90 protein-coding genes, 1 tRNA gene and 2 pseudogenes (1 of these 93 running past the window's edge) are annotated in these 115,343 nt (G+C 42.2%); 49 read left to right on the top strand and 44 right to left on the bottom strand.

What is annotated here, in order from left to right:
* On the bottom strand, positions 1–1,116 hold the 5' portion of the coding sequence (locus tag BLR37_RS21695; RefSeq protein ID WP_090772314.1) for a sensor histidine kinase. 138 nt of this gene lie to the left of the window's left edge; the window shows 1,116 of its 1,254 coding nt (coding positions 1–1,116); it begins with the start codon at positions 1,114–1,116; its stop codon lies beyond the left edge, outside the window.
* On the bottom strand, positions 1,113–1,790 hold the full coding sequence (locus BLR37_RS21690; RefSeq protein ID WP_090772313.1) for a response regulator transcription factor: 678 nt from the start codon (positions 1,788–1,790) through the stop codon (positions 1,113–1,115). The genes BLR37_RS21695 and BLR37_RS21690 overlap by 4 nt, the downstream gene beginning before the upstream one ends.
* A 167-nt stretch (positions 1,791–1,957) precedes the next feature.
* On the opposite strand from BLR37_RS21690, the gene BLR37_RS21685 reads away from it, so the two are divergent.
* The 8 genes from BLR37_RS21685 (at position 1,958) to BLR37_RS21650 (ending at position 8,123) form a co-directional block, all read left to right on the top strand.
* Positions 1,958–2,323, top strand: coding sequence for a hypothetical protein (locus tag BLR37_RS21685; RefSeq protein WP_090772311.1), 366 nt, complete (start codon positions 1,958–1,960; stop codon positions 2,321–2,323).
* A 232-nt stretch (positions 2,324–2,555) separates the two neighbouring features.
* Entirely contained in the window at positions 2,556–3,020 is a 465-nt protein-coding gene (locus BLR37_RS21680) for a BLUF domain-containing protein (protein WP_090772309.1), read from the top strand.
* 285 nt (positions 3,021–3,305) lie between these two features.
* Positions 3,306–3,953: a Crp/Fnr family transcriptional regulator gene (locus BLR37_RS21675; protein WP_090772307.1), complete on the top strand. Its 648-nt coding sequence runs from the start codon at positions 3,306–3,308 to the stop codon at positions 3,951–3,953.
* A 122-nt stretch (positions 3,954–4,075) separates the two neighbouring features.
* Positions 4,076–4,873, top strand: a complete 798-nt coding sequence (locus BLR37_RS21670) for a sulfite exporter TauE/SafE family protein (protein WP_090772305.1) — start codon at positions 4,076–4,078, stop codon at positions 4,871–4,873.
* An 86-nt stretch (positions 4,874–4,959) separates the two neighbouring features.
* Positions 4,960–6,378 carry an MBL fold metallo-hydrolase gene (locus BLR37_RS21665; RefSeq protein ID WP_090772303.1) on the top strand — a complete coding sequence of 473 codons (1,419 nt, stop codon included), beginning with the start codon at positions 4,960–4,962 and terminating at the stop codon, positions 6,376–6,378.
* A 7-nt stretch (positions 6,379–6,385) separates the two neighbouring features.
* Complete coding sequence (locus BLR37_RS21660) at positions 6,386–7,144, top strand: class I SAM-dependent methyltransferase (protein WP_143009643.1); 759 nt, start codon at positions 6,386–6,388, stop codon at positions 7,142–7,144.
* Complete coding sequence (locus tag BLR37_RS21655; RefSeq protein WP_208599711.1) at positions 7,141–7,698, top strand: YeeE/YedE family protein; 558 nt, start codon at positions 7,141–7,143, stop codon at positions 7,696–7,698. Before BLR37_RS21660 ends, BLR37_RS21655 begins: the two co-directional genes overlap by 4 nt.
* Before the next feature lie 11 nt (positions 7,699–7,709).
* On the top strand, positions 7,710–8,123 hold the full coding sequence (locus tag BLR37_RS21650) for a DUF6691 family protein (RefSeq protein WP_090772301.1): 414 nt from the start codon (positions 7,710–7,712) through the stop codon (positions 8,121–8,123).
* Positions 8,124–8,730: 607 nt separating this feature from the next.
* Here the strand turns inward: BLR37_RS21650 and nhaA are convergent.
* Together nhaA and BLR37_RS21640 are read right to left on the bottom strand one after the other, a co-directional pair.
* Entirely contained in the window at positions 8,731–10,044 is a 1,314-nt protein-coding gene (gene nhaA / locus BLR37_RS21645; protein ID WP_090772351.1) for a Na+/H+ antiporter NhaA, read from the bottom strand.
* A 348-nt stretch (positions 10,045–10,392) separates the two neighbouring features.
* The gene (locus tag BLR37_RS21640; protein ID WP_090772299.1) at positions 10,393–10,890 is read right to left on the bottom strand and encodes a DUF305 domain-containing protein; all 498 of its coding nucleotides are present in this window, start codon (positions 10,888–10,890) and stop codon (positions 10,393–10,395) included.
* A gap of 203 nt (positions 10,891–11,093) precedes the next feature.
* Between BLR37_RS21640 and BLR37_RS21635 the strand changes: the two genes are divergently transcribed.
* On the top strand, positions 11,094–12,425 hold the full coding sequence (locus tag BLR37_RS21635) for a TIGR00341 family protein (protein WP_090772297.1): 1,332 nt from the start codon (positions 11,094–11,096) through the stop codon (positions 12,423–12,425).
* A gap of 256 nt (positions 12,426–12,681) precedes the next feature.
* Here the strand turns inward: BLR37_RS21635 and BLR37_RS21630 are convergent.
* Positions 12,682–14,419, bottom strand: a pseudogene (locus BLR37_RS21630) (APC family permease).
* 4 nt (positions 14,420–14,423) lie between these two features.
* Positions 14,424–16,664, bottom strand: coding sequence for a bifunctional alpha,alpha-trehalose-phosphate synthase (UDP-forming)/trehalose-phosphatase (locus tag BLR37_RS21625; RefSeq protein WP_090772295.1), 2,241 nt, complete (start codon positions 16,662–16,664; stop codon positions 14,424–14,426).
* Between the two features lie 220 nt (positions 16,665–16,884).
* Between BLR37_RS21625 and BLR37_RS21620 the strand changes: the two genes are divergently transcribed.
* The 3 genes from BLR37_RS21620 (at position 16,885) to BLR37_RS21610 (ending at position 22,194) form a co-directional block, all read left to right on the top strand.
* Positions 16,885–18,765 (top strand): mechanosensitive ion channel family protein, encoded by a 1,881-nt coding sequence (locus BLR37_RS21620; protein ID WP_090772293.1) that lies wholly within the window; start codon positions 16,885–16,887, stop codon positions 18,763–18,765.
* A gap of 45 nt (positions 18,766–18,810) precedes the next feature.
* Complete coding sequence (locus tag BLR37_RS21615; protein WP_090772291.1) at positions 18,811–20,046, top strand: cation:proton antiporter; 1,236 nt, start codon at positions 18,811–18,813, stop codon at positions 20,044–20,046.
* Positions 20,047–20,250: 204 nt separating this feature from the next.
* A complete protein-coding gene (locus tag BLR37_RS21610; protein WP_090772289.1) occupies positions 20,251–22,194 on the top strand; it encodes a sensor histidine kinase in 1,944 nt (647 codons plus the stop codon).
* Here the strand turns inward: BLR37_RS21610 and BLR37_RS21605 are convergent.
* Positions 22,191–23,981, bottom strand: a complete 1,791-nt coding sequence (locus BLR37_RS21605) for a chloride channel protein (RefSeq protein ID WP_090772287.1) — start codon at positions 23,979–23,981, stop codon at positions 22,191–22,193. The genes BLR37_RS21610 and BLR37_RS21605 overlap by 4 nt on opposite strands.
* Positions 23,982–24,109: 128 nt before the next feature.
* Positions 24,110–24,376, bottom strand: a complete 267-nt coding sequence (locus tag BLR37_RS21600; RefSeq protein ID WP_090772285.1) for a hypothetical protein — start codon at positions 24,374–24,376, stop codon at positions 24,110–24,112.
* Between the two features lie 188 nt (positions 24,377–24,564).
* Between BLR37_RS21600 and BLR37_RS21595 the strand changes: the two genes are divergently transcribed.
* Positions 24,565–24,795 (top strand): hypothetical protein, encoded by a 231-nt coding sequence (locus BLR37_RS21595; protein ID WP_090772283.1) that lies wholly within the window; start codon positions 24,565–24,567, stop codon positions 24,793–24,795.
* A 35-nt stretch (positions 24,796–24,830) separates the two neighbouring features.
* A complete protein-coding gene (locus BLR37_RS21590) occupies positions 24,831–25,406 on the top strand; it encodes a hypothetical protein (RefSeq protein WP_143009642.1) in 576 nt (191 codons plus the stop codon).
* 89 nt (positions 25,407–25,495) lie between these two features.
* Here the strand turns inward: BLR37_RS21590 and BLR37_RS25615 are convergent, their stop codons facing one another.
* The 4 genes from BLR37_RS25615 to BLR37_RS21570 form a co-directional block, all read right to left on the bottom strand.
* On the bottom strand, positions 25,496–26,932 hold the full coding sequence (locus tag BLR37_RS25615) for an efflux transporter outer membrane subunit (RefSeq protein WP_244154728.1): 1,437 nt from the start codon (positions 26,930–26,932) through the stop codon (positions 25,496–25,498).
* Between the two features lies 1 nt (position 26,933).
* Positions 26,934–30,071: an efflux RND transporter permease subunit gene (locus BLR37_RS21580; protein WP_090772279.1), complete on the bottom strand. Its 3,138-nt coding sequence runs from the start codon at positions 30,069–30,071 to the stop codon at positions 26,934–26,936.
* Positions 30,072–30,145: 74 nt separating this feature from the next.
* Positions 30,146–31,249, bottom strand: coding sequence for an efflux RND transporter periplasmic adaptor subunit (locus BLR37_RS21575; RefSeq protein WP_208599710.1), 1,104 nt, complete (start codon positions 31,247–31,249; stop codon positions 30,146–30,148).
* Positions 31,250–31,400: 151 nt separating this feature from the next.
* Positions 31,401–31,805 carry a hypothetical protein gene (locus BLR37_RS21570; protein WP_090772275.1) on the bottom strand — a complete coding sequence of 135 codons (405 nt, stop codon included), beginning with the start codon at positions 31,803–31,805 and terminating at the stop codon, positions 31,401–31,403.
* Positions 31,806–32,026: 221 nt separating this feature from the next.
* Here BLR37_RS21570 and BLR37_RS21565 point away from each other — a divergent pair, with 221 nt between their 5' ends.
* Both BLR37_RS21565 and infC read left to right on the top strand, forming a co-directional pair.
* Positions 32,027–32,320, top strand: coding sequence for a hypothetical protein (locus BLR37_RS21565; RefSeq protein WP_090772272.1), 294 nt, complete (start codon positions 32,027–32,029; stop codon positions 32,318–32,320).
* A 192-nt stretch (positions 32,321–32,512) separates the two neighbouring features.
* Complete coding sequence (gene infC / locus BLR37_RS21560; RefSeq protein ID WP_090772270.1) at positions 32,513–33,082, top strand: translation initiation factor IF-3; 570 nt, start codon at positions 32,513–32,515, stop codon at positions 33,080–33,082.
* A 251-nt stretch (positions 33,083–33,333) separates the two neighbouring features.
* Here the strand turns inward: infC and BLR37_RS21555 are convergent, their stop codons facing one another.
* Both BLR37_RS21555 and BLR37_RS21550 read right to left on the bottom strand, forming a co-directional pair.
* Positions 33,334–33,933: an RNA polymerase sigma factor gene (locus BLR37_RS21555; RefSeq protein ID WP_090772268.1), complete on the bottom strand. Its 600-nt coding sequence runs from the start codon at positions 33,931–33,933 to the stop codon at positions 33,334–33,336.
* A 116-nt stretch (positions 33,934–34,049) separates the two neighbouring features.
* The gene (locus BLR37_RS21550) at positions 34,050–34,616 is read right to left on the bottom strand and encodes a fasciclin domain-containing protein (protein WP_090772266.1); all 567 of its coding nucleotides are present in this window, start codon (positions 34,614–34,616) and stop codon (positions 34,050–34,052) included.
* A 677-nt stretch (positions 34,617–35,293) separates the two neighbouring features.
* Here BLR37_RS21550 and BLR37_RS21545 point away from each other — a divergent pair.
* The gene (locus BLR37_RS21545) at positions 35,294–35,656 is read left to right on the top strand and encodes a response regulator transcription factor (RefSeq protein WP_090772264.1); all 363 of its coding nucleotides are present in this window, start codon (positions 35,294–35,296) and stop codon (positions 35,654–35,656) included.
* 657 nt (positions 35,657–36,313) lie between these two features.
* Here the strand turns inward: BLR37_RS21545 and BLR37_RS21540 are convergent.
* The 10 genes from BLR37_RS21540 to BLR37_RS21485 form a co-directional block, all read right to left on the bottom strand.
* Positions 36,314–36,979: a DUF6904 family protein gene (locus BLR37_RS21540; protein WP_143009641.1), complete on the bottom strand. Its 666-nt coding sequence runs from the start codon at positions 36,977–36,979 to the stop codon at positions 36,314–36,316.
* A gap of 150 nt (positions 36,980–37,129) precedes the next feature.
* Complete coding sequence (locus tag BLR37_RS21530; RefSeq protein ID WP_090772258.1) at positions 37,130–38,194, bottom strand: DUF932 domain-containing protein; 1,065 nt, start codon at positions 38,192–38,194, stop codon at positions 37,130–37,132.
* Positions 38,184–38,378, bottom strand: a complete 195-nt coding sequence (locus BLR37_RS21525) for a hypothetical protein (protein WP_090772256.1) — start codon at positions 38,376–38,378, stop codon at positions 38,184–38,186. Before BLR37_RS21525 ends, BLR37_RS21530 begins: the two co-directional genes overlap by 11 nt.
* 181 nt (positions 38,379–38,559) lie before the next feature.
* Entirely contained in the window at positions 38,560–39,108 is a 549-nt protein-coding gene (locus BLR37_RS21520) for a hypothetical protein (protein ID WP_090772254.1), read from the bottom strand.
* A gap of 1,767 nt (positions 39,109–40,875) precedes the next feature.
* Entirely contained in the window at positions 40,876–41,067 is a 192-nt protein-coding gene (locus tag BLR37_RS25760; protein ID WP_090772249.1) for a helix-turn-helix domain-containing protein, read from the bottom strand.
* A gap of 731 nt (positions 41,068–41,798) precedes the next feature.
* Positions 41,799–42,218 (bottom strand): arsenate reductase ArsC, encoded by a 420-nt coding sequence (locus tag BLR37_RS21505; protein WP_090772347.1) that lies wholly within the window; start codon positions 42,216–42,218, stop codon positions 41,799–41,801.
* 136 nt (positions 42,219–42,354) lie between these two features.
* Positions 42,355–43,257, bottom strand: coding sequence for an arsenite methyltransferase (locus tag BLR37_RS21500; protein ID WP_244154727.1), 903 nt, complete (start codon positions 43,255–43,257; stop codon positions 42,355–42,357).
* On the bottom strand, positions 43,238–43,567 hold the full coding sequence (locus BLR37_RS21495; protein WP_090772247.1) for an ArsR/SmtB family transcription factor: 330 nt from the start codon (positions 43,565–43,567) through the stop codon (positions 43,238–43,240). Before BLR37_RS21495 ends, BLR37_RS21500 begins: the two co-directional genes overlap by 20 nt.
* A 177-nt stretch (positions 43,568–43,744) precedes the next feature.
* The gene (locus BLR37_RS21490) at positions 43,745–44,566 is read right to left on the bottom strand and encodes a CPBP family intramembrane glutamic endopeptidase (protein ID WP_090772245.1); all 822 of its coding nucleotides are present in this window, start codon (positions 44,564–44,566) and stop codon (positions 43,745–43,747) included.
* Positions 44,547–45,383 (bottom strand): CPBP family intramembrane glutamic endopeptidase, encoded by an 837-nt coding sequence (locus BLR37_RS21485; RefSeq protein WP_090772243.1) that lies wholly within the window; start codon positions 45,381–45,383, stop codon positions 44,547–44,549. The genes BLR37_RS21490 and BLR37_RS21485 overlap by 20 nt, the downstream gene beginning before the upstream one ends.
* A 224-nt stretch (positions 45,384–45,607) precedes the next feature.
* Here BLR37_RS21485 and BLR37_RS21480 point away from each other — a divergent pair, with 224 nt between their 5' ends.
* From BLR37_RS21480 to BLR37_RS21470, 3 genes are read left to right on the top strand one after another with little or no spacing between them, the layout of a single operon-like run.
* Positions 45,608–46,441: an ABC transporter ATP-binding protein gene (locus BLR37_RS21480; RefSeq protein WP_090772240.1), complete on the top strand. Its 834-nt coding sequence runs from the start codon at positions 45,608–45,610 to the stop codon at positions 46,439–46,441.
* A gap of 7 nt (positions 46,442–46,448) precedes the next feature.
* Positions 46,449–47,213 carry a hypothetical protein gene (locus BLR37_RS21475; protein ID WP_090772238.1) on the top strand — a complete coding sequence of 255 codons (765 nt, stop codon included), beginning with the start codon at positions 46,449–46,451 and terminating at the stop codon, positions 47,211–47,213.
* Position 47,214: 1 nt separating this feature from the next.
* Positions 47,215–47,895 carry a hypothetical protein gene (locus tag BLR37_RS21470; protein ID WP_090772236.1) on the top strand — a complete coding sequence of 227 codons (681 nt, stop codon included), beginning with the start codon at positions 47,215–47,217 and terminating at the stop codon, positions 47,893–47,895.
* Between the two features lie 44 nt (positions 47,896–47,939).
* Here BLR37_RS21470 and BLR37_RS21465 read toward each other — a convergent pair whose 3' ends face one another.
* The 4 genes from BLR37_RS21465 to BLR37_RS21450 form a co-directional block, all read right to left on the bottom strand.
* A complete protein-coding gene (locus BLR37_RS21465; protein ID WP_090772234.1) occupies positions 47,940–48,644 on the bottom strand; it encodes a LytR/AlgR family response regulator transcription factor in 705 nt (234 codons plus the stop codon).
* On the bottom strand, positions 48,641–49,750 hold the full coding sequence (locus BLR37_RS21460) for a sensor histidine kinase (protein WP_090772232.1): 1,110 nt from the start codon (positions 49,748–49,750) through the stop codon (positions 48,641–48,643). The genes BLR37_RS21465 and BLR37_RS21460 overlap by 4 nt, the downstream gene beginning before the upstream one ends.
* A 538-nt stretch (positions 49,751–50,288) precedes the next feature.
* Positions 50,289–50,468 carry a histone H1 gene (locus tag BLR37_RS21455; protein ID WP_090772230.1) on the bottom strand — a complete coding sequence of 60 codons (180 nt, stop codon included), beginning with the start codon at positions 50,466–50,468 and terminating at the stop codon, positions 50,289–50,291.
* Positions 50,469–50,561: 93 nt separating this feature from the next.
* Positions 50,562–51,452 carry a hypothetical protein gene (locus BLR37_RS21450; RefSeq protein WP_090772228.1) on the bottom strand — a complete coding sequence of 297 codons (891 nt, stop codon included), beginning with the start codon at positions 51,450–51,452 and terminating at the stop codon, positions 50,562–50,564.
* A gap of 784 nt (positions 51,453–52,236) precedes the next feature.
* Here BLR37_RS21450 and BLR37_RS21445 point away from each other — a divergent pair.
* The 6 genes from BLR37_RS21445 (at position 52,237) to BLR37_RS25440 (ending at position 57,888) form a co-directional block, all read left to right on the top strand.
* Positions 52,237–53,298 carry a nucleoid-associated protein gene (locus BLR37_RS21445; protein ID WP_090772226.1) on the top strand — a complete coding sequence of 354 codons (1,062 nt, stop codon included), beginning with the start codon at positions 52,237–52,239 and terminating at the stop codon, positions 53,296–53,298.
* A gap of 5 nt (positions 53,299–53,303) precedes the next feature.
* Positions 53,304–54,899, top strand: coding sequence for a hypothetical protein (locus BLR37_RS21440; RefSeq protein WP_143009640.1), 1,596 nt, complete (start codon positions 53,304–53,306; stop codon positions 54,897–54,899).
* Between the two features lie 158 nt (positions 54,900–55,057).
* Entirely contained in the window at positions 55,058–55,603 is a 546-nt protein-coding gene (locus BLR37_RS25675; RefSeq protein ID WP_090772223.1) for a P-loop NTPase fold protein, read from the top strand.
* Positions 55,533–56,486 (top strand): KAP family P-loop NTPase fold protein, encoded by a 954-nt coding sequence (locus BLR37_RS21430; RefSeq protein WP_090772220.1) that lies wholly within the window; start codon positions 55,533–55,535, stop codon positions 56,484–56,486. The genes BLR37_RS25675 and BLR37_RS21430 overlap by 71 nt, the downstream gene beginning before the upstream one ends.
* A gap of 90 nt (positions 56,487–56,576) precedes the next feature.
* Positions 56,577–57,125, top strand: coding sequence for a hypothetical protein (locus BLR37_RS21425; RefSeq protein WP_090772219.1), 549 nt, complete (start codon positions 56,577–56,579; stop codon positions 57,123–57,125).
* 592 nt (positions 57,126–57,717) lie between these two features.
* Entirely contained in the window at positions 57,718–57,888 is a 171-nt protein-coding gene (locus tag BLR37_RS25440; RefSeq protein ID WP_167356661.1) for a hypothetical protein, read from the top strand.
* Positions 57,889–58,274: 386 nt separating this feature from the next.
* On the opposite strand, the gene BLR37_RS21420 is transcribed toward BLR37_RS25440, so the two are convergent.
* Together BLR37_RS21420 and BLR37_RS21415 are read right to left on the bottom strand one after the other, a co-directional pair.
* Entirely contained in the window at positions 58,275–59,534 is a 1,260-nt protein-coding gene (locus tag BLR37_RS21420; RefSeq protein WP_090772216.1) for a hypothetical protein, read from the bottom strand.
* 127 nt (positions 59,535–59,661) lie between these two features.
* Complete coding sequence (locus tag BLR37_RS21415; RefSeq protein WP_090772215.1) at positions 59,662–60,990, bottom strand: hypothetical protein; 1,329 nt, start codon at positions 60,988–60,990, stop codon at positions 59,662–59,664.
* 186 nt (positions 60,991–61,176) lie between these two features.
* Between BLR37_RS21415 and BLR37_RS21410 the strand changes: the two genes are divergently transcribed.
* The 3 genes from BLR37_RS21410 to BLR37_RS21400 all read left to right on the top strand — a co-directional run bounded on the left by BLR37_RS21410 (position 61,177) and on the right by BLR37_RS21400 (position 66,452).
* Entirely contained in the window at positions 61,177–63,492 is a 2,316-nt protein-coding gene (locus BLR37_RS21410) for an nSTAND3 domain-containing NTPase (protein WP_090772213.1), read from the top strand.
* A gap of 182 nt (positions 63,493–63,674) precedes the next feature.
* A complete protein-coding gene (locus tag BLR37_RS21405; RefSeq protein WP_090772211.1) occupies positions 63,675–65,525 on the top strand; it encodes a hypothetical protein in 1,851 nt (616 codons plus the stop codon).
* Positions 65,526–65,534: 9 nt separating this feature from the next.
* On the top strand, positions 65,535–66,452 hold the full coding sequence (locus BLR37_RS21400; RefSeq protein ID WP_090772209.1) for a DUF4238 domain-containing protein: 918 nt from the start codon (positions 65,535–65,537) through the stop codon (positions 66,450–66,452).
* 55 nt (positions 66,453–66,507) lie between these two features.
* On the opposite strand, the gene BLR37_RS21395 is transcribed toward BLR37_RS21400, so the two are convergent.
* A complete protein-coding gene (locus tag BLR37_RS21395; RefSeq protein ID WP_090772208.1) occupies positions 66,508–66,984 on the bottom strand; it encodes a hypothetical protein in 477 nt (158 codons plus the stop codon).
* Between the two features lie 204 nt (positions 66,985–67,188).
* Between BLR37_RS21395 and BLR37_RS21390 the strand changes: the two genes are divergently transcribed.
* Positions 67,189–67,512, top strand: a complete 324-nt coding sequence (locus BLR37_RS21390; RefSeq protein WP_090772206.1) for a hypothetical protein — start codon at positions 67,189–67,191, stop codon at positions 67,510–67,512.
* A gap of 176 nt (positions 67,513–67,688) precedes the next feature.
* Here BLR37_RS21390 and BLR37_RS21385 read toward each other — a convergent pair whose 3' ends face one another.
* On the bottom strand, positions 67,689–70,070 hold the full coding sequence (locus tag BLR37_RS21385) for an nSTAND3 domain-containing NTPase (RefSeq protein ID WP_090772204.1): 2,382 nt from the start codon (positions 70,068–70,070) through the stop codon (positions 67,689–67,691).
* 438 nt (positions 70,071–70,508) lie between these two features.
* On the opposite strand from BLR37_RS21385, the pseudogene BLR37_RS25610 reads away from it, so the two are divergent.
* Positions 70,509–71,291: pseudogene (locus tag BLR37_RS25610) on the top strand (recombinase family protein); the annotation flags it as partial.
* Positions 71,292–72,030: 739 nt separating this feature from the next.
* Here BLR37_RS25610 and BLR37_RS21370 read toward each other — a convergent pair.
* Positions 72,031–72,104: transfer RNA gene (locus BLR37_RS21370), tRNA-His, on the bottom strand.
* A gap of 178 nt (positions 72,105–72,282) precedes the next feature.
* On the opposite strand from BLR37_RS21370, the gene rnhA reads away from it, so the two are divergent.
* Positions 72,283–72,750, top strand: coding sequence for a ribonuclease HI (gene rnhA, locus BLR37_RS21365; protein WP_039470686.1), 468 nt, complete (start codon positions 72,283–72,285; stop codon positions 72,748–72,750).
* On the opposite strand, the gene fbp is transcribed toward rnhA, so the two are convergent.
* The 5 genes from fbp to gloA2 all read right to left on the bottom strand — a co-directional run bounded on the left by fbp (position 72,747) and on the right by gloA2 (position 76,144).
* Positions 72,747–73,826 (bottom strand): class 1 fructose-bisphosphatase, encoded by a 1,080-nt coding sequence (fbp, locus tag BLR37_RS21360; RefSeq protein ID WP_039470688.1) that lies wholly within the window; start codon positions 73,824–73,826, stop codon positions 72,747–72,749. The two genes, rnhA and fbp, sit on opposite strands and share 4 nt — an antisense overlap.
* 19 nt (positions 73,827–73,845) lie before the next feature.
* The gene (locus BLR37_RS21355) at positions 73,846–74,337 is read right to left on the bottom strand and encodes a metallophosphoesterase family protein (protein WP_090772200.1); all 492 of its coding nucleotides are present in this window, start codon (positions 74,335–74,337) and stop codon (positions 73,846–73,848) included.
* Positions 74,338–74,507: 170 nt separating this feature from the next.
* Positions 74,508–75,209 (bottom strand): tRNA1(Val) (adenine(37)-N6)-methyltransferase, encoded by a 702-nt coding sequence (locus BLR37_RS21350; RefSeq protein WP_090772198.1) that lies wholly within the window; start codon positions 75,207–75,209, stop codon positions 74,508–74,510.
* A gap of 6 nt (positions 75,210–75,215) precedes the next feature.
* A complete protein-coding gene (locus BLR37_RS21345) occupies positions 75,216–75,734 on the bottom strand; it encodes a hypothetical protein (RefSeq protein ID WP_090772196.1) in 519 nt (172 codons plus the stop codon).
* 29 nt (positions 75,735–75,763) lie between these two features.
* Positions 75,764–76,144 (bottom strand): SMU1112c/YaeR family gloxylase I-like metalloprotein, encoded by a 381-nt coding sequence (gene gloA2 / locus BLR37_RS21340; protein WP_090772194.1) that lies wholly within the window; start codon positions 76,142–76,144, stop codon positions 75,764–75,766.
* A 183-nt stretch (positions 76,145–76,327) separates the two neighbouring features.
* Between gloA2 and purL the strand changes: the two genes are divergently transcribed.
* A complete protein-coding gene (gene purL / locus BLR37_RS21335) occupies positions 76,328–79,990 on the top strand; it encodes a phosphoribosylformylglycinamidine synthase (RefSeq protein ID WP_090772192.1) in 3,663 nt (1,220 codons plus the stop codon).
* Positions 79,991–80,492: 502 nt separating this feature from the next.
* On the opposite strand, the gene BLR37_RS21330 is transcribed toward purL, so the two are convergent.
* Positions 80,493–80,843 carry an FEKKY domain-containing protein gene (locus BLR37_RS21330; protein ID WP_090772190.1) on the bottom strand — a complete coding sequence of 117 codons (351 nt, stop codon included), beginning with the start codon at positions 80,841–80,843 and terminating at the stop codon, positions 80,493–80,495.
* Between the two features lie 18 nt (positions 80,844–80,861).
* Positions 80,862–81,707 (bottom strand): energy transducer TonB, encoded by an 846-nt coding sequence (locus BLR37_RS21325; RefSeq protein ID WP_090772188.1) that lies wholly within the window; start codon positions 81,705–81,707, stop codon positions 80,862–80,864.
* Between the two features lie 202 nt (positions 81,708–81,909).
* Here BLR37_RS21325 and BLR37_RS21320 point away from each other — a divergent pair, with 202 nt between their 5' ends.
* The 3 genes from BLR37_RS21320 to BLR37_RS21310 all read left to right on the top strand — a co-directional run bounded on the left by BLR37_RS21320 (position 81,910) and on the right by BLR37_RS21310 (position 86,498).
* Positions 81,910–84,084: a glutamine synthetase III family protein gene (locus BLR37_RS21320; protein WP_090772186.1), complete on the top strand. Its 2,175-nt coding sequence runs from the start codon at positions 81,910–81,912 to the stop codon at positions 84,082–84,084.
* A 519-nt stretch (positions 84,085–84,603) separates the two neighbouring features.
* A complete protein-coding gene (locus BLR37_RS21315; RefSeq protein ID WP_090772184.1) occupies positions 84,604–85,785 on the top strand; it encodes an AIR synthase related protein in 1,182 nt (393 codons plus the stop codon).
* 323 nt (positions 85,786–86,108) lie between these two features.
* Complete coding sequence (locus BLR37_RS21310; protein ID WP_090772182.1) at positions 86,109–86,498, top strand: c-type cytochrome; 390 nt, start codon at positions 86,109–86,111, stop codon at positions 86,496–86,498.
* Positions 86,499–86,562: 64 nt separating this feature from the next.
* Here the strand turns inward: BLR37_RS21310 and BLR37_RS21305 are convergent, their stop codons facing one another.
* Entirely contained in the window at positions 86,563–86,856 is a 294-nt protein-coding gene (locus tag BLR37_RS21305; RefSeq protein ID WP_244154726.1) for a hypothetical protein, read from the bottom strand.
* A complete protein-coding gene (locus BLR37_RS21300; protein WP_090772180.1) occupies positions 86,857–88,083 on the bottom strand; it encodes a M57 family metalloprotease in 1,227 nt (408 codons plus the stop codon).
* 409 nt (positions 88,084–88,492) lie between these two features.
* On the opposite strand from BLR37_RS21300, the gene BLR37_RS21295 reads away from it, so the two are divergent.
* Positions 88,493–89,128, top strand: coding sequence for an acetyltransferase (locus BLR37_RS21295; RefSeq protein ID WP_090772178.1), 636 nt, complete (start codon positions 88,493–88,495; stop codon positions 89,126–89,128).
* A gap of 88 nt (positions 89,129–89,216) precedes the next feature.
* Here the strand turns inward: BLR37_RS21295 and BLR37_RS21290 are convergent, their stop codons facing one another.
* Positions 89,217–92,375, bottom strand: coding sequence for a TonB-dependent receptor (locus tag BLR37_RS21290; RefSeq protein ID WP_090772341.1), 3,159 nt, complete (start codon positions 92,373–92,375; stop codon positions 89,217–89,219).
* Positions 92,376–93,059: 684 nt separating this feature from the next.
* On the opposite strand from BLR37_RS21290, the gene lpdA reads away from it, so the two are divergent.
* The 9 genes from lpdA (at position 93,060) to asnS (ending at position 103,489) form a co-directional block, all read left to right on the top strand.
* Complete coding sequence (gene lpdA / locus BLR37_RS21285; protein ID WP_039483361.1) at positions 93,060–94,448, top strand: dihydrolipoyl dehydrogenase; 1,389 nt, start codon at positions 93,060–93,062, stop codon at positions 94,446–94,448.
* Between the two features lie 239 nt (positions 94,449–94,687).
* Positions 94,688–95,527 (top strand): MBL fold metallo-hydrolase, encoded by an 840-nt coding sequence (locus BLR37_RS21280; RefSeq protein WP_090772176.1) that lies wholly within the window; start codon positions 94,688–94,690, stop codon positions 95,525–95,527.
* On the top strand, positions 95,527–96,084 hold the full coding sequence (locus tag BLR37_RS21275) for a GNAT family N-acetyltransferase (RefSeq protein ID WP_090772175.1): 558 nt from the start codon (positions 95,527–95,529) through the stop codon (positions 96,082–96,084). The genes BLR37_RS21280 and BLR37_RS21275 overlap by 1 nt, the downstream gene beginning before the upstream one ends.
* A gap of 273 nt (positions 96,085–96,357) precedes the next feature.
* Positions 96,358–96,717 (top strand): hypothetical protein, encoded by a 360-nt coding sequence (locus BLR37_RS21270; RefSeq protein WP_090772173.1) that lies wholly within the window; start codon positions 96,358–96,360, stop codon positions 96,715–96,717.
* A gap of 448 nt (positions 96,718–97,165) precedes the next feature.
* The gene (locus BLR37_RS21265) at positions 97,166–97,693 is read left to right on the top strand and encodes a ferritin (RefSeq protein ID WP_090772171.1); all 528 of its coding nucleotides are present in this window, start codon (positions 97,166–97,168) and stop codon (positions 97,691–97,693) included.
* Between the two features lie 727 nt (positions 97,694–98,420).
* Entirely contained in the window at positions 98,421–99,869 is a 1,449-nt protein-coding gene (locus BLR37_RS21260) for a circularly permuted type 2 ATP-grasp protein (RefSeq protein WP_090772169.1), read from the top strand.
* Between the two features lie 11 nt (positions 99,870–99,880).
* Positions 99,881–100,816 (top strand): alpha-E domain-containing protein, encoded by a 936-nt coding sequence (locus BLR37_RS21255; RefSeq protein ID WP_039483338.1) that lies wholly within the window; start codon positions 99,881–99,883, stop codon positions 100,814–100,816.
* Between the two features lie 104 nt (positions 100,817–100,920).
* Positions 100,921–101,904 carry a transglutaminase family protein gene (locus BLR37_RS21250; protein ID WP_090772167.1) on the top strand — a complete coding sequence of 328 codons (984 nt, stop codon included), beginning with the start codon at positions 100,921–100,923 and terminating at the stop codon, positions 101,902–101,904.
* A gap of 136 nt (positions 101,905–102,040) precedes the next feature.
* Positions 102,041–103,489 carry an asparagine--tRNA ligase gene (gene asnS, locus BLR37_RS21245; RefSeq protein ID WP_090772165.1) on the top strand — a complete coding sequence of 483 codons (1,449 nt, stop codon included), beginning with the start codon at positions 102,041–102,043 and terminating at the stop codon, positions 103,487–103,489.
* Positions 103,490–103,716: 227 nt separating this feature from the next.
* On the opposite strand, the gene BLR37_RS21240 is transcribed toward asnS, so the two are convergent.
* Positions 103,717–105,369, bottom strand: coding sequence for an FMN-binding glutamate synthase family protein (locus BLR37_RS21240; protein WP_090772163.1), 1,653 nt, complete (start codon positions 105,367–105,369; stop codon positions 103,717–103,719).
* An 83-nt stretch (positions 105,370–105,452) separates the two neighbouring features.
* Between BLR37_RS21240 and BLR37_RS21235 the strand changes: the two genes are divergently transcribed.
* The 3 genes from BLR37_RS21235 to BLR37_RS21220 all read left to right on the top strand — a co-directional run bounded on the left by BLR37_RS21235 (position 105,453) and on the right by BLR37_RS21220 (position 114,306).
* Entirely contained in the window at positions 105,453–106,073 is a 621-nt protein-coding gene (locus BLR37_RS21235; RefSeq protein ID WP_039483330.1) for an L-threonylcarbamoyladenylate synthase, read from the top strand.
* 1,532 nt (positions 106,074–107,605) lie between these two features.
* Entirely contained in the window at positions 107,606–113,377 is a 5,772-nt protein-coding gene (locus tag BLR37_RS21225; protein WP_090772159.1) for a T9SS type B sorting domain-containing protein, read from the top strand.
* A gap of 8 nt (positions 113,378–113,385) precedes the next feature.
* Positions 113,386–114,306, top strand: coding sequence for a PorP/SprF family type IX secretion system membrane protein (locus BLR37_RS21220; protein ID WP_090772157.1), 921 nt, complete (start codon positions 113,386–113,388; stop codon positions 114,304–114,306).
* The last annotated feature ends 1,037 nt before the right edge of the window (positions 114,307–115,343 follow it).

Raw genomic sequence — 115,343 nt, 5'->3', positions numbered from 1 at the left:
CCGGTCGAATATTTTAGCAGCATCTAAAGCCTGGTTATGCCCAGTGTTAGCAAAAACAAGCTGCCCGGCATCCAGATAAACCTCAATCCTGCCTTTTTCATAATTGTGCCGGATAGCATTACTGAACAGGTTGTTAATTAGAACCTCTATCAACTGACGGTTGGCTCTTATCACAGCCGGTGATAGGTTAAGCTCCATTGTGATATTGCGCTGTTGCACAAGTTCCTGAAAATACAGCGTTTTCTCTTTCAAAAGCGTTCTAAGGTCTATTTCCTGCTGCTCTTGCAGCAGATTATGATCTATTTTAACCAGTAATAACAGGGACTGGTTCAACCGGGTTAATTTGGAAGTTGCCCGGTATAACTCAGCGAGTATCTCGCCTTCCCGGGTATCCAGATTATTGGACTGCAGCATATTATCCAGCCGTGAATTAATCACTGCCAGTGGGGTCATCATTTCATGTGAGGCATTTTCGGTAAAAAGCTTGATTTCTTCATAATCGGATTTGACTTTTCCCGATAAATCTACCAGGACCTGATTGAGCTGCCGAAACTCAGCTACTGGCATTTCTACCGATTTATAGGGTTTCTCATGGTTGATATTGAAATCAGTAATATTCTGGAGCAGCTGACCGAAAGGATCCCAGATTTTCTTAAGTAGCAAACGGTTAACCAATAGCACAACAATCAGCAGTAAGCAAACCGGTAGCAGGATAATCAGGCATATGTTTTTAATCTGCTCCTGTTTTTCCATTTTGGAGGCGATCACCAGGATCTGATAAGGTAAGCCATTGAGCTCCATTTCCGCGCGTAGAAACCGCGCGTGTTCATTGCGGCGCTTCACCGGATTATAAAATAGGGTGTCCCCATAAATGCTGTATGACCTGGTAGATTTTATGCGGTGGTATTGCACAATCAGGTCTTCAAATTCGTGCGGGGAATAAAATTTCCCACCTGTGGAATACTCCTTAACCTCTGTTGCCTCTTCTACCAGGTCGTGGTCGAGCTGACGGTTTAGGTAAAAAATAAGCATTTGGTAAAAAAGGGTACCGATCACTATAAGCCCTAAAAAACTTATCAGTATCAGTATACGGTTATATTTTGAGAAAAGCTTCATTCGCTGATAAACCTATAACCTACACCATAAACCGTTTGAAAATAATCGCCACTTCCGGCATCCATCAGCTTTTTTCTAATGTTGCGGATATGGGTATAAATAAAATCGAAGCTATCGGCCATGTCAGCATCATCTCCCCAGATATGTTCCACGGCAGCGGATTTGGAAATCACTTTACCCTTGTTGGCAAGGAAATACAGCAACAGGTCAAACTCTTTTTTGGTCATGTGCACCAGTTCTCCGCTTACCTTTACCTCCTTGGCATCAAGGTCGATTGAAATCTCCCGAAAAGCAATCTTATGCTCCCCTTGAGCACTCTTCCTGCGCACGATAGCAAGTATCCTGGCGTTTAGCTCCGAGAGATGGAAGGGTTTTGTCAGGTAATCATCGGCCCCAAGTCCAAGGCCAATGAGCTTATCGTCAAGAGAGTTCCTGGCCGAGATAATAATCACCCCCTCAGCTCTTTTGGTCCTTTTCAGGTAGCTGAGCAGTTGCAGGCCTTCCCCATCCCCCAGGCCAAGATCCAAAAGGATGCAGTCATAATGATACAAATCAAGTCTTTCCAAAGCCTGGGCATAGGAGCCTGCTGCACTGCAGGTATTTCCCAGTCCACTTAGGTACTCATTGATACTCTTTTGGAGGCTGAGCTCATCCTCGACGATTAAAATCTTCATAATAACCAAATATCTGTTAAGATATTGAAGACATTTTGAAGTTTCCAGAAAAACAACCTGAATTACCTATTCAAATAAAAATTATAATTAGACTCATTATGATTAACAATATTTTTTCAGGAATAGGCTAACATTTAGGTAATTTGAATTGTAAAATGCCGACAATAATGAGTGTACATATAGGATTGATGATCTGGAAGGAAATGAAGATCAGTGGAATTTCGGTATCGACGTTCGCAGAAAAAATGGCCATTAGTAAAAACAAGGCTCAGGACATCATCAATAGCTCAAGCCTTGATGTTTCGCTGCTTGCGACAGTGAGCGAAATACTCGGCTATAACTTTTTCAGCTATTACGAAAAGGGCAAGTTATTTTCCGATCTCAGTCAAAAGGAAACACAAGCATCAGCAGAAGAAATCAAAAGATTAAAAAGCCTGTTGAGTGAAAAGAACAAAACTATCGAACTCAAGGATAAAATGATCCAAAACCTTTCCCATACGGTCTCCTTGCTCGAAAAAGTCCAATACCGATAATTTGGGAAGAAGTAAATACCAGGGAAACAACATTTTTCTTCCCCGACGCAGTTCCCTTTCGGTATTAACCCATCGTAATTTGCTATAGCCTAAAAAGACTGCTTTAAGCAATTGATGCAGGCTGCTGCCATCTTAATCCCTGTTCGTAGCCTAGAGAGGACCTTGCCCAGCACCTTCCAGATGTAAGTAATTTCCGGGTATTATGTTTAGCTTTAGCCAGAATACATTTTAAATGGAAACAACGTTATTTTATCTGGTTTATACCAGCCGGGCAAAAAAGTTATTGAAGGATGCTGAACTGATTGCACTTTTGGAACAATCCAGAACGAACAACAATCTGCTGGGATTAACAGGGATGTTGTTATATATGGAAACAAATTTCATAGAAGGTTTTGAAGGACGCTTCATCCAGCTATTGGAGGGTAATGAAACTAATGTCCGCTTAATTTATGATCGGATTTTAAAAGATGAACGAAATCAGGGCGTTCTTTTATTGCGTTCTGGGGAAACCCAGTCCCGATCATTTCCGGGTTGGACAATGGGCTTTAAATCCGGGAGAGCCTCAAACCATGAGTCCATTCCAGGCTTTTTTGAGCTGGATGAAACCTTACTGACAGAAGATGGAGTAAATAACGCTATTCATAGCTTGACCTTATTGAAAAGTTTTTACGAGATAAACAGTAATTTTGATTTCTAAATACTGCATTAATGATATTGGAGTAAGTTTATCGGAGCAAAAAAATTATCCATTTTACCAATGGACAGTACCATACAGATATACCGTTTATTTATCCACTTGGGATGGTTTGGGCGAGCTCAATTGCCCCACTTGATAAGGTTACCAATTTATTCAAGAATTCTAATTTTGAGTAGTCTGCGTTTTCAAAAGATACATTCATACTGAATCTTTTGCTAAATTTCCAGCGCTCACGAAAAGGAGAGAATTTTAGTATGATAATATTTCAAATCCAAAATACCCTTCATGAAAGATACAACAATTACGCAGTACATTGACAGGCTTTTCCCCCAGTTTGAGCCTGCATTGAAGACTATACTTGCTGCGAATGCATTGCTCAGGGATTTTCAGAGAGAAGAAAGGCTGATGCAAACCGGACAGAATATGCGCTCCACGATGCTTGTTGTAGAGGGCACGGTCAAACTCTACAGGGAAGGGGAAGACGGACAGGAATTCTTCATGTACTACCTTCAGCCTGGAGATGCATGTGCGCTTTCGATGATCTGCGCAACCAGACAAGAAACCAGTGAGGTGATGGCAAAGGCGATCGAAAAAGCCAGGGTACTCATGATCCCCATCGCCCTGATGGATACCTTGATGCGGGATTATAAGAGCTGGTATTACTTTGTGATGGAAACCTACCGGATGCGTTTTGAGGAACTGCTTTTTGTCATCGACAATATTGCTTTTAAGGCAATGGATGAGCGATTGGCATTCTACCTTAAAAAACAAGCAGGAGATTTAAATACAAAGCAACTTCACCTTACGCATAGTGAAATCGCATCGGATCTGAACACATCCAGAGAAGTAATTTCCAGGCTGCTAAAAAAAATGGAGCAGGCCGGAGAGATCATGATGTACAGGAATTACATCGAGTACCTGGGTAAACCCTAGTCAAAACAAAGAGTTGATTTCCGCGCAGCAAGGGTGCATCATTTTGTTTCAAGAAACCGAGTGTGACAAAAGTCACCAACATTGGTATATGATATGCTGATTTTTGTTAAAAAAACAAAAGAATGGAAATCATTGCATACCTCGCCGCTGCTCTAATTGGAATCTCGCTTGGCTTAATTGGCGGCGGCGGCTCAATCTTAACCATGCCTGTACTGGTGTACCTGTTCGGCATTAATCCCCTACTGGCTACCTCTTATTCATTATTTATTGTGGGCACTAGCAGTTTAGCGGGTACGCTCGGGAATTTTAAGCGAGGATTGGTGAATATGAAAACTGCATTGCTCTTTGGCAGCGCATCTATCTCAACGGTATTTTTAACCCGTAAATTCATTATTCCCCTCATTCCTAAAACGATCTTAATGATTGGCGATTTCGAGCTCACGGAAAATATCCTCATGATGGTGTTCTTTGCGGTCCTAATGGTTGCAGCTGCGAGCACTATGATAAAAGGAGGAAAAGCACAGGAGGATTCCCGGATACAAAGGCCTAAATTTCAGCTCGCGAAACTTCTGCTCTATGGGCTCGCTATAGGTTTAGCAACTGGCCTGCTGGGTGCCGGGGGCGGCTTTTTACTTATTCCAACCCTTGTTATTCTTGTGGGTTTACCCATGAAAGAGGCCGTTGGCACTTCGCTTTTTATTATTGCACTTAACTCGCTGATTGGCTTTACCGGTGACATTGGGCATTTTGCCATTGACTGGATGTTTCTGTCTAAAATCACTATTGTAGCCATTGCCGGCATTGTGATTGGAGGAATCATAAATAAAAAAATAGATGGAGGAAAACTAAAAAAAGGTTTCGGCTGGTTTATACTGGTCATGGGTTGCTACATTATCCTCAAAGAAGTGCTGTTCAAATAACAAGTAGACAGCGGAAAGGCTGTGTGACAAAAGTCACCAACAAGGAGATCCCGAAGTATTAATTTTGACATATTAATTTAATCAGCATGATTATAGAACAAATTTATACCGGATGTTTGGCACAGGGTGCCTATTACATCGAAAGCAATGGAGAGGCGGCAATTATTGACCCGCTTCGCGAATTCAGGCCATATATAGAGCGTGCCAAAAAAAGCCATGCAAAAATCAAATACGTGCTGGAAACCCATTTTCATGCCGATTTTGTATCCGGGCACATCGATCTGGCCAAAGCAAGCGGTGCGAAAATTGTCTATGGGCCAAATGCAAAACCTGACTTTGAATTTTACAGTGTGAAAGATGGAGAGGTATTGCAACTCGGGGATGCAAAAATCAAAATCCTGCACACTCCAGGACACACGATGGAAAGCACCTGCTTTTTGTTGAGCGATGAGCACGGAAAAGAAATTGCACTATTTTCTGGCGATACCCTTTTTATAGGCGATGTAGGAAGGCCCGATTTGGCACAAAAACTAATCAGCGAATTAGCCGGTGAAATGCTTGCAGGCTATCTGTTTGATTCTTTACGAGACAAAATCATGCCATTAAGCGATGACATCATGGTTTATCCTGCACACGGGGCAGGCAGTGCATGCGGAAAGAACATGAGCAAAGAAACCACAGATCTTTTAGGAAATCAAAAGAAAACCAATTATGCGCTGAGGGCAGACATGTCAAGAGAAGCGTTTATCAGGGAGGTTACCAATGGGCTACTACCTCCCCCGGCTTACTTCCCGGAAAATGTGATGATGAATATACATGGATACGATAATTTGGATAAGGTGATCGAAAGAGGCATGCAGGCGCTATCCCCAGAGGCTTTTGAGCGTTTGGCAAATGAAACTGGCGCAGTAATTCTCGATACCAGAGATCCTCAGGTTTATGTAGGGGGCTTTATCCCGAATTCGATCAATATCGGTATAGATGGAAACTTTGCACCATGGGTGGGAACATTGATCCCGAATATCAAACAGCCTATTTTACTCATAACTGATGAGGGCAGAAATGAAGAAGTACTCACCAGGTTATCCAGAGTAGGATTTGATGGCGCAGTAGGTTTTCTCGATGGCGGTTTTGACAGCTGGAAAGAGGCCAATAAAGAAACCGACGAGATAAAATCCATTTCTGTAGAAAAAATGGTCGAAATGATGGAAACAGCCCAAATAACCATCCTGGATGTTAGAAAAGCAAACGAGTTTTCGAGCGAACATGTTGAGGGTGCAGCAAATCTTCCCCTCGATTATATCAACGAAACCTTTGGCAGCATCGATAAAAACAAGACCTACTTTGTCCACTGTGCCGGCGGTTACCGTTCTGTAATTTTCAATTCCATTATGCGCTCACGGGGATACCACAACCTCATCGACATCGCAGGTGGTTTTAAGGCTATTCAGCTTAACGGACATATACCGACTACAGCCTTTGTATGCCCAAGTACCTTAAAATAATCAGGAGATGGACAATAGGAAAAAATTGCACTGGGAGAAGGTCTACCTTGAAAAAAGTCCTGACCAGGTCAGCTGGACGCAAAACTATCCGGTAGTTTCAATGGAAATGATAAAGGGCTTCGCTCTTGACAAATCCGCTCCGATAATCGATATCGGAGGAGGTGACAGCCTGCTTGTAGATTTCCTGCTTCAGGAGGGCTACACCAATATTACGGTAGTTGATATATCTGCCCGGGCTTTACAAAAAGCGAAGGGAAAACTTGGAGATCTGGCTGGTCAAGTCCATTGGATAGTTGCTGACGTGGTGGAATTTGAGCCGCAACGAACTTATGCAATCTGGCATGACCGTGCCACTTTTCACTTCCTTAATTTAGCAGGAGACATCGAACGTTATGTTGCAATGGCACAGCAGTTTACTGATGACTACCTGATTATGGCTACGTTTTCCCCTACCGGCCCTGAAAAGTGCAGTGCCCTGCCTGTATTCAGATATGATGAGAAGGGGCTGCAGGAGGTTTTCAAAAATGGATTTACCCAAATAGCATCCAAAAAGCATGAACACCTTACCCCAATGCACAGCAGACAGGATTTTCTTTTCTCTAGTTTTGTGAAGGATAAAAATCAATTAGACCGGAATAAAAAAACAAATAAATTATTATCTATGCTGAGCTGTTTCTTTTCAAAGGTCAGTATGATCCCGACAGCTACGACTTCAAAAACGAGTTTAACAAAAACACTAACTCACCTCTCATTTAAGACATTATGATTGATTTCATTAAACAACCCTGGTCCTGGTATTTTTCGGGCATGATGATCTCGCTTACCATGCTTCTGCTACTTTTTTTCGGTAAGTCTTTTGGCTTTTCATCGAACCTACGCACCATGTGCAGCATGGCGGGAGCAGGGAAGAAAATAAAATTCTTCGATTTCAACTGGAAAAACCAGATCTGGAACCTGATGTTCCTTGCCGGCTCTGTCCTGGGGGGCTTCATCGCTACCAATTACCTGAGCGAGCCGGCCCCGCTGCAGCTTTCGGCAACCACGGTAGCGGACCTTGGGCAACTCGGCATCAGTTTTGATGGCAACTTAAACCCATCCGCACTGTTCTCGCTTGAGGCGATGAAGGATTTCAAGACGTTGGCCATCCTGCTTTCTGGAGGGCTACTGGTAGGCTTTGGCTCCCGCTATGCAGGTGGCTGTACCTCAGGCCACGCCATATCAGGGCTTTCAAATTTACAGGTACCCTCTTTGGTTGCCGTAATCGGTTTTTTTATAGGAGGTCTTATCATGACCTTCCTGCTTATGCCATTCATCTTTTAAAACCATAAAAAATGAAATTCATTAAATATATATTAGCTGGAATACTTTTTGGCATCATCATGACCAAGTCAGAGGCGGCTTCCTGGTACAGAATACAGGAAATGTTCCGTTTCCAGTCCTTGCACATGTACGGGATCATTGGTACCGCCGTCCTCCTGGGCGTTATTGCGGTATATCTGATCAAGAAATTCGAGGTCAGGGATATTGGTGGAAGTCCGATCGTTTTTCACGATAAGGATAAGGCATACCGCAAATACCTGATCGGGGGAACGATTTTCGGCCTGGGCTGGGCACTCACCGGAGCCTGCCCCGGCCCCATGTTTGTCAACCTGGGAAGCGGATATGCCGGTATGGCAGTGGTTATCCTTGGCGCGCTAGTGGGAACCTACCTTTACGGAACAATAAAAAACAAGTTACCTCACTAAAGGCGTAAACCAACCGACGACAATAGTTAACCATAGATGCCCAAAATGCCGGAAGGGAAAGCTGTTTAAATATTTCATTGAAAACTGGGAATGAAATGAATAGAAATTGTGCCTTCTGCAATTTAAATTTTGAAATAGTGTCAATCAACATGGGGGGCAGCAATCCGTTGGAGAAAGAATGGCCCAAAAATCCATCTGGGCCAAACTATAAAAAATCTTAGTAATCATTGATGAATGATGACTATCTCTGATATATTATTCATCTGTTACTTTTGCATTAAGCTACAGTTAAATTTACGAACGCAAACTTTGATCAATAGCGGATAACAGCCAAGGCATACTTTCTAAATAGTAAGTATTTAATTTTATACCACTAACACATAGATGTGATGATCATTACAATAGTGTTCTTTACCATTTACCAACACATATTAAACATTTAAGAAACACAAACAATGGGTCTTTGGTAAGTATCAAAAGGCGTTCAGGCATTTTAATTTAATTCCATTCAATGTTAATGAACATCGTAGTTTCTTTTATAGGTAGCCTTGAACTCACTGATTTCTAGGAAAAATATTAAACGAACATTCGTTGTGTAAAAAAGCGATCAACTCCGCCCAACGCGCCTTAAAAACAGATATCCCCCAAGCCCAGCCAAAACCGAGGCTATCAGTATCCCATATTTAGCCTGCTGAACAAAAACAGGGTCCTTGAATGCAAGTCCGCTTATAAACAGCGACATCGTAAAGCCTACCCCTGCCAGCAGGGCAATGCCCGTGATATGTTTCCAGGTAGCCTGGGCTGGAAGAACACCAATCCCGGTCTTCACCATTGCCCATGTAAAGAGGAGAATCCCGGTGAATTTCCCTATTATGAGCCCGGAAGTAACCCCAATTGTAACTGGATTGACCACTGAGCTAAAGAAATCTGAACCTATTAAAATACCCGAGTTGGAAAGTGCAAACAGGGGCATGATTAAAAAAGCAACCCAGGGATGCAGCGCATGCTCGATTTTTTGCAGCGGGGTTTCCGCAGCCAGGCTAAGGCTTTTGACATGCTGAATGGTCCGATGCTGCTCTGGGGTGGTGAGGGTACTATTGCTGGGGATTTCCTTTTCGAATTCATAGGAAAGTTTGCGTAGGTTATTGGAGTATGCATTTTCGTCAATTCTGGTCATCGCGGGAATGGTAAAAGCCACCAAGACCCCAGCAATGGTGGCATGAACGCCAGAAAGTAGGAAACCTATCCATACACAAACCCCTATCAGCAGATAAAAAGCGTTGTTTCTCACCCCCATCTTATTGCCAATGATTAGCGCCAAAAGAAATATGCCGGCGATGCCAAGGGCAGCAAAATTTACATGATCTGTATAAAAAAATGCAATTACCATCACCGCGCCAAGATCATCAGCGACGGCCAGTGCAGACAGGAAAACTTTTACTGAAGTGGGAATGTTTCCCGCCATGGAAAGCAGGGCTAGTGCAAAGGCGATGTCCGTGGCCATCGGTATCCCCCAGCCGTGTGAGGTAGGGGCATTGATGTTTAAAAACTTATAAATCAATGCCGGAAAAAGCATTCCGCCAAGCGCCGCCCCCATTGGCATGGCCGCCTTTTTTAGCGATGAAAGTTCCCCGTCCATGAACTCGCGTTTGAGTTCCAGGCCAATAACAAAAAAGAAGAGCGCCATCAGTCCGTCATTGATCCAGATATGAAGGGGCTTATTGAGTACATGCTTTCCAAAAGCAATCGAAAAATCAATTTCCCATAAGTGGTGATAGGATTCGCCAAAGGATGAGTTTGCCCATAGGATCGCTATGATCACACTGATCAAAAGAATGATTCCACTAGTATATTCCAGGTGTATAAATCTGCTAACAGGGGCAATAATCTTCTCTATCGGGGTTTTCTTAACTTGATTCATAGTATTTTTTAGGAAAGCCAAAGGTAAATTTATTAAGGGCATCACCACAAGTAAACTTGCTGTTTTACAGTTTCGATAAATCAATTTTTTAGACTGCGCGCTGAAGATTATCCTAATCCGCGCTTTTGAAAATTTAAAATTTACCCTTTAGCACTTGCTGACCGGTTCAAAAAATTTCATATTATTGAAAAAGTGATGCTTTTATTCGCCGCCCCGCTTTATTTTGTTCTCTACATCATCTGGCTCATCTACGACGAGCTGATCAAAAAGAACATCAGGGGCACAAGCCGGTCGTTTATATTGGAGGTATATTTGCCCCTATCTGGGCAGCGATCGTCATGCTGAGTATCATTTAGAATAAAAACTTACCATTTTTTTATCTGTTCCTGCTGCTTGGGCATGCAATCTCTCCAAGATAGCTTTCATCTGCCGAATTTCCTGTTCCTGGGAAGATATGATGGATGCAGCGAGATTTTTAAGCTCAGGATCCTTTAAATCAGCATGACTACTGGTCATTATTGCCGAAGAATGATGGGGAATCATCGCCCGTATATATTGAGCATCGGTGACAGCAGCCTGTCTGCGGAGCATCCAAAGGCCTATAACAAATATGGCAACTGCTGAGATGTAGATGATCCCATTCAGCTTTTTGTTTTTATACATCATGGGCATCAGCGATAGCATGAGCACTGCCATCGGAGCGATCATGAGCAAGGTCATGTATGTGCGGGTAATGCTTAGATAAACATGACTGATGTCATCGACATTTAAAAACATGACACCGTACATAATGAAAAAAGAAAGGCTAAGCATTAGCCCGAAGGTTTTGTAGCTATTGGTCTTCATGGTAATCTTTTTATGTGAAAAGCTTTACCAGCCAAACAGTTTAGCTATGTAAATGTTTAGAACGTGCAGAATTGTTACCAAGTGATATCCGAAGTTGATACTTGCAAGATAAGTACTAGGAAAAATTTCCAATCACTTTACAATCAAGATAGGGGTATATGGGAAAGGGAAAACATAAAATGATAACGATCAATTAAGGATAGATGCAAGACAAAAAAGACGATGTGCCAGGTGCACTCCGAACATTCTTTTCCAGGCGGTTCAACCTGAATCTAGGCAAGGCGGGTGAAGAGGAGGTTGTGGGTTCAATAACCCGGAATTCGGTATTTGTTGGGGGAAACCTCTGGACACTTATTTTCGCGATCATCATCGCATCAATCGGACTGAACGTAAACTCCGCCGCTGTTGTCATTGGCGCTATGCTTATATCCCCGTTAATGGGGCCGATCATGGGGATTGGTCTTGGAATAGGCACCAATGATTTCGAACTGGTTAAGCAGGGCGGACGGAATCTGCTTATCGCAACGATCATCAGCATCGCGACCTCCACCCTCTATTTTTTTATCACTCCGTTGCATGATGCGCAGAGCGAACTACTCGCCCGTACTACGCCATCAATCTGGGATGTTTTCATCGCTTTTACAGGTGGTCTGGCAGGAATTATCGCTGTGACCAGAAAGGAAAAAAGCAATGTGATCCCCGGCGTTGCCATTGCTACCGCACTCATGCCCCCACTATGTACAGCGGGTTACGGACTTGCAACAGGAAACTGGCTGTTTTTTCTTGGTGCGATATACCTTTTTTTCATCAACAGTCTTTTCATTTGCATATCAACCTATCTGATTGTGCGTTTTTTGCGTTTTGAGAAAAAGCACTTTGAAGATAAGGATACCGAAAAAAAAGTTTCCCGCTATATACTCCTGAGTGTGCTGATCACTATATTACCAAGCATCTATCTTGCCTATGGAATCGTGCAGAAGAGCATCTTTGAGAATAATGCACAGACATTTATTAAAGAAGAATTCAATTTTAAAAATACCCAGGTGGTCAACAAGACCCTGAGGTACAGCTCAAAAGAAAGGGAAATTGATCTGCTGCTCATCGGCTATGAACTTCCGGATACGACAATCAGCTCCATCCGCAAGAGGTTGGCTAGCTACAAGCTTAAGGGTACCAAACTCCTTATCCGACAGGGGCTGAGTGCCAGGCAGGAAATTGATTTTTCGCAGATCAAAGCAAGTATCATGGAAGATGTGTTTGAACGTGGTAGCAGCACATTGCGTCCGAATTCCTCGGGAAACGGCGAAAGCAGAACACCGGAAATCAGCCGGGAGCTTTCCGCACTCTTCCCGCAGATTACGGCCTACAGCATTTCCAACGTTATAATGAAGCGAACCGACAGCACAAAAAAAGATAGCCTTACGCTGTTCTACGGGACCCTTTCGGGAACGATGAAAAGGGAGGAGCGCCTTCGCCTGGAGAACTGGCTTAAGAGCAGGATAAAAGCCGACTCTCTAAAAGCCGTTCTTGAATAGGTAACTAGGTTGATGATGTTATTTTTAATCCGGAAGCCGTATGGAAAGAAACATAGCGTAATCGAGAGCCGTCAAATAGCGGATTTCTGAATGCAGATAGGTCCCATTGTCGACTTGCGCTGCCACTATTGTTTAACATGGCATTGCAATCGGCTAAGAGGCCAGATCAAATACCAGAAAAATTATCAGGCCATTATGAGATTATCTTCGTTCCTTTGGTAAAAAAAGAGCTTGAGGTATTGGGCCAATACAGAAATTAGATAATAAGCCTTACTCCACCAAGGTCAGAAACCCGGTGAGAGAATTTATCGCTCGGGGAGCTGATGAACATAAAATTAATAGGTATATCCCATTCATGGCTCAGCTTAGCAATAATCTCAGGACCAAAGGTGCCCTGAAGCCTAAGGTATTCAATTTTGATATCCGGGTATGCGCGGTCCAGAACATTAAGATCGTTAAAAAAATCTGAGGCCACCTCATCCCCTTCTGCCAGAACGGTAACGATTTTTAATTTTTTGGTAATCTCGTTCTGCTGTACATAGATCATGACCTTGTTGAGTACCGAGATGTCGTCAGCCTTGGTAAAGTATACAAATTCCTGATCGTTGAGTTTTCTTAAGCTACGGTTGAGGTGCAGCCTGGTAAGTGCCGCAGCCCTTTTGAGGGTGTCAAAAAAACTATCGACTACAACCAGAATATATTTCAGCAATAGGTTTCTGCTCAATAGCATAAAGATGATAATGATGGCCGGAATGAAGTATTGTAGAAAGACAATGAGGTAATCCGCATGCATGATGATATTGCCGTAAAGCGCTGAGACCACAGCAAGAATGGCTAGTGCTACCGAAATGGTGGTCGCACGTTCTTGCCTTGGCAACCTGCTCCGCTTTATCTTGAGCAGTAAATTTCCGAAACCGAAATAGATCATCACCAATAGGAAAGATATTGTATACACACCAGCCAACGGACCAAGGGCGCCGCGCGTTATAAAAAGTACCGAAAGGCAGAGCAGGTAAAAAAGGATAAGGATCCTTGGAGAGCTTCCCCGGTTATTTTCCTTGAGCAGAAATTGAGGAAGTATTCTGTCCAGCGTCATACGCTTAATAAGTCCATTCACCCCCAAATAAGAGGTCAACAATGCGCCACTTAACACCAATACCGCATCCACAGAAATAAAAGTAGCCAGCCAGTGTCCCCCTGTGTCAGCTCCAAGGTGGGATAGTAGCGCCTCTTTGTTGGCCGCAATTTCAGAAAGGGGCAATACCGCGACAGCAGTAAGCGCCATCAGCGGATTGATCACAGAAACGGCAATCCACATGTTGCGGAGCGTTTTTTCTAAATACACCCTGTTTTTGCTCCTCCACAAAATTGGCTGAGCTTTCAAAGCCCGATATACCTAGCATCGCAGTACTGAAGCCCAGAAAAAGTGCCGTTGCGAATCCGCCTTTCATTGGCATACCGAAGTTTATTTTGGCTACGCCCAGACCGTTGGCAAGGACAAACCAGATGCCGCTCCCGATCAATAGCAACATGGCCAGAATATGTAGCACGAATATCACTACCGCTACGATAGCCGATTCACTGATGCCTGAAATCACCAGCAGCAAAAACAGGGTGATGAGCACAGCTGTAGCTAAAAGAACCGGAACGGAGGGAAATATCCCATGAAGGTAATGCATCCCCTCGCTTGCGGAAATCACTGCGGTGGTCATATAAGAGAGTATGGTCAGGCAGGCTGCCACCGCTGCGTTGCTTTTGCTGGTGGTATTGAGCAGCACGTTATAAGCCCCGCCGTTTAAAGGCAGTGCGCCAACTACCTCGCCATAAATCTTCCGGAAAAGAAAAAGTACCCCGGATACTATAAGCAGGGCCAGCCAGGCATATTGTCCGGCATATATGATCGTCAGGGCCGATACATAAAGGCAGGATGAGGTAATATCATTTCCGCAAATGGCGGTGGCGGACAGTTCGGAAAGTTTCTTTATATGCTGCATTTTTTTATTCTATAGTGTGCAATCCATTAGGGTCGGGAAAATCGATAATCGTACCCAGCAGCGAAGAAACCACATAAGGGCTGTGCAGGTTATATTTTGCTAGGGAGGCCTGATTTCCCACCTTAATGGTGAAAGCCGCCTCTATGCCTGCAAGCACACGGAACATGTCCTCATCAGTATGGTCATCGCCGATACAAAGGATAAAACTTTTTTGTTTTTTTTTCAGGATATCCTCCACGGCCCGGCCCTTGTTGACCCCATGGTTCCGCACCTCGATAACACGGTTCCCATCGAGTACATCCAAAGAAAGTCCGGCTGTAAATTCCAGGAGCCTTTTACCGAGTTCTCCTGCCCGCTTAAGGCCCAGAGATACCTCGGCTCTGCGGTAATGCCAGGCGAGTGAGAAATCCTTTTCCTCCATAAAACTCCCTGGAGTTCTGGAGACAAATTCTTCCATAATTAGCCTTATCTTCTTCTTCCACCCTACAGCCATATCCTCAATTGCAACCACCCAATCCCCACCAATCGACTTTACCTTTGCGCCATGTTCCCCGATCAGCCCAATGGGCAAATGCCCGAGCCATTTTTCAAGTGTAGCACTATCCCTCCCGCTGATGATATACAGGCTCACCCTTGGATCAGAAGATAGGGATGAAAGCTGGGACAAAAGCAGCTGATCCGGTGAGGCATGCTCAGGCTGCGAAGAAAAGGGAACCAGTGTTCCGTCATAATCCAGGAGCAGGAGGCGATGAGAACTTTCGGCATAGGCATTAAGCAATACGGACTTAGAAAAGGCGTCCATAAAGCGGATATCAAATTTTTTCTGGCGCTCTTTGATCCTGCTTAGCTGAGTAAAGAAGTCCAATGCCCAGGCATTGACATCATACCTTTCAATCCGCTCCCGCATGACCGAAAGGCGCTGGCCCTGCTCAACGGGATCCATTTCCAGGGCTACGCAGAGCATTTCCGCCATCTCCAGTACATCATTGGGATTAATGAGCAGGGATTCGGTGAGTTCAAAGGCGGCGCCTGCCATCTCACTTAGGATCAGCACACCCATTTTATCATTGCGACTGGCAACGAATTCCTTAGCCACCAGATTCATCCCGTCGCGAAGCGGAGTCACCAGAGCGACATCGCATGCCATATAAAGACCGAGCAGATCATGAAAACCAAGGTGGTCATATTGATATATCACCGGTTGCCATGAAATAGTTCCCATGGTTGAATTAAGCCTACCGATAAATTCATCAATCTTTTTCTTCCTTTCCGAATACTGGAAGATAGAATGTCTGGAAGGTACAACTACCATAATAAAAACTATTTTTCCGATATAAGCTGGGTTGGTGGTCAGAAAATGCTCGAAAGCCCTGAGCCTGTTGAAAATCCCCTTGGTGTAGTCCAACCTATCTACGGAAAAGATCATTTTCTTATCCCCTTTTATGGCCAGATATTTATCCTTGGCAGCGCTTACCTCTTTTGAGCGGTGGGCAGAATTGAAAAGACTGAAGTCAATACTCACAGGAAAAGCATCTGCTTTTATCTCCCGGTGCTGGTGGGCAATGTACTCTCCCTCGTGCTCGAGTCCAATGGAAAGCTGTAGGGATTTGAGAAAATGACTGACATATTCAGCCGTGTGAAAGCCTATAAGATCCGCTCCGAGCATACCTTCCAGAAGTGCCTTTTGCCATGCCCTGGGAATGACCCTGAAAAGCTCGGCGGAAGGAAACGGAATATGAAGAAAAAAGGCGATGGTAATACCAGGAATCTTCTTTCTCAACAGACCGGGGAGCATCATAAGATGATAATCGTGTATCCAAACGGTATCCCCTTCATGGATAACCTGGGATAATTTCTCCGCAAACTGCTGGTTTACCCTTTGGTAGGCTTCAAAGAAATCTGGGCGGTAGTCTGCAAGTGAAGGAAAATAATGGAACAGTGGCCAAAGCACCGAATTGGAAAAGCCGTTATAATAATCCTCATAATCACCAGTGCTTGTGAAAACAGGCAGAAAATCATAATCTGCCCCGGTATGGTTAAGGGAGGCAAGCCCCCAGATATCTTCTCCGCAATCCGGAACCCCTGCCCAGAGTTTTTCGGAAAATACTTTCGCCCCCTGCCCCTTAAGATAGGCACCAACTGCTGATATGAGTCCGCCCGAAGACTGGCGGAATGAATAGCCTTCATTGTTTTTTTCTATAGAGATGGGCAAACGGTTGGAAACGATAAGTAGTCTTTTCTGCATAACGGCAATTTAAGGTGAACAAGATGCGGCCATGAGATCTTTAAAGAAAAGCCGCATGCCCCGAGATTCCCGTAAAGGAAAGGGCAAAAAATATTTCCGGTTTAACCGGGGATTTGACAAAGGTAGCAAAAATGAATTAAATGCTTTTTCGGGAAACAAAAACAGTTCCTTATTAGCTTAAAAGGCTTTATTTTGTTACATTGTGATATCAAAACTGAATATGGTCAAAATTTTTACCCTTTCGATAAGCTTACTTATCTCCGCCCAGCTGACCCCGCCTCATCAGTATAGTAACGGCAGAAAGTCCGACAGTCTGAATACCAGAAAACTCAACAATGAACTTGATAAGGTTAGTCAACTATATGCGGAGCGGCTTTCTGATTCCCTCAAGCGTTCAGAACTGGAACGCCGGGTAAGTAACCTGGGCGATAAAGACCGGGTAGAGAAAAACACGTTGATGCAGGAGCTCAAACTATTGCGTAAAAGAGACTCGGTGCACCTTGCAAGTCAGCTCGCGCAAATCGACTCCCTACGTGGGATAATTAAAGCCAGTCCTGTTCGTTTTGCGTCCGACACCCTGTTTAATATCTATGCCCGGTTGGGAAGTTTCAGTGCAGCGGAACGGGCAAGAGCAGTTTCAGAAAGACTCGAGCGCATTGCGGAGCTTGCCGGCTTCTCGGCCGATTCAATCCGCCTCAGCGCTGCTGAACAGGCGACGGACCTGGTTTATGGGAAGACGCTTATTTTATCCATTACCGATCAGGATGCACTTTGGGCAAGGAAAGAACGTAGCGCCTACGCAAGGGAGATCAGTGAAAAAATTTCCATCGCCCTGCAAAAATATCGTAAAGACAACAGCTGGCAGGTGTTATTGAGGGAAATTTTGCTGACGGTTTTGGTTATCGGAATCGTTATCGGTCTGATCTATTTTATCAACAAACTTTTCGGGAAGCTCTCTGCAAGTTTGCTATCTGCGGAGAGCCGCCTGGGAAAAGGGATAAAGATTAAAAATTATGAGGTCCTTGATCCTTCCAGGCAGCTTGGGGCATTGAAGGTCCTGTTAAAGGTTATCCGCTATTTGGTTATCCTGCTGGTGGTCTATCTGGCGCTCCCTGTACTATTTGGTATTTTCCCATTTACCAGGAACCTGTCGGAAAACTTACTAAACTACATCCTGAGTCCGCTTAAAAAAATTGGTATATCGGTATGGAACTATATCCCAAACCTAATGACCATATTGGTGCTTCTGGTTGTCTTCCGCTATGTGATCAAATTGGTTCGCTTTTTGAAAACAGAGATCGAAAGGGGCAAACTGACTATTCCCGGTTTTTATAAAGACTGGGCTAATCCTACGTATCAAATCGTCCGCGTACTGATCCTGGCCTTTATGCTCATTGTTATCTTTCCGTATCTGCCCGGATCAGATTCGGGAATATTCAAGGGGGTATCGGTATTTATCGGCGTACTGTTTACCTTTGGCTCTGCAGGAGCACTAGGTAATGTTGTTGCCGGACTTGTACTTACTTACATGCGTGCCTTTAAGATCGGCGACCGCGTTAAGATCGGCGAAGTTACGGGTGATATTATGGAAAAGACCCTGCTTGTTACGCGCGTCAGAACTATTCAGAACGAAGTGGTATCTATACCAAACTCAGCTGTAATGAACAACCATACTGTAAACTACAGCATCGAGGCGCAGGAAAAAGGACTGATTGTAAATACTACAGTCACAATCGGCTATGATGTACCCTGGAGAACTGTCCACCGGCTCCTCATCGATGCAGCACTGGCCACCGAGCTCATTGAGTCCGAACCTACTCCCTACGTTTTGCAGACCAGCCTGGATGATTATTATGTGAGTTATCGGCTGAACGCCTATACGCATGCTCCCAACCGTCAGGCGCTTATATATTCTGCTCTCCATGCCAATATACAGGATCAGTTCAACCATGCTGGAGTAGAGATTATGTCCCCACATTATAAAGCCCTACGGGATGGCAATGCGGTTACTATTCCATCAGAGTATCTCCCTGGTGACTACCTTGCACCCCGGTTCCGCACCGAAACAGAAGAAAATAAACATAAAAGGACAAAAAACTAACCTTTGCAGGATCGTAAAATCATAAGTACCCCTCCATTATTTCAGATGAATACACAGGAAATCATAGCCATCACCATAGTACTTGCAGCAATTTTTGCTTATATCAACCATCGCTTTATTAAATGGCCACCAACAATCGGCATTATGGCACTCTCGCTGATTTCCTCAATCCTGCTTGTGAGTCTGGGAAGCTCCAGATCTCTGCTTTCAGAAAAGGCCATCTCTCTGGCTACATCGGTAGATTTTCAGGATGTGCTGATGAACTTTATGCTGAGCTTTCTACTTTTTGCAGGTGCAATCCATATTGATGCGGGTAAACTCAGGGCCGAGCGCCTGCCTGTTCTGATCTTGGCCACGGTAGGCATACTTATTTCAACATTTGTAGTTGGGATATTGGTATATTTCCTTTTTGGATGGTTTAATATACCTATTCCACTGATATACAGTCTGCTGTTTGGGGCACTAATTTCCCCTACCGATCCCATTGCCGTTCTGGGCATTCTTAAAAAAGCAAATATTCCCGCGAGTTTAGAGCTTAAAATTTCCGGGGAATCATTGTTTAATGATGGTGTGGCAGTGGTTGTGTTTGTGAGCCTTGCAGAAATTGCGCGTTCTACAACAGGGGATTTTTCTATCATCTCGATAAGCAAGCTTTTTTTAATCGAAGCTTTGGGCGGTCTGTTTTTTGGTCTGCTACTTGGTTATATCGGATATCTGGCCCTTAAAAGCATTGATGACTACAAAGTCGAAGTGCTCATCACCCTGGCAATTGTGACCGGAGGATATTTCCTAGCAGGGAGGCTTCATGTATCTGGACCACTTGCAATGGTCATTGCAGGGATTTTTACAGGCAACAAGTCCAGGCGTGAGGGCATGTCTGACCTTACCAGGGACTATCTGGGCAAGTTTTGGGAAATGATCGATGAGATCCTTAACGCGGTACTATTTCTTTTCATCGGTGTGGAGATGCTTATCATAAAGGTTGAGTCAACGGTATTCTGGATTGGAGTCATCAGTATCGCTATCGTACTACTGGCCAGATGGGTATCAGTGATCATACCGGTTTCATTGATGCGCTTTAAAGTAAAATTTGAAAAGCATGCAGTGACAATAATGACTTGGGGCGGGCTGAGAGGTGGTATTTCAGTTGCCCTGGCACTTTCCTTAAGCCCTGCAATGTACCGAGAACAGTTCGTACTGATTACCTACATCATTGTTGTCTTTTCGATCCTTGTCCAGGGATTGAGCATCGGAAAGCTTGCGAAGCGACTGGGGTTCTAAAGGGAAGCCGCCCAGGTAGCCAACCTTCTCTCCCTTGATGAACGGGCTCTGAGAGAATACATATTGATAGGGGCCGCAGCAACTGCACACTAAACGAAAAATAATTAAGGGGTCAATTTATTGCAGGCTTTTTTCAAGTTTATTTTTTTCATTGAATTTTAAAATGACTACTTTGGGCACCAACCAAAGAAATTTAAAGAACCGATGAAAATAACCAAGAAAATCTCTGTTTATCTCGCGGTCGCTTCCATCGCATTCGCTACTGTGGGACTCGTTGGCTGGGTTACGGGAAATAGTGCGCTCAAAAGTTTCTTCTCTGCTGAGGTCACGATGAAATTCAATATGTGCCTGATGATCATCCTAAGTTCCTCGGGGTTCCTGCTATACAATTTTGGACATCGAAAGCCTGCAATTACCTTAATTTTGATCGTAGCGCTTTTAAGTTTTTTAATACTCTTCGAGCACATCTTCCAGGTTAACCTGGGTTTGGATGAGATCTTTTTCCGCGATAAAATTGAAAATCCATTACTGGAGGCCCCCGGCAGAGTATCGGCTCTGGGCTGCATCAATCTGCTGCTTTTCTGTACAGCTATGCTATTTGCCGCAAAGGGCTGGTATCACTCCGCGCAACTTTTTGCAGGGCTTCTTTTCCTTTTTATCTATGGGTCTATTTTGGGCCATGCCTTCCACATCACCGGCCTTTACCGCCAGGGGTTTTATTCGGGTGTGGCTATCCACACCACGCTAGCCCTTCTACTGTTGGTAACAGCAGTGTTTTTTAGCCTTTCGGGAAGCGGCTGGACGGCTTTCTTTTCCGGAAAACTAAGATCTAGAAACCTACTGATCTACGGCTTCAGCTACCTGGCCTGCGCTGCGCCGCTGCTGGTTGCGTTTTATATTTTTTTTCTAAAAAATTCCGGGCAGTCTTCGACCTTCGGACTGCTTTCGATAATCATCGCTTCTCTTTTGATAAGCTTTCCCCTTGCCTATCTGGCCAGGCTACAAATTAATAGAATGGACAATGAGCTCAGGAAAGCCAATGAACAACTGGAACTTTCCATGGAGGCCACCGGTCTGGGTCTCTGGGATCTGGATATCCCGACAGGGATAATTGAACGTTCAGAAAAACATGCCGTGCTTTTTGGTGATGAATTCACGCCACATACAACTGGAGAGCACCTTTCCAGCCTGATTTTCCCCGAAGACAGGCCGCGTATCCGATCAGCTTTTAATGAGGCCCTCAAAGGAAAAGAGCTACGTATACAGGTACGCACTTCCCGGAACGATGGCAGTATAAGATGGGTCCTGGTTTCGGGAAAAATTCGTTCCGACAGGAACGGCATACCAAAGCGGATGCTGGGAACTATAATGGATATTAGCGATCAGAAAGAGGCTGAAGCAAAAAAGGAGTCCTTTATTGGGGTGGTGAGCCATGAGCTTAAAACCCCCTTGACAGCTTTCAAATCCTATGTGCAACTGGCCATCAGGCTTTCACAAGATTTGCAAGACGAAAAAATAGCATCTATTTTGGCACGTGCCTCCCAACAGTCGGATAGGATGAGCAGTATGATTATGGGTTTTTTGGATGTGACCAGAATAGGAAACGGGAAACTGCAGTTGCAGGAAAGCTTTTTTGAGCTCAATGAGCTCTTGGATAGTATACTTAACGAATCAAAGACTATTTACAGCCGGGACACCTTCAAGTTTACCGGGTGCGAGCAGATCATGGTATGGGCAGACAGAACCAGAATTGCAGAGGTCCTTTCCAATCTGATCAGCAACGCGGTAAAATACTCACCAAGGGATTCACCAGTTGAACTCAGTTGCAACTACAGCTCAACCGAGGTCGTTATCTCTGTAAAAGATTATGGCATGGGGATTCCAAAATATGACCGTGAAAAACTCTTCGAACTGTTTTACAGGATTGATCGAAAGAAGCAGGACACCATTTCTGGATTTGGTATTGGTCTTTACCTTTCGGCAGAAGTAGTCCGCTTACATGGAGGGCGGATCTGGTTGGAAAGCGAAGAGCATGTAGGTTCTACCTTTTTCTTCAGCATTCCCCTTGGCCCATCCACTGAATCAAAAAAGGTCCAAGGTAGCCCAACAGGAACACCCTCTATTCTCGACCAGAAGAAAAGCCTTTAGCCCATGTAATCCGCCTGCCTCATCAGAAGCGCACGGTATTTATTGAAGATAGATGTCTTGGAAACAAATCCCTTGAAAGTGTTCTCCGAATCCACAACGGGAAGCACCCATACCCTATCCTCTTCCATTTTACCCAGCACGGACTTAAGGTCATCGTTTATATTTATAAGTTTTAGCGCAGTATGGACAAGATGATGGGCAGTGAGGAGTTCTTTGTCAGGATTTTTCATCATCTCGCTGAAAATTTCCTCCACATAAATAAGCCCCTTAAAATCTTGCCTCGCATCTACTACTGCACAAATGTTCCGTTGCGACTTCAAAATATCAGGCATACGGGTGCTCAAAAGTTCATCTTCAAGAAGCTGCACATAATCCTTCTCTATGAGATAACGGAGTTTCATCTGATTGAGCACAGTGGTATCTTTGTCCTCATACGATAGCAGTTCACCCTTATCCGCCAGGGCCTTGGTATACATGGAGTGTTTTTGAACACTTCTGTTGATCATATAAGAAATCGCTGAGGTGATCATCAAGGGAACCATCAGCACATATCCGCCGGTGATTTCAGCGATCAGGAATATCCCGGTCAGTGGAGCATGCATGATGGAACTTAGCGCGGCGGCCATTCCCGCTACGATAAAATTCGAGGTATTTAAATGCACAAGACCGGTCAGGTTGACACTGTAGGCGAAAACAAATCCCATAAGCCCACCCATAATCAGGCTCGGGGCAAAGGTACCTCCGTTTCCCCCTGAGCCAAGCGTTACAAGAGTGGCTATCGATTTGGCAAAGATTGTGATAAGTGTGAAAAGTATAACAAGTGAGGGATAGCCATTATAGCCGGAGAAAATACTATTATTTATAACATTGAGATAATCGCCCTTTAACAGGTTTTTGATGGTAATATATCCCTCGCCGTACAATGTGGGAAAGAGAAAAACCATAAGCCCGAGCAACAGGCCTCCTGTAAGTACTTTCTTATATGGGTGATTGATCCCGTAAAAGAAATTCTTAACAAGATAATTTACCTTGGTAAAATATATCGAGAAAAGGCCGATGAAAACTGCAAGAAGCACATAAAAAAACAGCGCATTTACCTCCCAGCCTTCGGTTACCAGGAAAAACAGTTGCTGGGTATAAAATATGCGTGCAACTACCGCAGCGGTCGCGGCAGAGAGCAGAAGCGGGATAAATGCAGGGATGGTGAATTCGGGCAAGAGCACCTCGATCGCGAAAACTATTCCGGCAATAGGGCTGTTGAAAGCGCCGGCTATTCCAGCCGCGGCACCACAGGCCAAAAGCATTGTGATCTCCTTGTAGGATAATCCAAGGAAACGTCCAAGAGAGGATCCAATAGCAGAACCACTGGTCACAATGGGCGCTTCCAGACCGACGGATCCTCCAAAGCCTACTGTGATAGCAGATGTGATGATCTGGGAATAAACATTATGGGTCTCCACCCTGCTCGACTTTTTGGAAATGGCATACAGGAGCGGGGTCAGGCCGGTTTCGAATTTTGTGCGCCTGATAAAATATTTCACATATAAAACCGTAAGTAATATACCCGTTAGGGGAAAGAAGAGGTAGAGATAATATTTGTACTTCCATTGCCAGTCCGACTGAAGAAAATCTTCAATGGTATGGGTCATACTTTTCAGTAGGGCGGCAGCCAAGCCCGCAAGAATTCCCACAATAATGGCCAAAACGATAAGAAAATTACGGTTTGATATCTTTTGTTTACGGTATCGGTTAACGCTATCAAGGTAATCTACTAATCGTACGTGCATAAGGCGGCGGGATTGTGTCACAAATTGTAAATATAGCAAAAACCATCCTTTGCGTCAATCCGGAGGTATAAATTAGCCTCAATGGTTTCTTTAAAATTTCGTTAACCACCCCAAGGCCGGGCTTGAGGTTAACTTCCGTTAAGCACGATTAGCTGCTCCTGTTTACAGTTATAGTCAAGTATTCGCAGGGTTACCCGGGAGTGAAAATCAATGAACATCCCGGCCCTTGGCATCAAACTGGAAACAAAGTCCGCCGGAAGGATTCCAGGTATGAGGTGAATATTTAATTCGTCAAAGCCAACCATCACACAAGCGCTGAGCTGACTATTCCACTCAATATCCACTTTTTTCATGAAAGCCCTGATCTTTTGAATTTCTATTATCTTTTTTACCATTACAACTCCAGATAGCCTGCACTCCTGTGAAGACTATTCAATATAGTGTTTATCTGGCATTTTCAGGCCCAATCTATTAAAAAAAACCAATATAATCAGCTATATCGAAAAATTTACAAGGCAATTGCACAGAAGCCCAGCTCAAGTTTATTTCTTTGCATAAAAGGGTATCACTAAAAAGATCAATTATGAAAGAAGAGGAAAATGGCATAAGTGAGGACATCCAGCTGTTCATAGATAAATTTGAACCTGCCAAATATAAGTTGATGGAGTATGGAATAGAAGTGCGTGGAATAAAAGATATTCACCGGAGCCTGGCCGAGGCAGCGGCAATCATTGAACGGCTTGGTTTAAAGGTTAGTATCAGCCACGATGCCGGAATGCTTTCCTATGGTGCGTTTGAGGTCAGGAACAATTAAACATCACACCAAATATCCCTAAAATTAGATATAGAATGTACAGTTTGGTTAAGACATATCTGAAGGTCCAGAATTTAGTCAGGGCGGCCTTGCCATTCATATTGATCAGTTTGAGTTTAAATGTCTTCAGTCAGCAAATGGGCGCAAAAACCAAAGTTTCTGCCGGTGGAGCTTTAGCTTTTCCTACCGGAAAATCTGCAAAAACATACCGGCGGGGTTACGGCGGCTCTTTAGTCGGCGAATACAACCTCAAAGGGAATCTCAATGCTGTTGGTTATATGGGTTACATGCATTTTCAATATCGCAAAGATGTGCGGGCCCGACTTGAAAACTATGGCGAAGATACCCACATAAGTGGGGTTATACCGTTAAAGGTAGGTTTGCGGTACTATTTTGGAGGAATATATTATGCTGAGGTTCTGGGAGGCTCAGCTTTCGCCCTCGGCGAACATCCCTACCAGGCCTTCACCTATTCCCCTGCCCTGGGCGCCTGCATACCGATAAATAATCGCTTTAGCGCAGATCTCGGCCTGCGTTATGAAAGCTGGATAAGAAATGGGGAATCAACGTCCTTTTATGGAGCAAGGATCGCACTGGCAGTGGCATTGTAAACAAAGAGAAAGTGCGGTACCGTAAAACCCCTGAGATCTCATCAAAAGAAATCCCGGGGAATTATATAGTTTGTAAGAGCGAATAAGTGTTATCCTCCAAGGGCCCTGAAAAGATTGATCAGTGAGGAATAGGATTTCTGCTTTAGATCCACCTGTTGCATTTCTGCTTCAAGCACGCTGCGTTGAGCAACAATAACCTCCAGATAACTGGCATATCCCGATAAATATAGGTCATTTGCCGTTGAAACCGCCTTTTTTAATTCCTCAACCTCACTTGATTTAAATCGGTAGGCCTGCTTATAATTCTCTATTGCCGAAAGCTGGACAGAGACTTCATGGTAGGCTTTGATGATCCGCTGCTGATAGTTATAAAAGGCAGAAAGCTGTTCGGAAGTGGCCACAAGGCTCCTATTTTTGAGCGCTGCCCTATTGAGCAAAGGGGCACTCAGTCCACCGAGGAATCCAGCTGCCAATGATGCGGGCGAAAAAAGCAGCGGAAGCTTAAAGGAATTATAGCCAGCGTAGGCGTCAAGTGTGAGTGAAGGTAGAAATGCTTTTCTAGCAGCATTCACATCTGCCTTCGAGGCAGCAAGCTCCAGCTCGGCCTCCCTTACGTCCGGCCTTGAAAGAATAACTTTTGCCGGAATCCCTGCATAAACTTCACTGGGCAAAAACTGGGTAATTGCGCTTGTGTCACGTTCAACGTTTCTCTGGTACCTGCCCAAAAGCAGGTTAAGCTCGTTCTCTATTCTGTAGATGGCCTGCCGGATTTCAAACTGCCTGCCCTGGGTGGCTGTACGCTGGGCCTTGAACTGACTGACAGCAAGGGCAGTTGCTCTACCTCCGGCCATCTGGGACTCAACAATTTCCAGCCCCTTATTTTGCAAAAGTATGTTTCGCCGGAGAATTTCTAAGCGTTTATCAAGCGCGGTGAGTTCATAATAAAGTTCGGCAACCTGGCTGACAATTTGTGTTTTATACCACTGCAGGCCTGCCTGGCTTGAAAGGTAACGATTATAAGCGGCCTTTTTCTTCTCAGATAACTTCCCCCATATGTCAATTTCCCATGAACTTCTGAAACCCGCAAAATAATCCGGTGTTGGCTTGGGGATGCGCTGCTTTTTATTCAGATTGTCCGAAAAATTGGTATCGTAATTCCCTACCCCATTCATGGTATAGTCTCCATAATGGTCGAGCCCTGCAGATATCTCGGCGCTGAGTGTTGGATAGAGTTTTGAGCGGCTTAAACGCAGATTCAGTCCCGCAACCAATACACGTTGCACTCCGGATTGCAAACTAAGGTTGTTTCTAAGTGCAGTATCTATAAGCCCCTTGAGGTCCGGCTGGGTGAAGATCGCCTTCCAGCTCAAAGCCTCAGCTGGTGCCGAGGAGAGCCTATTAAAGGAATCAGGAAGTTTTTTCAGTTCAGGAAGATTTGCCTGTCTGACTGAGCCGCACGAAGTTATAATCGCTATCAGGCAAAGCATGGTAAAAACGGGAATAAGTATTTTAATATTTAATTTCATTTCAATTTGTTTTAAGCGTGGAACTTTTATCTACCTGCTTTTTCTTTTGGACTGAAAATAACGCATAGAGCCCCGGTATCACCAGTACGCCAAAGAGGGTACCGATGAACATCCCTCCGACGGCGGTCATACCAATGGAACGGTTCCCGACCGCTCCAGCGCCGGCGGCTATGCAGAGTGGAATCAGGCCTGCGATAAAGGCAAAGGAAGTCATCAGTATAGGACGTAAACGTGATACGGCCCCCATAGCTGCCGCTTTTGCAACCGAAAAGCCGGCTTTGCGTTTTTGCTCTGCGAACTCGATAATCAAAATCGCATTTTTTCCAAGCAGTCCGATAAGCATAACCAACGCCACCTGGGCATAGATATTGTTCTCCAAACCTGCCAGTTTGAGGGTAAAAAATGCACCGGCAATTCCGGCAGGAAGCGAGAGCAGGACAGGCAGCGGCAATAGAAAGCTTTCATACTGCGCAGCTAAAATGAGGTAAACGAATATCAGGCAGATGATGAAAATATAAATCGCCTGGTTTCCCGAAAGGATCTGCTCCCTTGTCATTCCGGACCATTCGATACTAAAACCGCGGGGGAGCTTTTCCCTGGCGGCTTTTTCGACCGCCGCAATGGCATCACTGCTGCTGAATCCCGCTGCCGCATCCCCATTGATCATCGCCGAAGGGTACATATTATACCTGTTGATCTGCTCAGGTCCATACACCCTTTCCATGGTAATAAAGGCAGAATAGGGTATCATTTCACCACGGTCATTTTTGACATAAAGTTTTAACAAGTCGGTAGGCTTACCCCGGTATTGGGGATAGGCCTGGAGCATAACTTTGTACATCTGGCCAAACCGGATGAAGTTGGTGGCATAGTAACTTCCAACAAGGGTCTGTAGTGTACCCATCGCGTTCTCAACGGTAACCCCCTTCTGTGCAGCCATATCCTGGTCGACATGGATCATATATTGCGGAAAATTAGGATCAAAACTGGTGAATGCACCTGAAATAGCGCTGCTTTTACGGAGTTCGGCAAGGAAGTCATTGGTCACCTTCGCCGTTTTACCCATATCCTCACTCTTGTTTTTATCCAGCAGCCTAAGCTCAAAACCGCTGGCATTACCAAAGCCTGGAACAGTCGGTGGAGAAAAGAATTCAATAGAAGCATCACTGATCGCACGGGTTTTGGCTTTAAGCGATGAAATAAGCTCATCGACACTTTCCTTTCGACCGTTCCATGCCGTAAGATTGATCATTGCCATTCCATAGGAAGCGCCAGTAATATCGCTCATCAGACTATAGCCAGCCAGGGTACTGACGTTTTCAACGGACCGGAAACTGCTTGTCACCCGCTCAATCTGATCGAGAACCTGTTCGGTCCGTTCTACAGTAGAGCCCGGTGGGGTTGTTACATTCACATAGATCATCCCCTGATCCTCAGTTGGAATAAATCCGGAAGGAAGAATGCTCGAGCCCAGCCAACTCAGGAAAATGAAAAGCAGCAGTAGCCCAATAGTGGCCAGCCTGCGGGAAATGATTAACCTGACCAGACGCCCAAACTTTTTCTCGGTTTTATCATAACCTTTATTGAATAGATCAAAAAAGCGCTGAAGTAATCCCTTTTTCACTCCCTGGGTACCATGCTTCAACATCAATGCGCAGAGCGCGGGTGTCAGCGTTAAAGCATTAATGCCCGATATGACAATAGAAATAGCCAGGGTAAGGGAAAACTGACGGTAAAACACCCCAACAGGCCCGGAAAGAAAGGCTACAGGAATAAATACCGCCGACATCACCAGGGTAATGGCAATTATAGCCCCACTGATTTCTTTCATCGCGGCGATCGTGGCTTCCATAGGCGGCAGGTGTTCTTCGCTCATTTTCACATGAACCGCCTCGACTACAACAATCGCATTATCTACTACTATGCCAATGGCCAGTACGAGCGCAAATAGCGTTAAAATATTGATGGAAAAACCCATGACCTGAAGGAAGGCAAGGGTACTTATAAGGGCTACAGGAACTGCAAGGGCGGGAATCAGTGTGCTCCTGAAATCCTGAAGAAAAATAAATACAACGATGAATACCAGTATGAAAGCTTCCAAAAGCGTCCTTAAAACCTCGTGGATACTTGCGTCAAGGAAGCGGGAAACATCATATGCATAATTATATTCCATCCCGGGCGGAAAACTGGTGGCTTTAAGTTCAGCCATTTTTGACTTAATGTTTTCTATTACCTCACTGGCATTTGAGCCAGGCCGCTGCTTGATCATAATCGAGGCGGAAGGTTTGCCATCAGTTTTGGAAACCATATCATAGCTGACTGTTCCGAATTCCAGATCCGCGATATCTTTTAGCCTCACAAGGGCCCCGTTCCGCTCAGCACGGAGAACCAGATTCTCATAGTCCTCTTTATTGTTGAACTTACCTGTATACCGCAGCACATACTGTTTTACTTCTTTGCCTTTCCCGGAATTCTCGCCTGCCACACCAGGCGCTGCCTCAATATTCTGCTTACGCATCTTATCGATGACCTCTTCTGCAGAAATATTATATGAGTGCATCCGGTCGGGTTTCAGCCATACTCTCATCGAGTAATCCCTGGCACCCATAATTTCTACAAAACCTACCCCATCTATCCTTTTGAGTTCCTGCAGTACATTGATATCCGCAAAATTATAAATGAACTCCTCGTTCATTTCCTTATCGCTACTGGTGATATTTAAGTAAAGTAGCATACTGTTTACCTCTTTTTCAGTGGTTACACCAGCCTTTATCACCTCCTCGGGAAGCTCATCGAGAACTGTAGTTACCCGGTTCTGCACATTCACCGCCGCCTGATCGGGATCAGTGCCGACGTTAAAAAATACCTGAACTAAGGTCACTCCGTTATTGCTGCTGACCGTATTCATATAGGTCATTCCAGGAACGCCGTTAATTGCACGTTCAAGAGGCGTTGCAACAGCCTTGGCACAAACTTCCGCATTGGCGCCGTTGTAGTTTGCCGTTACCACCACAGAGGGTGGAACAATATCCGGAAACTGAGTAATCGGGAGCTTAAAGAGGGCCAGGATGCCCAATAAGATCAATATAAGTGAAATAACCAGTGAAAGCACTGGTCTTCTAATGAAGGTCTCAACCATTTATTTTGGGTTATAGCAATCCTATTCCGCCGGAAAAATTTTCCGCAGGAGGAATGGGAAAATGAAAAAAAGAATTACTTTTTGGCAAGCAAAGATTTGTCCGAGGTATACACCGGTTTGATGACAGCGCCATCTCGGATGTTCTGTATACCTTCATAAACAATGGTCTCACCTGCATCAAGGCCACTTGCGCAGACAAAAAAACCTGGCAGACGTAATTTGGGCACGAAACTTTTCATTCTAACCATATTACCTTTACCCACTACGAAAACGTAATTTTTGTCCTGGATTTCAAATACGGACTTCTGGGGAATGAGAATACTACCTGCGAGTTTAGATTCCAGCTCCACTTTTCCAGAGGCGCCATGCTTTAAAATATTTTTCGGGTTAGCGAAAACTGCCCTGAAGGCAATTGATCCGGTATTCCCCGAGAAAGCATTTTCGTGCGTTTGTATCTTTCCTTTTACCGGGTAGGCTGACCCATCCGATAGGATAAGCTTTACAGCTTTGTTCTGCTCAAAACCTCCTTTTCCATTACGCGTAAACTGCAGGTACTCATTTTCAGAGATCTCAAAATAGGCATACATCTCTTTTGTATCAGATATGGTGGTGAGCAGTGCGCCCTCATCAATCAGGCTCCCGGCTTTCAAAGGGATACGGTCTATGGTCCCATCGAAAGGAGATCGAATGCGGGAATAGGAAAGCTTCTGGTTGGCATCATCAATCATCGCCTTTGCCGTTTTGATCTGCGCTTCAGCCTCCGAGAACCTTGCCTTTCCGAGCGAGAGTTCAGAAGGAGAGATCACTTTTTTATCTACAAGCGTAGTAATCCTTTCCAGTTCAACCTGGGCTATACTGGCAGCAGATAGTGCGCTGGCCAGGTTCGCCTTCGCTTTATTAAGTGCAATTACATGTTCCCGGTCATTTAACTGAAAGAGTAGCTGTCCTTTATGAACCTTTTCTCCCTCATCTACCATAACTTTGTCGATAAAGCCGTGTATCCTGGATCTGATGTCCACATTCTTGTAGGCCTGAATATCGGCTACGTAGTCAAAGGAAAGTGAAGTATCCTGCTGGCTTAGCTTTAACACCGGTATCTCGGCAATCTCGTTATCTTTTTTCTGGGCCGTCCCCCCTGTACATGCCTGCATTGCGGCAGCAAGGATCGGGATCGCCATCCATTTAAATTTCATCTGTGTGTTTTCCTTATTTCTTTATCTAAAGCAGTGGCCACAACTATAAGTTAGTACACTGCTACCTATCTGATATGTTTTTTTTTCCAACAAGTAATCTGTAATCCGGGTAACTGCGGATTACAATCGGGGAAAATCAGAAATAGGTCAGTCTGTATAAGAAGGCGTGTTGCCCGCAAAAGAAATGTGGCGTTTCATAACCCGGTGGGGTTGAAACAGGAAGATGGTAGCGAATCTCCAGGCGCTTTTGGAACGGCTGAAGGTCGCTGGCAGCATCATTGAGGTGCTGAAATTTCTTACGGAATTTTGGCTGCTTCTGATCTACCGCGGCCAACGAAGCTCGCTCGTGGTCCTCCCCTGAAAAGGGGCTCATAATACTGGTAAACTTTATCGAAATAGAGGAAACCCCCTGGACCAGTTCCCCGGTTAGATGGGAAGAACGTAAAAAAAAGGAAGCCAGCAGAAGCAATAGCAGTAACGGAAAATGTTCCGGAACAGCAGAGCGGATTTTAAAAAAAGAATCTTCTCTTGTTCTTACCATTGGTGCACACTGATTTGGTGCAAAACTACAAATCCAGGCATAAAATACAGTAACATTACTGTAACAGATGTGAAACTTAAAGCTTTTTTAGAAAAAACAGCATTAAAACAATATAAGAAAAAACATTTTTCAAAATCAGGTTCACATCAAATTAATCCTTTAATATAAATGCTAAAAAAAATAAATTTTAAACTTTTTAGCTTCCTAATCGTCTATTTTATATGATAGAAACACAGGAAACCCTTAATTTTACAACAATGCCATTGATTATCGGTGTTTTAGCCTTGATCTTCGGAACCTTTATTTTCATCTTCGCGCTCTGGCGGCGAAACAAACGGCGGAAACTCACCGGGATAGGTGAGTTTACCTGCTCAGATAGAATGATAAACACCAAAGGCACAGAAAAGATATTGCAAATTTTGGCAACGGTCCTTCTGCTATCCGGTTTTATACTGATTACCTATGAAGCGCTAAGAACCGAAAATAAAGTGACGACTGAAATTACGGCAAGCTAAAGAAGGATAGAATAGAACTAACCTTTCTCAAAATATTGATTGACACCTAATCAAAACACCTTTAGCGTAAGCGTAATTATTAAGTAAGGATTTGGCGATACGTTTGGAATTATCCGATTTTAAAGGTATATTATCTCAATCATCTAGAATAAACGCTCCAAATAACTGAATTTTCATTAAAACTTATCAAATTTGGCATTAAAAAAAGCAGGATTTTACAGGGGACCACGCTTACCCTTCAGAAAAAAAGAAGCAGAACATAAGGTAAACGAGTTTATCACCTCTGCTGAGGTACGTTTAACGGGAGAAAACGTTGAGACAAATATTTACCCGCTCCCAGAAGCACTTAAAATGGCTAAAGAACTGGATTTAGATCTGGTTGAAATTTCCCCGAAAGCCATCCCACCCGTTTGCCGCATCATCGACTACAGCAAATTTCTTTATGAACAGAAAAAAAAGCAAAAAGAGATTAAAAGTAAGGCTAAGCAGACCATAATCAAAGATATACGTTTCGGCCCAAATACCGATGATCACGATTTTCAGTTTAAACTCAAACACGCAGTTTCATTTCTGGAAAGCGGAGAAAAGGTTCGAGCCTTTGTCCATTTCAAGGGACGCTCGATTGTTTATAAAGACCGGGGCGAAATTCTGCTTTTGAAATTTGCTCAAAGCCTGGAAGAAGTAGGCAAGGTAGAGTTATTCCCTAAATTGGAAGGAAAACGGATGTTTTTGACCTTGGCACCAAAAGCGGCAAGGAAATAAGGGATCGGTTCACCGCTGTCCATCCAGTACAGGCTCCCTGTCAAAGAAGTTATTTCAAAAAAAGGGGGGCCTACTCTGAGACTATAACTTTGTCAGCAACATCCCGATGGATGCTCCTTTTTTATAATTGGGATCAAAATGCACAAACTTGATCTTTCCTGACCGATCTATGATATAGGTCGCAGGAACAGGAAGCGTATGTCGGGCATTGCCGTTATTTGCTTCCAAATCAATCCCATAACCTTTATATGTTATGCACTTAGAGCAAAGTCGCTTCCGTTTTCAAAACAGAATCTTTTTCGTAGAGCGACAATAGCCAGCCGTATGGCTGTCTTCACGCTTCCCAAAGGCATTTGTAGCAAGTCTGCAATTTCAGCATGGGTATATCCCTGGAAATATGCCAGATGGATCATTTCGCGGTGTTTTATGCAAAGTTGATCGATAAGCTTTTTTAAACCTATGGTATCGATGTTAAAATGTTCAGCTGGTTTGTTGATGATCTCGCTCCGGACATCATCCAGTTCGAAGGTTTTTTTGCCGTTTCTTGAAGATACCAGTCTGATATGGTCGATAGCGATATTCCTTGCAATATTAAGCATCCAGGTAAAAAGCCTGCCCTTGGCCTGATCGTAGTGAACAATACTTTTACTGATCTTAACAAAACAATCCTGCAACAAATCTTCTGCTATTTCCTTTTGAATCACGATTTTGATGATAACCCCCAGTAGGGTGGCTGAATACATTTTATAAAGTTTTCTAAAGGCCTGCTCATCTCCGCTGATGAGGGCGTGGGTAAGCTCTTGTTCGTTCAGGTGTTTGGATGAAGGATGGCAAAGTATACGTGTTTTCATGGTTCTTGTGAGGGCTTAGGTGAGCTTCGCTGACCGGGATGGATATTTGGTCGGTTGATTGTCTATTGCAAAAAATAATCAGTGCCCTTTGGCGGGCACTAATTATTTTTCAGCAATTATTTTGGCATTAAAACCGTATCCACTACATGAATGACGCCATTTTTCTGATAGACGTCAGCAATGCTCACTGTGCTTTTTCCGCCTTTTTCATCTTGTAGTACCAGTTTACCACCTTGCATCCAGGCCCAAAGCTTTCCGCCTTCTACAGTTGTCATTTCAGCTTTGCCTTTACCTTTTTTGATGGCAGCTGCGATCATTTTGCTATCCATTTTACCTGCCAGGACATGGTAAGTCAGAATTTTAGTTAAGCTAGCTTTGTTTTCCGGTTTTATCAGGTTGTCTACGGTGCCGGCAGGCAACTTATCAAACGCGCTATTGGTTGGCGCAAAAACCGTGAAAGGGCCCTTTCCTTTTAAGGTTTCAACCAGCCCCGCTGCCTTCACTGCGGCAACCAGTGTGGTGTGGTCTTTCGAGTTAACGGCATTGTCAACGATGTCCTTTGAAGGATACATGGCTGCCCCACCTACCATTTTGGTTCCTTTTTCAGCTTGTGCGAAAACGGTGGTATTCGTTGCAAGTGCGATAGCTACTAGGGCAAATGCGGTTGAGAAAAGTTTTTTCATTGTTGTCTTTGTTGTTATAAGCCCAATTACGAAATAGTGACTAAGGACAGATTTGAGATGGAACAACAAAAAACAAACAAAAACATAAAATGCTATTTATCAATAATTTAATAATAAACAAAATAGGAATACCCTAATTAGGTGTGCGTTAGTTAGCATGATCGCTGACAAAGTACTTGTTTAATTTTACACGTGTAGCTTTAATAAAACACTGCTCCAGAGTTGAGTCTAACCTAGCATAGCAAAACGGCAATTGAGAAATCTAAACTGATAGCTTTGCTAAACCGGCCAGTTCACTTTAGTTCAGATAAGGCATGGAAACCATAGGCTGCTAGTTTTTTACCATAAAATAACCGGTGTCGGAGGGGGAATAATTAGCTTGCATCTTGCCCTGTCAAAATCATTACAAGATTCAATCATTTCGATTTCGGACGGTTTAAGGTCGTATCAATATCCATTTTAACCCTTAGCAAGAGATGTGCTTAGTTAACGATCTTTAAAATCCGGTGATTACGTGTTTTTAAAGTAGCTATTCAACTACAATTGTCTTCTACATCTACGTTATTAATATTTTATTTAAAACTTTTCTACCGAATATGCGTTTACACCATTAGATACTCTTATCGCCATCGAGTTTGATCGCTGTGACCGTATTGGAATCACCCTATAGATAAACGATGGAAAAACACATACTCGTCATTGAGGATGATAAGGAAATTAGCGAAATCTTTCAGTTAATCTTTGAATTAAAAGATTATCACACTACAATACTCAACATCGCCCCAGATCCCGAATATATTTGTGAACAAAAATTTGATTTGATTATCATGGATATCAGGTTGCTGGGATCAAGATATAATGGCAATGAGTTATGCCGAATATTCAAATTGAAATACCCGGATAATAAAACGCCTATTTTACTCATGTCAGCAGAATCGAACGGAAATATCCTAGCGAGGGAATGTGGAGCAGACGAATTTATGCACAAGCCATTTGATGTTGATGATCTGCTTACACGCGCCTCTGCATTAATGGGCTAGATTATAAATATCACTATTATCATGTATTGTTATTGTGTCGCCTGCAATCTGTACGATGATGCGTATTTCAATGCAGCGAAATAGGGAGACAGCTTAAACGCGAAACGCGCGGCCACTTTTGCCGAAATAGCCAATATACTGGACAAAACCAACTTATTTGCCCCCTTCTGACCAATCAATAACTCATCTATAAGGTCTTTAATAAATAACGCCCCATAAGTAAAATATTTTTGGCGAAAAGGGATCCATTGGCTTCGGTTTATCCACCCACATATACCAGCCGGGTAAAAGTGATTGAAAGATTATGAGCTGATAACCTTGCTGGAATAATCCGAAAAGAACAATAAAATTTTGGAATGCAAAGAAGCCTATGTGCGTCTAATTTACGACCTCATTTTGATTCATTGTGCGCAACCAGGGAATTCTCTGATTAAATCCCGCCCTAAGCGATTCCTGATCATTTCCAGGCTGGACAGTGCCCCATAAGGGCAATAAATCTCCAGCCGACTGAAATATCCCGGGTTCTTTGAGCTCGAGGAGACCTTGTTAACAGAAAAAAAAATTAACAAGGCCCATTTATATTCTTCAGGGCTAAAGCGTTTTTACAATATCAAAACTCATTTCTGATATCTGCTTTGTTTCTGTCCAAACAATGATTTACCATTTGATATTTTGATATTCCACACTGTCAAGCTGATTTATGGGACATCCGGCTTCCATTGCCATAGCGTACAAGCGTGAATGAAAAGCATAATAACTGGGATGAAATTCCACAGTTTGCAATAGCATATCGGGGATATTTCTGAACCTTGTAATTCCAGATTTTTTCTGATAGAAATCTATGGCCAGTTGCTGGTTAAACTGCATCAGCAAAGGATGCGCTGCATCAATAGCACCTGGTTTCAAAAATGGCAGGATTGCATTAGTCCCTATTTCATCGTAGCTCATCATAGCTGCTTTCATCAGGGTTTCCAGTGTGCCAAGGTTCTCCTGGTCGAAACTGTCGAGAACAGCGTAGCTGGCATTGTAACGAAGTGAAGCTATTAAAAATATAAGGTCAATGTAACTGAATCGAAAGCCATAAAACCCTTCCAGATCTCCCTGGAAATTGACTGAGCTTTTTTCGTCTAATTTCCCGGAATATGCTGCGCGCAGCTCGTGCATGAAGCTATAAATAATAATGTCCCTGGCCTCTCTATCATCATACATGGTTTCTTCTTCACCCGTAAGTTTCATGAGGGTCTGGTACATAGCAAAAAGGTCTTCATAGCCTCCCCAGAACTGTATACCTGTACCTGATTTTGTTGGAACTGCTCTTAACATAATCGATATTAGATTTTTCTTTACAAATAAGCGAAACGCCAGCTTTTGACTGAGCGAAGATAAAACTTTTCATTTTATCTGGTAATCCTGCTTCACGCGCGGAGCGCGTCCGGACCATTTTAAAGATGAAATGGCCTTTCAGCCATTCCATCAATTTAACTGATTGATTCCCCCATAAGCAAATTTTTCACATAGGTTGAATGTGGTTTGTGCGCGCAGTTGACCAGTCCCCCACATGATACTTTTGAGTTTATGCTCATCAGTGCTAAAACTTCTGACATTCTGGAAATAACCGGTAATGGCATTATATGCGCCAAACAATGTTCCTTTGGTGGTCGCCCCCCTTTGTGAAGGAGCTGCAAGCGCATAGGTTAAAACATCATCTACCATATTCAAATAATGGCTCGACAGGTGATGAAATTTTTCTTCCTGTAAACTGTTAAGCACTTCTTTGCCCGGTGCCATTGCAATACCTATTAATTTTTTAAGTTCTTTATCGTTAATGCGGACTTTTGACCAATAATTAAAAAGTTGTTCCATTTCCGTGGCCAAACTGTTTGTCATTCCCATCAACAGGTGGGCTTGCTTTAACCTTTCCACAGCACTGGCGGTATGACGGATTTTAACACTATTCTGTTTCGAGCGAATAGCAGCATTCAAGGTATTCTGGCAAACTATCCTGATAGGGGTAAAAGCAGCTGTAATACTACCAAATCCATCATGAGAAGTGGTGAGAAAAACATATTTTTCAATCAGGTCATCCCTTCCCACCCGGATATAATCCGGAAGTTTTGCCGTAATAAAAATCCGTTCCCCTTTTCCTAAGGCACCAGCTGTTTCATAGCGTATATCAGTGTCATTTCCCACTATGCTATCGAAAAATGAAAAGGCCTCTGTATTCTGTACAATCTGGTAATCTTTTCCCACTACACCCAAAATTTCTTCTGTATCGGTTCTAATGGTTGCATAATAGTTCGGCACTGCTAACTGTGGTTCGATTGGATTGGCATAAGCATTTAGCAGATCAAAGTTAATGTTGCCTAAGGTGAATAAAGGTCTTTTTTCAACAGTGTAGTTTAAAGCTGCATATTGTATGGCCTCGGCACTGGTAGGGTATTCTTCGACAACCTTACCCAGTCCATGCCATGCTTTTTCTTTAACGGTAAAGAAACTGTGTTCTTTGTTTTTCTGGTTGTAATATAAGTTATGCGCCATGGTTTCGATTTTTTAGGTTTCGGGTTTGGGTAGTTAAGATTTCGGAATGGGTAACTTTTACTTTAGGGGTATTGGTAATAAAGAAGCGTGATGTTTTCTCCATTTCCTGTAACGTTTCATTGATATGTCCATGTTGGGTCTTAACCTCGATACGGACAATAAAAAATATTTCTTCTGTTTTCATGGGGTATTATTGTTATAGTAGTTTAAAACTGGCTGTACTGGAGATCAAATCCCCTGGATCTTGCTCCAGCAGGTTTGCTGTGTATCCTCTGCAATAATTGGCCAGGAAGTTCAAAAATGCATCGTACCTTATCTTGATGTTTAGATTAAACCCTGCCCGGTTCGGGCAGGGTAATAACGGCTTAGGCAGGGATAGTAATTTCTGCCTCTATTTCTGCCAATCGGTCGGTACATAAATTTCGAACGAACAGGGCAACTGCTTTGATAATTACCGGGTTTTTTGTGGAGAATTTATTGCGTTTATCATCTGTTATCTCCAGTTCACAGCCTTGGTAATAATTTGATAAAGTATCTTCCGCTTCTTCTTTTTGCTCAATTTCGAACCTGTCCAGGTTTTCAATGGTATATACCAATCTCCCCCTTTGTACCATTCTGCGATGCAGTTCTTCTACGAGTTTCAGGGTTCCCTCTAAATTAAGTGCAGTTTTTTCAACTTTCACGGCAACATTTTGCGGTGTTTCCTTTGTGGCTTCAGCTGCAGTGATATTCTCCGCTTTTTCCTTGGCTATGTTTTCTGCACTTTTAGTGTTTTCTGGTGAGGTTGTTTTATTTTCAATATTTAACACTGTTTTTCCTGCCATTGGCTGATAGAGTGGGTTTTTAGCGTTTTTTAGATCTATAAAGTTTGCTTTTTCATTTACGTTTGTGTTGTTGATATCCTGATTTTTCATGATATTCTTTCTTAAATGTTTAATAAAAAATTGATTGATTATTTCGCTAACAGGTAGAGTGTTTGCGCTCCGCTTTGCGGAAGTCTGGGAGCGGCGGGCTTCTTGCTTTTAATGGGTACATGGCTTAATTATTTTAGTGTTCAAAGTCAGTCGGCAGGAACCTCCTGGCTTTTTGTTAAGCCACCTCACCTGATCACAATCCGGCCTGCAAGGCAAGACTTTGCGAAAAAAATACGCTCCGCAGGAGGAAGATTTTTTTTCAGCAAACCCTTTAGGGCATGGTCTTTCCAGCAAACGGATTGTTCAGAAATTTGCTACTCAAAATGCCTACAGGTACTTTATGCGCTTTATTGAAGGTCAATGAAAAGGACCTAAAAACGGAAAACAGAAAAAAACGGGACATCCGAGGATCCGGGGAAATAAAAGACCGGGGTAATATGAAGCGCATACACAACGGAGAAGAATTGAACAAAAAATAGCTAAGTAAAAAAATCACAGGAGCTTATTTTTCAGAGGATCCCCTAGCCAAGATAGCTAAAATAGCCACCAGCGCACATGATAATATGTTCGAAAACCTTTATATCATACAGTCAATTTTTCAACTGTAATACTGGGCAGGGAATGTACCCGATTTTATTGTCTTACTATGTCACTAAAATGCGATTTCATTTTCTTATATTGCCTAGGAAACAATCATCTTATAATCATGTTGCTTTTCCTGGTACCCGCTTATTTTATATTATTCTTTGGTTGGCTAATTTACGCCGGATTAATTAAAAAGAACCTTAACAAACATAAACAGGTGCTTTATGTAGGCAGCACTTTTGGAGTGATTTGGATTATCGTGGCGGCACTGGCGATTTATTTATAAAATTTCTGCGCTGTGGCTATTTATCATTACCTGTCGGGCTACAGTAGAATGAGCTGAATGGAATTTGTTTTAAGCGGTATTCTAACCAACGGTCCATTCGCTGCGTTTCTCAAGCCAGCATAAACGACTTCTACATTGCAGTAAACTGGAGTACCATTTTTTTTACTGTATCCATAGTGATGACTGATTAAAGCTGTAGTTGATGTCAGACGGAATCAGCATTTTGAATTCTTCCGTTATCGGTTAAGCGTTTATCCTCGGCATTGCTGATTCACTTGCAGCGGCGGAATATCTGCTGAATACATTTTCCATAATGCTGGCCTTGATCTGAGAAAAGTCGATGTTGGCCCGGGTTAGAAAGCTCGAACAATTTACCTGAATTATACAAGGATACGGATAAATCTTGATGGATAAACCTACTCACATGCCCCCTCCTCACCAAAGCACCAAAACAAAAACAAGTAACAATTCACCTTTCGATGAATTTGTGCTGGAAGGCCCGATCCGGGGTGTATGTCATAAAGCAGCAGGCAACAGGATTGTTGAATCAATCACGGTCTAAGAAAACACAAGCAGATAGCGAAGCAAAGATTAAATACCGAACAACCCATCGAATATCGGAAATGACGGCCTGCTGATGTAGAATGTGTGTTTGCCCAATTGAAGCAGAATCATGGCTTCTGACACTCTCTATTTACAGGACTGTTCAAAACCGAAGCCGACATAGGCTTATTGACCATCACTCATAACCTCCGAAAGTGGAAAGCCTGAGAAAACGGGCTTTTTACCTTCAAAACGCTCTTAAAGCACCAATAAGAACGCAAGCAGGCTGAAGCAGTACACCTTTACTGATAGATCAGCTAAATCGATTGATGAGACGGCTTCGAGCTTTTTTTTTAGGGAAGTAATTTCGCAGCAGGTATTTCCAAGATATTGGCGATATCGATCATACGCCGTACTGTAATATCAGTTTTACCTCTTTCAATTTTTGAATAAGCGAACTGAGATATACCTAATTTATCAGCCATAAACTGCTGGCTATATTTTTTTGTTAATCTTTGAACTCTTATCTTCTGGCCTAACAACATAGGTAATATCTTGAATTATAGATTTAAATTTATTTGATAATTTGAAGCGTCTTAAAATGGAACAAATATGCTCACCACTCAGGGATTAAGGAGATTGCTAGTTTTGCAAATGGTTTATAAGACGTTCTAAAATGCAACCAGATTAACGTCTAGCGATGACCTGGGTTAAGGGAAATAATAAATATTCCAAACAACCTAATCACCAAAATCAGGAAAGCACCTTAACAGTGAATTGCAGTCAAGACTCATTTTCTTGATCGAAACTAAGAAAATCTGGTGATTTCAGCAAAGCAGCTGTCAAATTTTAATCTAGGTGAGCGGCCACTTATTTCGGGAAAGAGAAGATTCAAGCGCCTCGTCCAACATACAAAGATGGTTGCCTGGTAATTCCTTACCTTTATATCGATATACATCGAATATTTTTAGTCCGGATTTCATCCCATCAGTTGCTGCTGTTAACTGATTTTTCGGAGTTTAATTAGATTAATCAATCAACCCCAAGATTATTCAGATAAGCACATCATGATAGTCGAGGAAACTAAATTTGTAGGATGTCCGCTAGTATCTTGGATATTTTGGTAAAATCATTTGTAATTTTTACGCTATTCTTAATAGTTAAATTTTTAAGAGGAAAAAGTAAATAATTAGGCTCCCTTAAGACTGAAAGAACTATCTTCTATGAGCAAAAAGGCAATCCGAATCGTGCTGAACTGCCTTTTTGCTTTAAGTCATTAATCCTCAAGGTTTTCTTTGACGAAATTCCTTATATACCTACGGATCATTTCCCGAACTTCTCTGAACTGCTCCATGACCTGTTCTTCAGTGCCAATCGCCTTAGCGGGGTCTGGAAAGTCGTAATGGAGTTTTATCGCTTTGGACGGAAAGTAAGGACAGCTTCTATTTGCATTGTCACATACCGTAATTAGATAATCGAAGTCGATTTCAGCATATTCGTTAATGTTGTTCGAAGTATGTAACGATATATCTATTCCGTCATGTTTCATGATTTCAATGGCTTTTGGATTGACCCCATGCGTTTCGACTCCAGCACTGAAAATTTCAGCGATGTTCCCTGCGAAATGCCTTAAGTAGCCCTCCGCAATCTGGCTACGGCAACTATTTCCGGTACATAGTACCAATATTTTTTTCATATTCTTTAAATGCATAGCCAAATGATGTTTATGATACAAAACTTCGCGTCGAAGCCGAAGATGAGCTGTAGCACAATAACGGAAAAGGCGATTGTGATCGGTTTTTCATACTTGCTGAACGCTTCGGTTTTCATCGCTAATCGCAGCATCCCGTTGGACAACAAGCCTGCTTAACTGCTGGTTTCTCCGCAAATACAGTTACGCTAAAAATGCCGGTATTGCCATTTTTGTAGCTATCAATATCTTGTGTTGACAGATATTTCGAAAGAATATCATCAGGGATAATGATCGGTTTTTCCTTTTGTACCGTCACGTTCTGGAAGCCGTTATTATCGATTAGCTTAAGATAGGTTTCCTTTTGAATGGCACCAGCTACACAACCGGCATACATTTCGGCGTCCTTCCTGAGTGCATCCGGTAGCGCACCCACCAGAACCACATCAGAAATACTGAAGTGTCCGCCAGGTTTGAGCACCCTAAAGATTTCTTTGATAACAGCATCTTTATTCGGCACAAGGTTTAACACGCAGTTGCTCACAATCACATCCGCTATATCAGAGGTGACAGGCATCTTCTCGATGTCTCCCTGTCTGAATTCTATATTATGGTAGCCCAGTTTTTCTGCATTTACCCTTGCCTTTTGGATCATGGCTGGAGTAAAGTCGATCCCAATGACTTTGCCTGTCTCGCCTGTTTCCTTACGAGCAATAAAGCAGTCGTTGCCCGCGCCACTCCCAAGGTCGATTACCACATCACCAGGCTTTATCCTGGCAAACTGGGTTGGCAGGCCGCATCCAAGTCCTAAATCAGCATCTGGATTATAGCCATCAATCCCAGTATAATCATCGGTCATGATGTTGTACACTTCTGTTGAGCACCCACCCGCACCACAGCATGATGCGGAGTTGATATCCTTGTCCTGTAAGGCGATCTCGCTGTACTTGTGTCTAACGAGCTTTTTTAGTTTTTCATCCTTTTCCATATTGATTGTAATATTACGATTGATTTGGTCAAATTTTTTAACAGCAGTTCTGCCCATTTTTAAATGAACCAAACAGCCCGTTGAGTTCTTCGAGTAACGCTTTCCATGCTTTTGGTTCGATACAGTAGCATACACTAGCACCTTCAATGTTGCCCTGTATGATTCCTGCATTCTTCAGTTCTTTCAGGTGCTGTGAGATGGTGGCCTGTGCCAACCCAAATTCATTTACCAGCTCACCACAGATACAGGCATTTACTTTGATAAGCTGTTGCAGAATAGCAATGCGGGCCGGATGCGCGATGGCTTTCAATTGTATAGCCAACCTGTTCTGCTCGGCGGTAAATTTTTCTGATTTCGTCGTTCCCATATCGCAATATTATGATATGATTTTAAAAAACCAAAACATTTGATTGCAATATTACGATAATAACTTTAAATCACTGATGATCAGTAATAGTAAAAACGTATTTGGTCTTATCCGTCAATAACTTTACAGTTGGTCTAATACGGGTTTTCCTTTATAGTCGACGTGTGCTGGTTAGTCTCATACTTTTGCGGCTTTTGATAATGTTCTTAAAGGATACAGGTAAAAGGCTGCTATTGCCAGCCCCATTACGATCAGGTAGCAAATCATAGTGATTTGCTCATTTTTTTCTTCAAACCCTTTACTGACTGAAACCTGCCAGATCCCCGGTATGTTTTTAAGGCCGAAACACCATTGCCCGAAATTCCATGCAGCATGAAGTCCAATGGGCATCGCTATGCCTTTGGTGCGCAATGCTGCCAGGCCGAACACTAAGGCACCTACGCCGGAACCAAAAAAGGCTTGCTGCCAGGTAAAACCTCCGGCCATGTGTTCCAGCGCGAAAATGATGGCAAGAATGATCTGCGCTTTCCAGGGACCGATCTTGTAAGACAGGCTGCGGAGCGCGTAACCGCGAAATGTGATTTCTTCCCTTGCGGCCAAAATCAAATAGAGGAGGAAAGATAAAGCGACCGAGCTAAATGACAGGGTTGTATTGATCAAACTGATATGCCCAAAAGTCAGCACTAAAGATAAATGAAGACCGGCAATAAGCAGGCCGATAAAAAAACCGGGAAGCATTCTGCCCAAGGTCGCCTTGCCCGGAACGACACCAAGTTGCCCCAATGATAACTTCTCCCATTTTGCAAACGGAATGGTGAGTAGAAATGATGCCGTAGCGGCAAATGCGCTGAGTGAAAGGTCTGCCCAGGAGTTTTTCCAGTTTTTCAGTGACGCAGAACCCGTAACCAGTATGAGTGCACATAACATACAAAAAAGCAGGACCCGCAATAAAGTCTTTATCCGGCCATCGGTGATCTTGTTATAGACTGTTCGTTTCATGAATTAAGGTTCCCGGTTCTCTTTTTGTTGGTTTTAGGGTATTCGATCGCCAGATAAAGAACATCATGATGATAGAAACACCAAAATATGGCAGCAGCACATGTAAAGGATGATAACGCCGGCCATCCTGCACAAGGATAAAAAGCATAGTCTTATTTTCCGCAGGCGAACGGGGAATGAGTGCCTGGGCCAGGTTCCAGCCCATATGCAGGCCAATGGACAATATCAGTTTCCCCGTTTTCAAATAACAAAGTCCGTAAAGTAAAGAACCCAGGCCCGTGGTGAGCCAGGTCATCAGGAACTGCTGCCAGGTGATGCTGGTATTCAGCTTCAGATGCATGACAGCGAATGGCAGCGTAACCGCCAGTTGAGCTACCCATGGCCCATACCAGGTCAATAAACGTTGAAACGGATAGCCCCGGTAGGTGAATTCCTGCGCAAAGGACGACCAGAGATGAATAAAAATCAGTATCAGCAAGAAAATGGGATCAACATGACCTGTATATACCAGCCGGCCGTCGTTCAGCCAGATCGTAAACCCGGCGCTTATCAGTAGTGCCGACAGGCCGATGAACAGCCCGCGTAAGAAGTTTTTCCAATCAGTAGCACAGGCAGGCACAAATCCGAGACTGGTTAACGGTTTACCTTCAGCTTTCAGGAACAAAAAGCTCAAAAGTAAAGCGATCCCAAAATAAAAGAAGATACTGTCAAGTGCGGGGACGACTCCGGCGACATAAGCTGCTATGATAATAATTGTAAAATAAACGTTTACCCTTAGCCAAACAGGCAACTGGTTAATCAATTTTTTCTTTTCCATTTTTCATCCGGTTTGTTCACAAAAAGACATTATTCAGGCGAGGCCGGAAAATAAAATCGACGAACTCAGGGGAATTGGCAACCAAACGGCCCGAACTACCGATAGCGATGGCTGCCGATCCTTCCGGCTACGTTACGTTGTCTGCTGGGCGCCGCCCGTTGGAAATATAGGCAGCTTCGTCGAATAAAATTGAACAGGTGCCAGATTGTTATTCCATTTGCAGCATGATCGTTATCAAAGATTTGACTTATGGCTATCATTCCCGGAACACGCTCTTCCAGGAATTGAACCTGACGCTGCCGCCAGGGAAGGTTTATGGTTTACTGGGTAAGAATGGCGCGGGTAAATCCAGCCTCATTAAAAATATGGCCGGGCTGATCTTCCCGCAAACGGGAAGCTGCACGATTAATGGCCTGGAGGCGCGACATCGCCGGCCTGAGTTTTTAGCGCAAATATTCTTTATTCCCGAAGAGTGTGAACTTCCACCGGTCACTATTCCCGCTTTTCTGCGGATCTACAGTGTATTTTACCGGTCCTTTGATGAAGGCGCTTTTTATGAATACCTGCGGATTTTTAATGTGCCGGAAAATTGCCAGCTGGATAAACTGTCCTTTGGTCAAAAGAAGAAGATCCATATCGCTTTCGCGTTGGCTGCCAATACAAATGTCCTGATCATGGACGAACCTACCAACGGCCTGGATATCCCTTCGAAGATCGAATTCCGGGAAATCATTACCAGAACAAGGAGGCACGATAAGATTACGATCATGTCTACCCACCAGGTCAAAGACCTGGATGGCCTGATCGACAGCGTGATCATTATTGACCAGGGACGGGTGCTACTTTCTGCCGATAAAGAAGAGATCGGACAAAAGCTTTATTTCGGCGATAAGCAGACCGGAGACGATACCAGCCTGTACGGCATTGATACACCGGCGGGCCGCAGAATTGTCAGGAGGAATAACGGAATAGAGACATCCACGCTCGATCTGGAGCTGCTTTTTAACGCGGCCATTTATAACCTACCTGGCATCCGGGCTGTTTTTCAAACCCAATAAACTTGACATGAACTATATCAGAAAAATGATCGCCTTGAACCGGCGCCAGTATTTAGAGCACTGGCAGTTTTATAGCCTATTGGCATTCGCTATCACCGGCCTCCTGTTTCTGCTCTTTTTTATTACCTGGCATTGGCAGGAGAGTTTTTCCGGCGGTGTGGGTAACGGCATTTTCCTGATCGGGCTGTTTGGCGGGGGCGCGGCATTTTCCGCATTCTTATACCAGGATCTCCGCCATCCGGCAAAAACGATCTGGCTGCTGGGTATTATTGCATCAGCCGGCCAAAAGGTCATGCTATGGATTATTTACGCGGTGTTTCTGTACGGCGTGGCTTACACTATCATCTTTTACCTGGTCGAAGCCCTGTTTTTCAGCATTGTAACCGCCTCACAGTCTACCATGACGAAAGCAAATGTGTTCAGCAATGGCTTTTATAGCTTTTACCTGATCTTTGTCAATTTCCAGCTATGGCTAATGGTCGGCAGCCTGGCTTTCCATAAAGGTGCACTGATCAAAACGCTTTTATTAATGGTGCTGTATTTTATCATCGCTGCAACGGGAAATGTCGTACTAATGAAAGCGATGACCGGTGAAAGCAGTATTACCAGCAGTTTGCCGTTTAATTATTTCCAGTTCATTCATGACGGCGAAAATATTTATGTCTATCTGCCAGCGAACCTTCAGGCACTGATCAACGTCAGCTATAACTTCTTGCTGCCCCTGTTTTTAAGCTATATCGCCTATCTCAAGTTTACGGAAAAAGAAATCTAACATGATGATGATTAAAAAAAGCAACCTGGTATTAGTGGCTTTCGCGGCTTTCTTTGTCGCAAGCCTGTTCGCTGCGGACCGGGAGTTGGCAATACAATACCACCGGATCGACCTGAAAGACCCTTTTAAGAATTTTGGGATGGTACCGGTCCGGCCCTACAAGGTTCTGAATATCAGCGGGGGCAATTCCTATACGATCAGGATCGAGCGCGGAACAGATTATACCATCCGGTTGATGAATTCCAGGAAACAGTTTTTCAGGATGGAACAGCACCAGGATACGCTGTCCATTAATTTTACAGTCTCCAACCAGCACTACCAGTTGCCGGAACAATGCACCACCGGACTGATCCTGACAGTAGCCGCGCTGGCGATGATCAAAACCTCCGGCGTTAATTGTGAATTAAGCGGACTGGAACAGGGATCGCTTTTGGTCAAACAGGAGTATAAGGCTATCCTCAGGATGAACGATCTCCGGATCAGTAACCTGGTCATCGGCGGTAAAGATTCATCGACGGCAACTTTCAGAGGCGGGAACCGGACGGACACGTTGTGCATCACCTTGGATCAGGGCAGTTCGGTGGATCTGGGAACGCTCAAAGCCCGAAACATCTTAGCCGAACTAAAAGGAAATGCCAGACTGGTCATCACTGCAGCCAATTTAAATAACTTAGTTAAATGACAAAATGAGTCGGCTTTGGAACTTTATCTGTCGGTCTAACTGACTCAAAGCTGCAATCTTTGAAACAGTTCTTCCCGGTTGCTTGCCCCAATGGGGACCTCGGCATTTTCCAATTCAATGACATTTCCTTTAATCGCGCGGATCGCCTTAAGGTTAATGATATATGACCGATGCACGCGGAGAAACTGCTTGAGCGGAAGCAGATCTTCAAATAACTTTAGGTGTATGCCAACGAGCAGCCTGGTTTCTTTTAAATAAACCGAGCTGAAATCTCTTTCCGCCTGTATATATAAAATTTGGTCATGCTCTACACGCACCAACCTGTTATCCTGGCGGATGAACAGGTAATCCGGCTGATGTTCTGTTTCAGGACCGGGAATCTGTTTGATGGCCATTCTTTCGCTTACTTTTTGCACGGCTTGGTAAAAACGTTCAAAAGTGATCGGCTTTAAGAGGTAATCAACAGAATTGAGCTCAAAGCCTTCCACCGCATAATTGGAATAAGCCGTCGTAAAAACCACGAGCGGTGGATTACGCAGTGACCGCATGAATTCTGTACCGGTAATGACCGGCATCTGAATGTCCAGGAAAATGAGGTCAACTTGCTGACCGTAAAGTCCTTCATAAGCTTCAGTGGCGTTGCGGCAGCTTTTAACGAGTTCCAATTCCGGAACACGCTGGATATACGTTAGGAGGATATCCCGCGCGATGGGCTCATCATCGACGATCATGCAATTGATCTTTTTCATAGATTCAGACATATATTTACCCAATAAATATTTCCATTGGCACTTACTTGGTAACGATAGCGGCCAGTATAATATAACTCGAGCCGCTTTTGCATATTGGCCAGGCCAATACCTCCGGACAGGCCATCCGGCCTGTCGCGGTCAAAGGTATTCTCTATTTTAAAATTAATCGAATCAGGAGCTATGGTTAATAAGATATTGATAAAAGCTCCAGGTTCGTCAGGCGTGAATTTAAACGCGTTTTCAATCAATGGAATAAGCAGTAAAGGAGCAATTCTGATATCAGCTGAAAATGTTGGAGGGCTGAATGTTACCGCCGTAAAATTCAACCGTACCTTTTCGAGTTCAACATAATCGGCCATCAGCTTTACCTCTTTGCTGAGTGGCATCGTGTCCGCTTCGGATTCATACAGCATATAGCGCAATAATTCAGAGAGGCGGGATACCAGATCCGCAGACCGTTCAGTATCCCCCGCAATGATCAATCCATAAATATTATTCATGGAATTAAATAAAAAATGGGGGTTTAGCTGCGCTCTAAGAAAATTAAGTTCCAGTTCCAGCTTTTCTTTTGCCAGGGTTACACTTCTCATATTGCTGCGATAAGCATTCAGCGCCGTCTTGATACTGATCGGAATAGTCAAGGTGAGCAGCAGAAAAAATGGCGTACCAAAAGTTACCAGGCGAACGAGAACGATATTGCTCAAGTCGGATTCCATAAGCTGGAAGTAGCCCTGTTCCGTCTTAGCTAACCTTGCCATACAAGGGGCGCAACTGCTAATCAGAAATTTCTCGGCAATAGCGTCAGAGATTGTATAAACTACCAAAAGTGAAAAGATAAGCAATACACCTTTAATGTATTGATGGCTGGTGAAATACTTTGGCCAGAGGTAGTAAACCAGGGTATAATAAAACAGGATAATGATGCCGGTGCTGCAAATGTTGAGTAACAGCATACTGCTTACAGGGAAACCGCCGTAGACGTTAAAGGAGATATTTGTGAGATAAAAGCGCAATCCGAGTAGCAGCAGCCAAAACGAAACATGCTGCAACCAGCGCAGGCCCCTGCCAGGGTAAACGAAAAATTGGGATTGAAACATTGGCATACCTAAAGTTGCTTTTTTTAAGCGATCTTATCAATATAAAACGACCAACGCGAAAAAAAAGCAGACAAACCGGGGGGGTAGGCCAATAAAACGGCACAATCAAATCATTTATTTTTTGCTGATGAAGTGCAAAGTCTCTTCGACATCTGTTGAGTGTTTATTTCAAACGGGAATTATTTTTTAGTTGCAATTTTAGCACGCAGGCCAATTAACTCTTGAGTATCGGAATCCACGTCATACATGTATTCATAATTTTCTGGTTTTCTGTTCCCGTAATGAGATTGCCTTTCGACCGACAATATATCTTGCAAATGGACTCATTTTACAAACCATAACTATGACATAAAGCGCGAAGCGCTACTGGCAATTTTAAAGATTAAGTGGCATTTGTAATGTGGTAAAACCAACGGTTTTTCCATCATTTCAACATAAAGCTATGGGAAGGATCTCTATAAATCATACAAGTTAGTTACCCCATAAAATAGAAAAAGTCCCGGCCGTCGGCCGAGACTTTTGAAATTCCCAAAACAGCATTTGATTATTTTGCGCTATTTTTCTTTTCTGTCACCTCAGCTCTGATCTCTTGTGCTAAGTTTTTAAGGTCCTGCATTGCTTTACGTACGCGGGTACCCGCAGCACCATTGTTACCATCATAAAACTTGGTTACATCAGCTTCAATTGAAGTGATTACTTCTTTAACTTTTTGAAATTTGTCCATAATTGTTTCTTATTGTTGGCCAACGAAGGCCACTTTTTAAATTAAATAATTTTAGTTTTTACAAAAAACGAGCCGCAAAATTAGCAAAAGGATCTAAACACCCAACCCTTGCGCGGTCGACACCTCTTTTCCCCTTGATTTTGTTACTTCTTTATTCAATGAATTCTCTTTAAGGAACTGCTCTCTTTTTTCCGACCTGCCATTGGCAGCAAACATATTGAGCTGTGAATACCGTGGTATAGCCTCTACGTAAAGCTTAACCTGCTCACCATTCTTCTCTACAGTGATCATTGGACGGTCACCATTTTTTAACTGAGCTTCCAGTTTTTCCCTTTCCTTCGGCGTTTCGAGCTCCTTGATGTTGAATTTATCCAATACCTCTTTCAGGTTAAACCCATAAGAAGGATCATGGTACTGGTTCATATTAAAATTCATGTGTCTGTCGCGGGGCCCATCAAGATCAAGCTTCATCCAGGCGCTATAGGGAAGACCACCCTGGGTAAGCATATCTTCGCGGTATACCGCACGCCCCTCTATAAGATTTACTGATTGAGATGCAGTAAAACCTTTACCACGCTCTACCCAGATCGTCTGCGGCAATGGGGGATTGCGAAAGATCCTGGCAAAATCTTTATCTACATAATTGATCTTGCCTTCTTCCATAGAGGCCAGTTTGGTTTTATGGGCGGCATCTTTTCCCACGGCGAGCTCTGCATTTCCCTGATGCTTTTTAAAGACTTCAATAGCTTCAGTTACATTTTCCTTTTTCCAGACATTGTTCTTTCCAGGGGTTTCACTCGGCGAGATGACCAAATATTTTTGTCCGGGTTCCAATGGTTTGCCTTCATTCAGCGCCACATCGTACTTATTTAGGTAATAGTTTTCGCTCTGACCGGACTGTTTAAAATAAATATTAATATCTATCTGACCCTTATGTCCGTTGATCTGGTCTTTTAGGACAAACTCGGGAAGATTAGCCTTCATGTTTTCGCAAAACACCCGTGTGGTTAAAGTATTCCTACAGATACTCTATTTTGTAAGTGGCTAGGATCTTTTTTGTTTTGGATCATACCAGGCATTTCGTTTGCTTTCCGGAAATTCAATTGAGGTGATTATACTTCGAAGATTTTCACGGAGTTGTAGATAATAAATATTAGATCTTGGCTTTATTCTTCCTAGGTTTTTATTGTGTGTATTCATTATAAAAGGTTAGAATACAAATTTCCCAAAAACGCTAAATGATTTTTGGGACTTACGAACGTAAGGGCGAATTTTTTAATTATTTTTTTAAAAAAAACAAGAAATAGAATGATGATTTATTGTACTGTCATAGGAGGTCTATTAGGCTTTTATTCTTCGATACTGTTGAGAAGCATTCCCAGGCTTTGGCATTTAATCCAAGAATTTAATAAAACGCTCAAATTCAGCAAAGAGGTGTAACTATCAAGTTGTGGAGATAATTGAAGAGAATATGCGCAAGAAGCAAAGAATCCGGAGAAGGCCGGCCAATTTGGATTTTAGCCATGATTGAACACCGTATTGTTTTAGTTTACGTAGCATATTTGATTCTAACTCAGGGAACGGTATTGGCGTCTACATTGGCAATACTTTCAAGATCAGTCCTGCATTTTTTTAATTGCGCAAATTATTTCAAGTCCAATAAATAATTGATAAAAATATATACTTATTCGTTATTCGTAATCATTTTTTTGGCTTTTGTTGCTAATCATTTTTCTATTCAATAACTTGCTACACTAAATTAAACACAATGGCTAAAGAAAGCGTTCTCAGCAAAGCTGAAAAAGAATCATTTCAGATCGAAAAATTTATATTTCACATCATATTTAAAGAAGACCTACAACCTGAATACCTGGAAGAGGTTACACTCAACGAGGCACAGGAAACTTTCTTCAAGTCTCGATTTGCAGAGATTTCCGAAGGGACTCAATTTATTTTCAGTGACAAAAAGCGGTCTAATATTTATAAGGATTGTGAGGATATTGTTGGCGACCCTGATAAAAATTTTATCCGCGCCTCAAAAAGCATCACATATGAGTTCCGTAAAGAGCATAATAAAAGTACCACAGACGGGGTGTTTATCACCGCACTGGTAAGCGTGAATGGCGGCCAGAAACTGATCTTTCTACTCAAACTTGACCACATTAAGGTCTATCAATATAAGGTCACCAAGAATAAAGCGCTATTAAAGGAGATCAAGGATACTTTTTCTGAGGACAAACGGGCAATCCAAAAAGCTGCAATCGTTGACATTTCCGATTATTATAAATGGGATGTACTGGCAAAAGACCGTTCTGCTACGCAACTTGACACCGGAATCACCGATTACTTTCGTAGATTTCTGGACGTAGTTGAGCTGGAAACACCTTCGAAACTAACCGAGCTCGCCCTGCGGGTTGCCAGCCGCTGGGCAGGTCAAAATATTGATACACTTGATCCGGAGCAAGATCCATCAGCCTACAAGGGCCGGGCGATTGCGTATTTAAAAAACGCCGATAAATTTGATACCGATGAATTTATCAATACGATCATTTACGATGAAGATGCGGATCGGAGGCAATTATTGGCCAACTCCCTGAAAGCACTGATGGATGACATGGGGCTTAGTGGGCAATCCTTCAGGCCCAATGCTGGTACGCTTAGTAAAAGTCAGGTGAAAAATATCAGGGAAACCGCCGAACGGGTAAAGATTGAATGGGAAGGTAAAGCGGAAGAATCAAATATCGATATCCCCAATCATCCCGATGAGGATGGGTATTATACCATAACCATCAGGACTTCGCGAATTAACAATTTAGATCGCTCAAAATAGTGGCCTTGCAACAACATATCGATTTTGTCAAGCTATTACTGGAAGTGGCATCCAAGGCCGTTTCGGTAGAAGAACAATGGGGCTATTTGAAGCTTTCAGGAAACACTCACGTGGATTTATTAAAGGATTTTAAGGAGATCAGGAAGATTTTAAGTGCACTGGGATTCACTAACCTTGCGCATCTTACGGTCAACGGGAATCCGGTAAATCTTTCAGATCTCGATCTCTATACAAATAGCGCAATAGTTAAAAGCTGGATAATCGACATAAATAAAATCCCTTTAATTTCTTTAAAAAACACCGATGGCTGGCACTATAATATTTTCCTTGGTACTGCGCCCTGTTTGAACTGGCTCCGTTTAAGTAATCCTTTACTAAAAAAGCATCCTTTCAATGAATTTACACCATTACGGGTAATCATCGCAGACCTTAAAGATCCTTTTGGAGGAGATTCCATACAATTTTTAAGTCCTGCAGAACAAAATATTGCTCAGCCATCCAATACAGCTACTGCCGCTGCGCCACAAGCAGTCCCTAAGCTCCCTGCCGGACAGTCTTTGCATGAAAGTGTACATTTTATAACTGCTGAAGATATCCAGGTTAACCTAAATGCTTATCAAACTTACAGTAGTGGTACATCCGACCTCAAAGAAATATTTCTTTATAAAGCCTGTAATGCAATGAGCATGTATTTGCTAGACGAATATTATAGCAATGATAAGGTGATCGTTAATGGGATAAAACGTGTGCTTTTTAAATTGGATGATGGCAGCACACGTGTCAATGAGAAATTTTATCAGCAAATGGTTTCGCTCATCAGCTGGATTTATGAGGATCGGGTAAGTGTCCGGAAAAAGTTGTTTAATGAACGTATCACCCTGGATATGCAGGATGGGGACACGCTGCTTACTACACTTTCCAAAAATATATCCAATGCGGCTGAACAGGCAAAGGAGCGGTATAATTTTGTGATCATTGAACGCAAAGATGCTTATGTTAAGGAACTAAAAGAGCTTCTTAAGGATATCCGGACCCAATCTGAACTTTATTCCGGCAAGATCAGGACTTTGTTATCCAACTTCCTTCGTGACCTTTTGGGCGCAATTATATTAGTGGGCTTCACCATTTTTACCAAATTCACCGAAAACACCAAACTACTCAACGAAGATTTATTGGAGTATGTGTTTTACGGATTGGCATTATACTATCTCGTTTCTATCCTAATGCAGAGCATTGTAGATATTTCTGACGTGAATGTTTCCAAGAAAGAAATGATGTATTGGAAAAATGCTACTAAGGAGCTCTTGCCGGAAAAGGAATTCAGGCAGCATATCGATAAGTCGTTGAAAGACCGTAAAATTTCATTACGCATTATTTATCCGGTGATTGCGATTTGTTATTTAGTTATAGCCGTCGCCTGCTTTAAATATCCATCAATACTTAAGGAATTGCTTGCGAAAAACCTGGCAAAGAAAGAACTTGCAGAACATGAGCGAAAACAGTTCGTTAGTGACAGCCTTAAAATAAAACAAACGAACAAATCGCTTGAGGTAGCGAAACCACCGTCCAAGGAAAAAGCACCTAAAAACGCGCAACCTTAATATTATACATCGTGGAATGGTAACCTTTAACCAATCCCATCAGCCACAATAAAAATCCCCCCTACTCAATTATGGGTATTTTACGGTTTCCCATACCGATTATCCCACCTCAATTTATATTTTTAGGTTTTGACCAGAATCCTTAGCCTAACCTAATTATGAAGATCAAACATAACGATATCACCATCCCAGCGGACAATCCATTCGAGCACTGCAAACTGGACCGCAAAAAATACGCAGATGCGCTGACAAGCGTAGTTGCCGGATATAAGAATGGATTTGTACTCTCCATTAATAATCCCTGGGGCACGGGAAAGACCACATTCATTAAGATGTGGCAGGCCCAATTGACCCAGCTTACTTTCCGCACCCTTTATTTCAATGCCTGGGAGAATGATTTTGACCGTGATCCGCTGGTTGCCATCATGTCCGAGCTCAATACGCTGCGCAATAAAAAGAATGAAAAGCTTTTTACCAGCGTCATCCAAAAAGCAGCAGTTATCAGCAAGAACATTGCACCAGGGCTGGTGAAGGCAATTATAGGCAAACACCTTGATTCCGAGATACTCCTAGATGCGATAAAAGGGGTTACGGAAAGTGCTACGGAGATTTTTAAGGAAGAGATCGACAATTATGCCAAAAAGAAAAAAAGGGCTTATCGAATTTCGGGAAGAACTGAAAAAATATATCGCGGCCCACAATGACGGGAAGCCTCTGGTATTCATCATCGACGAACTCGACCGCTGCAGACCGGATTATGCAGTCGAGGTACTCGAGCAGATCAAGCATTTTTTTAATGTGCCAGGCATTGTCTTTGTGCTTTCTATTGACAAAGTGCAACTGGGCAATGCTGTGAGGGGATTCTATGGCAGTGAACGGATTGAGAGCAATGAATACCTGAGACGGTTTATTGACCTTGAATTTTCACTGCCTGCTCCTGAGAGCGGCGTTTTTGCCAGGTATCTGTTTGAATACTTTGATTTTGACACTTATTTCAAAGCCCCCGAGCGCAGTGCTTACCGTGAACTTCAGGAGGATTCCGAAGCATTTGTACATTTTGCAATCCGGCTGTTTTCCGTTACTGGGCTTACGCTAAGGCAGCAGGAAAAAGTCTTCTCTTCCGCCAGAACCATACTCAATACCTTTGCCATCAACAATTATCTCTTTCCATCGATATTTATCCTGCTGATCTATATCAAGGATTTCCGGCTAGACTTTTACCGTATGCTCATGGCAAAGGATACACCCTATCAAAATATCATTGACGAACTGGCACAGGTATTTCCAAAAAACATTGATCATGATGATGAAATGGCCTTTCTCGTTCCTGAGGTTACTTTGCTGTTGATGTATCAGAATAGTTTGCTCAGGAAAGGGAAACTGCAGCAGTTAACCGAAAAGAATGAGCAGAACAAGGATACCTTATTGGTCAAATCCTGCGTTGACCCCACATTGGGAGGAAGCCATTTCTTGGGTGTACTGGAAACCCTCAGGCGTAAAGGTTCATTTAGCGTTTCGATTGACCATTTGATCAATAAGATCAACCTGATGGAGTCCTTCAAGACAGATCTTGGGCTTCCAGCTTAATTGTACAGGTATTAAAACTCCAAATGCTCGATGTCAGACAGGAGCTAAATAACCCTGTCAACGTCACATAATACTAAACCCAAACCAAATATGCAGGTCAGATTCACACAAAACCAACTAACCGAGCTATTTAAAGCCTCAGCCTCCAAATTATTTCAAAAAGACGTAAACAGTATTTTAGACGGCGTAAGTGAACCGATGTTATGCAGCCGTATGGCTATTTACATGGAAAATCTTTTCCCGGACTACAAAATAGAAGGTAATTATTATGCGGACACCGAATTTAACCGGAAGCAGAACGGTAAGGTCAAAACGATAATTGATGATCAGATGCAGGTCATCAGGATCAAATGTGACCTCCTCCTCCACAGCCGTGGTGAAGAGGTTCCCGACAACCTGATCACTGTCGAAATGAAAAAATCCAGCAGGCCAGCTTTCCACAAGGCAGCAGACCGCAAACGCCTGCGCGCGATGACCAAGAAACAGGATGTTTATTCTACCGACGGAACTACCCATCCTGAACACGTATGTGGTTACATTATCGGGATATACATGGAGATCGATAAAAGCAAAAGAACCTGTCTTTTTGAAAAATACAAAGGTGGCGATATGATCGAGAGCTGGAGCCTTACATTTTAGTTTTTGAATCTTATAGAGGGAAGTGACTAATAGGCACATCACAGTGAACATTTACCTTTTACGGAGCACTACGGGTCAAATTTATGGTCTGTTTTCCCATTGGACGAATGAACAGCATGGCTACAATCCCATTTATGAACTACATTGCTTTTGAATAAATGGACTAACTCGCCTCATTAAAAGTCAGCTTGTTTTATTGACCTACCTCTATTAACAGTCGGCGAAAGGTATCACCGGATGTTTTCCACTCAAGGGTATCACTGGATATTTTTCAGCCAAGGTCGAAAAAAAAACAGCTACCGAAAAACATTATTTACCGGGCTATTTGGTCGCACGAAACAATGGGAACAGATCGGCATAGCACAGTCCCCACCACTTGAAGTACAAGCCTGCGGTCTCCCACAGATTTCCCCCTACGGATAGGTACAAAAAAAGCAATTTTGGGCGAAGCCGATAGGCCGCAAGCGCGTGGGGGAATACCGGTATATCACATAAATGTCCAGCATACCGAATATCGAAAACCCTTAATGGGTAAACCTATCGACAATAACGCTTTATTGCACCATAGGCCTTTGGAAATTTCAAGTTTAGCATGAAATTAATTAACTTAGAGCACATTATGCCTAACGGAATGGAAAGAACTGCTAACAGTCCGGCAAGCAAAGCAGCTGTAAATGCGAAACAAAGTCATGGAAATGATGAGTATGTGGTAAAAAAAGTAGCACAGGCTAAAGCTTTCATTGAAAAGACAGGTCTTCCGTAACTGATCAAAAAACATTAAAATACCATACCTGAGGCCCTGAATAAGCGCGTTTTTATTCCCTTTTTCCGCTGTAATCGCAAAACCCTTTATTAACACATACTGGGCCTATATTCCAAAATTAAAATAGAATCTTCGCCTGCAATCTAGAAATTAGTAGCTGGCAAAGATGTCACGACCAGAAGCCCTTTTCGGCTGATAGTTTAAGCCTTGGTAACCCAAAGATGCTAGCTCCCAGGAATATGCTTCAGGCCCATATGAGCTCTTGGTTAATGGTCAGGATTCTCGTATATCTTAGTATTATTTCAACAACCGGCTCCTAGCGTAAACATTATTGGTCCTTCTTTTAGCGCTATTCCCACACACAAAAAATTGACTGCTTGATAAAACTAAACGAAATTGAACATTACCAGTTCTAATTTGATCGACCTCAATGGATCCTTTAAGTTCCTAAAAGTAAAGGAGAACGAGGTCTCTTTCCGCTGTCCATCATAACTGATGCATAACGGGTGTGTTTTTAATACTTCAACGGCAATGTCGATGATCCTAGTAAAGCCTATGATTTTGGTATTAAAAATAAGCAGTGCCGCTTTCCCATCCCTCCAAGTCACGTAGCGTTCGAAAAGCTGATCGACTGCCTCACCCAAATAGCCAGCTCCGTTCCACAGTTTACATTCTGCCACAAGAAGCACCTCCTTTTCCGCATTTCTGATCAAAATGTCACTTTTGCCTGAACCATGGAAAGTCTCGCCGGTTGCTGTATGGCTATTGGAAAGTGAATCAAGGTAATTAACAAAATAATCCCTATAACGTTCTTCATCCATCTTTTCGGACAAGCCTTTGAACCCCTCCAATCCCATTCCAAGTTTAAGCATATAATCCAGGATCTGAAAATATGCCACATCGCTGATCCCGGAGAGTATTTCTTCCCGGAATATCGGATCTGCCTCATTGCGGGAAAAATAGTTATTGAGGTTTAGTTTAACCTCATCTTCAACCTCTTCTATCCCGTAAAGCCGCTTCGGGTATACTGTAAGGTCTTTTATCCCATTACTTTTAGTGGTAATATTAACGCCGTCCACTGAAGTGAGCTTTCTCAGATGTTCGGCGACAGTATCAAGCAGTTCTTCAGTCCGCAAAAAGACCTTTACCCAGGAATTTCCATCTCTGGTCCTGCTCTCAACCTCAAACTTTTGTCCAACCAGGTTTTTGCTGGATAAAGCACTAAAATCTGGTCTGTATGGCTGTGCTGCGATCTGTTTTGCCTTGAGTATCCTCTTTTCATAACGCTTTGTAATTTCCAAACATACTGGATCGGACAAGTGTTCTTTGGCGACAGGATAAAGATCCTTATCACTTACCCGTGGATGGAGCAGATTGATCAGATGGACTGCATGCTCATCCTGCAGCACATAGTTGCCCTGCCGGTGACTAATATAGAGAATATCCAGGTCCTGGTTCAGCTCATTGGAAGCCAGCAGATCCGCATTGGCTATGGTCTTGAAAAACTCATCCATAAAAACCCTTATGGCAAGCGCTACGCTGGGATCAAGGTCGAGTGAGTTTCCATTTTGATGGAGCAATGTTATAATTTCAGTGTATTTGGCAGCTGAAAGGTTTTGATAGATAATTTCCTGGCTTAATATCATTAGCGCAACTGGGCATTAATAAAAAAGATAAATTTAGAATTTCTTTTAATAAAAGTATTAAAGACACATTAGTACCGGTAAAGTAACCTAAACGTAAATCAAGATTTTCAGCAATAGAAACACCTCATCACCCCACTAGATCACCCGTAATTTCAGCTTTCCGATCGAAATAAACCCGAATATCATTGAGCGATTTCTTGAGTTCACCCACAACACGCTCAGATTCGGATAGTTTATCCGAAGCATCACAATACTGTTTATAAGCATCATCACATTTCTTCATAGCATTCATATATCCAGGATATGCCTGATCAAACCGCTGATCTAAGTCTGCCAAGCCCTCATCAGGGAATTCTTCCCGCAGTTCCCTATAGCGCGCCACATAGGTGTTCTTTTCTTCAGAGGCAATATCATACTCCTGCTTACGGCTTTTCATTGCAGCAGTTTCCCTGAATATGTTTTCTTCTATTTTTGGGATCTCTGCTTCCAGTATCGGCCTCATGCGGAGATTGAAGCTTTCAATCTTTTCAATGATGCCTCCGATTGCCACCGTTCCCGAAAGGGCATTTATGGATTCGATAAAGGTTAACGCCCCGGAGATCTTTTCTGCCCTGTATATCATCAGGCCATGTCCCGAGAGCTGTATTTCTTCCTTAACCTGGCTTGGGCCAGCTAAAATGCCCCAGCTTTTGGTAAAAACCTTAAATTTATTTCCGCTCAGGATACTGGCCAGTCCGCTGACCATTTCCTCACATTGCCCCAAAAGATACCTGTTCACGAAAGCACTTTCACTCAGATTGGCCAGGTTCCAGGCATCTTTTGCATATTCCATTGCCCACTCCCAGCTTTCATTGCTCACAAAATGATGGGCAGAGTACCTTATGATTTCATATTTATTCACAAAGCGGTATTTTACCCAATCGGAATAAGGCACAACCAATACTCCCTTGTATTGTATAATGGTATAAAAATAACTGGAGTTTCCGTAACCAAAATTGGTTTTAAAAAACACAGTAAAGTTATCATTCAACTTATGCACTGGATACTCCCATCCCATCCTGCGGTGAGATATAGCAAGGATAGCCGGATCCTGCTTTAGCTCATTCTGCTTTAGGCTCAGGCAATAGGCCGTAATCCGTTCTTTGGTATAACTCTCGAGCACGCTGTTGGGCTGGTGTTCATAGTATGTTTTTATCCCCTCAAGGCCATAATGGAGGTTTCCCTCCGGAGCGTTCATATAACGGCAATAGTTTACATTGTTGAAAATCACTTTAAGCTCTTGGTGCTCAGCAATCTTTTTAAAAAGTTCAGGTCCCTTAATAGCAGACTTAAATAATGGTTCAAATTCCTTCCAGGCCTGTTCCAGTGGATTTGGAATAGGCACAAATTGTACCGCGAGGTTTCCGTTGAGCGTATTCTCCCGCAGGAGGCATATCCTTGTTGTGTTGATAGACATATAGAGCGTTTGTGGATTAGTTTCCCATTCCGGGATACATCTAAAATTTAGTCCCCTAAGATAATTAAAAAACATAAAGGTCTATCCAAAGGGTTTAAACATCATTCCCTTCTACTGGTAAACAATCTAAAATGCTTAGATTAGTGGCTTAACCAAAGACAGTTTCCAGAGATAAAAAAAATAATAATGCTCGACTACGATTTCCTTAATTTATCCCCTATTGAATTTGAAGTACTTACCAGAGATGTCCTGCAACTCCACCTTGGGGTACAGCTGGAATCATTCGGACAGGGAAAAGATAGTGGGATTGATCTTAGGTACGCTAAAGGAAGCGGACTTGTCATTCAGTGCAAGCGATACACTGATTTTTCCGTGCTTTTGCAGGCGCTGAAAAAGGAAATCAAAACAGTGGAAAAACTTGCTCCCAAACGGTATATACTGGTGACCTCTGTCTCGATGTTGCCGGAAAGGAAGCGGAAGATCGCCGAGCTTTTTTCTCCTTATATCCTGGGACCTGAAGATATCTTTGGTCGTGAAGACCTCAACAACCTGTTAACACAATATCCAAAGGTCGAAAAAGCCAACTTCAAACTCTGGCTTTCCAGCACCACTGTGCTTGAAAAGATCCTGGGTAGCCAGATCATCAACCAATCCAGCTTTGCGCTGGAGGATATCCGCTCAAAAGTCAATATCTATGTGCAGAACGATAGTTTTCCGGAAGCCAGTAAAATCCTTGCCGAAAACCGGTATGTGATCATCTCGGGCATACCTGGGATCGGAAAAACCACCCTGGCAGAAGTATTAATATTTGATGCATTGGCCAGGGGTTATGAAGAGTTTATCTACATCTCGGAAGGGATCGCTGAAGGCTTCCGCAGCTACCGGGAAGGCCGTAAACAGATCTTTCTCTTTGATGACTTTTTGGGCAGCAACTTTCTGGAGCGAAATATCGGCACCAATGAGGAAAAGCAGATCCTGAAGTTCATTGCCCGTATCCAGCAGGCACCGGATAAACTGCTGATTTTTACCACCAGGGAATATATCCTCATGCAGGCAAGCGTGATTTTCGAAAAGTTTGACCAGGTGGCCTTTGTCAAAACCATACTGGACCTTTCCAAATATACCACAATGGTCAGGGCACGGATCCTGTATAACCACCTGTTCTTTCATCAGATTCCTTACGCGTATATTTCAGAGATCATACGCCAGGATTATCTGATGAGTTTTATTAACCACGACAATTATAATCCCCGGATCATCGAGTACGTCGCTAATAGCCGGCTTTGGGAAAAGTATTCGCCAAAAGAGTTCCCTACAGCTATGCTCGAGGTTTTTGAAAGCCCGTTCAAAGTCTGGGAACACGCATTTGAATATCAGATCAGCGAAGAATGCCGGGCTGTGCTTTTGTGCCTGCTCATCGCTGATACCAATCCCGAGTATGAACAGGTTTTCTCACAGGTGCAAATCTACACAGCCCAGTTTTCCAAAAACGGAAAGATGAGCCGTTCGGAATTTAAACGCGCAATCAAGGAACTCGATAATTCATTTATCATGGTCCACAGGCACAAACAAACCGTCTTCCTGCGCTTCCATAACCCATCTATCAATGACTTCCTGGTAGCCTACCTCCAGGCTGATGAACACATTCAGATCCAACTGATCAGTGCCGGGCAACAGCTCAGGGCAATGGTAGAATTCTTTTCGACGAAAGGTAGTTTTTCCAAAAACAGACTCAATGTATCTGATGAGGTTAAAGCTGTACTGGAAACACGTCTCATTCGTGATTTTGATATGCTGCTCGCGCCTAGGACCTTCTATTTTGACAAGGAAATCCATGCAGACAATTTAATAGCGTCCAAACTCCACTGGATGAACATCCACCTGAAGTATGAAAAGGGAGACCGGGTTTACCACTTTATTAAGGAAACGATCAGGCCACTTTTGTATTCAGAACACATCCACAATAGTTCCCTGAATGAGTTTGCCAGGGTAATTAGCGACGTTTATGACGAGCATGATGCAATTGATCTTGCAATCATTCTGGACAACCTCACCCCATTGATCTGCTATGATGATGATCTGGCCGTGCTGAGAAACCTGGAAGATGCATTTCCAGATGCATTCGCCAAATACCGCGAGGCGGATGAGGATGCCTACCAACAGATTTTTGCACCCATTATTGAAGAAAAAACAGATACCTCATCAGAGGATATCGAGTTCTTGAAGGAAAAGATAGCTGAACTCAAAGAACTTGAAAATGGCTATGAGGTCTATGCTGGCGAGGCGGTGTACGAACTGGAAAAGCGGATCGAAAAACTGCAATATGAGCAACAGCAGAGGGAAAATGATGAATATTGGGATGATTATCCAGGGGGATTTGACTATAAATATAATTATGCTGATTTCAAAACCTACGCAGCGCGCAGAGATGTTTCAGCATCCCCTGTAAGGGGGATGAGCGAGTCTGATCAGATCGAGAATATGTTCCGCTCATTGGAATAGATTTTGGATTTAAGTGATGCCAATTAAATAATATCATTATCCCTAATGTAACTCCAGGTCAAACGGTTTCGCGTTATTTTTAACATATGGCCAGCTATCAAATTGCTACTGCCACAAATCGATCTGCTACCTGTTTCAACTTCAGCTCAATTTTGAATAACTTAGCATCATAACCAACGCTCATGCCTGCTGATACTTTTTTTGACTTAAAAGCACAATTCTTACAATCCGGCACTAGCCCACTGATCGAGGACATCCGTATTGATTTTTTAGAAATCAATCCAGGTGACTACAAGGCTAAATATGTCCACATCAGACGAGGGGAATTCACCAGCCTGCTCCATTTTAACAGGGCAGATCTCGGCATAGGCATACTATTCGAGGACTGCAACTTTTTGGAGGGCTTACATCTGGAAGCCGTTGTGGTCAAACACTTCGATGATACCCTTTGGCCGGAGAATACCAGTATCCTGTTCAAGAATTGCACGTTTCACGGACGGGTGGAAATAGACGGATGTAGTTTACGGCAGGCACTGGTATTTTACGGCTGTAAATTCACAAAAGAGCTGACGGTCAGAAAAAGCCATACCAGCCATGAAGGAATCCGGCTTGAAAAATGTACACTGGAAGATCACCTCAGGATTTCTGAGTGCCAGAGCCAGGGAGATATACATCTGATCTCGTCAAACTTGCAACGTGCTGTGGTAATTGAATACTGTAGCGCCGAAAACCTGATGTTCAGTGGTTCAAATGTTTTCTCTATGGGGCTGGAACTGGATTATAATATTGCCAGGATGAATATCATCTTTCTGGACGGCCTGATTCGTGGAGAGGTTCATTTCACGGCAGTGGAAACTACCAAAGGAGGTTTACGCTTATTCGGCAGCCAATTTGAGAAGGGCTTTTTCATTGATTACAGCACCAGAGGGGCCGCTTTCCAACAAGGGATCTATCAATATTCCATTGACAGCTGTAAATTTTTCTCCGGACTTTTCATCAAAGGTACCCAGGGTGATAAACGACGGGTTTCACCGGTCAGGATGATCATCATTGAACTGACCCCCAATCTTTCTGGCAATATCAATTTCAGCGACCTGGATGTGGGCAAAGTATTCATGCAGGGTTATAACAACAGCGCCAATATCAGTTTTACCAATGTAGCCGTAAACGAACTGACCATCTGTGAGACGACCAATCAGGGCGGGATTATTTTTTCAGGCCTGAGGGCATCCCGTTTGCAATGGCAGGACGACCAGGAACCTATCCTCACCAGAAGTTCAGCCATTGTAATGTCCAATACCAACCTGGGTAAAGCATTGTTTTTTCAGTGTAATTTCAGCAGTTTTGATCTCATCGATCTGCATAATGTGATACTGACAGATATCTCCAGTTCGAACGTCACCTGGTTCAGTCCGCTTCAGCTGGAGAACCGCCGGATAACAACCAACAAACTGGAACTTAAAAAAGCAAAAAAGCAGCGTAAACACTATGAAATCGAGTATGCACGCAATAACCTTTACCGGGCATTCAGCTCGGTGCGGGAAGTCTACCGTCAGTTGAAATTCGCCTCCCAAAAACAGGGTGACATGCCCCTCTCGCTTGAATTCCAACGCCATGAAATGCATTATTATAAACAGGCTGTTGCCGTACAACGGCCGAGGCAATGGAGTGAGTACTTAATCCTTTGGAGCAGTGGCAGCAATAATTATGGGCAGAGCTGGCTCCGTGCACTGACCGGACTGTTGGTTTTTTCCGCGCTCAGTTATATTCCGGTGGGGTTTTACGCTTCTTCTAAACTCGATTACACTCATTTTGCGACCTCATGGAACGACCTGCCCGTTAACCTGAAAGTATTATGGGACAATATAGTGATGTGGGTCGTTCTGTTAAACCCTACCCATCGCATCAAAGACTTAAGCGATAATATCGATGACTTTCCTTCGATCATTTATGCTTTCGACCTCCTCAGCAGGATTGTTGTCTCCTATTTTATCTTCCAGATGGTGAGTGCTTTCCGGAAATTCAGCAAATAATGATTGATCATGTCCAGAGTTAAAAGACAGCATTATGTGCCCCTGTTTTATTTGAAGGGATTCAGTAATGAGCAATCACAGGTCTACGTATTTGATAAGACCGATTTTCACACCTACTGCACCAATCCAATAAACATTGGTGTCGAGGGCCAGTTTTACGATCAGGAGCACATTGACCACAAATTCGGGAAACAGTTTATCGAAAAGACTCTTGGAGACATCGAGACCAGCTTTTCCACCCTGCTCCAAAACCTTATTGAGGGGATGGAAAGTAGAAAAATCCGGGCGATCGATGAAGATACCAAACTTCATATCTGCAGGTACGTAGCATTACAGGCGATACGCACCAAGGAACAGCGCCAAAGTATGGAACAGCTATTTGGGATGATGAAGCAAAAATTTCAGCACAGCGGTTGGCTCAGTGCTGAACAGATTGATCAATTGGGCTTCAATATCGGACCGGATGAAACCAGGTTTATCCACAACAGTCAGCTTTTACCAGATAATAAATTCGCGGCGCAGCTTACCGGTATCCTGATGTCCCACATCTGTTTGATCTTCAAGAATGTCAGCGATATGCCCTTAATCACCTCGGATAATCCGGTTGCTAAAAAAAGCAACCTCAATAACGAGGTGCGTTCTAATTCCGGATTTCGCTCAAAAGGCATAGAAATCATGTTCCCCTTATCCCCCGGATATCTGATTGCTTTTCTGGAACGAACCCATTTCAAAGACGTGGAACAGTACGAAAATGAAGTCTTAGTGCTTAAAGACCCACAGCACATCATCCACTATAATTCCTTCCAAGTCAAAGGTTCCTATCGTCGCCTGTTTTCAAAAAATGCTGATTTTGAACTGGCCAGGGAAATGATTACCCATGATCCCAACTTAGGACTGGAGAACCGCGAGCGTCACAGAACAGGTTGATAATTGCAGGCTTATTTAATCTTCCTGCCAGAATTATACTGTTGCTACACTGTCACTACAGCGATCTCCGTTCAATATGGTCTATCTCCCATTCCATATCGTTTGGTGTCGAACCGCTACTCTTAATAAACCGGACAAGATAACTATCTTCCAAGTACAACACTGTAAGTTCAAATTCAGTTTTTTCCTGTAAAGTAATCGGCGTTACTTTGTCGAACTGGGCTTTGCCAAGATTAATAATCTGCTGCTTTTGTGCCTCCGGCAGATGTTTGTAAAGCGCTATCTTCAGCCCCGGAGTTGCCAGCTCCAAAAGCTGTTTGCCGATGACATTATCCAAAGGAATGTCGTTTCCCCTGCCAGTATTAATGGTGATTCCTGTACGATGGTACCGCAGCACAATGAGATCAATATCCCAATTAATCTCCAGGTTAACCTCACACTCAAAAACCGCTAGGGTATCTTCTCCCTCGAAATCAAAGTAAACGCTTGCGCTGATCTGATGACCATTGTTATCGTTAAAAGTACAATTCATAGTTATAAGGCTGTTTTAGATTGCCCGTTTCCACAAATATAACGATGCTTTTTCTAAACCTGGGCAAACCAACAATACCAAAGTCAGGTATATTGAAACGATCAAAACTTTACAGTACTGACTGAATTACAGCGTTTAAAGAAAATATAACTATTTGTTTGATAAACAGATAAATGTAAATTAGCAAAAAATAGAAAATACCATATGGGGGACGAACAACTATATTTTCCGATCTGGAAAAAACGACTTGCAGACATACTCGATTTAAGTGAACACTGCACTACCGCTTGTTCTATCCAGCTCCATGAAAGCCTTTTCAATGAAGCAGGAAACCGCAAGGATTACTCATTCAATCTTGTGCTTGTGGGCGGCAAGGCTGTAAATGATATTTCCGGCAGTGCTGTTGCCCGGGACCTTGCCAGCGTGATCGCGGAAAATAAAGATGCTATGGCCAGGCTACAGCACAAAACAATCCGGATCAATATGAAAAGGCATTTTACGCTGAACATTCGGGATCAAACCTTATAGTTATACTAAAAAAAGCATATGTTATCGAAATCGACATTCAAACCAAATACGCTACATTTTAGGCTTGTCGCTTAAAAACTAGCGCTATACTATAAAAAAGTTATAACACGTAAAAAATTTATCGGCCGAACACAATAGATTGCTATTAGATCATCTTTTCGACTTTTTGGCCTGAGCTATGTTACAAATAACTCATCTACTATTCTTTTGGCCTCTTCATCCGCTGCAGGCTTCGCCTGATCCTTAACTTTATCAGGCAGATTCACAACTGCGCCCCTGGAGGCGCGCCTTTCGGCACTTCTCTCCAGACTCACATCAGCAAAATAATGATATTCATCATAATCGGTATCCTTCAGGTGAAACCGCCCATAAATATCAGCTCGACGTTTTCTAACCGTTTCTTTCAGGTCGCCAATATCACCGTCATCTTCCAGTTCGTCCTCATCCTGTGATATCCAGGTGGAAGTTTCATCATGCACAAATTCAGCCAGCACTTCTTTTACTATCTCTTGATTTTTAGCACTAAACATAAACACAGCCATACTTTTACCATATTTAGCGAACAATCTTTCGATCTTTTCCAGTTCATCCTCATGGCGAGTATGGGGCCAAAGATTTATAATCAGTTTCTCCCAATTGTTCAAGATGAATTGATAGACCAAACTATCTTCATCGGCTTCATCAAAAATTTCCACTAGCATATCATAGCAGGTACCGTTAATCTGTTCGTAGATGATCTGGCCAAGATGTTCAACAATTAAAGGCGCATTGTGAATCAAAACCTCATCTGAATATCGGATCTTAAAAAGCAGCGCTGCCATTTCACAGTGATAGGCGCTCTCTTCCGGCATTTCATTATAAGCCCCAATATGTACCGTTGGCAACAAGGTGTTTCCGCGCGCAGTAGCATATTGAACCAGGCTTAACGATTCGCTGTCATACTGATCTCCATCAAGGTAATTGATAAATTGTTCGTAACAATACTTGATCTGGTGTATAAAGTAGCATCCATATATAACCCTCCAGGCTTCTTCCCTGCTACCTTTAAAATAGTGCGTTAAAAAATCATTGATGGATGGATTGATAAAACTGAGCCGGGTATTTTTGTCCCTATCGACAGTGCTGTGAACATAACCATCAAGTAGCCGTTTCAAACTGGCGTTAAAAGAATCGTTGGATCTGATAAACCCGTTTTCCTTTACCTCGTAACGAAGGCGGCTTTCATAGCCTTGCCGGAGGGGAATCAGGTCAACCGATGAGTCAAAATGGTAATGTTCATAGCGAAACATATTGCCAAAACTGTACAGCGTGCCTACTAGGAACCTGTCCTCAGCGTGTAGCTGCTTGGTATAGGAATGCCGCCAGATTTCTTTGGGATTGTGAAGGTTTCGCATAACGAAATCCAGATATACCCCATCCGGGATTCCCTCCAGGTTGTACCGAGTAGTAAAAAACTCAATGAGACGCGGGGTATAATTTTTATGATCAATAATCTTCCAGTAATTCTTATTGCGGAAGATTTCTTTTTTTCTGTTCGCCTCAATTGAACTATGAAACAGGTGATTATAGAGTATCCGTCCCTTATCTTCTGTGCTATAATCGGTAAGCACAAGCTGACGGTTACTCAAATCAATATTGGACCTGTTTAATTTTTCATAATTTTCCCGGGCATCCCGGAGCACTGTTGTACGGGTGGTTAAAATCATGTATTTGTTCTTTGATGCCTGCACACGGTCTATAAAACGCACTATTGCACTCTCACTGCTCTGAAGGGTCTCGATTTCTAATCGGTTTGCCCCGAGAAAGTCATCAAAATAGATCAGCTGTTTTAAGTCCCGGTTTTCTCCCTCGAATAGATCGCCGGCCTCTTCAATATTTTTATCAACATAAACCAGCTGGAATTTCTGCGCCAAAAACTCATAGGTCAATATGTCGGCAAGGGTAGTTTTTCCAACTCCCGGCTGCCCGGAAATAAGCAAAAACCTGTTCTTTTTCAGCATCTCTCCTGCATCAGCCAGCGAGCGGCTCTTGACATAAAGTTTGATCCGTGAAATAATCCTTTCCCGATAAAACTCGGATCTGCCCGCAATGGCGTTGTTGAGTACCCTGTTTAACACCGTGGTATTGGTCAGCCAAAGTTTGATCCAGCTCTTTTCAATATCTTTATACTTTCGCAACAGCCGGTTGAGATCGTCATAACCCAGCACGCAGTCTGCGCTTGTCATGTACCCATCAAAAAGCGTTGCAATTAGATCCTTTTCCTGCGCACTTAAAGGCAAACAGGTTACGACCCAATATTGTGCGGGTGAAAGCTTTTTTACCTTTTTAAATTCTTTGGATTTTAAGTTTGCAAAAAGTACTTTAAAGGTCGATGTATACTGTTTTACCTGGACAATTATTGCATTTTCATTACCCTCTGAAGCGTAACGGAGGTCAATCCCTTTATCCTTTCCTTTTTTAAAACTCTGCAAACCTAGGTTGTACTCCCGGTTCATGAGATCCCCAACAAGCTCTTCGAACTCTTTATCATTCAGAGCTGTATAATCATATTTAACCATGCGGCAATAGCGTTTTATCTGGGCATAATATAACCGCAATTTTTCTTACATTCAAATCGTCCTATCACATCCGGAGCCTCATCAAAACAAAAGTTAGCCTTACCTTCTTAAAGTATTACAGATATTGCCCATCCTACAAAATAGTTCGTTATTACGTCCGGACTCCTGTAATCATTTTTTAGAATCTATCGAACCTTGATAAAAATCAAGGTATGGACTATTACAAGCTTACAGAAAAACGCTCAATGACACCGGCGAAATTTTTAAAAATTCTCGACAGACACGGCACAGTAGTTAGTATAGAAAGAGCGGAAAAAATCTTGGAACTCGTTTACAAATTAAGTAACTTATCTATGAAAGAGACTCTTATGCAGATACCAGACCGGCATATTAAGTCTAATAAGAAAATATTTAAGAGACAAACCAGGAAAATTAAAAATGAAAATAGCTGATTTATACGTAAGGGTTAGTACTGATGAACAGGCAGAAAAAGGATATTCATTGAGAAGCCAACAGGAAGTTCTTGAAAAATATTGCGAACTAAATGGAATTAAGATAAGAAAGGTAATCGTTGAGGATTACTCAGCAAAAACCTTCAACCGACCGGAGTGGAAAAAGCTGGTAATCGATCTTAAAAAACATAAACGGAAAACCGACCTTCTGCTATTCACCAAATGGGACAGGTTTAGTCGAAATACCAGTGATGCTTACCAAACGATTGCAATGCTCAATAAGCTAGGCATAGATCCCCAGGCAATAGAACAACCTCTTGACCTGAACGTGCCTGAAAATAAAATGATGCTGGCCGTTTATCTCACTACTCCAGAGATCGAAAACGACCGAAGAGGCCTTAATACCAAGGCAGGCATAAGGCAAGCCAAAAAAGAAGGCAGGTGGACTGGAAAGGCTCCTATGGGTTATATAAATAGAACGGCAGAAAATGGAAAAAAATATATTGCCATAAAACAGCCTGAAGCATCGCTTATTAAATGGATTTTTGAACAACTCTCTGAAGGAACCTACTCAGGAGAACAAATATTATTTTCGGCAAGAGAAAAAGGATTAAGTTGCAGCAAAAACAACTTTTACACGATTATTAGAAATCCAATTTACTGCGGTAAAGTAATTGTACCAAAGCACAAAAACGAGGAAGCATTTCTGGCTCAGGGGCTGCATGAGCCTTTGATAAGTGAAACCATGTTCTTTAACATTCAAGACATACTCAATGGCAGGAAGAGAGAATTAGGCCAGCCTATCTCTACTCCTGAAGCACTTGTTCTTCGTGGATTCCTAAAATGTCCAAAATGCCATCGATCTTTGAGCGGCAGTTCATCTAAAGGAAAACAAAGACATTTCACTTACTACCATTGCACATCATCATGTGGCATTCGTTTCCGTTCAGAAAAAGTAAATGAAGCTTTTGCCCTAGAGCTATTGAGTTATTTACCCAGAAAGGGATACGAGGAAATATTTGTTGAAACTATAGCTGATGCTTACCAAAATCAGGTTGGTTCCATTTTAGATGAACGAAAGTTATATTCCAGGCAAATACAGGACTTGAATAAAAAAATTGAGAAGGCAAGAGATTTACTACTGGAAAACGATATTGATGCTATAGATTTTAGAGCAATCAAAAACGAGTGTGGCGAAAAAATCTCTATTATAGAATCTAAGCTATCCGAGCTTAATACCAAAAATAAGGCGGTTCTGAATATCAGGCCAATTGCAGAGAGAGCTATTGAGAATTTAACGAACCTTGATTTATTTTATGAAAATTCCAGTGTTGAAGGAAAAAGATACTTAGTTAGCTGCCTTTTTCCTGAAAAAATGGAATACGATGGAGACCGATATCGAACACTTTTAGTGAACGAAATCGCTGAGCATATCTACCTGAAAAACAAAGAATTAGAAATAAAAAAAATGGGGCAAAGATCTTCGAAAAAATCTTTGCCCCATAAAGGGTGGCTGATGGGGCTCGAACCCACGACCCTCGGCACCACAAACCAATACTCTAACCAACTGAGCTACAGCCACCGTGTTTTTTTTGATGTCACAAAAGTACGACTTTTAACATTCCCTGCAAATATTTTTGCTAAAGTTTTTACAACAAATTTTTAATTCCTTAACATTCAATTATTTGAATTTGAAAAAAAAATTCAGCTAAAGATAAAACAAGCTATTTTAATGCTAAAAACATAACTTTACGGCGTTTATGATCGAAATTTACACAGACGGAGCAGCAAGCGGAAACCCCGGACCAGGTGGTTGGGGCACGATTTTAAGGGCAGGGCAACACTATAAAGAGTTAAGCGGCGGTTTCAGGATGACTACCAATAACCGCATGGAACTGCTAGCCGTAATTAAAGGTTTAGAGGCATTAAAAAGTTTAAACCAGCAGGTTACTGTTTTCTCCGATTCTAAATATGTGGTCGATGCCGTAGAAAAAAAATGGGTATTTGGCTGGGTAACCAAAAATTTCAAAGACAAGAAAAACAAAGATCTCTGGTTACGTTTTCTCGAACTCTATAAACTCCATAAAGTGAAATTCGTATGGATAAAAGGCCACAACGACCACCCGGAGAATGAGCGTTGCGACCGTTTAGCGGTTTTTGCCTCACAAGACAAAGCAAATCTTGCTATCGACACCGTATTTGAAGTAGAAAGAGCTAAGGGAATCTAATCAATTCCCCCTACTACTCCCAAATCCTGCAAGGTGTTTTCTACCTTTGCTTCAATCGAAATTGATTTTGCAGTATACAAAAGCATCATTTCTTCTGCTTTATTTACCATATTTTTCGATCCGATAAATACCGGTACCCGTTGGTGCAGTTCTGTTGGCTGAATATCCAGTATACGATCAAAACCGGTACTGGCCTTGCCCCCTGCCTGCTCAATAATAAAAGCCATGGGATTGCATTCATACAATAAGCGCAGTTTTCCCTTAGGCGAGCGCGCAGTAGTTGGATAAATGTAAATACCACCTTTAATTAAGTTGCGGTGGATATCGCCCACCATAGAGCCAATATAACGCGAGGTGTAAGGTCGTTTTGTAGCCTCATCCTCTACCTGGCAATATTTGATGTACTTTTTCACCCCATCCGGAAAATGCACGTAATTACCCTCGTTTACCGAATACATATAACCGTTTTCAGGGATTTTCATCTGCGGATGCGAAAGACAAAACTCACCAATGGACGGATCGAGCGTAAAACCGTTAACCCCTTTGCCTGTAGTGTAAACCAGCATGGTAGAAGAACCATAAATAACGTAGCCCGCAGCAACCTGCTCAGTACCTTTTTGCAGCACATCGGCTAAACTGGCGCGGCCTTCAACCGATTTTCGTCTGTAAATAGAAAAAATAGTCCCTACCGCAACATTCACATCCGTATTCGACGAACCATCTAAAGGATCGATGCACACAATGTATTTTGCATTTTGAGAAACAGGCGAATCAATATGGATAATCTCATCTTCCTCCTCGGTAGCTACAATACAACATTCGCCACCACTGGTTAAAGCAGCAATAAACTGTTCATCTGCATACACATCAAGTTTCTTCTGCTCTTCGCCCTGAATATTGGTGGTTCCCATATCGCCGAGAATATCAACCAAACCTGCCTTGTTAATTTCGCGGTTAACGATTTTTGCAGCAATCCCTATATCCCGCAGCAGCCTCGAAAGCTCGCCTTTGGCATAAGGAAAATCTGCCTGTTTTTCTATAATAAATTGTCCTAGTGTTTTAACGCCACAAACCATACTTAGTGTATATTTTACATTATCTACCCGATAATTCTATGACCTCTAAGGTATGAATATTTTCGTCAGTTATGCAAAACCTGATCAGGGTTCTCACTTTGTGCCAACCGTGTTTTCCCGCTGCACCGGGGTTTATATGCAAACATTTTAGCTTTTCATCGAACATTACTTTTAAAATATGCGAGTGCCCGGTGATAAATAATTTTGGAGGGTTAGTGTATATTTCTGGCTTAACCAAAGCTGAATATTTCCCCGGATATCCGCCAATATGCGTCATCCACACATCTACCCTTTCGCAGCTAAATCGATTTTTCTCAGGAAATTCATTTCTGATCGCTGCATCATCTATATTTCCGAACACACCGCGTAAAGGTTTAAAAGCAGCCAAGGGCTCAGCTACATCCGGACCAAAATCGCCAGCATGCCAAATCTCATCTACACTTTCAAAGTGTTTAAAAACCGCATCATCTAAAAAACCATGTGTATCAGAAATTAATCCTATTTTTTTCATTATGTAAACTTAATTGTGTGCTTAATTTACAGGAGATGGCAGCTGCAAAGCATAAAATTCAATCAAAAATCACTCCATACAAACGTCAAAACAATTGCAAAAAGACTATAATTACGTACAAAAACATGCCGCTTTAATTGTACAATCTTGACATCAATTGCAAGATCAGATCAGTAAGCCAAAAAGAAATCTTTAAGTAGCACTTTATATTCGGCGGTATGCACTTTTAAATCTTCATAAAGATAGAAATCGCTTTCCTGTAGTGCCGCATTATTTTTCCCTAAACAAATGATTTGCCTGAACGCAGTTTTAGATCGGTCAGAATGGATATGAACCCTTTCTACAAGTCCAATTCCATATTGCCTGGCATGAAACACCACCGCATCGGCTTGCTTTACCGGAAGGATCAGCCATGCTTCCCCATCGGCTGTCAACAATTCATTTATCTTTTTCACCAGCATGCTAAAAAAACCCTCCGCGGCATGCCTGGCAATCCCTTTCCGCACCTCCTCATTCTTCAAATCATTTACAAAAAAAGGTGGATTGGATACAATAAGATCAAATCTTTCAGCAGAATTATACTGTTCAATTGCTATATTGCTGATGGTTAAACGATGATTGAACGACGATTCTTGAAAATTCCGTTCAGCAGTTTTCGCAGCTTGCTCATCGATTTCTACCGCATGTACGTTCGCATCAGGAAAACGCTGTGCCAGCATCAGGGCAATTACACCGGTGCCTGTTCCTATATCCAATATGTTTTTAGGCATGTTGTAATTGGCCATCGCCCCAATTAAAACGCCATCCGTATTAATCTTCATGGCGCAACCGGCCTGATCGACCTCAAACTGCTTGAATTTAAAGATACTCATCTACTATTAAAATCTTGCTCCTATCCTTATGGGTAAAAAAATGGATTGATGTACAAACCTGAAGCCTGCTTTATATTGTATACTTAATTTTTCACCTACTTTGTGCTCAACACCTCCACTAAAATCAACAAAGGCAACAGTAGAACCATTAACATATTGATTATTAATATGACTACTTCCTAACTTCAGATTAAATACCGGTGCAAGGCTAGCCTTTATAATTACATAATCAAAGTCGCCAAACACTGAAAAACCATTAATTCCTTCATAATTTAAATAAGAAATACCTAAACCCAACCGAACATTACGCTTTAAGCTTATACCATTAACTAAACTTAAATCCAATCCATTAGGTTTTCCTCCTAACTGGTAACCTATGCCTCCATCAACGGCATCAATTTTTAGTGGTCTGGACAGGAACAAATGATAGCCTGCTTCAACTTTAGCCGTATATTTAATTGGAGATTGTGCCTGTGAATTGACAAAACAATAAATCAATCCACAAACCAAGAGCGTTTTTTTCATTTTTGAGCGTTATATATTTTGATAAAAATCTATTGTTCGTACAATTCTAAAGGCAAACCATCAGGGTCAGCAAAGAAAGTAAAGCGCTTATCCGTAAATTCATCAATACGAATAGGCTCGGTAACAATCCCCTGATCATTTAATCGTTTAATTTCCTTTTCAATATCTGCTACCTCAAAGGCCAGATGACGTAAACCCTGTGCTTCAGGTCGCGATGGTCTTGCAGGTGGATTCTCGAAAGAAAAAAGTTCGATCTGATAAATACCATTTACTGCCAGATCTAGCTTATACGATTTCCGTTCTGCCCGGTAAACTTCGGCCAGCACCGTAAAACCGAGTTTATTCACGTAAAAATCTTTCGATTTTTCATAATCAGAACAAATAATAGCAATGTGATGGATACGCAACATAAGTAAGGAGTAAATTGAAGAATGATTATAGGCTTGAATGATTTGCAAAGTTCTGCATTCTCTAATTCAAAATTCAATCATTCGGTCATTATTTTAAAATCGTTCAAAATTCTCTCATTCAATCTACCAAAAGACAGCTATTCTTAATTAAAAACGCTAAATTTGCGACTTCAAAAAAAAAGCATGATTCATTTCTTCCTTAGTCAATCGCAGGCGGTTTTTGTTTTACAAACAGACAAAGCGCTTTCTACAACTGATATTACTAAACTCGAATGGTTATTTGGCGGCGCCAAAATCTCGCAAGAAACAGCTCTGAAGGGCTTTTTCGTTGGACCACGGGCAGCTATGATTACTCCATGGAGTACCAACGCGGTAGAAATTACCCAGAACATGGACATGCAGGGCATTATCAGGATCGAAGAATTTAAACAGGTTGACGAAGCCTTTTCAGATTACGACCCGATGCTTGCTCAAAAATACGACAAGATTGACCAAGAGGTTTACACCATTAACATTAAGCCTGAGCCAATTTTAGAAATTACTGATATTGCAGCGTACAATAAACAGGAAGGACTTTCTTTAAGTGATGAAGAAGTAGATTATTTAAATTCTTTAGCACAAAAATTAGAAAGACCGCTAACCGATTCGGAAGTTTTCGGTTTCTCGCAGGTAAACTCAGAACACTGCCGCCACAAAATCTTTAACGGAAAATTTGTGATTGATGGTGTAGAGCAACCTACCTCTTTATTTAAGCTCATCCGTAAAACTTCTGAAGAAAACCCGAACGATATTGTTTCGGCCTATAAAGATAACGTTGCTTTTATTAAAGGTCCTAAAGTACAGCAGTTTGCACCTAAACGTGCCGATCAGCCTGATTTTTACACCTTAAGCGATTTCGATTCAGTAATCTCTTTAAAAGCAGAAACACACAATTTCCCAACTACTGTAGAGCCTTTTAATGGTGCTGCAACGGGTTCTGGTGGTGAAATCAGAGACCGTTTAGCTGGTGGACAGGGTTCTTTGCCTTTAGCCGGAACAGCAGTTTACATGACTGCTCTTTCTCGCCTAGAAGATAACCGCCCATGGGAACAAGGTGTTGAAGAGAGACAATGGTTATACCAAACGCCAATGGATATCCTGATCAAAGCATCGAACGGTGCTACCGATTTCGGAAATAAATTCGGTCAGCCGCTAATTACAGGTTCGGTTTTAACTTTCGAACACGAAGAAGATAACCGTACCCTTGGTTTTGATAAAGTAATTATGCTTGCCGGTGGTATTGGTTATGGTAAGGCCAGCCAGGCACAAAAACTTAAACCACAAGAGGGCGATAATATCGTAATCCTGGGTGGCGAAAATTATAGAATCGGAATGGGTGGTGCAGCAGTTTCATCTGCTGATACCGGTCAGCACGGAAGTGGCATTGAATTAAATGCCATCCAAAGATCGAACCCTGAAATGCAGAAACGTGCTGCTAATGCTGTTCGCGGTTTGGTGGAGAGCGATCATAATCCGATTATCTCTATCCACGATCACGGAGCAGGTGGTCACTTAAACTGTTTATCAGAACTGGTTGAAGAAACTGGTGGTTTAATTAACCTCGATAAACTTCCGGTAGGCGACCCCACCCTTTCGGCAAAAGAAATTATCGGTAACGAATCGCAGGAAAGAATGGGATTGGTAATTGGTAACGAGCATATCGAAACCTTACAAAAAATTGCCGACCGCGAGCGTTCACCAATGTATACCGTAGGTAAGGTTACCGGCGATCACCGTTTCACCTTTAAATCGGCTACCACCGGTTTAAAACCAATGGATTTAGAACTTGCAGCCATGTTTGGCAGCTCGCCGAAAATTGTAATGGAAGATAGCACCGTAGATCGTAAATACAGCGAACTGAATTACGATGCCAGCCAATTAAACACCTATTTGGAGCAAGTGCTTCAATTAGAAGCTGTTGCTTCGAAAGATTGGTTAACCAACAAAGTTGACCGCTGTGTGGGTGGCCGTGTAGCCAAACAACAATGTGCAGGTCCGTTACAATTGCCGCTAAACAACTGTGGCGTAATGGCTTTAGATTTTCAGGGTAAAGAAGGTATTGCCACTTCAGTTGGTCACTCGCCTATTTCTGCACTGATTGATCCGGCTGCAGGTAGCCGCAACGCCATTGCCGAATCACTTTCAAACATGGTTTGGGCTCCTTTAAAAGATGGTTTAAAAAGCGTTTCACTTTCTGCCAACTGGATGTGGGCCTGTAAAAATGAAGGCGAAGACGCCAGATTATATTCAGCCGTAAAAGCTTGTTCTGATTTCGCAATTGGTTTAGGAATCAATATCCCAACCGGGAAAGATTCTTTATCGATGAAACAGAAATATGCCAATGGAGATGTGATTGCACCTGGTACCGTAATTATTTCGGCTGGTGCCAACTGCGATGATATTACCAAAGTAGTTGAACCAGTATTGCAAAAAGATGGTGGTGCTATTTATTACATCAACCTATCAAACGATAGTTATAAACTGGGCGGTTCATCATTCGCGCAGATTTTAAACAAGGTTGGTACCGAAACCCCTGATGTTAAAAATGCAGATCAGTTTAAAAATGCATTTAACACCTTACAACAATTAATTAAAGCTGGCCAGATCCAGGCCGGACACGATATTGGTAGCGGTGGTTTAATTACTACCCTGTTGGAGATGTGTTTTGCCGACCGTGGATTAGGTGCTCAAATCAATTTATCGGCTTTAGCAGAGCAGGATAGCATTAAATTGCTTTTTGCAGAAAATATTGCCGTAGTTTTCCAGGCCGATGCCGCTGTAGAAGCCACATTGACCCAAAACGGCGTTACTTTCCACAAAATTGGTACCGTAAGCACTTCGGCTACGCTTGAAGTTAAAAATGCTGCCGACAGCTTTAGTTTCGATATCGATCACCTGCGCGATGTTTGGTTCAAAACTTCATACTTATTAGATAGCAGACAAACCGGTAATGGTTTAGCCAAAGAGCGTTACGATAATTATAAAAACCACGTTTTAAATTATAGTTTCCCGCTTACTTTTGATGGTAAAAAACCGGTAATAGACGAAACCAAACCTAGACCAAAAGCAGCCATTATCCGCGAAAAAGGAAGTAATTCTGAGCGCGAGCTGGCAAATGCCATGTATTTAGCAGGTTTTGATGTGAAAGATGTACACATGACCGATTTAATTACCGGCAGAGAAACCTTAGAAGACATCCAATTTATTGGTGCCGTAGGTGGTTTCTCTAACTCTGATGTTTTAGGATCAGCAAAAGGCTGGGCTGGTGCATTTTTATACAACGAGAAAGCTAGAATTGCTTTAGAAAAATTCTTTGCCCGCCCTGATACTTTATCTGTAGGTATTTGTAACGGCTGTCAGTTGTTTGTTGAACTGGGCTTAATTAATAAAGACCACGCCGATAAACCTAAGATGTTGCATAACAAAAGTGGTAAACACGAAAGTATTTTCACCTCATTAACCTTACAGGAAAACAACTCGGTAATGTTATCAAGCCTTGCAGGCAGCACTTTAGGTGTTTGGGTATCGCATGGTGAGGGTAGATTCTCGTTACCATACGCAGAAGATCAATACAAAATTGTAGCTAAATATGCTTACGAAACTTATCCAGCCAGTCCGAACGGTTCTGATTACAACACCGCAATGTTGTGCGATGAAACCGGCCGTCACCTGGTAATGATGCCGCACATTGAACGTTCATTGTTCCAATGGCACTGGGCAAATTATCCGGCTGGCAGAAAAGACGAAGTTTCGCCATGGATGGAAGCTTTTGTAAACGCCCGCAAGTGGATCGAAAACCACGGGTAATTAATTGATGGAAGATGTAAAATGGATGAGGGTATAAAAACCTTCATCCATTTTTTTTGCTTTGGAAACAGTACCGTCATTTCGGAGTGCAACGAGGGGGATTACTAAACGGAGCTAAATAAAGCCTTAAGCATGGCTTACTGACCTTTTTGTTGCATTAAGATTGCCAGTCAAGCTGGCAATGACGGATAGTGCAAAAGGGAATTGCAAGATGTGTTACCACGAAACACATGTAATGTGCAGCATTCCGCTAGACTCCGGGGGAAATGAAGATCCGAAATAAAAAACGGCCTGAGCATTGCCCAAACCGTTTCAATTTACCCAACCCTACGTTTTCCAAAAACAAGTGCGTTAATATAATAAGGTGTAAAATGGTAAATGTAAGATGGAAGTACAACCAATCAGTTTATCCTTCCCTCTCCATCTCATATCTCAAGTCTCACATCTCCCGTCTCAAATCTCGATACTTGATACTTGATACTTGATACTCACATCTCAAGACTCAAATCCCCCTTACATCCTTCCTCACCTCTTTTCTCCAGCCCTTGCCATATTTGCGATCCATAAAATTACCTACTACCTTATTATAAGCATCAATCCTGATATCAGAAGGCCCTACACAGCCCAGATCATAATATGCTACATCATATTTTTGCTCAAATATTTCCTGACCTTTAACACGCGTTGGTGCAATACCGCCCTGAATCATGAACTTTAGCGTACCTTTTTTAATGTCGGCATTGGCCTGTTTAATGCTTTTTGCATGGATACTATCAACCCTCAACACAGATTTAGCATTTAACTGAACAGCAACAAGGCAAAAGAAAAACAAGAATAAAGTGTATTTTTTCATGACAGGGACAATTAAATCTTAATTAGACATCTGGAAATTAATGGCCATATTGTATCGTACGCGAACTGGTACACCTTTATTTTTTCCAGGTTTCCAAAGCGGCGATTTTTTAATTACTTTCATGGCTTCTTCATCGCAACCAAAACCAATCCCTTTAATTACCGACACATCAGTAATCGAACCATCTTTTTCTACTACAAAACTCACATACACCTTGCCCGATGCACCTTCATCCTGTGCCCTCGAAGGATACCTTAAATTACGCTCCATATATTTAGACCATGCTTTGGCGCCACCGGCAAATTCAGGATATTCATCAGCGCCCAAATGTATTTCCTTATCCTCACCAGTACCAGCACCATCTTTGGCAACACCAGTACCATCACCCGTACCTTTGCTATCTGGAGTAATTACTGCATTAGGCTTTTCAACACCATCTTGCGTAACATTACTAATTACTGCTTTTTCTATTTCTTTTAAGCTTGGTGGCTCAGGGATATCAACTTTATCTACTACTACTATTTTAGAAGGGAGCGCTATGGTTTTAACTTTCACCGGATCGGCCTTTGCAGGCTCTGGTTTCTTCTCTGGCTTAGGTTCCTCTTTTTTCATTTGATGAATCACATTATCCACTACCACTACCGTTGGAGGTGTTTCTGCAACAATTTCCTTCGGAAAGATTTTCGCATAAATTAAAGGCGAAAAGGCCAGCAGTAAAAACAAGCCTCCGGCTATGAAAAGCGCCCGGGTCATAATCGACGATGATTTAGACCTTAAATCATAAGCGCCATAATTTTTGTTGCGGTCTGCAAATACAAGATCGAGCCACTCGGTTTTGTATACGTTAATAGATGAGTTGAACATAGTTTATAGTTTTATACCATGATGCAACAAAATCATAGATTCCATAAAACATTCAAAAAATCTGTTTTCTTTACAAAAAATGAAATTTCACGCCTGAAAATCATTTTTTTATTTCGTTTTCAATAAAATTGATACAAAAAATACGATTTTTTTACGAGAATTAATAAAATATAGTATTTTTGACAAAAAACATAACAAATTAATGAAAAGCTTAAGAACCATCGCATTAAAAGAGGCTCAAAACAGAATTTCACCAGAAGTTAAATCTCCTTCAGCAAAAATCTCTGACTTTTTTGGCGCTAATGTATTTGATAAGAAAAAAATGAGAGATTTCTTATCTAAAGACGTGTATGAGAAATTAATTTCATCTATCAACCAAGGTGAGTTAATTAACGCAGAAGACGCAAACCAGATTGCTACTGCCATGAAATCATGGGCTATGGCTGCTGGTGCAACCCACTATACACACTGGTTCCAGCCTTTAACCGGTACTACAGCCGAGAAACACGATTCGTTTTTTGAGCCTAGCGGTGAAGGTGCAATCGAAAAATTTGCAGGTAGTGCTTTAGTTCAGCAAGAGCCAGATGCATCGAGTTTCCCTAACGGTGGTATCCGTAATACTTTCGAAGCGCGTGGTTATACTGCCTGGGATCCTTCATCTCCAGCCTTCATTATGGAAAGCAAAGCTGGTAAAACACTTTGTATCCCAACTGTTTTCGTTTCTTACACTGGCGAAGCTTTAGATTATAAAGCACCTTTATTAAAAGCATTAGCTGCATTAGATAAAGCTGCTGTTGATGTTTGCCAGTATTTTGATAAAAGCATCACTAAAGTAAATGCTTCTTTAGGTATTGAGCAAGAATATTTCCTTGTTGATGAGTCGTTATTTAACGCCCGTCCGGATTTATTGTTAACTGGTCGTGCATTATTCGGACACATGTCTGCTAAAGGTCAGCAATTAGAAGATCACTATTTCGGTTCTATTCCTGAGCGTGTATTCACTTACATGGTAGATTTCGAAAACGAAGCTTTAAAATTAGGTATTCCTTTAAAAACCCGTCACAATGAGGTTGCACCATCTCAATTTGAGTGTGCGCCAATTTATGAAGAAATCAACTTAGCTATCGACCACAACCAATTGTTGATGGATTTGATGGAAAAAGTTGCCCGTCGTCACCACTTCCGTGTTTTATTACACGAAAAACCATACGCAGGTATCAACGGATCAGGTAAACACAACAACTGGTCGTTAATTACCGATACTGGTAAAAACTTATTGGCTCCAGGTAAAACGCCAAAAAATAACTTAATGTTCCTTGCTTTCTTTGTTAATACCATTAAAGCTGTTAGCGAGCATGCAGATTTATTACGTGCAAGTATTGCATCGGTAAGCAACGATCACCGTTTAGGTGCTAACGAAGCGCCACCTGCAATTATCTCTATCTTCTTAGGTTCACAATTGAACGATGTATTAGATGAGATCGAGCACTCACGTATCAGCAAAAAAATTAAAGAAGATAATGCACTTTGGTTAGGTATCCCTAAAATCCCTCAGATTTTATTAGATAACACCGACCGTAACCGTACTTCTCCTTTCGCTTTTACAGGTAACAAATTTGAGTTAAGAGCTGTAGGTTCGTCTGCAAACTCTTCTGCTCCAATGACGATCTTAAACGCGATTATGGCTGAGCAATTGGTTAAATTTAAAGGTGAAGTTGATAAGTTAATTAAGAAAGGTGACAAAAAAGACATCGCTTTATTAACTGTAATCAAAAAATACATCAAAGAATCTAAAGCCATCCGTTTCGAAGGTAATGGTTACAGCCAGGAGTGGGAAGATGAAGCTGCAGCACGCGGTTTATCAAACATCAAAACCACACCTAAAGCTTTAGATGCTTACTTAACTGAAAAATCGGCTGAGTTATTTGCAACAACAGGTATTTACAGTGCACGTGAAATTCATGCCCGTCATGAAATCATGTTAGAAAACTTCTACAAAAAATTACAGATCGAAGCACGTGTAATGGGCGAAGTTGCTAACACTGCCATTATCCCTGCTGTAATTGCTTACCAAAATTCATTAATCGAAAACGTTAAAGGATTAAAAGAACTTGGTGTGGATAGCAAATCTTCTTTAGAAATTGTTAAAAAAGTTTCTGAGCACTTAGATATCGTTAAAACCAATATCGATGCGATGTTAGAAGAACGTAAAACGACCAACAAATTGGAAGATACCCGCGAAAAAGCGATTGCTTACGATGAGAAAGTTAAATCTTACTTCGACACCATCCGCTACCACGCTGATAAACTAGAGCAAATTGTTGACGACAGCGTTTGGCCGTTACCAAAATTCAGAGAATTGTTATTCATGAAATAGATTTTAAGCCGTAAGGTTTAAGGTATAGGGCGTAAGGTTTAAACTTTACGCCCTTTTCTTTTCGTTTATTAATAGTTCATTGGTCATTAGTTCATTAGTAATGACAACTGGTTAATCGGTTAATTGTACAAATCGGTTAACAGGCAATAGGCAGCATACGCAAGTGCCTTTGTGGTAAAACTTAGGTGTTCTCAGGTGTCTTAGGTGGTAAAAATCTCCTGGTACTGCAAACTAGTCATTCGTTCATTGGTCATTGGTTCATTAGTAATGCAAACTGTCCCAATCGTCATTTCGACTGGAGCGCAGCTGAATGGAGAAATCTACTTATCTATTTCTTATGACAAACACCTAAATTGTAATATTGATCATTGGTTATGGAATTTTGGTTATTAAGTTGAAACAGCAAACTGAAAATTGCCAACTGAAAACTGTAAACTGCTTATTATTCCTTAGTGCTTTGTGGTAAAAAACTTAGATGTGCCTTCCACCTTTTACCTTAAAAAGCTATCTTTGCGCAACATGAGTGATAACAGGTACAATCAACGCGGCGTTTCTGCCTCAAAAGAAGATGTGCACAATGCCATCAAAAACATCGATAAAGGAATTTTCCCAAAAGCATTTTGCAAAATCATCCCGGATATTTTAGGTGGAGATGAAACCTATTGCAATATTATGCATGCCGATGGCGCAGGCACCAAATCATCATTGGCCTATGTGTACTGGAAAGAAACCGGCGATATTTCGGTTTGGAAAGGTATTGCACAAGATGCCATTATCATGAATATTGATGATCTGATCTGCGTAGGTGCTACCGATAACATCCTCCTGTCATCGACCATTGGCCGCAATAAAAACCTCATTCCGGGCGAAGTAATTGCTGCTGTAATTAACGGTACAGAAGAAATCCTGGCCGATTTGCGTGAGCAAGGCATTACCATTTACTCAACCGGTGGCGAAACAGCCGATGTGGGCGATTTGGTACGTACCATTATTGTCGATTCTACCGTTACCTGCCGCTTAAAGCGCGAAGAGATCATCAGTAACGACAACATTAAGCCTGGCGATGTAATTGTAGCACTGGCTTCATCCGGACAAGCTACATACGAAACCGAATATAATGGCGGCATGGGCTCAAACGGATTAACTTCTGCCCGTCATGATGTGTTTGATAAATCAGTTGCCAATGCCTACCCTGAAAGCTTCGATCCGGCAGTGCCTTTTGATCTGGTTTTCTCAGGCGGTAAAAAATTAACGGACGAAATCGACATCGAAGGTCATGGTAAAATAACCGTAGGTAAACTGGTACTCTCTCCTACCCGTACCTATGCCCCGGTAATTAAACAAATTCTGGAGAAACACAGCGGCCAGATTAATGGCATTGTACATTGCAGTGGCGGTGCGCAAACCAAGGTATTACACTTTGTTAACGACGATATCCATGTAATTAAAAACGATTTATTTCCGGTTCCGCCATTGTTTAAACTGATCCAGGAAGAGTCGGGTACCGATTGGAAAGAAATGTACAAAGTGTTTAATATGGGGCACCGTATGGAGCTGTATGTACCGCAGGAAATTGCTGCCAGCATCATCGAAATTTCTAAAAGCTTTAATATCGACGCCAAAATTATTGGCCATGTAGAAAAAGGCGATCAAAAACAAGTAACTATAACAAGCGAAAAAGGAACATTTGTTTACAATTAAACTTTAAATTATTCCATCAGCCATAGCCCTAAACACATCGTTTAGGGCTTTTTTTTTACGATCTCATCCTCAGCTTGCAAGATTTCATTTCCATAGATTTATCCCGTCATCCCCAACTTGATCCGATAGCTATCGGATGGGGATCCTAAAGCGCTATAAAATCAATAAGAGACGCTATCTAAACCAATCTAAGCATTAAGATTCGCACCTGCGCGGGAATGACGATCGCCAACCTTCAATATTGCAATAAATCCATTACAATCTATAAAAGTCATATTCGTATCATAAAAAGGGATTATCTTAGTTATACCAATTAACAAAACATGAACTATAAAAAGACCATCGTATTGGGCTTACTGGCTTGCCTTACCATAAGCCTGAGTGCCTTTATGCCAAAAGCCGAGCCAAAGGCAAAAAACTTAAAGGTATTGCCTAAAAATATCAGTAAAGAAGAATTGGATAAGGTAATGGACGATTTTAAGCTCGCCTTAGGTGTACGCTGCAGCCATTGTCATGCCTCTATGAAAGATAACCCACGCAAAATGGATTTCGCCAGTGATGAAAAACCAGAGAAGGAAATTGCACGCGATATGATGCGCATGACAGCTAAGATCAACAAAAAATATTTCCACAAGGCTTTAGCAGAAGGCAAAACCATTACCCAAATTGCCTGTGTAACCTGCCACAATGGTAAAACAGAGCCGGCTAAGTAAGAAGCTTCCGTTAAAAAATTACGAAAAGCAAGAAGCCTGATCCTTTGATCAGGCTTTCGTATTTTTAATCTCTGGCTACAAATTTATGGAAGGTACTTTCTTCTCCATCTGCTTTTTTTTCCTGATATAAAAAATCAAGTTTTTCTTCATCAAAAGTTTTAAAAAAGGTATCCCAGTCTATCTCTTTCAAATCGGATGAATGATCGCTGTGTTTGGGAAAATGTATCCGTAATATTCCTCCATTGTTACTTTTGGCTGTATCAGCAACGATTGCCGGCACACCACCGTGCTCCTCTGCCCATGCTTTAATTGTTGCATGGTTATGCGTTTGTTTCGAACTGCTCCTATAAAATATCAACTACCAGATTACTCGATCATAATAAGAAAAGGGCGAGTAAGCAACTTGAAAACCACTGGTATTATCATATACTTGATTTCCAAATTCCCATGCCCTATCTACAGTATATTCACCTAAATGATAAGAAGACACTCCATTATCAATAAGCAAATTAACTTTAGAATCTACACCACCAACAAAACTAAATACCGTTAACATAAAGTAATTCGATGTTACGTAAGGGATTGTTCCCGATGCATCCTGATAAAATTCTAAAGTTATATCGTAAGATCTTTTATCATAATCACTAGCTCCCCAATTATATGAATCATCATAGATCAGTTCATGAATCTCTTTAATATAAATATTTTTCCTATAAGGATAAAGTGCTTTCAAAGACAAAATATCAGCAAGTGTAAACGAGCGATCACTTCCATCAGCACATGCCAACATCACTGAGCCATATTCTGGACCAGTTGGAGTTCCACCAATATGATTTGCACCGATAGTTCCAGCTCCTTCATTATTTCCAGGTTTTACTGCTCCACAACTAAATGCACGATTCATGTAATCTGTATGTCGCAGACCAACAGTATGACCAATCTCATGAACCAAAGTACTGGTTGCATCGAGCCTATTATAAGAACTATTATAGTAATATGTATTAACGGTAATTTCATTATATGGATTACCTGAAGTTGGAAATCCTGCAGCCATCAGATATGCATCATTTGGATTTGTTACTGGGCTTATATACGTTGTTGAAATAATAATATCAGCACTGGAACTACTCGAAGTCCTATTAAACACCAAACCGAAATCTAAACTATTATACCTCGAAATTGCTGCATCCAAACAATCTTGCATATAAGTACCTAGAGCAGAACTCATAAATATGTTTATTGTTCTACGGCTTGAGTTTAAACTTATCAGATCATTGGTTCTGTAATGACTTATAGGGTCTTTACTTTGAGTTTTTAAATTTTTGAGACTTAAAGATATTGGGATATTGATTTTTGACCTTTCGCTAAGTTTATTTATATCTTCTATAGTCATGAAAATATCGCCTTCTACCAAAAAACCATTTTTATATTTACTTAACCCTTCAGTAGTATCAAAACCTGCCGTTTTAAGTTTTTGAATAATATCTTCCGCTATTTGAGATTTATTATCAAGAATTGTTTGATCTTTTTTACAGGCACTAAAAATCATCGTTAGTAGAAGGACAATACAAAAAATTTTTTTCATGTTAAATGTTTTTAAATGTTTAAAGTATGTTAATTAATAACATTACACACATCATAAAAGCGCATAAATGGGATGAAGTTGAATTAGAAATCAGGAGGGGCTGAGTAGCTAAAGTTAATTTTCTAATCGAGGAAGAAGTTTATTTTCCAAAGAGAGAGCGTTTTCATATAGGTAATGTATTGTTTTTCAGCGCCAAAGTTCTCAACATCTATGTTAACTGCCATTTTATTACATCAAGTAGTTAGTTTATTACACCAACACCCATTTAACACTTACAAAAAATAAAATTCCCATTAAAGCAATTTTATCTTTATCGATACATTAAACCTTTTTACCGACACATTGTCTAAACCAACATCTAGAAACGTATATTCAACGTTAACAAATTACACCTAATTGGAATAAATTTATGATCGACGTATATGTCTTGGGTGCAGGTAAACACGCTACAGAAGTGAGCGAATATTTAATCGGTTTCCAGGAATATAACTTAGCAGGCTACGTCATCAATGTCGATCATCACGATTTGCATTCCAGTATTCGTAAACCGGTTATCCAGCTGCAGGAATTCATTAAACAATATCCGCCCTCATCAAAGCTAGCACTCATTGGGGCCATAGGTAACTACCAACGAAAATCTATTATTGAACTATTGGCAAATAACGGCTATACCTTCATTAATATCATTCATCCGCACAATTACTTAAGTCCGACGCTAAAAATGGGCACAGGCAATTGTATTGCCCCCGGAGGGGTAATTAATGCACAGGTGCATATTGGTAATCACTGTATCATTAACACACTGTGCAACGTTAGCCACGATTGCGTGATTGATGATTATGTAACCATTTCGCCAGGCGTTACCATTGCGGGTAATGTTCATGTTCAGGAAGGTGTGTTTATAGGTGCAGGCGCAACCATTATACCCGGGCTAACCCTTGGTAAAGGTGCATACATTGCTGCAGGTGCATCGGTTACCCAAAATGTACCCGAAAATGTAATGGTGGCAGGGGTTCCGGCAAGAGTGAAAAAGGCAATTGTTTAAACGGATAATCGTCTATCCAAACCAACTATAGCAACAAAAAAAGCCCTGATCGAATTGATCAGGGCTTTAATATTTATTTCTTCAAGTATTAGTTAAAATTGTAACGAACACCTATTTGAGCTTGCCATCTTGAAGCAAATGGAGCTACCTGATAGGCTGTACCATTAGTTGGTGCACGGAAAGTATAGTTACCACCAGTAGTAGCATTGTAGTTATAATTGATCAAAGTAGAGGCATTATTAGATAATGAATATAATTTACCCCAATCTTTATTGATCAGATTACCTACGTTAATGATATCAAGAGATAACTGTAAGCTATTTTTAGTGCCTTTACCACCTACAAAACCTAAGTCTTGCATAATACGGGTATCAAACTGATGTTCCCAAGGCATTCTTGCGCCATTACGTTCAGTGTACTGACCTCTTCTTGAACTTAAATAAGGATCGCTATTGATGAATGCATCAAGTGCAGCCCACTGTTGTGCAGGAGTGAAAGTTTGTGTTCCAACAGTTAATGTACCTAAGTTGATTTCGCTTTGTGTTCTTGGCACATAAAGTAAATCATTTTGGTTATTTCCATCCTGGTTAAGATCACCAAAATACAAGTATGTAAATGGAGAACCAGATTTACCAACATAGAATAACGAGAAGGTAGTTCCGAAGGCTTTATTTTTACCGTATTTTACAGAATAGTTCAACGCGCCTGTAACTCTGTGTCTGATATCAAAGTTAGAATATGCTAAATCCGGATTGTTTGGATCGTTAACAATTTGAACGAAACCGAAGTTAGAAGAAGCGGTACTACTTGCACCAGAGTTAATATCTTTAGATTTACCATAAGTATATGATCCCGACAAGAACAATCCAAAGTTAAACGACTTTTGTAATTGTGCTGTTAAGTTATAAGTACTTCCTTTATCAGTATTATCTAAATAATATACGTTAGTGAAAGTTGTATTTACTTTTCCGGCAGATGCTGGATAATTATATAATGGACGACGATCAGCACCACCAGTGATACTTGCTGGGATGGTACCAATTGCTGGTTTCATGTTAATGTTTTTATACAATACATTGTTAACTGTCTTGCTGTATAACGCCTCCAAAGTACCGGTAATTCCACCAGGTAATTTAAAATCAGCAGCAATGTTTGTTCTGAAAACCTGAGGTAATTTAAAATTATTATTAGCAAGGTTTACTTCGTAAGTTGATACTGAACCACCAGCAGCCTTTTGGTTAGCTGGATCAGCAATAAAAGTACCTGTACCATTAGTAGCATTAACAGCACCATATAACATACCGCTGTTGGTAAATTGATTAGATAACCAAACGAAAGGCGCACGGCTGGTTAATAATCCCGCACCACCTCTTAATTGTAACGCTCTATCACCTGTTAAGTCCCAGTTGAAACTCATACGTGGAGATACTAAAATTTGTCCGCTAGGAGTTTGATCAGTTCTTTGGTTTAAGAATGTAGATGCTACCAAAGGATTCGCCGCCGGATCATCGAAGAACAATGGAACATCAACACGTAAACCAGCTACTAATTTAAAACCTTTGAATGCTTCAATTTCATCCTGGAAGTAGAAACCTAACTGTGCTGCACTGAACTTCGCCGCAGGAGTAGGATCTCCCGGCACTACAGAGTAAGTTGCTGCTGCAACGTTTGGTTTTGCATTGGTAACGAAATCGTTCAAATTGCTGTAAGTATAACTTCCTGCAAAATTGTTCATAAATAAGTTTCTGAATTTGAAGAACTCATTATGCGTACCAATAGTAAATGTATGCTTATTGGCAAATATTTTTAAGTTATCAGTAAACTCAATAATATCCTGATCTAATTCGTTGGCAGTCGAGCTTCTCTCAGAACCTACAAGTACAGAATTACCAGAAATACCATTGATGTTATTGATTTGGATTTGAGGGAATAAAGCTCCAGAAGTAGATCTGAAATCGCGGATTCGTTGGTAACCAACAATTAAGTTGTTCGATACACTTGGAGAAATAGAACTTCTTAACTCTAATACAGATACGTTTTGGTTATTATTGAACCTGTAAGCGTTATTACCGAAACGGAATTGAGTAGTACTTCTGCTGATGTTATCATCAAATGCTTTAATGTAGTTGTGACGTAAAGTCAATTGGTTTTTAGCATTGATATTCCAGTCTAAACGGGCAAAAAGCTTATTGTTTTGAGTTTTAGAATCAATTGCACCTGAAGTACCGGCATCATAACCATATCTTGATTGTAGTGTACTGGTAATAGTTTGAGCATCAGCAGCAGAAAGAACTGAACCAGGATCACCAACATTTAGAGTTGTTGGTTGCTGAATTCTTCCCATCTCACCATTCACAAAGAAGAACAATTTATTCTTAATAATTGGCGCTCCCAAACGGAAACCGAATTGAGTATTGTAAAACTCAGCTGCCTTTGTATTTAAACCATCAACACTTTTACCAATTGTATTCTGATTTCTGCCAAAGAAATAAGCCGAACCTTCAACTTTATTTGTACCTGAACGGGTTACAGCATTAATACCACCACCCGCAAAGTTTCCTAATGTTACATCAAACGGAGCTAAAACAACCTGTAATTCCTGAATCGCATCCAGTGAAATAGGCTGAGTATTAGCTTGGCCACCTGGCGCACCATTACCTGCTAAACCAAATACATCGTTATTTACGGCACCATCAATACTGATATTGTTAAATCTGTTGTTTGCACCTGCAAAAGAGTTTCCGTTTGCTTGTGGTGTTAAACGTGTAAAATCAGTTAACGAACGTGATAACGAAGGAAGGCTTTGTAACTGTTCTTTACTGATGTTTGTAGAAGCACCAGTTTTTTTACTATTGAAAACCGGATCGTTTTTACCAACAACTACAACTTCATTAAGTTGTTTGCTGTTATCAGCAAGTATTACATTTAAAACATAAGGATCACCTAACTTTAAAGTCAAATCGGTGATTTTCTCTGGTTCATAACCAATATAGCTAACTTCAACGGTATAAGGTCCGCCAACACGCATGTTGGTAATGGTGAAACGACCGTCGTTGTTTGTCGATACAGAATAAACTGTACCTGTTGGAACGTGCGTAGCTTTTAAACTTGCACCTGGTAAGGCACCTTTGGCGTCCTTAACTGTTCCGGTCATTGTTGAAGTAGTAATCTGTGCATCCGCACCGAAAGTGATACCTACAAAAGCAACAATAACCAGTACTAATCTTAAAAGTAAAGATTTCTTCATACTTTCTTTTTTTAAATGTTTTTTTGTTGTTGAATAATAATCTAAAGGATAATTAATGCCGCAAATGTACCCAATAAAATTTAACACATTTTAACATCCAATGTTAAATTATGGTTAAGTTGGTCATAATTTTTCAACATTTAACAAATACATCAAAACCAACAAGTTTCACTTTATCAATCGTTTGACTAGCTAACTAAATTTTTAATAACAAAAGCTATAATTGATTGATATTTAGGCAGAAAATAAGCACCAATAATAACATTCTGCAAATAATGAGTTTTCACCAGAAATACACCCCTAAAAATAAGACAGTTACCCTAAGCAGGTACCGCAACTGATTTGCCTATTTACAAATACGAAATCAAACAAAAAGCGATGTTAAATCTAAAGGTGTAATATTCAGCCATTGTAAATTTTAACTGCTATCTCAACATTGGTCTAGCCAATTGACATTTTTTTTTTAGTTTTGAGCGATTGTTAAGTGATTAGCTTCCTTAACTTCTTGTAAGGTGAACATAGGCAACTATTAACACGAGATTAATCTGTATACACAGAGACTCCTTTACCCAAAGCTTACAGCAACACAAGGCGATTAAAAAAACAAATCTGTTTACATAGATCAACCAGTCATAATTAAGGCAGGCTCCATCTGACAGATTAAAAATAAACTAGAAAAAACAGATGAATTACGACGTTATTGTTTTAGGCAGCGGCCCAGGTGGTTACGTAGCTGCGATCAGAGCTTCACAACTGGGACTAAAAGTTGCAATTGTTGAGCGCGAATCATTAGGCGGTATTTGTTTAAACTGGGGTTGTATCCCTACTAAAGCGCTTTTAAAAAGTGCTCAGGTTTTCGAATATATTAACCATGCTGCCGATTATGGCATTACAACAGCTGGTGCAACAGCCGATTTCGCTGCTGTAGTAAAACGCAGCCGCGGGGTTGCCGATGGCATGAGTAAAGGCGTTCAATTTTTAATGAAAAAAAATAAAATTGACGTAATTATGGGTACTGGTAAAGTTAAACCAGGCAACAAATTAGAAGTTAAAGGTGCTGATGGTTCGCAAAAAGAACTTACAGCTAAAAATATCATCATTGCTACAGGTGCACGTTCAAGAGAATTGCCTAACCTGAAACAAGATGGCAAAAAAATTATCGGTTACCGCCAGGCCATGGTACTTCCTGAGTTACCAAAAAGTATGGTGGTAGTAGGCTCGGGCGCTATTGGTGTTGAGTTTGCTTATTTCTATGCTACTATGGGCACCAAAGTAACCATTGTAGAATTTATGGAAAATGTGGTACCGGTTGAAGACGAAGACGTTTCGAAACAATTGTTACGCAGCTTAAAGAAAACCGGTATCGATGTAATGACTTCAGCTAGTGTTGAAGCTGTTGATACCAGCGGTGCAGGTTGCAAAGTTTCGGTTAAAACTGCTTCAGGCATGCAAACCATCGAAGCCGACATCGTACTTTCTGCAGCAGGTATTGTTGCCAACATCGAAAACATTGGTTTAGAAGAAGTAGGTATCAAAACCGAAAAAGGTAAAATCGTTACCGACGAGTTTTACAACACATCAGTAAAAGGTTACTATGCTATTGGTGATGTGGTTGGCGGACAAGCGCTGGCTCACGTAGCTTCTGCAGAAGGTATTATCTGTGTAGAGAAAATTGCCGGTCAGCATGCAGAGCCTTTAGATTACAACAACATTCCGGGATGTACTTATTGCACACCAGAAATTGCATCAGTAGGTTATACCGAAAAAGCAGCTAAGGCAGCAGGTTACGAATTAAAAATTGGTAAATTCCCATTCTCAGCCTCAGGTAAAGCAAGTGCTGCAGGTGCTAAAGATGGTTTTATTAAACTGATTTTCGATGCTAAATACGGCGAATTATTAGGTGCGCACATGATTGGTGCCAATGTTACCGAAATGATTGCCGAAATTGTAGTGGCCCGTAAATTAGAAACAACCGGACACGAAATGATTAAATCGGTTCACCCTCACCCAACCATGAGCGAAGCCATCATGGAAGCTGCCGCTGATGCATACGGAGAGGTAATCCACTTATAATGTAGAAGGTTTAAAGGTGGAAGGCATAAGATCCTAAAACCACATAAAACCAATAATATTGCAAAAACCCTTTAGTTACTCCTAAAGGGTTTTCTTATTTTTAACCAATCCCAACGCCTGATACTTGATACCTGATACTAAATACCTGACACTAAATACTTGATACCTGAAACTCGATACCCGATACTAAATACTTGACACCTAATACTTAATACTCGATACTTAACCCCAAACCCTAAATGAAACTCCACACCATAAACACAGGCTTTTTTAAACTCGATGGCGGCGCTATGTTTGGCGTGGTGCCCAAAGTAATCTGGCAGAAAACCAATCCGGCCGATGCCAATAACCTGTGTACCTGGGCTATGCGCTGTTTATTAATTGAAGAAGGTAATCAATTGATTTTAGTCGATACCGGAATTGGCAATAAACAGGATGAAAAGTTTTTTAGTCATTATTACCTGCACGGCAACGATAGCATGGAAAAATCACTGGCACAATTGGGCTTTAGTACCGGCGATATCACCGATGTTTTTTTAACCCACTTACATTTCGACCATGTAGGCGGCGCTGTAGTAAGAGATGGAGAGCAGCTGAAACCAGCTTTTAGCAATGCCACCTATTGGAGTAACGAAAAGCACTGGCAGTGGGCAGTAGAACCCAACGCACGCGAAAAGGCATCCTTTTTAAAAGAGAATATTTTACCTCTGCAGGAAAGCGGTCGGCTTAAATTTGTGGCCGAGCAGGAAAATATCGCCTGGCAAAAAGACATCAACATCAGCTTTGCTTATGGCCATACCGATGCCATGATGTTACCAAAAATTAATTATAAAGGCCATACCATTGTGTACATGGCCGATCTTTTACCATCTGTTGGTCACCTTCCCCTGCCCTACGTAATGGCTTATGATATGTTTCCTTTAAAAACACTAACCGAAAAGCAAGCCTTTTTAGCAGAAGCGGTAGAAAACAATTATATCCTTTACCTGGAGCACGACCCTGTTAACGAGTGCTGCACCTTACAACATACAGAAAAAGGCATTAGAGTGGCCGATACCTTTAATTTAAGCGATATTTAATGATCAGAGCCGCCAAACCAGAAGATGCAGCACAAGTTGTGCCCTTGCTACTCCAGGCCATGGGCGAGCTGGCTTACAAACTAACGCATAGCCAAGACGAAGCCGCCGTTAACCATATTTTTGAGCAGCTCTTTAAGCAGCCAGCCAATCAGTACAGCTACGAAAATACACTGGTTTTTGAAGATGCAGACAAAATTCTGGGTTCGTTAACCGCTTATGATGGAGGAAAGCTAATTGAACTCCGAAAACCTTTTTTAGTTACTATTAATGAAGCTAACCCAGCTGGGAATGCCCCGGATGCCGAAACGCAAAGTGGCGAATTTTACCTCGACAGCATTAGTGTTAATCCTAATGCACAGGGCAAAGGTATAGGCAAGCAGCTGGTCAAAGCCGGCATTGCCTGGGGGCAGCAACAAGGACATAAAATTATAGGCTTATTGGTCGAACAACATAACGCGCGTGCCTTGAAGCTTTATCAGCACCTGGGTTTTGTAATCCAAAATGAAAAGGAATTTATGGGTGGATTGTATCATCATATGGTGTTTAAAGTTAAATAGCGTAATAGCGAATTCCATAGAAATTCACCATTGCTAAGGAACTGCCAATCCCGTTTTCACGGAAGCAATCTTACAACTATAGGTTTATAGCGACTGCATTAAGATTGCTTCGAAGACTGAAAAAGCCTTCTCGCAATGACGACCGCGCTTCCTTCCTTCCTTCCTTCCTTCCTTCCTTCCTTCCCACGCCAAACGCAACCCGCCTAACGCGCTGCAAAATTTATTTACACTTTTATTTGTATTTAATCTAAATAATCACAATTTTTGTACCCAATGGAAAAAGCGTGTATCGATATCAACCAACTGGTTAACGTATTCTCAAATGCTCAAGGTTCTATTTATCAGTCTGATAAGTTAAATTGCTTTTACGTAGATTTTGGCGGCAAGTTTGCCCGTTTCAACTGCCTATCACTTCAGAAACTTAAGAAAGTAGTAGAAGATATCGATATCGAAGCACTCCTTTTAAATACCCATAAAGCCGATTTCGAATTGGTTACCTTTAATGGCTGCGAACACATTTATCTTTTAAATGCTTTAGAAATTATCGCTCTGAAAGATTTATTACAAGGCACTTTCACCATGTTTAAGCTAAATCACATGATCAGCGACTGCCTCTATAGGTTGGTTTATTAGTTCATTAGTCATTAGTTCATTGGTACTTGCACTCACATAAAGTGCATTATTCAGTTGTCATTAGTTCATGGGTACCTGCATCTGCCTAAAACTCATTAGGTCGATCACCACTAGTATCAACAACTCGCACTTAACCTATTGGCATTAATTTAAGCCAAACACCCAACTAATAACTGATCCATTGAACATTCATTATTGCATATTGGTAATTAAAAACTGATAATTGGTGTTTGATTATTGGTCATTGATTATTTGTACTCCATTACTTCCTGACTTTCAAGCAGTATCCGTTTCGCGTTATCGCGCTCCTCCACCTTCCTTTTCCATCTTATTTAAACTGATTACAAATAACTAATTATCAGCAATTTAGACTAATTTCATATTGTAAATAAATTATAAAGCCGAACAAATTCAATCTACATTTGTATTGTTATTAAAGCACAGAATTATGAAAGACTTAATGCGCATTCAATGTTTAATATCACAGGATATTGAAACATTATTAAATCAGCAGATCAAAAAAGAAGCTCACTCTTCATCACTATATTTATCTATGTCATCTTGGTGCGATCAAAATGGCTACGACTATTCGGCAGATTATTTCTTAAAGCAATCTGAAGAAGAAAGAGTACACCAGCTTAAACTATTCAAATATGTTTTGGATATGGGCGGAAATGCAATCTCTCCGGAGGTTAGCAGCATCAAAACAGAATTTGCCAGCTTCAGGGAAGTTTTCGAAGATGCACTGGAAGCAGAAATTGCCATTACCCAGAGCTTCAAAAACATTGCAGCTAAATGCCACAAGGAACAAGATTTCGTAACCATGGAATTCTTAAACTGGTTCCTGAAAGAGCAACGCGAAGAAGAATACAAAGCTCGCAGAGCTTTAGAATTGTTCGAAGTAATTGGAGAAGAAGGTACCGGAAGATGGGAAATCGACAAACACGTGAACAAAATCAATTATTCTGAAGAATAAACAACAACAAAACATAGTTTAAAGCTACTCCTAACTGGGTAGCTTTTTTTTTGCATTGATTTTCATTTTTGGCAGCCCAAAAACAATGCCCGTCATTACAATGAAATAAATCACTTGTCTTTGATCAGCGGTAATCATTTTAATCAGCGGGAGAATAAAAATCATACCTCCCTTTAAATCTGCGCTACTTTTCTGTGTAATCTGCAGAAACCTAAGATTTAGCACCTATCTTCCCCGCTGATTTAAAAGATAAGAAACACAGATTAAACCGATTTTAAATTTTAAAGCTTTAAGCCTTTAACCACACACACCTAAAATGTAAGCTTTAAAAAACATCAAGCTTGTTAACCAAAATTCCGCAAAAATAATCTCCATAAAAAGAAAAGCCCCAATTTAATTGGAGCTTCCTTAGTTTAGGTTGTTTAGTTTATGTTGATTTTATGAATAAGTCTCAATTTTTATAAAAAAAGCGCCGTTGCCAGCGCTCTTTTTAAACCAAATATATAATAATAATTAACGAGCATTACAAAAATAGACACTTTATTAATAATTACAAACTTTTTAACATATTTTTTCAAATTATTTCACGCAAAAAACACATAAAACACTAAATTATAGATAAATAAACATCATAAATTCGCATAAAAAACATTTTTTAGTTATTTTTATGATAAAAAACACTAATTTTTACACAAAATATCATAATTTAAGGAAATAATTAAAAGAAATGATAGATAATTTTATTAAAAACTACTTAAATCATCCCAAAACTTATGACGAAATGTTTTTAAATGGTGATAATTATCGAAATCACTACACAAACTTTATCAACAATTTCTCTAAAGAATCATTAGAAAACTTAAACAAGAAAGAAGAACTTGCCAAAAAGCTCTTCATGAGCCAAGGAATTACCTTTACCGTGTATGATAGTGGCGAAGGAATTGAAAAAATCTTTCCTTTCGACATTATTCCGAGAATTATCACCTCAACCGAGTGGCTTTTTATAGAAAAAGGTATAAAACAGCGTTTAAAAGCGCTGAATCTTTTCTTAAAAGATGTTTACAGCAATCAGTTTATCATAAAAGATCAGATAGTACCTATAGATGTGATTTATTCATGTCCGCATTTTTTAAGAGAGATGCACAATGTTAATGTACCGCATGATATTTACATTCATATTGCAGGTATCGATCTGATAAGAGACCACGACGGAACCTTTTATGTACTCGAAGATAACCTCCGAACCCCTTCGGGCGTAAGTTACATGCTGGAGAACCGCGAAATTACCAAAAGGCTATTTCCTGATCTCATTCCGCAATGTGGCGTAAGGAGTGTAACCGAATACCCCGCCTTACTGTACAAAAACTTAATGTCGCTCTCTCCAAGAGCAGTTTCCAACCCTACAATTGTATTGTTAAGCCCCGGCATGTACAATTCGGCCTACTACGAACACACTACATTGGCCCGCCTGATGGGGGTAGAACTGGTTGAAGGAAGAGACCTGGTGGTAAAAGACCAGAAAGTATTTATGAAAACCACTACGGGCCTGCAACAGGTTGATGTGATTTACCGCCGTGTAGACGACGATTACCTCGATCCCCTGGTATTTAACCCCAATAGCGTACTGGGGGTTGCCGGATTAATGGGCGCATACCGCAAAGGCAATGTAGCTATTGTAAATGCCGTGGGTAATGGTGTGGCCGACGATAAAGCGGTTTACACCTATGTACCCGACATGATCAGGTATTACCTGAACGAAGAACCTATTCTAAAAAATGTACCTACCTATCAGTTGAGCAACCGGGATGAACTGGAGCATGTTTTTGCCAATATCAATACCATGGTAATCAAAAAAACCAACGGAAGCGGTGGCTACGGTATGCTGATGGGCCATGCGGCCAGCGAACAGGAAACCGAAGCATACAAAATCGAAATCCTGAAAGATCCGCGCAATTTTATTGCACAGCCTACTATCAGCCTGTCCTCCGCACCATGTTTCATTAACGGAAAACTAGCACCACGCAGAATCGATTTACGTCCTTTTGCCCTCAATGGCCCGGATGGCGTTTCGATTGTTCCCGGAGGTTTAACGAGGGTAGCCTTAAAAGAAGGCTCGCTGGTGGTAAACAGTTCGCAGGGCGGCGGCAGTAAAGATACCTGGGTTTTAACTTCTTAAATTACGGCATTATGTTAAGTAGAGTTGCATCAAGCTTATATTGGTTAAGCAGATATGTTGAGCGCAGCGACGGGATGCTGCGCATGTTGAAAATAAATTACGCTTCTTCACAGGATACCATACAGGAATTTACCTGGAAACCGGTGATCAGGATTTTCTCATCCGATGATGAAAAGGAATTATTAAATATCCAGCACGATAGCCGTGCAGTGATAGAATATCTCCTGCTAAATCGCGAAAATCCGAATTCGATTCTGAACATCGTTACCCTGGCACGCGAAAATGCAAGGAGTGTGCAGGAACATATACCTAAAGATTTATGGCAATGCCTGAATGAATATTACCATACCGTTAAAGACGAAAAACTGTTGTGGTATGTACAAAAAGACGATCCGATTACTGCATTAGATATTTTGATTAAACAGGTAATGCTGTATAACGGAACAGCCGATAGTGTAATGGAACGTGGCGAAAGCAGAAGTTTTATGAATATCGGCAAGCATCTCGAGCGGAGTATCCAATCTATCGATATCCTCGATATTAAATTCAGTTCGATTAGCAGCAATCCGGATTTACTGACCGATATTTCCTACTGGAAACACCTTTTGCTATCGATAGGTGGTTACGAACTGTACCTAAAAACCTACCGGCAGGGTTTTGATGCCAAAAACATCATCGAGCTGGCCATGCTCAATAACGATTTCCCACGGTCGGCACTGTATGCCATGGGCAACATTGAAAGATATTTTAACCGGTTAAAGAGCGAAAGCAATATTGAGCATTACAATAACCTGTCATTTAAAATCGGGAGGTTAAAAAGCATGATTACCTATAGCTCGGTTAATAAGATGAATGAAGCAGAACTCCACAGTTACCTTACCGAAATCAGGTCGGAACTATACGGTATCGGAAACCTGCTTAACGAGTATTATTTCGCAAACTCATAAACAAGTGATTTTTAACCACAGATAGACACAGATTAACACGGATATTTTTACAAATTTCCAATCTGTGTTTATCTGTGGTATCATATTAAATAACAAAAGTCAATATGCCAATTTTCAAAATCAAACACATTACCAACTATAAATACGAATCGCCGGTGCGCGATAGTGCCAACCAGATTATCCTTTTCCCGATTAAAGACGATTTCCAGAAAGTAATTAAGCACGACCTTAATATTTCCGGAAGTCCGGAAATTGAAATTTTTATCGATTACTATGGTAATGAAGTAGGCACATTTACCCAGAACGAACCGCATACCCAACTTAAAATCTTCTCTAAAGTATGTGTAGAAACTTTCCCTAAAATACTTCCACAGGACGATATATTTAGCGGTGCCCAATGGAATAGTTTAAGCAAGCTTAAGTATGAAGTACCTTATATCGATTACCTCAGACAGGAGAGTTTTGAAGGCATTCTTCAATTAAAAGAAACAGCTTTGGGTATTAAAACCGATGAAGATACCCCCTACCAAACCGCAATTAAATACTGCGCCTATGTTTTTAACAACTATGAATACATTAAGGGTGTTACAGCTGTCGACACCACCATAGATGAGATTTTAAAGCTAAAAGCAGGCGTTTGCCAGGATTTTGCACATATACTCACAGCCATGTTACGCTTAACAGGCATCCCGGCAAGGTATGTAAGTGGCTATATTTGCCCCAACAGGGATGGCATGCGTGGCGAAGGGGCAACCCATGCCTGGGCAGAAGCCTACCTACCCGAATACGGCTGGCTGGGCCTCGATCCTACCAACAACTGTATTGCCAACGAAAACCATGTACGCCTGGCTGTAGGCAGGAATTTTGCCGATTGCTCTCCGGTAAAAGGGGTTTACAAGGGCGGTTTTGAGCAGGTTATGGAAGTAAATGTTTCTGTAGGTTATAACGACGACGATTTTAACGATAATGAAACCTATTTTCAGCCCAAAGAAGTAAACTACAGTAAACCTGCTCCGATTACTACCTCAAGGGCAAAAAACAGCTATCAGCAATACATAGAAGCCATGCAGCAACAACAGCAACAGTAAGCGGTTTTCAGTTGGCAGCTTGCCATTCGCAATTAATTATTTAAACCAGGCTTATGCAAAAAACTGAAAACTGTATACTGAAAACTGCCAACTGATCAACTTTTTTTCTAAATTTGCGGCTTTTATAAATAACAATATGATTAAGAGACAGCAAATTAAAGATTTATTAAAGTCGACAGCATTTGACACAGAAGTAACGGTTATGGGATGGGTAAGAACTTTCCGTAATAATCAGTTTATTGCCTTAAATGACGGATCTTGCATGAGCAATATCCAGGTTGTGATCGATTTTAATAATTTACCTGATGAGCTGTTAAAAAGAATCACCACTGGTGCAGCAATCGCTGCAACTGGTAAACTGATCGAATCGTTAGGTAAAGGTCAAACTGTTGAGATTAAAGCAATAAGTGTAGAAATTTTAGGCGATAGCGATCCGGAGAAATTCCCTTTGCAACCTAAAAAACACAGTCTGGAGTTTTTACGCGAAATTGCGCACCTGCGTTTCCGTACCAATACCTTTAACGCCGTTTTTAAAGTGCGTCATGCATTGGCTTTCGCAATCCACCAGTTTTATAACGAACGTGGCTTTGTGTACATGCACACCCCGGTAATTACTGCCAGTGATGCTGAAGGTGCAGGCGAGATGTTTAAAGTAACTACTTTAGATTTCGACAACCCGCCGCGTACCGAAGAAGGTAAAGTTGATTTCTCGCAGGATTTCTTTGCCCGCGCGACAAACTTAACTGTATCTGGTCAGCTGGAAGGCGAACTGGCAGCCATGGCTTTTGGTAAAATTTATACCTTCGGACCTACATTCAGGGCCGAAAACTCGAATACAACCCGTCACCTGGCCGAGTTCTGGATGATTGAACCTGAGTTTGCTTTTGCCGACCTGGAAGATAACATGCAGCTTGCAGAAGACATGATGAAGTATGTAATTAAATATGCTTTAGATAACTGCAAAGAGGAATTAGAATTTTTAAACAACCGCCTGGCCGAAGAAGACAAACAAAAGCCACAAAACGAGCGCAGCGAATTAAGTTTATTAGAGAAACTGGATTTCTGTTTAGCTAACGATTTTGAGCGCTTAACCTATACAGAAGCCATCAGGATCTTAAAATCTTCTAAACCTAACCAGAAGAAACAATTTAAGTACCTGATTGACGAGTGGGGAGCTGATTTACAAAGCGAGCACGAACGTTACCTGGTAGAAAAACACTTTAAAAAACCGGTAATCTTAACCGATTACCCTGCTGATATTAAATCGTTCTACATGCGCCAGAACGAGCCGGATGCTGAAGGCAGACAAACTGTTGCCGCTATGGATATCCTGTTCCCGGGTATTGGCGAAATGATTGGCGGATCGCAGCGTGAAGAGCGCTTAGACCGCTTAACCCAACGCATGGAAGCTTTAAATATTCCACAGGATGAATTGTGGTGGTATTTAGATACCCGTCGTTTTGGTACCGCACCACATGCAGGTTTCGGTTTAGGTTTTGAACGCTTGGTATTGTTCGTAACCGGTATGACCAACATCCGTGATGTAATCGCTTTCCCAAGGTTCCCTAAAAATGCAGAATTCTAATAAGGGTTTAGGGTTTAGGGTTTAGGGTTTAGGGTTTAGGGTTTAGGGTTTAGGGTTTAGGAGAAACAAATATTCAATATCAAAGAAGTCAAGTTTTAAAAACTTGACTTCTTTTTTTATGCGCTCACCTTCCTAATTAGATTATATGTATAATTTTAAAGCTACCAATCGTCCCATCGGGACGACTCCCGGGTAGCCAATTGTAAAATTGGCGTTAATCGTGTTTGTTATTCATGCACATGATCCCCATACGGATTGGCATGTGCATAATCAACCGCCGAAACCTTATAATCCGTAGGTGCAAAACTTTGCGAAGTACTTAAGGCCATGCCCAGCTCGTAACGCGTTGGATAAGGCGTTTGCAACAAACTACCTGTTGGGATATAAGGGAAAGTTTCGAGGTAGCTCTGCATTAAACTCGGGCTTACCCTGCGGTTAATGTAAGCGCGACTTAACTGATGCGTTTCCCTTAGCCCCGCAGCACCAAGCAACTCTACAGCACTGGCCACGGTAAGGTTATGGAAGTTTTTAACCCGTACGGTCTTATCCTCTACCACCAAACCTTTCATCAAACTCGGATCTTGCGTAGCTACACCTGTTGGGCAGGTATTGCTGTTACACTCCAGTGCCTGAATACAACCCAGCGCGAACATCATTCCGCGGGCCGCATTACACATATCGGCTCCCAGCGCTATATTTTTAACCAGATCAAATCCTGTAGCCACTTTACCTGAGGCAATAATTTTAATATGTTTTTTCAGGTCGAAACCATTTAATACATCGTAAACAAATGCAACCCCTTCGCGCAAAGGCATCCCTACAGAGTTCGAGAATTCTTGCGGTGCTGCACCGGTACCGCCTTCCCCCCCATCAACAGTAATAAAGTCAGGGTAAATCTTCGTTTCTACCATGGCTTTACAAATGGCATAAAACTCGCTTTTGCGACCTATACACAATTTAAATCCAACTGGTTTACCACCCGATAAATCGCGTAGTTTTTTAACAAATTCCAATAAACCAATAGGTGTATTAAAAGCGGAGTGTGCTGGTGGCGACAATACATCTTTACCTTCGGGCACCAAACGGATGCGCGCCACCTCTGGCGTTACCTTTTTAGCTGGCAGCATACCACCATGCCCGGGTTTAGCCCCTTGCGAAAGTTTAATCTCAACCATTTTTACCTGATCATGCTGCGCGCGCTCGGCATAAGCATCATAATTAAAGGTACCATCCGCATTGCGACAACCGAAATAACCCGTGCCAATTTGCCAGATTAAATCACCTCCCGGTTGCTTGTGGTAATCGCTGATACCACCTTCGCCGGTATTGTGTGCAAAATTACCCATTTTGGCACCGCCGTTTAAAGCCAGGATAGCATTCTGACTTAAGGAACCAAAGCTCATGGCCGAAATGTTGTAGATACTGGCCGAATAAGGTTTTTTACAATCCGGACCACCTACCAGCACGCGCGGATCTAAATTCAATTCATGGTGCGAAATAGCAGCAATGCTATGACTTAACCACTCGTAACCATTTTCGTACACATTTAACTGTGTTCCGAATGGAATGGTATCGTTATCGGTTTTGGCACGCTGGTAAATCAGCGAGCGGTTTAAGCGGTTATAAGGTGTTCCGTTGGTATCGCTCTCTACAAAATACTGGTAAACCTTCGGTCGCAGTTCTTCCATAAAATAACGTAAGCGACCAAAAACCGGGTAGTTACGTACAATACTGTGTTTGGGTTGGTACAAATCGTAAATACCCAAGATAACAAAGGGACCGGTAAAAATAAATGTCCACCATAAAAATGGGTGATAAAGGCCCAGCATAATGGTAAGGGCTACTAAAAATGCGGCAATTGCGACGAAAGCTTTTCTCATATAATCAGATTAGCGGATGTTTTGTTGTTACAAAGATTAGGATTATTAAACAACTGACACCATTAAATTGTTATTTTTACGCTATGCTTATTAAGATATATCCTGAAAACCCCAACGAAAAAGCCATTGAACAGGTTGTAGAGGTGCTGAAAAAAGGCGGTCTCATCATTTATCCAACCGATACAATTTATGGTTTGGGCTGCGATATTACCAACCAGAGGGCCATCGAAAAGATCTGCCGTATCCGTGGAATAAAACCCGAAAAGGCTAATTTTTCTTTCATCTGCCACGATTTAAAGCACATTTCCGATTACATTAAACCGATTGATAATACCACTTTCAGGGTGCTAAAAAAAGCGCTGCCGGGTCCGTTTACTTTTATTTTTAATGCCAATAATAATGTACCCAAACTATTAAGTTCGAATAAAAAAACAGTCGGTATTCGTGTGCCAGATAACAACATTGCCCGCTGCATTGTTAAAGAACTGGGTAACCCGATCCTTTCTACCTCAATCAGAGATGATGACGATGTGATAGAATATTCTACCGACCCCGAACTGATTCACGAAAAATACGAAGATCTGGTCGATCTGGTTATTGATGGCGGCTACGGCGATAACGAAGCCTCTACCGTTATTGATTGCACACTGGGAGAGTTTGAAGTAATCAGGGAAGGTAAAGGAGATATTGCGGAGTTTTTGTAAACCTGGTCACCTGTCGGCGCCTTTCAATCCCCCTATTCCGTCACTTTGGTCCGATAGCTATCCGACTAGTTTCAGGGTTTCTCCCTAATCGCCACGAGCAATAGAGAGGTGCTGAAACAAGTTCAGCATGACGTATGAGGATTCCCTGCACCCTGCCCTCCGGCATAGGAGATTTTCGCAGGAAAAAGCACGAAAAAGCTTTGCAATGACTTCCATAACACCACAGCCCAAGGCAGGAACAAGTGCGTGCATTGGCTAAGGCGAAGGTAAGCGCCTAGAAACTGCCGCCATTTAGCTTTTTGTAGGTTTTTACAAGAAAGGCTCCAAGCCTTGATTTATGCCCCTTTTGCTGTTGTTTTTATCGGCTGGCATGCTTTCGCTGCGCTCAGGTTTGGTTACCTTTTTATCAAGAAAAAGGTAAGAGCCCTTCGGTGGCTAACCGAGGCGAGACAGTGCGAAGGGAAAAACAGCCAAAGCATTACGATTCCCGCCTGCGCGGGAATGACGGATCTGCTAAGCGATCCCCTCTCGCAGTCACCCTGGTCTGATAGCTATCGGACTTGTTTCAGGGTTTCTCCCTAACTGTCACGAGCAATAGAGAGATGCTGCCCCCCTTCCACCCGGCCCGGCAAGTGTTCTGGATGACGCGCGGCGTTTCTCTGCACCATGCTATCTGCACTCTGCCCTCCGGCATAGGAGATTTTCGCAGGAAAAAGCACGAAAAGCTTTGCACTAACTTTCATACCCCCACTGCCCAAGGCAGGATCAAGCGCGTGCATTGGCCTAAATGCGGGCAAGCGCCTAGAAACTGCCGCCATTCAGCTTTTCGTAGGTTTTTACAAGAAAGGCTCCAAGCCTTGATCTTTTGTTACTTTTGGATCAAGCCAAAAGTAAGAGCGGTTCGGCAGCAAGCCGAGGCGAGACAGTGCGAAGGAAAAAACAGCGAAAGCATTAGGATTCCCGCCTGCGCGGGAATGACGGATTGTGGAAGAGATTGCTCCTCTAGACAGATTGCTTCAGCTCGCACAACCCGGCTTAGCAATGACGGATCGGGGAAGGGATCGCCGTTACCCTGGTCCGATAGCTATCGGACTAGTTTCAGGGTCTTTCCTTAACTGTCACAAGCAATAGAGAGATGCTGAAACACCCCTTCCACCAGCCTGGCAAGTGTTCAGCATGACGGCGAGAAGAAGACTACCTAAGCGTTTCACCTGAAAAAAAACCTTCCCAACGCCTTTACCATCAAAAAATTACCCTGCATTACATTTATTTTTCCACAATCGCTTTAATTAACATTAAATTAACCTGACTATTAAGCTTTTGCACATACATTTGCTACAACTAACAAACCTATATCATTTTTCATTAAATCACCCTTATCTCCCGAATATGGTAAAAACTTTACGCCCATTAACTTAATCCCTGTCAGAATAATTCTGAAAACCACCTGGACGTAGTACACCAACAAGGTACCACGCTTTAACTATTCATAAATAAGCTTATTCATCCTTTCATATCCCTAAAAAAATTATATGAAAAAACTTTTACTGTTTTGTTTCACCATGTTCCTGGCAGCCTCGCTATTTGCTCAAAGCTTTTCAGGAACCTACAATTTTGGCAGTGTTTCTACCACCACCGGAAAAACCGACCCAACCGCAGTTCCAACTGCTACAGGCCTAACATTCGGATCGTTTACTGCAAATGGAGCCGTTTCGGCCAATCCCAATGCAACTGGTAGGTTCTCTTTCACCAGTCAGTCTACCGGTGCAACCAATGGCAGCGATGTTTTTACAGGCGCAATAGACCTAACCAAATACTACGAAGTAACGGTTACGCCAGCTGCAGGGTACACCTTAAACATCGCCAGCATTAAATTTACCATGCAACGTTCCGGCACCGGAATCAGGCAGTACAGTGTACGCTCAAGTAAAGATAGCTATGCGAGCAACTTACCTGCATCGATATCGCCCGCCAATGCAGATTTACAGGTAGTAGCCAGCAACGTATTTCAGGTTACCGATGCTGCAACAACTGCCGAAACCGGTAGTACCATTACACTAACCGGCTTTACCGGCATAACAACAGCTACCACCTTCAGGTTTTACGGCTATAATGCCGAGGCAAGTGGTGGCACATTTAGTATAGATGATGTGATCATTGCCGGCTCGGCAGTTTCGGGTACCGATAATACTCCGCCAGTAAACGCTGCGTTATACCCCAAAACAGCCAGCATTACATCAACTACTTTTAACCTTACCCACAATATTGATGAAGCCGGCAAAACCTATTACGTAGTAACGCCAGCTCCTTCGGCAGCACCTACACCTGCCCAGGTAAAAGCAGGCTTAAACGCCGGAGGCACCGCAGCACTAAAGGCAGGTACCCTAACCAATGCAGCCAATACCGATGTAAGTACTACTATTACGGGCTTAACAGCAAGCACAAACTACGTGGTTTATGTAGTGGCAGAAGATGCCGCTACCACACCCAATTTACAAACAAGCGTAGCCCAGCTTAATGTAACTACACTGGGTTTGGCTGACGTTACCCCTCCGGTAACAACGGCTACTTACCCAAAAACCACAACGGTAACCACCACTTCAGTCGATTTTGTGAACAACATCAACGAAGCAGGTACCACTTATTACGTACTGGCCTTAACGGGCGGCACTGCCCCGAGCCCTGCGCAGGTTAAAGCCGCACAGGACGGCACCGGCACTGCAGCCTTAAAATCGGGCTCTTTTGCCAATACCGCCAATACCGATGCCAGCGCATCTATCACCGGTTTAACAATCGGTACCGCTTATACCTTATACGTAGTAGCACAAGATGCTGCCGGCAATTTACAAACCACTGTGGCTACTGTTGATGCCACAACGGCTAATCCTCCTTTGGTGAGCGCGCCCGTAATCATCAGTCAGTATTACGAAGGTACATCTGTAAACAAATGGATCGAATTAACCAACCTCAGCAATGCCCCCATTAATACGGCATCGCCACAGTTAAAATTAGCCTTATACAATATTTCTGGCGATGCGGGTAACATCAACATCACCGGTGCACCCTCACAAACTGTAAACTTAAACTTTACCATCCCTGCCCATGGCTCAGTACTTTTGGGCAATACAGGTAATGGTACCGAAGTTCCTTATTTAACCCCCGCCAGTGCCATTTTAAACAGCAATACCGTTATCAACTTTAACGGTAATGATGGTGTGGCCCTCTTAGATGCCAATAACAACATTATCGATGCCTTCGGACAAGGGGTTAATGCTAAAGATGTTTCTTATGTAAGAAGCTTAAACGTAACTGCTCCAAGTCCAACCTATGTAGATAACGACTGGACCAGAACACCACTGGCTACGGTACAAAATGCCATCGATGATGACGATGCAGACCGCTTGGGTGTTCATTTCCCGCCTAATTTACCGGCCTGTGCCGCCCCAACAAGTCCGGCAACTGCTTTAACCTTTAGCGCAGTAACTACGGGCAGCATTACGGCCAGCTTCACCAAATCGGCTGATGCCAACGAATACCTCATTATCAGAAGCTTAAACAACACCTTAAGCGCCCTGCCTGCCGATGGTACCGCTTATCCTGTAGGTGCTGCTTTGGGCGGTGGCACTGTAATCAATAAAATTGTTAGCAATACTTTTACCGATAACGGCTTAAACAGTGCTACCACCTATACCTATTTTATTGTTCCTTTAAATAACCTGTCGTGTACCGGCGGACCAAAATATTTAACCAGCAACATCTTAACGGCTGCACAAACCACCAAAACCCTGTTGCCATGTGCTACTCCAACGGCACAGCCTACTGCATTTACCATTACCTCATCCAACTATAACTTTATCCAGGCTTCATTTACACCAGCAGCAGCTGCCGATGAGTACCTGGTGGTAATGAGCACCAGCAATACGCTAAGCGCTGCACCTCAAAACCAAACCGTTTATAACGTTGGCGATATGCTGGGTGGCGGTATTGTGGTAAAAAGAGGTACAGGTACTTCTTTTATTAGAAACGGCCTTACCCAAAACACCAATTACTATTTCTTTACCTATGCTGTAAACAGTGCCTGCAGCGGCGGGCCTTTGTACTTAACTGCCCAACCCCTTTTAGGCAATTTTAGAACCGGTATACTCGATGTAAATAAACTGAATTTCTATTATGGCAACTTACACAGCCACAGTAGTTATTCTGATGGTAACAAAGACGATTTAACCAAAAAACCTGAAGATGATTATGCTTTCGCCAAAACGGCCATGAACCTCGATTTCCTGGGTATATCTGAGCATAACCACACCCAGGCAGGCATGTCTTTAGCCAACTGGCAACCCGGTATCGATGCCGCTAAAAAAGCAACTACTGCTAACTTCGTTGCCCTGCACGGTATGGAGTGGGGCGTAATCAGCGGCGGCGGACACGTAATTGTGTACGGTATCGATTCGCTGATTGGATGGGAACCCGGCGAAAACCAGATTTATGTACCTAAAAGTACCTATGTTGGCCCCAATGGCTTATTCAGGATTATAAACAGGCATGGCTTAAATGCTGTAGCTACCCTGGCCCACCCCAATACAACCGATTTTAACAACCTGGCAGCCACCTACGATTTAAGTGCTGACAGTGCCATTGTGGGAACCGCTTTAGCCAGTGGTCCGGCGTTTTCTACCAATGTTACCTATTCCGATCCGGCAAGCTCAATGAGCTATTTAAGTTATTACAACCGCATGCTGGCCAAGGGATACCACCTCGGTGCCTCCATCGATCACGATAACCACAACATGACCTTTGGTAAGCACACCCGTGCCCGGTTAGTGGTACTAGCTCCTGCCCTTACCGAAAACGATTTATTGGATGCCATTAAAAAGATGCGTTTTTATGCTTCAGAAGATTCCGCAGCCAAAGTAATTTTCACCATCAATAAGCAGCCTGTGGGCAGTATATTTAAAACTGCCGGCGCGCCACAGCTTTCCGTAAGCTCAATTACCACCAATCCGGTAACCAGCATCAGGATTTTATACGGAACACCTGGCAGCGGTACCAATCCCGTTGAGTTAACCACAAGTACAACTGCCAGCTTAACCTATACCGATAATGCTTTGGCCAACCTGGCTACCGGTTATTATTATGCCGATATTGTTGAAGCCGATGGAAGCAGGATCATTACCTCGCCCATTTGGTACACCAGAGATGATGCAACCGTTAAGAAAGACCAGAACATTACCTTTGCTCCAACACGTAGCGCAACCTATGGCGACCCCGATCTTGCAGCCGGAGCCACCAGCGACAATACCAGCATTAACATTACCTACACCAGCAGCGATACCAATATTGCAACCATCAGCAATAACAATATCCACATTGTAAAAGCAGGTACCGTAACCATTACCGCCGAACAGCCTGGCGATACTTTCTTTAATCCCGCAGTAGCTAAGCAACAGGTATTAACCATTGCCCCTAAAGCCATTACGGTAACTGCCGATGCCAAAACCAAGGTAGCAGGAACGGCAGATCCCGCTTTAACTTATACCGCTGCCCCTGCACTTATCGGCACCGATACCTTTACCGGTACTTTAACACGTGCAGCAGGCGAAACTGCCGGCGATTATGCCATACAGCAGGGCACACTGGCTTTAAGCAGTAATTATGCCTTAAACTACCAAACTGCCAACCTGCGCATTTATGCCAAACCTGTTGCAGCTTTAAGTGGCAATATTTCCGTGCCCCTTAACAGCACTGCACCCGTAATTACTTTTACCGCCACAGCAGGTAACGCACCATTTACCTTTACCTATAACATTAACGGGGCTGCACCGCAAACCTTAACTTCGGCAACCGCTACCGCAACACTCAGCGTACCAACCAATACTGTAGGTACATTTGTGTATACCGTTACCAGCATTACCGATGCATACAGTACCCAGGTGCAGAACGTTTCTACAACTGTTAAAATTAACCCGATCCCTGTGGCCAGCATTTCGGGAACTACTGCTCTATGCTTAAACAGTACCGCACCAACGGTTACCTTTACCGGTGGCAATGGTACCGGCCCTTATGTATTTACCTACAACATTAACGGCGGTGCAAACCAAACCCTTAGCACCACCGGCACCAATACCACGGCTACTGTAACTGCACCAACAAACCTTGCCGGAACTTTTAACTACAACCTCATCAGTGTATCTGATGTAAATGCAGGTCAAAACCAATCTGGTACTGCCGTTATTACCGTTAGAGCGCTTGCTACGGCAACCATTTCCGGTTCTACCGCTGTACCTAACTTAGCTACAGCACCTAACATCACCTTTACCGGTGCAAACGGAACAGCGCCTTACACCTTTACCTATAACATTAACGGAGGTACCAACCGCACCGTAACCGCTACAGGAAACACTGTAACAGTAGCAGCGCCAACCAATGTGGCAGGTACTTTTGTGTACAACCTGGTAAGCGTGGCCGATGCAAATTGCAGTCAGCCGCAAACCGGTTCGGCAACGGTATTAATCCGTCCTTTACCGGTAGCCAACATTTCAGGAAGTACTTCGGTTTGTAACTTTGCCGCTTCGCCGAACATTACCTTTACAGGCTCAGTTGGTACTGGTCCGTATACCTTTACCTATACCATTAATGGCGGAAGCAACCGTACCGTAAACACCGGTTCAGGTTCGAACACGGCAACGGTTAGCGTGCCAACCAGTGCTACAGGTACCTATACCTATGCTTTGGTTAGCGTAGCCGATATTTATGCCAGTCAGGCACAAACCGGAACAGCAACGGTAATCGTAAATGCTTTACCAGTTGTTACCATCAGCAGCAATAAAGGTGCATCCATCTCTAAAGGCGAAGCTTTGATTTTAACCGCAACAGGTGGCACCCAGTACAACTGGACTGGTAGCGACATCATGGGCGGACAAAACACCGCCTCGGTAACCATCAGGCCAAAACAGAGCGGAACCTACAGGGTAACCGTAACCAATGCCAGTGGTTGTACAAGCGAGCAAAGCATTGCCATTACCGTAATTGAAGATTATAAACTCGAAGCCAGTACCGTTGTTACGCCAAATGGCGATGGGTACAACGATAAGTTCATCATCAAAAACATCGACTATTACCCCAACAATACCCTCAAGATTTTTGATAAAACCGGACGGATCCTGTACACCAAACACACCTATGCCAACGATTGGGACGGCACCATAAACGGTAGCCCGCTTTCTGAAGGCACCTATTACTACATCATCGACCTCGGTACAGGCGTTGGCACATTTAAAGGTTTTATCAATATCATTAGAGACTAATTACAGACATGAAAGCAATTACACAAAACATAAAGCAAATAGGTCGTGTAACGTTTCTATTTGCAGCAGGATTATCCTTTTTTCAAAGCGCAAAAGCACAGCTGCTGCCTTTAAATGCCCAGTACTTCCAGAACCGTTACCTGGTTAACCCATCTATGGCTGGTATTAACGAAGGCTTTAACATCAACGGCAGTTTCCGCAAGCAGTGGTCAAACATTCCCGGTGCACCACTTACCCAAAGCGTTACGCTCGATCAGCAGGTAAACAAAGTGGGCTGGGGTGTAAATTTCTACAACGAAAAATCGGGCGGTATCCAGCGTACCAAAGCCGTAGGTACCTTTGCCTATCACCTGCCCCTCAGCAATGACGAGCAGCAATTAAACTTTGGTATCTCTTTCGGCGCCAGTCAGGACAGGCTCGATTTAAGCAGTGTAAGAAACAGCGACATTAACGACCCTTCTATTGCCCGCTTTAACGACAGGGGTTATTACCTCGATGGTGATTTCGGTGTATCCTACACCTCGAAAAACTTAACCATCGAAGGTGCCGTACCCAACATGCGTTCGGTATTCAGGAAAGACGATTTAAACTTTGCCGATAAACCCACCTTTTACTCGGCAGTGAGTTATAAGTTTAACCTCAGCTCGGGTATGGATGCTATTAGCCTGGAGCCGAAGGGTGTATTCAGAGGCATTAAAAACTACCAGAATTTATGGGATGCGGGCTTAAACGCCAACTTTGCCAACGATAAACTCTACCTGATGGCCATGTACCACAATACACAGAATGCTACCGTAGGTTTCGGCATGAACTATAAATCTACCCTGTATTTCATGGCCTATTACAACACGGCCACTTCAGCCATCAGCGGTTATACCGGCGGCGATTTTGAAGTAAATGTACGCGTAAACATCAGCAAGAAACCCTAGTACTTCACGCTGAAAAGCAATGTCTAAGATAAGCCGTTCCGATGTAAAACCCGGAACGGCTTTTTTGTTATTGTCATCCTGAGCGCAGCGAAGGATCTCTATTGTCCATCCCGTTTGCACATCCCACTTAGCCTGTCATCCTGAGCGGAGACGAAGGACCTTCACAGCCAGCGTACCAGGCCCCTATCCGCCTACGGCACCTTTCCTCTGGAAGGGAAAGGATGCAAGAGAAATGTTTAGCGCTCCCCCTCAACCGTCACCCTGAACTTGTTTCAGGGTCTCTCCCTAACCAACACGAGCTGTAAAGAGATGCTGAAATAAATTCAGCATGACGCGTAGGATTTTCTGCACCGGGGATCCTCTGCACCCTGCCCTCCGGCATAGGAGATGATGGCCGGAGAAAACGTTAAAGCTTTTGCACAAACGTTCAAATAATACTGCCCAAGGCAGCGCTTCCTTCCCGACTCTTCGTCGGGGCTTGCGCTGCCGCAATAAAAGCTTTGACGATTTTATCCAACATCAGATCCAAGCCTTTCAGTTATGCCATTTTGTTGTTGTTTTCATCGGCTGGCATGCTTTCGCTGCGCTCAAGTTTGTTACTTTTGGATCAAGCCAACCTGCGAAGCAAGCTTGAAGGCCGATAAAAAAATAAACGCAGCTGAAAAAAGTAAGAGCGGTTCGGTGGCTAACCGAGGCGAGACTGTGTGAAGGGATCTCCTCTCGCCGTCACCCTGGTCCGATAGCTATCGGACTCGATTCAGGGTCTCTCCCTAACCAACACGAGCTGTAATGAGATGCTGATCCCGATGAATCGGGACAGCATGACGCGTAGGGTTTTATGCGCCCGGGATCTTCTGCACCATGCTATCTGCACCCTGCCCTCCGGCATAGGAGATTTTCGCAGGAAAAAGCACGAATAGCTTTGCACTGACTTTCATACCACCACTGCCCAAGGCAGGAACAAGCGCGTGCATTGGCCAGGGCGTGGATAAGCGCCTAGAAACTGCCGCCATTCAGCTTTTCGTAGCTTTTTACAA

Source organism: Pedobacter soli (assembly GCF_900101435.1).
In the GTDB taxonomy this organism is placed as follows: domain Bacteria; phylum Bacteroidota; class Bacteroidia; order Sphingobacteriales; family Sphingobacteriaceae; genus Pedobacter; species Pedobacter soli.
This window is presented reverse-complemented; position numbering and strand designations above follow the sequence as displayed.

Bases quoted from the DNA above. Each gene is read 5' to 3' on its own strand.
- BLR37_RS21690 (WP_090772313.1), bottom strand. From the start codon at position 1,790: ATGAAGATTTTAATCGTCGAGGATGAGCTCAGCCTCCAAAAGAGTATC.
- BLR37_RS21685 (WP_090772311.1), top strand. From the start codon at position 1,958: ATGAGTGTACATATAGGATTGATGATCTGGAAGGAAATGAAGATCAGT.
- BLR37_RS21680 (WP_090772309.1), top strand. From the start codon at position 2,556: ATGGAAACAACGTTATTTTATCTGGTTTATACCAGCCGGGCAAAAAAG.
- BLR37_RS21675 (WP_090772307.1), top strand. From the start codon at position 3,306: ATGAAAGATACAACAATTACGCAGTACATTGACAGGCTTTTCCCCCAG.
- BLR37_RS21670 (WP_090772305.1), top strand. From the start codon at position 4,076: ATGGAAATCATTGCATACCTCGCCGCTGCTCTAATTGGAATCTCGCTT.
- BLR37_RS21665 (WP_090772303.1), top strand. From the start codon at position 4,960: ATGATTATAGAACAAATTTATACCGGATGTTTGGCACAGGGTGCCTAT.
- BLR37_RS21660 (WP_143009643.1), top strand. From the start codon at position 6,386: ATGGACAATAGGAAAAAATTGCACTGGGAGAAGGTCTACCTTGAAAAA.
- BLR37_RS21655 (WP_208599711.1), top strand. From the start codon at position 7,141: ATGATTGATTTCATTAAACAACCCTGGTCCTGGTATTTTTCGGGCATG.
- BLR37_RS21650 (WP_090772301.1), top strand. From the start codon at position 7,710: ATGAAATTCATTAAATATATATTAGCTGGAATACTTTTTGGCATCATC.
- nhaA (WP_090772351.1), bottom strand. From the start codon at position 10,044: ATGAATCAAGTTAAGAAAACCCCGATAGAGAAGATTATTGCCCCTGTT.
- BLR37_RS21640 (WP_090772299.1), bottom strand. From the start codon at position 10,890: ATGAAGACCAATAGCTACAAAACCTTCGGGCTAATGCTTAGCCTTTCT.
- BLR37_RS21635 (WP_090772297.1), top strand. From the start codon at position 11,094: ATGCAAGACAAAAAAGACGATGTGCCAGGTGCACTCCGAACATTCTTT.
- BLR37_RS21625 (WP_090772295.1), bottom strand. From the start codon at position 16,664: ATGCAGAAAAGACTACTTATCGTTTCCAACCGTTTGCCCATCTCTATA.
- BLR37_RS21620 (WP_090772293.1), top strand. From the start codon at position 16,885: ATGGTCAAAATTTTTACCCTTTCGATAAGCTTACTTATCTCCGCCCAG.
- BLR37_RS21615 (WP_090772291.1), top strand. From the start codon at position 18,811: ATGAATACACAGGAAATCATAGCCATCACCATAGTACTTGCAGCAATT.
- BLR37_RS21610 (WP_090772289.1), top strand. From the start codon at position 20,251: ATGAAAATAACCAAGAAAATCTCTGTTTATCTCGCGGTCGCTTCCATC.
- BLR37_RS21605 (WP_090772287.1), bottom strand. From the start codon at position 23,981: ATGCACGTACGATTAGTAGATTACCTTGATAGCGTTAACCGATACCGT.
- BLR37_RS21600 (WP_090772285.1), bottom strand. From the start codon at position 24,376: ATGGTAAAAAAGATAATAGAAATTCAAAAGATCAGGGCTTTCATGAAA.
- BLR37_RS21595 (WP_090772283.1), top strand. From the start codon at position 24,565: ATGAAAGAAGAGGAAAATGGCATAAGTGAGGACATCCAGCTGTTCATA.
- BLR37_RS21590 (WP_143009642.1), top strand. From the start codon at position 24,831: ATGTACAGTTTGGTTAAGACATATCTGAAGGTCCAGAATTTAGTCAGG.
- BLR37_RS25615 (WP_244154728.1), bottom strand. From the start codon at position 26,932: ATGAAATTAAATATTAAAATACTTATTCCCGTTTTTACCATGCTTTGC.
- BLR37_RS21580 (WP_090772279.1), bottom strand. From the start codon at position 30,071: ATGGTTGAGACCTTCATTAGAAGACCAGTGCTTTCACTGGTTATTTCA.
- BLR37_RS21575 (WP_208599710.1), bottom strand. From the start codon at position 31,249: ATGGCGATCCCGATCCTTGCTGCCGCAATGCAGGCATGTACAGGGGGG.
- BLR37_RS21570 (WP_090772275.1), bottom strand. From the start codon at position 31,805: ATGGTAAGAACAAGAGAAGATTCTTTTTTTAAAATCCGCTCTGCTGTT.
- BLR37_RS21565 (WP_090772272.1), top strand. From the start codon at position 32,027: ATGATAGAAACACAGGAAACCCTTAATTTTACAACAATGCCATTGATT.
- BLR37_RS21555 (WP_090772268.1), bottom strand. From the start codon at position 33,933: ATGAAAACACGTATACTTTGCCATCCTTCATCCAAACACCTGAACGAA.
- BLR37_RS21550 (WP_090772266.1), bottom strand. From the start codon at position 34,616: ATGAAAAAACTTTTCTCAACCGCATTTGCCCTAGTAGCTATCGCACTT.
- BLR37_RS21545 (WP_090772264.1), top strand. From the start codon at position 35,294: ATGGAAAAACACATACTCGTCATTGAGGATGATAAGGAAATTAGCGAA.
- BLR37_RS21540 (WP_143009641.1), bottom strand. From the start codon at position 36,979: ATGTTAAGAGCAGTTCCAACAAAATCAGGTACAGGTATACAGTTCTGG.
- BLR37_RS21530 (WP_090772258.1), bottom strand. From the start codon at position 38,194: ATGGCGCATAACTTATATTACAACCAGAAAAACAAAGAACACAGTTTC.
- BLR37_RS21525 (WP_090772256.1), bottom strand. From the start codon at position 38,378: ATGAAAACAGAAGAAATATTTTTTATTGTCCGTATCGAGGTTAAGACC.
- BLR37_RS21520 (WP_090772254.1), bottom strand. From the start codon at position 39,108: ATGAAAAATCAGGATATCAACAACACAAACGTAAATGAAAAAGCAAAC.
- BLR37_RS25760 (WP_090772249.1), bottom strand. From the start codon at position 41,067: ATGTTGTTAGGCCAGAAGATAAGAGTTCAAAGATTAACAAAAAAATAT.
- BLR37_RS21505 (WP_090772347.1), bottom strand. From the start codon at position 42,218: ATGAAAAAAATATTGGTACTATGTACCGGAAATAGTTGCCGTAGCCAG.
- BLR37_RS21500 (WP_244154727.1), bottom strand. From the start codon at position 43,257: ATGGGCAGAACTGCTGTTAAAAAATTTGACCAAATCAATCGTAATATT.
- BLR37_RS21495 (WP_090772247.1), bottom strand. From the start codon at position 43,567: ATGGGAACGACGAAATCAGAAAAATTTACCGCCGAGCAGAACAGGTTG.
- BLR37_RS21490 (WP_090772245.1), bottom strand. From the start codon at position 44,566: ATGAAACGAACAGTCTATAACAAGATCACCGATGGCCGGATAAAGACT.
- BLR37_RS21485 (WP_090772243.1), bottom strand. From the start codon at position 45,383: ATGGAAAAGAAAAAATTGATTAACCAGTTGCCTGTTTGGCTAAGGGTA.
- BLR37_RS21480 (WP_090772240.1), top strand. From the start codon at position 45,608: ATGATCGTTATCAAAGATTTGACTTATGGCTATCATTCCCGGAACACG.
- BLR37_RS21475 (WP_090772238.1), top strand. From the start codon at position 46,449: ATGAACTATATCAGAAAAATGATCGCCTTGAACCGGCGCCAGTATTTA.
- BLR37_RS21470 (WP_090772236.1), top strand. From the start codon at position 47,215: ATGATGATGATTAAAAAAAGCAACCTGGTATTAGTGGCTTTCGCGGCT.
- BLR37_RS21465 (WP_090772234.1), bottom strand. From the start codon at position 48,644: ATGAAAAAGATCAATTGCATGATCGTCGATGATGAGCCCATCGCGCGG.
- BLR37_RS21460 (WP_090772232.1), bottom strand. From the start codon at position 49,750: ATGCCAATGTTTCAATCCCAATTTTTCGTTTACCCTGGCAGGGGCCTG.
- BLR37_RS21455 (WP_090772230.1), bottom strand. From the start codon at position 50,468: ATGGACAAATTTCAAAAAGTTAAAGAAGTAATCACTTCAATTGAAGCT.
- BLR37_RS21450 (WP_090772228.1), bottom strand. From the start codon at position 51,452: ATGAAGGCTAATCTTCCCGAGTTTGTCCTAAAAGACCAGATCAACGGA.
- BLR37_RS21445 (WP_090772226.1), top strand. From the start codon at position 52,237: ATGGCTAAAGAAAGCGTTCTCAGCAAAGCTGAAAAAGAATCATTTCAG.
- BLR37_RS25675 (WP_090772223.1), top strand. From the start codon at position 55,058: ATGAAGATCAAACATAACGATATCACCATCCCAGCGGACAATCCATTC.
- BLR37_RS21430 (WP_090772220.1), top strand. From the start codon at position 55,533: ATGCCAAAAAGAAAAAAAGGGCTTATCGAATTTCGGGAAGAACTGAAA.
- BLR37_RS21425 (WP_090772219.1), top strand. From the start codon at position 56,577: ATGCAGGTCAGATTCACACAAAACCAACTAACCGAGCTATTTAAAGCC.
- BLR37_RS25440 (WP_167356661.1), top strand. From the start codon at position 57,718: ATGAAATTAATTAACTTAGAGCACATTATGCCTAACGGAATGGAAAGA.
- BLR37_RS21420 (WP_090772216.1), bottom strand. From the start codon at position 59,534: ATGATATTAAGCCAGGAAATTATCTATCAAAACCTTTCAGCTGCCAAA.
- BLR37_RS21415 (WP_090772215.1), bottom strand. From the start codon at position 60,990: ATGTCTATCAACACAACAAGGATATGCCTCCTGCGGGAGAATACGCTC.
- BLR37_RS21410 (WP_090772213.1), top strand. From the start codon at position 61,177: ATGCTCGACTACGATTTCCTTAATTTATCCCCTATTGAATTTGAAGTA.
- BLR37_RS21405 (WP_090772211.1), top strand. From the start codon at position 63,675: ATGCCTGCTGATACTTTTTTTGACTTAAAAGCACAATTCTTACAATCC.
- BLR37_RS21400 (WP_090772209.1), top strand. From the start codon at position 65,535: ATGTCCAGAGTTAAAAGACAGCATTATGTGCCCCTGTTTTATTTGAAG.
- BLR37_RS21395 (WP_090772208.1), bottom strand. From the start codon at position 66,984: ATGAATTGTACTTTTAACGATAACAATGGTCATCAGATCAGCGCAAGC.
- BLR37_RS21390 (WP_090772206.1), top strand. From the start codon at position 67,189: ATGGGGGACGAACAACTATATTTTCCGATCTGGAAAAAACGACTTGCA.
- BLR37_RS21385 (WP_090772204.1), bottom strand. From the start codon at position 70,070: ATGGTTAAATATGATTATACAGCTCTGAATGATAAAGAGTTCGAAGAG.
- rnhA (WP_039470686.1), top strand. From the start codon at position 72,283: ATGATCGAAATTTACACAGACGGAGCAGCAAGCGGAAACCCCGGACCA.
- fbp (WP_039470688.1), bottom strand. From the start codon at position 73,826: ATGGTTTGTGGCGTTAAAACACTAGGACAATTTATTATAGAAAAACAG.
- BLR37_RS21355 (WP_090772200.1), bottom strand. From the start codon at position 74,337: ATGAAAAAAATAGGATTAATTTCTGATACACATGGTTTTTTAGATGAT.
- BLR37_RS21350 (WP_090772198.1), bottom strand. From the start codon at position 75,209: ATGAGTATCTTTAAATTCAAGCAGTTTGAGGTCGATCAGGCCGGTTGC.
- BLR37_RS21345 (WP_090772196.1), bottom strand. From the start codon at position 75,734: ATGAAAAAAACGCTCTTGGTTTGTGGATTGATTTATTGTTTTGTCAAT.
- gloA2 (WP_090772194.1), bottom strand. From the start codon at position 76,144: ATGTTGCGTATCCATCACATTGCTATTATTTGTTCTGATTATGAAAAA.
- purL (WP_090772192.1), top strand. From the start codon at position 76,328: ATGATTCATTTCTTCCTTAGTCAATCGCAGGCGGTTTTTGTTTTACAA.
- BLR37_RS21330 (WP_090772190.1), bottom strand. From the start codon at position 80,843: ATGAAAAAATACACTTTATTCTTGTTTTTCTTTTGCCTTGTTGCTGTT.
- BLR37_RS21325 (WP_090772188.1), bottom strand. From the start codon at position 81,707: ATGTTCAACTCATCTATTAACGTATACAAAACCGAGTGGCTCGATCTT.
- BLR37_RS21320 (WP_090772186.1), top strand. From the start codon at position 81,910: ATGAAAAGCTTAAGAACCATCGCATTAAAAGAGGCTCAAAACAGAATT.
- BLR37_RS21315 (WP_090772184.1), top strand. From the start codon at position 84,604: ATGAGTGATAACAGGTACAATCAACGCGGCGTTTCTGCCTCAAAAGAA.
- BLR37_RS21310 (WP_090772182.1), top strand. From the start codon at position 86,109: ATGAACTATAAAAAGACCATCGTATTGGGCTTACTGGCTTGCCTTACC.
- BLR37_RS21300 (WP_090772180.1), bottom strand. From the start codon at position 88,083: ATGAAAAAAATTTTTTGTATTGTCCTTCTACTAACGATGATTTTTAGT.
- BLR37_RS21295 (WP_090772178.1), top strand. From the start codon at position 88,493: ATGATCGACGTATATGTCTTGGGTGCAGGTAAACACGCTACAGAAGTG.
- BLR37_RS21290 (WP_090772341.1), bottom strand. From the start codon at position 92,375: ATGAAGAAATCTTTACTTTTAAGATTAGTACTGGTTATTGTTGCTTTT.
- lpdA (WP_039483361.1), top strand. From the start codon at position 93,060: ATGAATTACGACGTTATTGTTTTAGGCAGCGGCCCAGGTGGTTACGTA.
- BLR37_RS21280 (WP_090772176.1), top strand. From the start codon at position 94,688: ATGAAACTCCACACCATAAACACAGGCTTTTTTAAACTCGATGGCGGC.
- BLR37_RS21275 (WP_090772175.1), top strand. From the start codon at position 95,527: ATGATCAGAGCCGCCAAACCAGAAGATGCAGCACAAGTTGTGCCCTTG.
- BLR37_RS21270 (WP_090772173.1), top strand. From the start codon at position 96,358: ATGGAAAAAGCGTGTATCGATATCAACCAACTGGTTAACGTATTCTCA.
- BLR37_RS21265 (WP_090772171.1), top strand. From the start codon at position 97,166: ATGAAAGACTTAATGCGCATTCAATGTTTAATATCACAGGATATTGAA.
- BLR37_RS21260 (WP_090772169.1), top strand. From the start codon at position 98,421: ATGATAGATAATTTTATTAAAAACTACTTAAATCATCCCAAAACTTAT.
- BLR37_RS21255 (WP_039483338.1), top strand. From the start codon at position 99,881: ATGTTAAGTAGAGTTGCATCAAGCTTATATTGGTTAAGCAGATATGTT.
- BLR37_RS21250 (WP_090772167.1), top strand. From the start codon at position 100,921: ATGCCAATTTTCAAAATCAAACACATTACCAACTATAAATACGAATCG.
- asnS (WP_090772165.1), top strand. From the start codon at position 102,041: ATGATTAAGAGACAGCAAATTAAAGATTTATTAAAGTCGACAGCATTT.
- BLR37_RS21240 (WP_090772163.1), bottom strand. From the start codon at position 105,369: ATGAGAAAAGCTTTCGTCGCAATTGCCGCATTTTTAGTAGCCCTTACC.
- BLR37_RS21235 (WP_039483330.1), top strand. From the start codon at position 105,453: ATGCTTATTAAGATATATCCTGAAAACCCCAACGAAAAAGCCATTGAA.
- BLR37_RS21225 (WP_090772159.1), top strand. From the start codon at position 107,606: ATGAAAAAACTTTTACTGTTTTGTTTCACCATGTTCCTGGCAGCCTCG.
- BLR37_RS21220 (WP_090772157.1), top strand. From the start codon at position 113,386: ATGAAAGCAATTACACAAAACATAAAGCAAATAGGTCGTGTAACGTTT.